This window comes from Pseudomonas yamanorum, assembly GCF_013386765.1.
Lineage (GTDB): Bacteria > Pseudomonadota > Gammaproteobacteria > Pseudomonadales > Pseudomonadaceae > Aquipseudomonas > Aquipseudomonas yamanorum_A.
The window spans coordinates 1-115343 of the sequence record NZ_JACARE010000022.1 but is presented as its reverse complement, the minus strand read 5'-3'; the positions used below and the strand labels follow the sequence as shown (position 1 = coordinate 115343).

96 protein-coding genes (1 of these 96 running past the window's edge) are annotated in these 115343 nt (G+C 61.0%); 45 read left to right on the top strand and 51 right to left on the bottom strand.

Annotation, left to right across the window (positions count from 1 at the left end; all coding sequences use genetic code 11):
* On the bottom strand, nt 1-824 hold the 5' portion of the coding sequence (locus tag HX875_RS18530) for a sensor histidine kinase (protein ID WP_177044326.1). 532 nt of this gene lie to the left of the window's left edge; the window shows 824 of its 1356 coding nt (coding positions 1-824); it begins with the start codon at nt 822-824; its stop codon lies off the left edge, out of view.
* Nucleotides 825-1189: 365 nt separating this feature from the next.
* On the opposite strand from HX875_RS18530, the gene HX875_RS18525 reads away from it, so the two are divergent.
* The 5 genes from HX875_RS18525 to xylB are packed head-to-tail and all read left to right on the top strand — an operon-like array spanning nt 1190 to nt 7182.
* Complete coding sequence (locus HX875_RS18525; RefSeq protein WP_177044324.1) at nt 1190-2722, top strand: sugar ABC transporter ATP-binding protein; 1533 nt, start codon at nt 1190-1192, stop codon at nt 2720-2722.
* 25 nt (nt 2723-2747) lie between these two features.
* Nucleotides 2748-3716, top strand: a complete 969-nt coding sequence (locus tag HX875_RS18520) for an ABC transporter permease subunit (protein WP_003209708.1) — start codon at nt 2748-2750, stop codon at nt 3714-3716.
* A gap of 33 nt (nt 3717-3749) precedes the next feature.
* Entirely contained in the window at nt 3750-4691 is a 942-nt protein-coding gene (locus tag HX875_RS18515) for an ABC transporter substrate-binding protein (protein ID WP_177044322.1), read from the top strand.
* Between the two features lie 21 nt (nt 4692-4712).
* Nucleotides 4713-5705 carry a LacI family DNA-binding transcriptional regulator gene (locus HX875_RS18510; RefSeq protein WP_177044320.1) on the top strand — a complete coding sequence of 331 codons (993 nt, stop codon included), beginning with the start codon at nt 4713-4715 and terminating at the stop codon, nt 5703-5705.
* A 1-nt stretch (nt 5706) separates the two neighbouring features.
* Nucleotides 5707-7182, top strand: coding sequence for a xylulokinase (xylB, locus tag HX875_RS18505; RefSeq protein WP_177044318.1), 1476 nt, complete (start codon nt 5707-5709; stop codon nt 7180-7182).
* 310 nt (nt 7183-7492) lie between these two features.
* Here the strand turns inward: xylB and HX875_RS18500 are convergent, their stop codons facing one another.
* Together HX875_RS18500 and HX875_RS18495 are read right to left on the bottom strand one after the other, a co-directional pair.
* Nucleotides 7493-8347, bottom strand: a complete 855-nt coding sequence (locus HX875_RS18500; RefSeq protein ID WP_177044317.1) for an NmrA family NAD(P)-binding protein — start codon at nt 8345-8347, stop codon at nt 7493-7495.
* A gap of 96 nt (nt 8348-8443) precedes the next feature.
* Complete coding sequence (locus HX875_RS18495; protein ID WP_008433323.1) at nt 8444-8887, bottom strand: Lrp/AsnC family transcriptional regulator; 444 nt, start codon at nt 8885-8887, stop codon at nt 8444-8446.
* 130 nt (nt 8888-9017) lie between these two features.
* Here HX875_RS18495 and HX875_RS18490 point away from each other — a divergent pair, with 130 nt between their 5' ends.
* The 3 genes from HX875_RS18490 (at nt 9018) to HX875_RS18480 (ending at nt 11682) form a co-directional block, all read left to right on the top strand.
* A complete protein-coding gene (locus tag HX875_RS18490) occupies nt 9018-9917 on the top strand; it encodes a DMT family transporter (RefSeq protein ID WP_177044316.1) in 900 nt (299 codons plus the stop codon).
* Between the two features lie 63 nt (nt 9918-9980).
* Complete coding sequence (locus tag HX875_RS18485; RefSeq protein WP_177044315.1) at nt 9981-10898, top strand: extracellular solute-binding protein; 918 nt, start codon at nt 9981-9983, stop codon at nt 10896-10898.
* 1 nt (nt 10899) lies between these two features.
* Entirely contained in the window at nt 10900-11682 is a 783-nt protein-coding gene (locus HX875_RS18480; protein WP_371321485.1) for a molybdate ABC transporter permease subunit, read from the top strand.
* Here HX875_RS18480 and HX875_RS18475 read toward each other — a convergent pair.
* The 3 genes from HX875_RS18475 to HX875_RS18465 form a co-directional block, all read right to left on the bottom strand.
* The gene (locus tag HX875_RS18475; protein ID WP_177044313.1) at nt 11654-13642 is read right to left on the bottom strand and encodes a peptidase U32 family protein; all 1989 of its coding nucleotides are present in this window, start codon (nt 13640-13642) and stop codon (nt 11654-11656) included. The genes HX875_RS18480 and HX875_RS18475 overlap by 29 nt on opposite strands.
* Nucleotides 13643-13860: 218 nt before the next feature.
* Nucleotides 13861-14241 (bottom strand): RidA family protein, encoded by a 381-nt coding sequence (locus HX875_RS18470; RefSeq protein ID WP_010170818.1) that lies wholly within the window; start codon nt 14239-14241, stop codon nt 13861-13863.
* Between the two features lie 120 nt (nt 14242-14361).
* Nucleotides 14362-15687, bottom strand: coding sequence for an OprD family porin (locus tag HX875_RS18465; RefSeq protein WP_177044312.1), 1326 nt, complete (start codon nt 15685-15687; stop codon nt 14362-14364).
* Nucleotides 15688-16271: 584 nt separating this feature from the next.
* Here HX875_RS18465 and HX875_RS18460 point away from each other — a divergent pair.
* A complete protein-coding gene (locus HX875_RS18460) occupies nt 16272-17213 on the top strand; it encodes a cupin (protein WP_177044311.1) in 942 nt (313 codons plus the stop codon).
* Here HX875_RS18460 and HX875_RS18455 read toward each other — a convergent pair.
* Nucleotides 17206-18111 carry a LysR family transcriptional regulator gene (locus tag HX875_RS18455; RefSeq protein ID WP_177044310.1) on the bottom strand — a complete coding sequence of 302 codons (906 nt, stop codon included), beginning with the start codon at nt 18109-18111 and terminating at the stop codon, nt 17206-17208. The two genes, HX875_RS18460 and HX875_RS18455, sit on opposite strands and share 8 nt — an antisense overlap.
* Before the next feature lie 133 nt (nt 18112-18244).
* On the opposite strand from HX875_RS18455, the gene treS reads away from it, so the two are divergent.
* Entirely contained in the window at nt 18245-20311 is a 2067-nt protein-coding gene (treS, locus tag HX875_RS18450) for a maltose alpha-D-glucosyltransferase (RefSeq protein WP_177044309.1), read from the top strand.
* Here treS and HX875_RS18445 read toward each other — a convergent pair.
* From HX875_RS18445 to HX875_RS18415, 7 genes are all read right to left on the bottom strand, one after another.
* A complete protein-coding gene (locus HX875_RS18445) occupies nt 20289-21293 on the bottom strand; it encodes a nucleoside hydrolase (protein WP_177044308.1) in 1005 nt (334 codons plus the stop codon). The genes treS and HX875_RS18445 overlap by 23 nt on opposite strands.
* Before the next feature lie 14 nt (nt 21294-21307).
* Nucleotides 21308-22336: a LacI family DNA-binding transcriptional regulator gene (locus tag HX875_RS18440; protein WP_177044307.1), complete on the bottom strand. Its 1029-nt coding sequence runs from the start codon at nt 22334-22336 to the stop codon at nt 21308-21310.
* 177 nt (nt 22337-22513) lie between these two features.
* A complete protein-coding gene (locus HX875_RS18435) occupies nt 22514-23848 on the bottom strand; it encodes an OprD family outer membrane porin (RefSeq protein WP_177044306.1) in 1335 nt (444 codons plus the stop codon).
* Nucleotides 23849-23965: 117 nt separating this feature from the next.
* Entirely contained in the window at nt 23966-25351 is a 1386-nt protein-coding gene (locus tag HX875_RS18430) for an MFS transporter (protein WP_177044305.1), read from the bottom strand.
* Between the two features lie 269 nt (nt 25352-25620).
* A complete protein-coding gene (locus HX875_RS18425; RefSeq protein WP_177044304.1) occupies nt 25621-28698 on the bottom strand; it encodes an efflux RND transporter permease subunit in 3078 nt (1025 codons plus the stop codon).
* Between the two features lie 9 nt (nt 28699-28707).
* Nucleotides 28708-29895: an efflux RND transporter periplasmic adaptor subunit gene (locus tag HX875_RS18420; RefSeq protein WP_256348132.1), complete on the bottom strand. Its 1188-nt coding sequence runs from the start codon at nt 29893-29895 to the stop codon at nt 28708-28710.
* A gap of 29 nt (nt 29896-29924) precedes the next feature.
* Nucleotides 29925-31460 carry an efflux transporter outer membrane subunit gene (locus HX875_RS18415; protein WP_256348131.1) on the bottom strand — a complete coding sequence of 512 codons (1536 nt, stop codon included), beginning with the start codon at nt 31458-31460 and terminating at the stop codon, nt 29925-29927.
* A 407-nt stretch (nt 31461-31867) separates the two neighbouring features.
* On the opposite strand from HX875_RS18415, the gene HX875_RS18410 reads away from it, so the two are divergent.
* From HX875_RS18410 to HX875_RS18395, 4 genes are all read left to right on the top strand, one after another.
* Nucleotides 31868-32821, top strand: a complete 954-nt coding sequence (locus HX875_RS18410; RefSeq protein WP_177044303.1) for an ABC transporter substrate-binding protein — start codon at nt 31868-31870, stop codon at nt 32819-32821.
* 23 nt (nt 32822-32844) lie between these two features.
* On the top strand, nt 32845-34176 hold the full coding sequence (locus HX875_RS18405) for an LLM class flavin-dependent oxidoreductase (protein WP_177044302.1): 1332 nt from the start codon (nt 32845-32847) through the stop codon (nt 34174-34176).
* Nucleotides 34177-34274: 98 nt separating this feature from the next.
* Nucleotides 34275-36221 (top strand): hybrid sensor histidine kinase/response regulator, encoded by a 1947-nt coding sequence (locus tag HX875_RS18400; RefSeq protein WP_177044301.1) that lies wholly within the window; start codon nt 34275-34277, stop codon nt 36219-36221.
* 32 nt (nt 36222-36253) lie between these two features.
* On the top strand, nt 36254-36841 hold the full coding sequence (locus HX875_RS18395) for a dTMP kinase (RefSeq protein ID WP_177044357.1): 588 nt from the start codon (nt 36254-36256) through the stop codon (nt 36839-36841).
* A gap of 126 nt (nt 36842-36967) precedes the next feature.
* Here HX875_RS18395 and HX875_RS18390 read toward each other — a convergent pair whose 3' ends face one another.
* Complete coding sequence (locus HX875_RS18390) at nt 36968-37717, bottom strand: SDR family oxidoreductase (protein ID WP_177044300.1); 750 nt, start codon at nt 37715-37717, stop codon at nt 36968-36970.
* Between the two features lie 99 nt (nt 37718-37816).
* On the opposite strand from HX875_RS18390, the gene HX875_RS18385 reads away from it, so the two are divergent.
* Nucleotides 37817-38176, top strand: a complete 360-nt coding sequence (locus HX875_RS18385) for a winged helix-turn-helix transcriptional regulator (RefSeq protein WP_177044299.1) — start codon at nt 37817-37819, stop codon at nt 38174-38176.
* An 83-nt stretch (nt 38177-38259) separates the two neighbouring features.
* Here the strand turns inward: HX875_RS18385 and HX875_RS18380 are convergent, their stop codons facing one another.
* The 3 genes from HX875_RS18380 to HX875_RS18370 are packed head-to-tail and all read right to left on the bottom strand — an operon-like array spanning nt 38260 to nt 41961.
* On the bottom strand, nt 38260-39843 hold the full coding sequence (locus tag HX875_RS18380; RefSeq protein WP_177044355.1) for an aldehyde dehydrogenase (NADP(+)): 1584 nt from the start codon (nt 39841-39843) through the stop codon (nt 38260-38262).
* Between the two features lie 24 nt (nt 39844-39867).
* Nucleotides 39868-41115, bottom strand: coding sequence for a DegT/DnrJ/EryC1/StrS family aminotransferase (locus tag HX875_RS18375; protein WP_177044298.1), 1248 nt, complete (start codon nt 41113-41115; stop codon nt 39868-39870).
* 33 nt (nt 41116-41148) lie between these two features.
* Nucleotides 41149-41961: a shikimate dehydrogenase family protein gene (locus HX875_RS18370; RefSeq protein ID WP_177044297.1), complete on the bottom strand. Its 813-nt coding sequence runs from the start codon at nt 41959-41961 to the stop codon at nt 41149-41151.
* Nucleotides 41962-42219: 258 nt separating this feature from the next.
* On the opposite strand from HX875_RS18370, the gene HX875_RS18365 reads away from it, so the two are divergent.
* Together HX875_RS18365 and HX875_RS18360 are read left to right on the top strand one after the other, a co-directional pair.
* Nucleotides 42220-43140, top strand: coding sequence for a LysR family transcriptional regulator (locus HX875_RS18365; protein ID WP_256348130.1), 921 nt, complete (start codon nt 42220-42222; stop codon nt 43138-43140).
* A 132-nt stretch (nt 43141-43272) separates the two neighbouring features.
* A complete protein-coding gene (locus HX875_RS18360; protein ID WP_177044296.1) occupies nt 43273-44829 on the top strand; it encodes a UxaA family hydrolase in 1557 nt (518 codons plus the stop codon).
* 56 nt (nt 44830-44885) lie between these two features.
* Here the strand turns inward: HX875_RS18360 and HX875_RS18355 are convergent, their stop codons facing one another.
* The 9 genes from HX875_RS18355 to HX875_RS18315 all read right to left on the bottom strand — a co-directional run bounded on the left by HX875_RS18355 (nt 44886) and on the right by HX875_RS18315 (nt 52832).
* Nucleotides 44886-45326 carry an RbsD/FucU family protein gene (locus HX875_RS18355; protein WP_177044295.1) on the bottom strand — a complete coding sequence of 147 codons (441 nt, stop codon included), beginning with the start codon at nt 45324-45326 and terminating at the stop codon, nt 44886-44888.
* 10 nt (nt 45327-45336) lie between these two features.
* Nucleotides 45337-45921 (bottom strand): DUF1349 domain-containing protein, encoded by a 585-nt coding sequence (locus tag HX875_RS18350; RefSeq protein WP_177044294.1) that lies wholly within the window; start codon nt 45919-45921, stop codon nt 45337-45339.
* Between the two features lie 25 nt (nt 45922-45946).
* Nucleotides 45947-46792: an amidohydrolase family protein gene (locus HX875_RS18345; RefSeq protein ID WP_177044293.1), complete on the bottom strand. Its 846-nt coding sequence runs from the start codon at nt 46790-46792 to the stop codon at nt 45947-45949.
* 8 nt (nt 46793-46800) lie between these two features.
* Nucleotides 46801-47784, bottom strand: coding sequence for an aldo/keto reductase (locus tag HX875_RS18340; RefSeq protein ID WP_177044292.1), 984 nt, complete (start codon nt 47782-47784; stop codon nt 46801-46803).
* Between the two features lie 44 nt (nt 47785-47828).
* Entirely contained in the window at nt 47829-48872 is a 1044-nt protein-coding gene (locus tag HX875_RS18335; protein WP_177044291.1) for an ABC transporter substrate-binding protein, read from the bottom strand.
* A gap of 139 nt (nt 48873-49011) precedes the next feature.
* Complete coding sequence (locus tag HX875_RS18330) at nt 49012-49809, bottom strand: ABC transporter permease (RefSeq protein WP_177044290.1); 798 nt, start codon at nt 49807-49809, stop codon at nt 49012-49014.
* Nucleotides 49806-50687, bottom strand: a complete 882-nt coding sequence (locus tag HX875_RS18325) for an ABC transporter permease (RefSeq protein WP_218171962.1) — start codon at nt 50685-50687, stop codon at nt 49806-49808. Before HX875_RS18325 ends, HX875_RS18330 begins: the two co-directional genes overlap by 4 nt.
* Nucleotides 50688-51791 (bottom strand): ABC transporter ATP-binding protein, encoded by a 1104-nt coding sequence (locus HX875_RS18320; protein ID WP_177044289.1) that lies wholly within the window; start codon nt 51789-51791, stop codon nt 50688-50690.
* Between the two features lie 99 nt (nt 51792-51890).
* Nucleotides 51891-52832 carry a dihydrodipicolinate synthase family protein gene (locus HX875_RS18315; RefSeq protein WP_218171961.1) on the bottom strand — a complete coding sequence of 314 codons (942 nt, stop codon included), beginning with the start codon at nt 52830-52832 and terminating at the stop codon, nt 51891-51893.
* 329 nt (nt 52833-53161) lie between these two features.
* Here HX875_RS18315 and HX875_RS18310 point away from each other — a divergent pair, with 329 nt between their 5' ends.
* Nucleotides 53162-54364 carry a multidrug effflux MFS transporter gene (locus HX875_RS18310; protein ID WP_177044288.1) on the top strand — a complete coding sequence of 401 codons (1203 nt, stop codon included), beginning with the start codon at nt 53162-53164 and terminating at the stop codon, nt 54362-54364.
* Between the two features lie 199 nt (nt 54365-54563).
* Here the strand turns inward: HX875_RS18310 and HX875_RS18305 are convergent, their stop codons facing one another.
* The 8 genes from HX875_RS18305 to HX875_RS18270 all read right to left on the bottom strand — a co-directional run bounded on the left by HX875_RS18305 (nt 54564) and on the right by HX875_RS18270 (nt 61741).
* Entirely contained in the window at nt 54564-54857 is a 294-nt protein-coding gene (locus HX875_RS18305; RefSeq protein ID WP_177044287.1) for a DUF971 domain-containing protein, read from the bottom strand.
* Nucleotides 54854-55807: a HEAT repeat domain-containing protein gene (locus HX875_RS18300; RefSeq protein ID WP_177044286.1), complete on the bottom strand. Its 954-nt coding sequence runs from the start codon at nt 55805-55807 to the stop codon at nt 54854-54856. The genes HX875_RS18305 and HX875_RS18300 overlap by 4 nt, the downstream gene beginning before the upstream one ends.
* Nucleotides 55804-56643: an ABC transporter ATP-binding protein gene (locus tag HX875_RS18295; protein ID WP_177044285.1), complete on the bottom strand. Its 840-nt coding sequence runs from the start codon at nt 56641-56643 to the stop codon at nt 55804-55806. Before HX875_RS18295 ends, HX875_RS18300 begins: the two co-directional genes overlap by 4 nt.
* Nucleotides 56643-57425 carry an ABC transporter permease gene (locus HX875_RS18290; protein WP_177044284.1) on the bottom strand — a complete coding sequence of 261 codons (783 nt, stop codon included), beginning with the start codon at nt 57423-57425 and terminating at the stop codon, nt 56643-56645. Before HX875_RS18290 ends, HX875_RS18295 begins: the two co-directional genes overlap by 1 nt.
* Nucleotides 57426-57437: 12 nt before the next feature.
* On the bottom strand, nt 57438-58844 hold the full coding sequence (locus HX875_RS18285) for an ABC transporter substrate-binding protein (RefSeq protein ID WP_177044283.1): 1407 nt from the start codon (nt 58842-58844) through the stop codon (nt 57438-57440).
* Nucleotides 58845-58966: 122 nt separating this feature from the next.
* Nucleotides 58967-59212: a 4Fe-4S dicluster domain-containing protein gene (locus HX875_RS18280; protein WP_003217650.1), complete on the bottom strand. Its 246-nt coding sequence runs from the start codon at nt 59210-59212 to the stop codon at nt 58967-58969.
* A gap of 40 nt (nt 59213-59252) precedes the next feature.
* Complete coding sequence (locus tag HX875_RS18275) at nt 59253-60983, bottom strand: fumarate reductase/succinate dehydrogenase flavoprotein subunit (protein ID WP_177044282.1); 1731 nt, start codon at nt 60981-60983, stop codon at nt 59253-59255.
* Nucleotides 60980-61741 (bottom strand): GntR family transcriptional regulator, encoded by a 762-nt coding sequence (locus HX875_RS18270; RefSeq protein ID WP_177044281.1) that lies wholly within the window; start codon nt 61739-61741, stop codon nt 60980-60982. Before HX875_RS18270 ends, HX875_RS18275 begins: the two co-directional genes overlap by 4 nt.
* 226 nt (nt 61742-61967) lie before the next feature.
* On the opposite strand from HX875_RS18270, the gene HX875_RS18265 reads away from it, so the two are divergent.
* Entirely contained in the window at nt 61968-62240 is a 273-nt protein-coding gene (locus tag HX875_RS18265) for a DUF2790 domain-containing protein (protein WP_177044280.1), read from the top strand.
* Nucleotides 62241-62339: 99 nt separating this feature from the next.
* A complete protein-coding gene (locus HX875_RS18260; protein ID WP_177044279.1) occupies nt 62340-63197 on the top strand; it encodes an SDR family oxidoreductase in 858 nt (285 codons plus the stop codon).
* Between the two features lie 110 nt (nt 63198-63307).
* Here the strand turns inward: HX875_RS18260 and HX875_RS18255 are convergent, their stop codons facing one another.
* From HX875_RS18255 to HX875_RS18245, 3 genes are all read right to left on the bottom strand, one after another.
* Entirely contained in the window at nt 63308-63532 is a 225-nt protein-coding gene (locus HX875_RS18255) for a DUF2188 domain-containing protein (protein ID WP_177044278.1), read from the bottom strand.
* A gap of 116 nt (nt 63533-63648) precedes the next feature.
* Nucleotides 63649-64563: a site-specific integrase gene (locus HX875_RS18250; protein WP_177044277.1), complete on the bottom strand. Its 915-nt coding sequence runs from the start codon at nt 64561-64563 to the stop codon at nt 63649-63651.
* A gap of 104 nt (nt 64564-64667) precedes the next feature.
* Nucleotides 64668-65456: a M949_RS01915 family surface polysaccharide biosynthesis protein gene (locus HX875_RS18245; protein ID WP_177044276.1), complete on the bottom strand. Its 789-nt coding sequence runs from the start codon at nt 65454-65456 to the stop codon at nt 64668-64670.
* Nucleotides 65457-65925: 469 nt separating this feature from the next.
* Here HX875_RS18245 and arnC point away from each other — a divergent pair, with 469 nt between their 5' ends.
* The 12 genes from arnC to HX875_RS18185 all read left to right on the top strand — a co-directional run bounded on the left by arnC (nt 65926) and on the right by HX875_RS18185 (nt 79193).
* Nucleotides 65926-66960 carry an undecaprenyl-phosphate 4-deoxy-4-formamido-L-arabinose transferase gene (gene arnC / locus HX875_RS18240; RefSeq protein ID WP_177044275.1) on the top strand — a complete coding sequence of 345 codons (1035 nt, stop codon included), beginning with the start codon at nt 65926-65928 and terminating at the stop codon, nt 66958-66960.
* On the top strand, nt 66957-68948 hold the full coding sequence (gene arnA / locus HX875_RS18235) for a bifunctional UDP-4-amino-4-deoxy-L-arabinose formyltransferase/UDP-glucuronic acid oxidase ArnA (RefSeq protein ID WP_177044274.1): 1992 nt from the start codon (nt 66957-66959) through the stop codon (nt 68946-68948). Before arnC ends, arnA begins: the two co-directional genes overlap by 4 nt.
* Entirely contained in the window at nt 68948-69832 is an 885-nt protein-coding gene (gene arnD / locus HX875_RS18230) for a 4-deoxy-4-formamido-L-arabinose-phosphoundecaprenol deformylase (protein WP_177044273.1), read from the top strand. The genes arnA and arnD overlap by 1 nt, the downstream gene beginning before the upstream one ends.
* Entirely contained in the window at nt 69829-71484 is a 1656-nt protein-coding gene (arnT, locus tag HX875_RS18225) for a lipid IV(A) 4-amino-4-deoxy-L-arabinosyltransferase (RefSeq protein ID WP_177044272.1), read from the top strand. Before arnD ends, arnT begins: the two co-directional genes overlap by 4 nt.
* Entirely contained in the window at nt 71481-71828 is a 348-nt protein-coding gene (gene arnE / locus HX875_RS18220) for a 4-amino-4-deoxy-L-arabinose-phosphoundecaprenol flippase subunit ArnE (RefSeq protein ID WP_177044271.1), read from the top strand. Before arnT ends, arnE begins: the two co-directional genes overlap by 4 nt.
* On the top strand, nt 71825-72238 hold the full coding sequence (arnF, locus tag HX875_RS18215) for a 4-amino-4-deoxy-L-arabinose-phosphoundecaprenol flippase subunit ArnF (protein WP_177044270.1): 414 nt from the start codon (nt 71825-71827) through the stop codon (nt 72236-72238). Before arnE ends, arnF begins: the two co-directional genes overlap by 4 nt.
* On the top strand, nt 72235-73614 hold the full coding sequence (locus tag HX875_RS18210) for a UDP-glucose dehydrogenase family protein (protein WP_177044269.1): 1380 nt from the start codon (nt 72235-72237) through the stop codon (nt 73612-73614). The genes arnF and HX875_RS18210 overlap by 4 nt, the downstream gene beginning before the upstream one ends.
* Before the next feature lie 3 nt (nt 73615-73617).
* Nucleotides 73618-75240: an ArnT family glycosyltransferase gene (locus HX875_RS18205; RefSeq protein WP_177044268.1), complete on the top strand. Its 1623-nt coding sequence runs from the start codon at nt 73618-73620 to the stop codon at nt 75238-75240.
* 498 nt (nt 75241-75738) lie between these two features.
* On the top strand, nt 75739-75918 hold the full coding sequence (locus HX875_RS18200; RefSeq protein WP_256348133.1) for a type VI secretion system contractile sheath small subunit: 180 nt from the start codon (nt 75739-75741) through the stop codon (nt 75916-75918).
* 175 nt (nt 75919-76093) lie between these two features.
* Entirely contained in the window at nt 76094-76798 is a 705-nt protein-coding gene (locus tag HX875_RS18195; protein ID WP_177044267.1) for an HPP family protein, read from the top strand.
* A gap of 136 nt (nt 76799-76934) precedes the next feature.
* Entirely contained in the window at nt 76935-78038 is a 1104-nt protein-coding gene (locus HX875_RS18190; RefSeq protein WP_177044266.1) for an enoyl-CoA hydratase/isomerase family protein, read from the top strand.
* A 3-nt stretch (nt 78039-78041) separates the two neighbouring features.
* The gene (locus HX875_RS18185; RefSeq protein ID WP_177044265.1) at nt 78042-79193 is read left to right on the top strand and encodes an acyl-CoA dehydrogenase family protein; all 1152 of its coding nucleotides are present in this window, start codon (nt 78042-78044) and stop codon (nt 79191-79193) included.
* A 61-nt stretch (nt 79194-79254) separates the two neighbouring features.
* Here HX875_RS18185 and HX875_RS18180 read toward each other — a convergent pair whose 3' ends face one another.
* Genes HX875_RS18180 through HX875_RS18160 form a run of 5 tightly spaced genes read right to left on the bottom strand, consistent with a single transcriptional unit; the run spans nt 79255 to nt 84810 of the window.
* The gene (locus tag HX875_RS18180; protein ID WP_177044264.1) at nt 79255-80028 is read right to left on the bottom strand and encodes an enoyl-CoA hydratase; all 774 of its coding nucleotides are present in this window, start codon (nt 80026-80028) and stop codon (nt 79255-79257) included.
* Nucleotides 80029-80037: 9 nt separating this feature from the next.
* On the bottom strand, nt 80038-81165 hold the full coding sequence (locus HX875_RS18175) for an acyl-CoA dehydrogenase (RefSeq protein WP_177044263.1): 1128 nt from the start codon (nt 81163-81165) through the stop codon (nt 80038-80040).
* Nucleotides 81166-81174: 9 nt separating this feature from the next.
* Nucleotides 81175-82359 (bottom strand): acetyl-CoA C-acyltransferase, encoded by a 1185-nt coding sequence (locus HX875_RS18170; RefSeq protein ID WP_177044262.1) that lies wholly within the window; start codon nt 82357-82359, stop codon nt 81175-81177.
* An 11-nt stretch (nt 82360-82370) separates the two neighbouring features.
* The gene (locus tag HX875_RS18165) at nt 82371-83138 is read right to left on the bottom strand and encodes an SDR family NAD(P)-dependent oxidoreductase (protein ID WP_177044261.1); all 768 of its coding nucleotides are present in this window, start codon (nt 83136-83138) and stop codon (nt 82371-82373) included.
* Between the two features lie 22 nt (nt 83139-83160).
* A complete protein-coding gene (locus tag HX875_RS18160) occupies nt 83161-84810 on the bottom strand; it encodes an AMP-binding protein (RefSeq protein ID WP_177044260.1) in 1650 nt (549 codons plus the stop codon).
* A gap of 665 nt (nt 84811-85475) precedes the next feature.
* Between HX875_RS18160 and HX875_RS18155 the strand changes: the two genes are divergently transcribed.
* The 5 genes from HX875_RS18155 (at nt 85476) to HX875_RS18135 (ending at nt 95646) form a co-directional block, all read left to right on the top strand.
* A complete protein-coding gene (locus HX875_RS18155; RefSeq protein ID WP_177044259.1) occupies nt 85476-86366 on the top strand; it encodes a bestrophin family protein in 891 nt (296 codons plus the stop codon).
* A 75-nt stretch (nt 86367-86441) separates the two neighbouring features.
* A complete protein-coding gene (locus HX875_RS18150) occupies nt 86442-87500 on the top strand; it encodes a tetratricopeptide repeat protein (RefSeq protein ID WP_177044258.1) in 1059 nt (352 codons plus the stop codon).
* Nucleotides 87501-87611: 111 nt separating this feature from the next.
* A complete protein-coding gene (locus HX875_RS18145) occupies nt 87612-89114 on the top strand; it encodes an ATPase domain-containing protein (protein WP_177044257.1) in 1503 nt (500 codons plus the stop codon).
* Complete coding sequence (locus tag HX875_RS18140; RefSeq protein WP_177044256.1) at nt 89111-90781, top strand: response regulator; 1671 nt, start codon at nt 89111-89113, stop codon at nt 90779-90781. Before HX875_RS18145 ends, HX875_RS18140 begins: the two co-directional genes overlap by 4 nt.
* Before the next feature lie 140 nt (nt 90782-90921).
* Complete coding sequence (locus HX875_RS18135) at nt 90922-95646, top strand: hypothetical protein (protein WP_177044255.1); 4725 nt, start codon at nt 90922-90924, stop codon at nt 95644-95646.
* A gap of 24 nt (nt 95647-95670) precedes the next feature.
* Here HX875_RS18135 and HX875_RS18130 read toward each other — a convergent pair whose 3' ends face one another.
* From HX875_RS18130 to HX875_RS18110, 5 genes are all read right to left on the bottom strand, one after another.
* Nucleotides 95671-96048, bottom strand: a complete 378-nt coding sequence (locus HX875_RS18130; RefSeq protein ID WP_010171103.1) for a response regulator — start codon at nt 96046-96048, stop codon at nt 95671-95673.
* Nucleotides 96049-96126: 78 nt separating this feature from the next.
* On the bottom strand, nt 96127-97320 hold the full coding sequence (locus tag HX875_RS18125) for a hybrid sensor histidine kinase/response regulator (protein ID WP_177044254.1): 1194 nt from the start codon (nt 97318-97320) through the stop codon (nt 96127-96129).
* Entirely contained in the window at nt 97314-97913 is a 600-nt protein-coding gene (locus tag HX875_RS18120) for a chemotaxis protein CheB (protein WP_177044253.1), read from the bottom strand. The genes HX875_RS18125 and HX875_RS18120 overlap by 7 nt, the downstream gene beginning before the upstream one ends.
* The gene (locus HX875_RS18115; RefSeq protein WP_177044252.1) at nt 97910-98725 is read right to left on the bottom strand and encodes a CheR family methyltransferase; all 816 of its coding nucleotides are present in this window, start codon (nt 98723-98725) and stop codon (nt 97910-97912) included. Before HX875_RS18115 ends, HX875_RS18120 begins: the two co-directional genes overlap by 4 nt.
* Complete coding sequence (locus HX875_RS18110; protein WP_177044251.1) at nt 98726-102223, bottom strand: response regulator; 3498 nt, start codon at nt 102221-102223, stop codon at nt 98726-98728.
* A 350-nt stretch (nt 102224-102573) separates the two neighbouring features.
* Between HX875_RS18110 and HX875_RS18105 the strand changes: the two genes are divergently transcribed.
* From HX875_RS18105 to HX875_RS18080, 6 genes are all read left to right on the top strand, one after another.
* Nucleotides 102574-102933, top strand: a complete 360-nt coding sequence (locus HX875_RS18105) for a response regulator (RefSeq protein WP_177044250.1) — start codon at nt 102574-102576, stop codon at nt 102931-102933.
* A 217-nt stretch (nt 102934-103150) separates the two neighbouring features.
* The gene (locus tag HX875_RS18100; protein ID WP_177044249.1) at nt 103151-104551 is read left to right on the top strand and encodes a DUF1254 domain-containing protein; all 1401 of its coding nucleotides are present in this window, start codon (nt 103151-103153) and stop codon (nt 104549-104551) included.
* Nucleotides 104552-104734: 183 nt separating this feature from the next.
* Entirely contained in the window at nt 104735-106303 is a 1569-nt protein-coding gene (locus tag HX875_RS18095) for a J domain-containing protein (RefSeq protein WP_177044248.1), read from the top strand.
* Nucleotides 106300-107313 carry a DUF3829 domain-containing protein gene (locus tag HX875_RS18090; protein WP_177044247.1) on the top strand — a complete coding sequence of 338 codons (1014 nt, stop codon included), beginning with the start codon at nt 106300-106302 and terminating at the stop codon, nt 107311-107313. Before HX875_RS18095 ends, HX875_RS18090 begins: the two co-directional genes overlap by 4 nt.
* Before the next feature lie 172 nt (nt 107314-107485).
* Nucleotides 107486-109309 carry a serine hydrolase domain-containing protein gene (locus tag HX875_RS18085; RefSeq protein ID WP_177044246.1) on the top strand — a complete coding sequence of 608 codons (1824 nt, stop codon included), beginning with the start codon at nt 107486-107488 and terminating at the stop codon, nt 109307-109309.
* A 6-nt stretch (nt 109310-109315) separates the two neighbouring features.
* Nucleotides 109316-110119, top strand: coding sequence for a MipA/OmpV family protein (locus tag HX875_RS18080; protein ID WP_177044245.1), 804 nt, complete (start codon nt 109316-109318; stop codon nt 110117-110119).
* Between the two features lie 132 nt (nt 110120-110251).
* On the opposite strand, the gene HX875_RS18075 is transcribed toward HX875_RS18080, so the two are convergent.
* Together HX875_RS18075 and HX875_RS18070 are read right to left on the bottom strand one after the other, a co-directional pair.
* On the bottom strand, nt 110252-111529 hold the full coding sequence (locus HX875_RS18075; protein ID WP_177044244.1) for an ATP-binding protein: 1278 nt from the start codon (nt 111527-111529) through the stop codon (nt 110252-110254).
* Nucleotides 111530-112237, bottom strand: a complete 708-nt coding sequence (locus HX875_RS18070) for a winged helix-turn-helix domain-containing protein (RefSeq protein WP_017480435.1) — start codon at nt 112235-112237, stop codon at nt 111530-111532.
* 154 nt (nt 112238-112391) lie between these two features.
* On the opposite strand from HX875_RS18070, the gene HX875_RS18065 reads away from it, so the two are divergent.
* Nucleotides 112392-113591, top strand: coding sequence for an MFS transporter (locus HX875_RS18065; protein WP_177044243.1), 1200 nt, complete (start codon nt 112392-112394; stop codon nt 113589-113591).
* On the opposite strand, the gene HX875_RS18060 is transcribed toward HX875_RS18065, so the two are convergent.
* Nucleotides 113547-114149, bottom strand: coding sequence for a tRNA-(ms[2]io[6]A)-hydroxylase (locus HX875_RS18060; protein WP_177044242.1), 603 nt, complete (start codon nt 114147-114149; stop codon nt 113547-113549). The genes HX875_RS18065 and HX875_RS18060 overlap by 45 nt on opposite strands.
* Before the next feature lie 151 nt (nt 114150-114300).
* Between HX875_RS18060 and HX875_RS18055 the strand changes: the two genes are divergently transcribed.
* Complete coding sequence (locus HX875_RS18055) at nt 114301-115161, top strand: universal stress protein (protein WP_177044241.1); 861 nt, start codon at nt 114301-114303, stop codon at nt 115159-115161.
* The last annotated feature ends 182 nt before the right edge of the window (nt 115162-115343 follow it).

The following is a 115343-nucleotide window of genomic DNA, read 5'->3' as shown; positions in this document are numbered from 1 at the left end:
TTGGCCAACAAACCCGCCAATTCCACGGCTTCCAGCTCCAGGTCCATCATTCCGGCCTCGACCTTGGACAGGTCGAGGATGTCGTTGATCAGCGACAGCAAGTGTTGGCCGCTGGTGAAGATGTCGCCGATGTATTCGCGCTGGATATCGCTCATGTCGCCCACCAGGCCGTCCTTGAGCGCCTCGGAAAAACCGATCACCGCATTCAGCGGCGTGCGCAGCTCGTGGGACATGGTGGCGAGGAACTCGGACTTCATGTGGCTGGCGTGTTCCAGTTCCAGGTTCTTTTCTTCCAGGGCGCGCTCGAAGCCTTTGCGTTCCGCCTCTTCCTGCTTGCGCGCAGTGTTGTCGGTGCCGATCAGCAGGTAGCCGATGATCGCGTCGTTCTTATTGCGAAGGGCCGTCACCGAGACCATGGCCGACAGGCGACTGTTGTCCTTGCGGATATAGGTCAGTTCGTAAATGTCTTCGATGCCCCGGGACGCCTTGAACACCAGGGCTTCAAAGCCGGGGGTGATCGGCGTGTCGAGTTCCAGGCTGAGGGCGGCGGCGCGGGTGATCAGTTCGGCGGGGTCGGAAATGTCGGCCGGGGTGACGCGGTTCAGCACGTCGGCAGCGGCATAGCCAAGCATGCGTTCGGCGCCAACGTTAAAAATCTGGATCACGCCTTTTTCGTCGGTGGCGATGCTGGAGAAATAGGCGCTGTTGAAGATCGCGTCTTGCAGGGCACCGGTCTTGAGCAGGGTTTTCTGGCGTTTGAATTCGACGATTTTTTCGGCCCGGGATTGGGGTTCGGGCGAGTTATCGGGAGCAGGTTTTTCCATCGCGGGGCGTTCCGTGGACTTCAGGCCCGACGCTGCCACTGGCAGCGCCGCAGAGCATGCTCACAGAAGATCGCACGGGTGCGACGAGGAGGAGATGAGGTCTTTGGACAATAGCAGAGAAAGTGGCGTTTTGATGGCTGGCCGCATGGTTTTTACATTCGCACGGATGGAGGAGGCGCAATGATCAGCCAATCACCAAATGAAGCTTTCTTCATCAGGTGAAACGTTTAATCAATCGACAAAAGGCCTACGCAAGCGCTTGCGTAAACAAATGTATCTGATTAGAGTCGGCTGCAATCAGGTCTGCCGATGGCTGTCATTGGCGAACGCTTGAACACAACAATAATAAAACCAGGAGCTCAGTCATGAGCCTTGAACCCTTGCTTGAAATGCAGGGCATCAGCAAGACCTTCAACGGCCTGCGGGTGCTCAAGAACGTTAGCCTGAAAGTCTATGCCGGTGAAATCCACGCCTTGATGGGTGAGAACGGCGCCGGCAAATCGACGTTGATGAAGATCCTCTCCGGGGCCTACCAGGCCGATGACGGTGGCACCATCCGCATCGATGGCCAGCCCGTCGCCAGCTACAACCCAGCCTCCGCCAAAGCCCTCGGCATTGCCGTGATCTACCAGGAACTCAGCCTGTGCCCGAACCTCACGGTGGCCGAGAACATCTACCTGGGCCGTGAACTGCGCCGTGGCTGGACCATCGACCGCAAGGGCATGGAAGCCGGGGTGGCCGAGGTGCTGGCGCGGCTCGGTGCGGAGTTCCTGCCCACCACCCGCGTCGCCAGCCTGTCCATCGCCGAGCGCCAACTGGTGGAAATCGCCCGGGCCCTGCATGCCCACGCGAAAATCCTGGTGATGGACGAGCCCACCACGCCGCTGTCCTCCCGGGAGACCGACCGCCTGTTCGCGCTGATCAAACAGCTGCGCAGCCAGGGCTTGGCGATCATCTACATCAGCCACCGCATGGCCGAAATCTACGAGTTGTCGGACCGGGTCTCCGTGCTGCGGGACGGCGAGTACGTCGGCGAACTGGCGCGGGAAGTGCTGTCGGCCGAGGTGCTGGTGAAGATGATGGTGGGCCGCGACCTGTCGGGGTTCTACAAGAAGGAACACGCCGCCTACGACCCAGGCAAAGTGGTGATGCGCGTGCGTGACATGGCCGATGGCAAGCGCGTGCGCAACTGCAGCTTCGACCTGCACGCCGGCGAAGTGCTGGGCATCGCCGGGCTGGTGGGCGCTGGTCGTACCGAGTTGGCGCGGCTGATCTTTGCCGCTGATCCGCGCACCTCCGGCAGCCTGGAGGTGGTCGGCAAAACCGTGACCCAACTGCGCAACCCGGCGGACGCGATCCGTGCCGGGGTGGTGTACCTCACTGAAGACCGCAAGGCCCAAGGCCTGTTCCTCGACATGAGCGTGGCCGACAACATCAACGTCTGCGCCTGCGTGCCGGATGCCCATGCCGGCGGCGTGCTCGACCGGGGCCACGCTGCACAACGGGCGCGGGACGCGATCAAGTCACTGTCGATCCGCGTGGCGTCGGGCAAGGTCAATGTCGGCGCGTTGTCCGGCGGCAACCAGCAGAAGGTGCTGCTGGCGCGGTTGCTGGAGGTCAAGCCCCACGTACTGATCCTCGACGAACCGACCCGTGGCGTGGACATCGGCTCCAAGTCCGAGATCTACCGCATCATCAACCAACTGGCCAAGGCTGGCGTGGGCATCGTGGTGATCTCCAGCGAGTTGCCGGAAATCATCGGCACCTGCGACCGCGTGCTGATCATGCGCGAAGGGCAACTGGTGGCCGAAGTGGGCGGGGCATCGGGGCAGGACATTTCCCAGGAGGCGATTATCGACCTCGCCACCGGCAGCGAACAGGTGGCCGCCCATGGCTAATTCAACAACAAGCGGGAGCAACACCATGACTGTGGCAACGATCGGCAAGGCTGAGCGTATTCGCGAACTGATGCGCACGGTGGGCATGTTGCCGGTGCTGGTGCTGCTGTTGGTGGGCTTTGCCCTGGCCAGCGAAAACTTCATGACGGTGCAGAACCTGTCGATCATCACCCAGCAGGCTTCGGTCAACGTGGTGCTGGCGGCGGGCATGACCTTTGTGATCCTCACGGCGGGCATCGACCTGTCGGTAGGCGCGATTCTCGCGGCCTCGGCGGTGGTGGCGCTGCAAGCGTCGATGTCGCCGCAATTCGGCATGTTCGGGATTGCCGCCGGGGTTGGCTTCGGCCTGTTGCTGGGCCTGGTCAACGGCGGGCTGATCGCCTTTATGCGCCTGCCGCCGTTTATCGTCACCCTGGGTGCGCTGACCGCCATGCGTGGTTTGGCCCGTTTGTTGGCCGACGACAAAACCGTGTTCAACCCTGACTTGCCGTTCGCTTTTATCGGCAATGATTCAGTGCTGGGCGTGCCATGGCTGGTGATCATCGCGGTAGCCGTTATCGCGCTGTCGTGGTTCATCCTGCGGCGCACGGTGATGGGGGTGCAGATCTACTCCGTGGGCGGTAACCCGGAAGCGGCGCGCTTGTCGGGGATCAAGGTGTGGAAAGTGCTGCTGTTCGTCTATGCCATGTCCGGTGCGCTGGCCGGCCTGGGTGCAGTGATGAGCGCGTCACGCCTGTTCGCCGCCAATGGCCTGCAACTCGGGCAATCCTATGAGCTGGATGCGATCGCGGCGGTGATTCTCGGCGGCACCAGTTTTACCGGCGGCGTCGGCACCATCGGCGGCACGCTGATCGGTGCGCTGATCATCGCGGTATTGACCAACGGCCTGGTGCTGCTGGGCGTCTCGGATATCTGGCAGTACATCATCAAGGGCATCGTGATCATCGGCGCAGTGGCGCTGGATCGTTATCGCCAGTCCGGCGCACGGACCTGATTTCACTCAAACAACAATCACAAGAGAGTCATCATGAACTTCAAACGCATGTTTCCTGTTGTCGCTTCCCTGGGCGTTGCCGTGTTGATGTCCCACGCCGTAGAGGCCCGTGAACTGAAAGCCATCGGCATCAGCATGGGTTCCCTCGGCAACCCGTATTTCGTGACCCTGGCCGACGGCGCCACGGCCCGCGCCAAGGAGCTGAACCCGGCGGTCAAGGTGACCTCGGTGTCGGCCGACTATGACCTGAGCAAGCAGTTCTCGCAGATCGACAACTTCATCTCGTCCAAGGTCGACCTGATCCTGATCAACGCCGTCGACCCGTCGGCCATGGCCTCGGCGATCAAGAAAGCCCGTGACGCCGGAATCGTGGTAGTGGCGGTGGATGTGGACGCCAAGGGCGTGAACGCCACGGTGCAGACCGACAACGTCGAAGCCGGCAAGCTCGCCTGCCAGTTCATCGTCGACAAGCTCTCGGGCAAGGGCAATGTGATTATCCAGAACGGCCCGCAAGTGACGGCCGTGACCGATCGCGTCAAAGGCTGTAAAGCCGCCCTGGCCAGCGCGCCGGAAATCAAGGTGCTGTCGGACGACCAGGATGGCAAAGGCTCCCGCGAAGGTGGCCTGAACGTGATGCAGGGCTACCTCACGCGCTTCCAGAAAATCGACGGCCTGTTTGCGATCAACGACCCGCAAGCCATCGGCAGTGACCTGGCGGCCAAGCAGTTGAAGCGCAGCGGCATCATCATCACCTCCGTGGACGGCGCGCCGGACATCGAGAACGCCCTGAAGACCGACACCCTGATCCAGGCCTCCGCCAGCCAGGACCCTTGGGCCATGGCCCAGACCGCCGTCAACGTCGGCAATGACATTCTCAATGACAAACAACCCGCAGAAGCGGTTACCCTGCTGGCGCCAAAATTGATCACCCGCGACAACGTCGGTTCCTACAGCGGTTGGTCAAGCAAACATTAAAAGAACGCAGGAGTGAGCACCGTGGCAACCATGGAGGATGTGGCAAGAATTGCAGGAGTGTCGACGTCGACGGTTTCCCACGTCTTGAACGGCACCCGCAAGGTCAGCCCGGACACGGTGCAAGCGGTGCAGAGCGCGATCCGGCGGTTGGGCTACATCCCCAACACGCTGGCGCGCTCCCTGGCCCGGTCCACCACCAACACGATTGGCGTGGCGATCTCGGCGCTGTCCAACCACTACTTCAGTGAAACGGTGCACGCGATGGAAACCGAGTGCGCCAAACACGGCTACATGATGTTGTTTGTCGACACCCACGACGATCCCGAGCAGGAATTGCGCGTGGTCACCGCGCTGCACCACCGGCGGGTGGACGGCATTCTGCTGGCGCCGTCCACCGGTTCGCTGGCCCTGGAATACCTGCTGGCCAATGAGGTGCCGGCGGTGTTGGTGGACCGGATGATGAGCGACCGCTTTGATCAGGTCGGGGTAGAAAATACCCAGTCGACCCAGGCGCTGGTGGCGCACCTGATCGAGCATGGCCACCGGCGCATCGGCTTTATATCCGGGCGGGCAGGGCTGGGCACTTCCGATGAGCGCGTGGCCGGTTATCAAGCCGCATTGCTTGCGGCGCAATTACCGTTTGACCCGCAATTGCTGGTCAATGGCGGCTCCAGCAGCGAGCCGGCACGACAGGCCACACAGCAACTATTAGCCTTGGACACACCGCCCACGGCGATCATGGCGGGCAACAACCTGATGACCCTCGGCGCAATGCATGCCTTGCGCGATGCACGCATCGAGGTGCCCGGGCAAATGGCGCTGGTAGGCTTCGATGATTTTGAATGGGCGGACTTCTTCGTGCCGCGCCTGACCTTGATCGCGCAGCCGGTCCAGGAGTTGGGAGCGCAGGCGGTCAACCTGCTGCTTGAGCGCATGGCGTCGCCCAAGCGTAAAAAACACAGCGTGCGGCTCGCGCCCACCCTGAAGATTCGTAACTCATGCGGCTGCCCCTGATATGAACAACCCGGTTTCCCTTGGCATTGATCTTGGCACCTCGGAACTCAAGGCGATCCTGATGGACGAGCAAGGCCGCGTCCTCGCCCATGCCGGTGCGCGGCTGACAGTCTCGCGCCCGCACACGGGCTGGTCCGAGCAAGCCCCTGAGGATTGGTGGCAAGCGTGCCTGAAGGCTCTGGACCAATTGCGCGCGGATCAGCCGGATGCCTATGGCCGGGTCAGTTGCATCGGTTTGTCCGGGCAGATGCACGGCGCGGTATTGCTGGGGCAGGACGACCGGGTGTTGTACCCGGCGATTCTCTGGGACGACTCCCGCGCCATGGCCCAGGCCGAGGCGTTGGGCAGCGAGTTTGCCGAGGTCACCGGCAGTTTGCCGATGGCCGGGCTCACGGCGCCCAAGCTGCTGTGGCTGCAAGCGCATGAACCGGCGGTATTCAGCGCCATTGATTGCGTACTGTCGCCCAAGGATTACCTGCGTCTGCGCTTGAGTGGCGAGCGCGTCAGCGAGGTGTCCGATGGCGCCGGGACGCTATGGCTGGATGTGGCCAACCGCGAGTGGTTTGAACCGATGCTGCAGGCGACGGGTTTGCGATTGGCACAGATGCCAAGGCTGGTGGAAGGCGGGGCCGCCAGTGCTTATTTAAATGCCGCTGCGGCGCTGCGACTTGGCTTGGCCGAGGGCCTGGTGATTGCCGGCGGTGGCGGGGACAACCCGGTGGCCGCGGTGGGCATCGGCGCGGTGAATGCCGGTGACGCGTTTATCACCCTCGGCACCAGTGCGGCCATTGTCGCGATTACCGATCATGCGGCGGGCAATCCGGCGAGTGCCGTGCATAGCTTTTGCCATGCGCTGCCCAATCGCTGGTACACCATGGGCGCCATGTTGGCCGGGGCCAGTTGCTTGCGTTGGGTGACCCGTTTGACGGGTACTGCTGATGAACAGGCGTTGCTGGATCAGGTGCAGGCCGAGTGGCCAATCGGCCAGGGCGTGCCGGTTTCCAATCCACTGTTCTTGCCGTACCTGGCGGGCGAGCGTACGCCACATAACGACCCGTTGTTGCGGGGTGGCTTCATGAACCTGGGGCATGACTGCACGCCGGCGATGCTGGGTTATGCGGTGATGGAGGGGGTCGGGTTCGGGCTGCTGGATGCGTTGCATGCGGTGCAGTCAGCCGGAGCCGCGGTGGGCGCTTGTGCACTGGTGGGCGGTGGCGCACGCAGTGAGTATTGGGCGCAGTTGCTGGCCAATATCCTTGGGCGGGAGATCTACACGTTGCACGGCAGTGAGCTGGGCGCGTGTATTGGAGCGGCGAAGTTAGGGTTTGTGGCGAGCGGGCAGGGCGCGGCGCTGTTGCAGGCGGGGATGCCGGTGAAGGCCCGGTTTTTCCCGGATGGCGCTCAAGCTGCTGTGCTGCAGGCGCGTTATCGCAAGTTCCAGGGACTGTTGGGCGCCGCCAAAGCGTTGCACGATTAGGGAGGTGACCCTGTGACCAGGGAGCTTGCTCCCGCTGGAGTGCGCAGCGCTCCCAAAGATTCCGGGGCCGCTGCGCAGCCCAGCGGGAGCAAGCTCCCTCGCCACAAAAGCCCGCCAGGCGGGATTTAGGCGGTGGCAGCAGTGCTGCAGGCGTGTTGGGCGCCGCCAAGGCGTTGCACGGTCAGGGAGGTGACCCTGTGGCGAGGGAGCTTGCTCCCGCTGGAGTGCGCAGCGCTCCCAAAGATTCCGGGGCCGCTGCGCAGCCCAGCGGGAGCAAGCTCCCTCGCCACGAAAGCCCGCCAGGCGGGATTTAGGCGGTGGCAGCAAGTTCGCGCAATACTTTCAGCAACGTGGTTTCTCCCTTGACCACCTGCGCCTGCTCAAAGCAGATCCAACCTTCATTGAACCCATCAATCATGCGCATCCGCGGCAGTGGATTCTGCGCACCTTGCTCACGAAACATCGGCTCCCACGTATCCCGAGGCACCACCCGCGCGGTCACGCCGCGATCAAGCACTTCGGTCAATGTCCGGGCGATGTCGTTCGGGCTGACCCACTGGCCTTCAAGTTCAACCACCCGGCGCCCGGTCCAGTGTTGCAACAACAGTTGTGCGGCGAGACGGCCGACATCGGCGGTGGCAATCATCGGCACGGCTTTGTCCAGCGGCTGCAGGAAGCTGCTGATCACCCCGTGCTCGCGGGCGGCGACCACGTCATAGGCGGCGTTTTCCATAAACCAGCCCGGGCGCAGAAAGGTCACCGGTACGTTCAACGCGGTCAGGGCCTGTTCCATGAGGGTGCGCTGGGTCAGCAAGTTAAGCTGCTCGGCCTGGGCGCCAATGGTCGACAGGCACACCACCTTTTGCGGCGCAGCCGCCTCGATGGCCTGGGCAACGGCGGCAATCACCTTGCGCGCCTCGGGAAAACCCGGTTCAGGGTCGAAATCCGACGGCGGCAGGATGAACACGCCGGTGGCGCCCTTGAACGCTTCGGTCAGTGCAGCGGCGTCATCCATGTTGGCGATGGCGACCTCGCAACCGAGCGCGGCCCATTCGGAACCCTTGGCGGCATCGCGGATCACCGCACGCACGGGTTGATGATCATCGAGGAGAAACCGCGCCAGGGCGCCGCCGACTTTGCCTGTGATTCCGGTAATGACATACATGGTGTTTACGCCTGTTGTTCCAATGGGTGGATCAAGCATAAACAGCGCGCCAGATGGACAGAATAGCGATCCCGTCACTGCATCAGTGACTCAAAGTCACGAGTCGCCCAGCGGCGGCAACCGGCGTTTTACCGGGGTTTTCTTGACGATGGCGGTGTTGGTTTCGGCGTACGCGTTGAGTCGGTCCAGCAGCGTGTCCAACTGATCCATGGTGCGCACGTGCAGGCGTGCGATGAAGCAATCATCGCCGGTCACCTTGTCGCATTCGGTGAACTCGGGGATCGCCTGGATCTGCCGTTCCACTTCCTGCAATTTCCCGGGCAACGGGCGAATACGCACGATGGCTTGCAGCAAGTAACCGAAATGTTTGGGGTCGATGTCCACGGTGTAATTCTTCAGGACGCCGCGCTCTTCCAGGCGCCGCAGCCGCTCGCCGACGCTGGGGGAGGAGAGGCCGGTGATGCCCGCCAAGGCCTTGAGGGACAGACGCGAATCGTCCATCAGCGCGGCGATCAGTTGCTGGTCAATGCTGTCAATCATGGTCGCTCCGAAAGCCATTGCTCGGGTTTGCCTAATAAGAATAGGCGAAAGCTACGGTTCGCCTAATTTAGAATCTGGAGTCGCTATTGGCGAGATTGCCATAATTGAGCCTCACTTGAGGAGCTTGATCATGGACAAGTCCATACGTCGCGGGTCATGGGAAATGGTCGCCGCCATGCTGATATCCGGCACCATCGGCTGGTTTGTGCTGGTGTCGGGCGTGCCGGTGGTGGAGGTGGTGTTCTGGCGCTGCGTGATCGGCGCGGTGACGTTGCTGGTGGTGTGCTGGCTGATGGGCTATCTGCGCCTGGAGTTGCTGAGCTACGCCAAATTGGGGCTGGCGATGCTCAGCGGCGTGGCGATTGTGGGCAATTGGTTACTGCTGTTCGAGTCCTATGCCAAGGCATCAATTTCCATCAGCACGGCGGTGTATAACGTGCAGCCCTTCATGCTGGTGATGCTGGCAGCGGTGTTCCTGGGCGAGAAAATTACCGTGCAGAAGCTCGCCTGGCTGAGCGTGGCGTTTGTGGGGATGCTGGCGATTGTCACCGCCCACGGCGATCAGCAAAACACCGGGGACGACTACCTGGCTGGGGTGGGGTTAGCGCTGGGCGCAGCGTTCCTGTATGCGATTGCAGCGCTGATCATCAAGCGTTTGAAAGAAGTGCCGCCGCACCTGATGGCGTTGATCCAGGTGACCACGGGCGCCTTGCTGCTGGCGCCGCTGATGCAGTGGCAGAGCCTGTCCGCCTCGATGGATTCGTGGGCGGCACTGCTGACCCTGGGCGTGGTGCATACCGGCTTGATGTACGTGTTGCTGTATGGGGCGATCCAGAAGTTGCCCACGGCAGTCACCGGAGCGCTGTCGTTTATCTACCCGATCGCGGCCATTTTTGTCGATTGGATCGCCTTTGGTCATCGCCTCGGCTGGCTGCAATGGCTCGGTGTGGCGGCGATTCTGCTCGCGGCGGCGGGGCTGCAGCGGGGTTGGTGGTGGCGCCCGAAGGCGTTGCCAGGGCATGTTTCATGAAGCACTGTTAGCACCTTGGTTACTATTCTCCGCTGTATATCTACCTTTACAGCGGAACCGCTCATGTTGAAGAAAAGTCGTGCATGGCTACTCAATGCCCTGGTGCTGTCGGTGGCGTTGTCGGCCCATGCCGAAAACGCAATCCATGTGACTTACGCCGGCTCCATGGGCGTGGTGATGGACAAGGCCCTGGGGCCGGCCTTCGCCGAACGCGAGCACCTGACGTATCAGGGGCAGGGCGAGGGCGCCTATGGGATGGCGCGGTTGCTGGCGTCCAAGAAGGTGGTGGCCGACGTGTTCGTCTCCATCACCCCGGGGCCGATTGAGGTGCTGCAGAAGGCCGGACTGGTCGGGCAGGCGGTGCCGGTGGCCAGCACCCGCATGGTGATTGCCTACAACCCCAAGAGCGCGTTCGCGCCGGCGCTGGAAGCGAGCAAGAACGCCAACTCGCCAGCCTGGTGGAAGGTGCTGCAAAGCCCCGGCCTGCGCTTCGGCCGCACCGACGCCGCCACCGACCCGCAAGGGCAGAACATCATTTTTACCGTCCAACTGGTCGAGAAGTATTACCGGCAGCCGGGCCTCGCCCGGCAGATTCTTGGTGACGTGCAAAACCCGCAGCAGGTGTTTGGCGAAGGCGGCCTGTTGACCCGCCTGCAAGCCGGCCAGATAGACGCCGCTTCCGGCTACGAGAGCGCGACGATCTCGGCCAAGCTGCCGTACATCGCGCTGCCCGACGAGATCAACCTGAGCAACCCGACCTTTACCCAAGACTGGTACGACACCGTCAGCCTGCAACTGCCGGACAAGAACGGCCAGATGCAAACCCTCAAGCCGCAGCCATTGGTGTTCTACGCAGCCGTGCTGAAGAACGCGCCCAACCCGCAACAGGCCCAGGCGTTCGTGAGCTACCTGCAATCGCCTGAAGGCCAGAAGTTGTTTGAAGCCAATGGCTACGGCCAGCCGAAAGGCGGAGCGCTTTGATGTGCTGAAGGGCTCGCCCACGCTATGGATGAGCGTGCCGGCGGCGGTGCTGCTGATCATTCCGTTTGTAGCCCTGGCCGGTGCAACGTCCTGGGGCCAGTTGCAACTGGCCTACGGCGACTGGTCGGCGGTGGCCGTGTCCCTGGGGCTGAGCAGCGTTTCGACCCTGTTGATTGTGCTGCTGGGCACGCCGCTGGCCTTGTGGTTGGCCCGCACTGCATCGTCCTGGCGCAGCGGCGTCGAGGCGTTATTGCTGATCTCACTGCTGACGCCGCCGTTGGCCATGGGCATTTTGCTGGTCACCGCCTACGGCCCATACGCCACTCTTGGCGAAGCGTTGGGCAAGTTGGGGATTTCCCTGAGCAACAACCTGCCGGCGTTTATCCTGGCGCAACTCTACGGCGGCCTGGCCTATTACATCCTGTGCGCACGCACGGCATTCGAGGCGGTGCCGCGTTCCCTGGAAGAGGCGGCACGGGGATTGGGTTGCACACCGGCCGAGGTGTTTTTGCAGGTGACCTTGCCCGTCACCCGGCGGGCCCTGGCCAACGCCTTGGCGATTGTCTGGGTGCGGGTGATTGGCGAGTTCGGGATTGTGATGGTGTTTGCGTATTTCCCGCAGGGGATTCCGGTCAAGCTGTTCGTCAACCTGCAGAACGAAGGCGTAGACAGTGTCTACGCCCTGTTGTGGTTGCTGCTGCTGGTGACCTTGCCGTTTCCGCTGTGGTGCCTGCGGGTACGCAGGCGCGAAGGGATCAGTGCGGTGCGCGAGGAATGGTCTTGAGCAGGTCGTCCGGGCTGATGTAGCCCACCACGCTGCCCGGTTGCGGCAGGCCGAGGATGTGGCCTTTGATCTTGCCGATCACATGCATCTCGCACGGCTTGCAGTCGAACTTCAGCGTCAGCACTTCATCGCCGTGGATCAACTGCATCGGCGCGACCTTGGTCTTCACGCCCGTCACACCCTTGGCCTGTTTCGGGCACAGGTTGAACGAGAAGCGCAGGCAGTGCTTGGTGATCATCACCGGCACTTCGCCGGTTTCTTCGTGGGCTTCATACGCCGCGTCGATCAGTTGCACGCCGTGACGGTGATAGAAGTCACGGGCCTTCTGGTTGTAGACGTTGGCCAGGAACGACAGGTGCGATTCCGGGTACACCGGCGGCGGCGTGGTTTCTGCCTTGCGGCCGCCCCGTGGGTGGGCCTGGATACGCGCCTCGGTCAGCGCCTCGATTACTTCACGGCGCAAGGCCTTGAGCTGCGAGTTCGGGATGAAGAACGCCTGCGGTGCGTCCAGCTCGATTGCGGTGGCGTGGTACTGGGTGGTGCCCAGTTGGCCCAGCAGGTCACGCAGGGTTTCCAGCGCCTGTTCCGGCTTGTTGGCCACGCCGAACGGACCGGGCAGGGCTACGCTGGCGCTGATGCCTTCCTCGCTGGTGACGGTCAGGTCCAGGCGATCTTCCAACAGGCGGGCCACCCACGACACGCCGATACGGCGCTCGGCAGAAGTCTTGAGCAACGCCTGCTGCCAGTTATGGTCCAGGTTTCGGTTCAGCGGATGGTTCGGGCGCAGCTGATGCAGGCCGGCCGGCATCTCGTTGGGCTCGACGCGGTAGCGGTAGCGCTTTTCGCCGTCCTCTTCGAACTCGCCTTTTGGCTCGGCGATGTTGGCGCGGAAACCCACCACTTCGCGCTTGATCAGCACGTTGAGGCCGTCGCCGTTGGACAGCGGCTCATGGGTGACCACTTGCAAGTCGCGCTTGCCGGCTTTCTCCACCACACCCACCGGCAGGCCGGTGAAGGTCGGGGTGTCGAAGGCGCCGATATCGACCTTGCGGTCGGTGACGAAGTAGTCGGTGCTGCCACGGTGGAAGGTCTTTTCCGGGTCCGGCAGGAAGAAATGCGCAGTACGGCCGCTGGACGCGCGGGCCAGGTCGGGGCGGTCTTCGAGAATCTCGTCGAGGCGCTGACGGTAATAGGCCGTGATGTTCTTCACATAGCCCATGTCCTTGTAGCGGCCTTCGATCTTGAACGAACGCACGCCGGCATCCACCAGGGCGCGCAGGTTGGCGCTCTGGTTGTTGTCTTTCATCGACAACAGGTGCTTTTCAAACGCAACCACACGGCCCTGGTCATCCTTCAGGGTGTAGGGCAGGCGGCAGGCCTGGGAGCAATCGCCACGGTTGGCGCTGCGGCCATTCTGGGCGTGGGAGATGTTGCACTGGCCGGAGAAGGCCACGCACAGGGCGCCGTGGATGAAGAATTCGATGGCCGCGTCGGTTTCATCGGCAATCGCACGGATTTCCTGCAGGTTCAGCTCACGGGCCAATACCAGTTGCGAGAAACCGGCCTGGTCCAGGAACTTGGCGCGGCCCAGGGTACGGATATCGGTCTGGGTGCTGGCGTGCAGCTCGATGGGCGGAATATCCAGCTCCATCACCCCCAGGTCCTGGACGATCAGCGCGTCGACGCCGGCGTCGTAGAGTTGGTGGATCAGCTTGCGGGCCGGTTCCAGCTCGTTGTCGTGCAGGATCGTGTTGATGGTGGTGAACACCCGCGCGTGATAGCGCCGGGCGAACTCCACCAGCTGCGCGATATCGCTCACGTCGTTGCAGGCGTTATGGCGCGCGCCGAAACTCGGGCCGCCGATGTACACGGCGTCGGCGCCATGCAGGATGGCCTCGCGAGCGATGGCAACATCGCGCGCAGGGCTGAGCAATTCCAGGTGATGCTTGGGCAAGGACATAGTTTTTTTAGTCAGGCTTGTCACGGAGGCGGGCATTGTAGCTGTGAAATGCCTTATCGACATCTACCAGGCCCTGCGCGGGCTCCCACATGGGAATGCAGTCAACTGTGGGAGCCGGGCTTGCCCGCGATGCAGGCACCGCGGTGTATCAGTGAAACCGAGGCGATCCCATCGCAGCCTCGCTGGGGCTCGACAGCTCCCACAGTTGATCATTGTGGTCAGGCCTTGGCGGCCATCGCGGTGACTTCAACCCGCATGCCTTCCACCGCCAGGGCGGCCACGCCAACCGCTGCACGCACGGGCCAGGGCTTGGCGAAATAGCGTTTGTAGACTTCGTTGAAGGCGGCGCGATCGGCCATGTCGGTCAGATAAATGGTCAGGTGCATGACCCGGTCAATCGAGCTGCCTGCACGTTCCAGGGCCACCTTGAGGGCTTGCAGGGTGCATTCGCTTTGCAGGGTGATGTCGCCCAGTTCCAGGCTGCCATCGGCGCGGGTGGGGATTTGGGTGGAGACGAGGATGCCGTTGAAGCCGATGACGTCGGAGGAGATGGAGTCCGGGTCGAGGTCGGGGGTGAAGGCGAGGTCGTGGTTGGCCATGGAGGTCTCGTTTTTCTGCAGAGAGAGGCCGCGCAGTTTAACGCCTCCAGCAGAACTGCCAACCCAAATAGCCGATCACCGCGCCAGCGACCTGCGTCGCTGGCGCGTCCCATGAAGGGCTTACAGGATGCTGAACGGGTAATTGACGATCAGGCGCGTATCGTTGACGTCGCCGCCACTGCCCGACTCGGAACTGCCGGTGTGGTAGGCCTGGCGCAGGCGGAACGCGAGGTTCTTCGCCGGCCCGCTCTGGACCACGTACTTAACTTCTACGTCCGTTTCGTGCTCCTTGGCGCCGTCGCCGTAGGCGCCGAGATAGGCACTGTTGGCGGGGGTGTGGCTGCCGTCAATGTCGGAGCCGTTGATGTAGCGGCTCATGAAGCTAAGCCCCGGCACACCATAGGGCGCCATGTTCAAGTCGTACCGCAGGGCCCAGGAAGCTTCGCCTGGGCCGTTGAAGTCAGACCATTGCACCGAGTTGGCCAGCAGGATCGAGTCGCCGGCCGCGGCGGCACCGTTGTCACCCGCGCCGATATAGTCGAACGGCTCGTTGCCATCGATCTTCTGGAACGACAGTGTCAGCGTGTGGGCCTGCAGGAACGAATAGGCCGCCGCCAGCGAGTACGCCGTGGTGTTGATCGTGCCCGCATTGGCACTCCCCGTATCGAGGGTGCGGTACAGGTTGCCGTCCAGGGTCACCGACTGGCCATTACTCAGAGGCATCACGTAATTGAGGTTGGTGTAGTACTGGCGCCACACGTCCTGCAACTCGCCGGCATACACCGTGGCGCTCAAGTCCGGGGTGAAGGTGTATTTGCCACCGACAAAACTGGCACTCTTGGTCGCTACGTTGGCGTAGGTGGCAAAGATATCGTGCTCATGGTTGGTGGTATCGCCACCGTTGGTAGCGGTGAAGTGACCGGCTTCCAGGTTCAGGCCGGCGATTTCGTTGCTGGTCAGGTCAAAGCCCGTGGCGGTCTGGTCGAGCAACCCGACACCACCGACGGCAAACACCGGCGCGGTGGGCTGCATTTCACCGTATTTGAGCTGCGTTTTGGAGATCCGCAGCTTCAACGCACCACCCAGCGAGCCGTAGGCGTCCTGAGGGTCGCCGTTGCGATCAAGCGGCAGGTTGCCGGTGTTCGCGTATTTGCGCTGGGAGTCGAGTTTCAGCCCGCCGTAGGCATAGGCGTCGACGCCGAACCCGATAGTGCCCTGGGTGAAGCCGGAGATGTAGTTGGCCATGACCCCTTGGGTCCAGTCACGCTGGTCGGCGCGGCCTTCTTCGCGGTTACGGTTCAAGTAGTAGTTGCGCGCGACGCCGGTGAGAGTGCTGCCATCGACAAAACCCTTGGCGTCTGCCTGATCCGTTACTGAATCTGCCAAAGCCACCTGGCTCAGGCTGCTGGAAATGACCAGCGCTAATAGGCTCCACTGTTTAACCATGGTTATAGTTTCCCCGGATAGATTAATCGCTAATAGTTGCGTGCGCAGGTGCACAGCCTTATTTTTTATGGCGTATATAACTTTTGGGCAGGCGATATTAAGACTGGCATTCAAGCCGGGTTTCGCGTGTTGTAGTTTTAGCCGGTCACCACCCTGGCGGGCGGCGCTGGCCTTTGCGCGATGGGGGATTTTTAACCGGTTTTCGGTAAAGGACCAGTGAAGGGATGGTTAAACTCGATTAATTAAAATTCACTGTACCGCTGCGCGTGCTGCTGTAGTTTTGATCGTGTCTTAGCCGCTCTGCTTCGACAAAATCCTTTGGTTTGCCGCCGCAGTCTCTGCGGCGGATTTTTTATGCGCGTTAGATGTAGAAATATTTAATCTGTTTATAAAATGGCACTTTGATAGTTGGCTAATTCGAACTAAGCACCTGCGTAGAAGAACGGTTCACTTCTGCCCCATTTCGCACAACTGCTGTGCGAGACGAGGGATTAATCCTGCGCGATTGAGTGCCTATAGTTCCATCACCGCCGCAACGTCCCTCGGGATGTCGCGAAATCCAGCCGTAGATTGAGGTGATGATAATGAACCGTGAATTCAAGCCTGACCTGACCGACACCCAGCCGCCGCACCTGCTCGACGCCGAGTACTTCGAGTACAGCAAGGCCGCCAACCCCATCAGTGCCAACCTGATCACCCGCATTCCTTATCACAGCTTCCCGGCCTCGCTGTACGACGGTGGCCCGTCCCGGGTTGTGCCGCTGGACCTCAGCGAGGCACTGGGCTGCGAAGGCCCGGCCACCGGCCCGGGGCTGTGTGCGAACTTCATTCGCTTGAACGCCGGCGACACACTGGAACTGCAACCCAACGCCACCTCACAAGTGTTTTATGTGATCGCGGGGCAGGGCAGTGTGGTTCAGGGTGAGCATCGGATCGAATGGTCCAAGGGCTGCTTCCTTGCGCTGCCGGGCCTGCAGCCGGCGCACTTCAGCGCAACAGAGGATGCGCGCCTGTACTACGTGCATGACGAACCGCTGTTGCGCTATCTGGGCGTGGCCCGCACTACCGATCGCTTCGCGCCCACGCTGTACCCTGCAGAACTGGCCAACGCCAAGCTGCGTGAGGCCGCCGATGATCCCCGCGCCCAGGACCGCAGCCGCATCAGCATCCTGCTGGGCAATCGGCATTTCCCGCAAACCCGCACCGTGACGCATGTGCTATGGGCGATGTACGGGATCCTGCCTGCAGGGTCCATTCAAAAGCCCCATCGGCACCAGTCGATTGCGCTGGATTTCATCATCGATTGCCCAAAGGGCTGCTACTCGCTGGTGGGCACCGAGCTGGACGCCGACGGGCAAATCCGCAACCCGGTGCGGGTCGACTGGTCGCCGGGGCTCGCGTTTGTAACACCGCCGGGTTACTGGCATGCCCATTTCAACGAGTCCGACACCGAGGCGTTCCTGATTCCGATCCAGGACGCCGGGCTGCAAACCTACCTGCGCTCGCTGGATATTCGCTTCAGCTGACACGCTTCCAGTGCGGTGTTTCGCCGAGTTGCTCAACGATAAAGTCGATGAAGCACCGCACCTTGGAAGACACGATGCGCTTGGGTGGATAGACGAACCACACCGCCGATTCGCGGCCGGCGATGCGGATACTCCACTCAGGCAACCACACCACCAGCTCGCCGGCGTCAATGCGCTTGGCTACCAGCCAGTCGGGCAGCAAGGCAAACCCCAGGCCTTGCTGTACGGCGATCATCTGCGCGTCCAGGTCGTTGATCCGGAGGCAGTCTTTATGCACCAGCGGCGACACTTCATGCCCATTGGCGAAAGCAATCTCAGCCGCCCCCAGAATCCCGGGCAGTGCCGCCAGGTCGGCAGGTCTGGACGGTGCCGGGTGCTCCCGGCAAAACCCCGGGCTGGCCACCAGCCGGTAGTGTTCATCGCAAATCTTGCGCGCCTTCAACGTGGAATCCGCGAGGGTGCCTATCCGGATCGCCAGGTCCGCGCCGGCGTGGATCAGGTTGACGTGGCGGTCATCCAGCACCAGTTCCAGCTTGATCTGCGGGTAGCGGGCCAGGAATGCGTTCAAGGTGGGCAGCACATGGTGGCGGGCAAAGGCGGGCGGGAGGTTGAGCTTGAGCACGCCGCGGGGATGTTCATTAAGCGCGGAGGTGGCGGCCTTGGCCTGCTCCAGCTCGTCCAGCACACGGCGTGCGTGGGTCAGGAAGGTCTGGCCGCCCTCGGTCAGGTGCAGGGTGCGGGTCGAGCGGTTGAACAGGGCGATGCCCAGGTCCTGCTCCAGGTCTTTCACGTAGCGTGAAACGGTAGAAGCCTTGATGCCCAGCCGGTCGGCGGCACGGGAGAAGTTATTGCCCTCGGCGGCTTCGACAAAGGCGGTCAACGCTGCGAAATAGTCCAAGTGCAGCCCTCGGTCTGGATCATGGGGGGAGGGCCAATGCAACGAATGGCCGCTCAGGGCCTCATACAATAACCAACGGTGCGCCGATGCAAGCACCGCAACCGAATACTTCACGACCGCAGGTGATCGATTTATGACAGATGCCGAGAAGAATCATGTGGCCTGGCTGGTGGAACAATCGATGCTGCATGCCGCAAAACAGCGGGCCAAACTCTATTCGGGGCAAGGCCGGTTGTGGCAGCAGCCGTATGCGCATACCCGGCCCCGTGATGCTTCAGCCCTGGCCTCGGTGTGGTTCACCGCGTACCCGGCGTCCATCGTTACACGCGAAAACGGCAGTGTGCTGGAGGCCCTGGGGGATGAAACCTTGTGGCACGCCCTGTCGAAAATCGGCATCCAGGGCATTCATAACGGCCCGCTTAAACGCTCGGGCGGCCTTTCGGGCACCGAACACACCCCGACGATTGACGGCAATTTTGACCGCATCAGCTTCGACATCGACCCGCAACTGGGCACCGAAGCCCAACTTCAATCCCTGGCCCGCATGGCCGCCGCGCACAACGCGGTGATCATCGACGACGTGATCCCGTCCCACACCGGCAAAGGCGCGGACTTCCGCCTGGCGGAGATGGCCTACGAGGACTACCCCGGGCTCTACCACATGGTGGAAATCCGCGAGGAAGACTGGCCACTGCTGCCCGAGATCAGCGAGGGCCGCGACGCGCAAAACCTCAGCCCGCAGCAGGTCGACGCCCTGAGAGACAAGCACTACATCGTCGGCCAGCTGCAACGGGTGATTTTCTTCGAGCCTGGGGTCAAGGAAACCGACTGGAGCGCCACCGATGTGGTCATCGGCGTGGATGGCAAGCCCCGGCGCTGGGTGTACCTGCATTACTTCAAGGAAGGGCAACCGTCGCTGAACTGGCTGGACCCGACCTTCGCCGCGCAGCAAATGATCATCGGTGACGCCCTGCACGCCATCGACGTAATGGGCGCAAAAATCCTGCGCCTGGACGCCAACGGCTTCCTCGGCGTGGAACGCAAGCTTGAGGGTAACGCCTGGTCTGAAAGCCACCCGCTCTCCATTACTGGCAACCAGCTGCTGGGCGGCGCGATTCGCAAGGCCGGCGGCTTCAGCTTCCAGGAACTGAACCTGACGGTGGACGACATTGCCGCCATGTCCCACGGCGGCGCCGACCTGTCCTATGACTTCATCACGCGCCCGGCCTACCAGCATGCGTTGCTGATGGGCGATACCGAATTCCTGCGCCTGATGCTGCGGGAGATGCACACCCTCGGCATCGACCCGGGCTCACTGATCCACGCGCTGCAGAACCATGACGAGCTGACCCTCGAACTGGTGCATTTCTGGACCCTGCACGCCCACGACACTTACCTGTACCAGGGGCAGACGTTCCCCGGCGGCATCCTGCGCGAACATATACGCGAGCAGATGTACGAACGCCTGGCGGGCGAGCACGCACCCTATAACCTGAAGTTCGTGACCAATGGCGTGTCTTGCACCACCGCCAGCATCATCACGGCGGCGCTGGGGATTCGCGACCTGGAGGCGATCACCCCGGCGGATATCCAGCAGATACGCCAGATTCACCTGCTGCTGGTGATGTACAACGCCATGCAGCCTGGGGTATTCGCACTTTCCGGTTGGGACCTGGTAGGCGCACTGCCGTTGGCCGCGGAGGAGGTCGCCCATTTGATGCTCGATGGCGACACCCGCTGGATCCATCGCGGCGCCTACGACCTGGTGGACCTGAACCCGGATGCGCCGCAGTCCGCCGGGCAGATGCCACGCCCGAAAACCTTGTATGGCAGCTTGATCAGCCAACTGGCCGACCCGGATTCGTTTGCTTCACAGTTGCAAAGAATCCTCGCCGTGCGCCGCGCCTACGATATCGCCGCCAGCCGCCAGATCCTGGTGCCGGACGTGCAGCACCCGGGGCTGCTGATCATGGTGCACGAGTTGCCGGCGGGCAAAGGCACCCAGATCACCGCGCTGAACTTCGGCTCCACGCCCATCACCGAAACCCTGCACCTGCCCGACATTGCGCCCGGGCCGGTGGTGGACATCATCAACGAGCGGGTAGAAGGTGATTTGACCGCCGAGGGGGATTTCACCATTACGCTGGATGCGTATGAAGGGTTGGCACTGCGGGTGGTCAGCAGCTCGCCGATGATTTGAGGGGGACCATCGACAAGTACTTTTCGATGATCTCCAGCAACAACGGGTTATCCACGCTCTGCAATACGTTAACCAGGCCGCTGGTGGCTGGCGGGATGGCAACGTCCAGCCGCAGGGGCTGCTTGTAGCGCCAGGTTTTGCCTCGCGTTCGGCCGGCGCGCAGTTCCACCTCCGTGTAGTACTGCGTGGCGGTGGCGACGCGCGGGTCCAGCAACCGGGCAATCACCAGGGCGTCATGGATCCAGCAACCGGCCAGGCTGCGAGTGGCCATTGAATAGTCGATCCAGGGCCTGAACGTCTCACAGATAAAATCGGCGAGGGGCGTATCGAGTTGCTGGATACGGTCCAGGTCCTGGTGCGTCATCAAGGTTTGCGTGGTGACATCCAGGGGCACCAGGGTGATGTTCGCACCGCTGCTGAGCACCCGGTCCGCCGCTTCCGGGTCGAAGCCGAAGTTGGTGTCCTTGATGAAGTCATCCAGGGCAAAAACGCCTCCCATGATTATGATTTCCTTCACCGCCTTGATCATGTCGGGGTAGCGTTCAAGCGCCAGCGCCACGTTGGTCAGCGGCCCGATTGCCACCAGGGTGATTTCCCCGGGATTCGCGCAAATCAACTGGCCTATGGCGTCGGCCGCTTCTTGCGGAGGGGCCTCGAAATCCAGGGGAGGGCGCACAGCGTTCCATAAATGCGCGAGTTGGCGCTTGTGTACGGTGTTGTCCAGCGCATCGCGCCAGGGGCCGCCGGGTTCCTCCAGTGCCTGGGTGCTGCCCCTGACCACCGGCAGCGTACGGCCGGCTCGGGCCATCAGGTCTTTGGCGACGTTGTAACCCACTGCGCTGGGCGTGTTGCCCGCGACGGTGGTGACCAGTTCAAGCGAGAGTTCGGGCGCAGAGAGTGCCAGCGCCAATGCCAGACCGTCGTCAACATTTGCCCCTGCAATCCCGTTTCCGGGATCGCAATCAATAATTAAGCGTTTCATTTCACCTTCTTTTTTTAGACTCGCGGTGTTTGCACAGCGCCGCATCCGCAGGACTCACCAATCACGAGGCGGTGAGAAAACTCTTGCAACTGCACTTCGCCATTCCAGGCCAGCAGCATCGCGATGGCTGCCTTGGCCATTTCCCGCACAGGCTGGCAGACCGTGGTCAGGGAGGGCGCATAGAACGCCGACTCTTCAGTGCCGTTGAAGCACACCAGGGCCACCTGTTCCGGGACCTTTATCCCGCGTTCCGACAGCGCACGCATGCAGCCGATGGCTTGGGCTTCGTTGGAGCAGAACAGGGCGCGGGGCGCGCGACCATCGGCCAGCAGCTGTTGTGTCGCCTCGTATCCGCCTTTGCGTGTGTAACTGGCGCCAACAACCCACTCAGGATGTTCTTCGAGGCCACGGTCAGCCAGCGCGTCACGCCAGCCGTTCAAGCGGTCCTGGGCGTTGAGCATTTCCGGCGGGCCACAAATGATGCCAACCTCACGGTAACCATGGCTCAGCAGATGCGCGGTGACTTGATGTGCCGCGCCGCGCTCATCCACCCGAAGCATATTGACGGGGATACTGGGCGTGACTCGGTCGAGCATCACAAAGGGTGTGCCGCTGGCCTGGATCAGCTCGATGTGCGGGTGGCGGTCGACGCTGGTATAGAACAGACCGTCTACCCGTTGGCTCAACAGGGTGTTGATCAGATTCAGCTCGCGTTTGCGGCAGTCGCCGGAATCCCCCAGCAGGATCACCAGGCCGTTATCCAGCGCCTCCTGTTGCAGGGCATGGGCAAAAGACGCGATGAAGGTATTGGAAATGTTCGGCACCACCAGCCCGTAGGTTTTGGTCTTGCCCGAGGCCAGTGCCTGGGCGACACCGTTGGGTCGGTAGCCGGTGTGTTTGATGGCGTCCAGTACGCGCTGGCGAGTGGCCTTGGCGACGGGCCGGGGGCCGTCATTGATGACGTAACTGACCACCGCGACTGACGTACCGGCTTCGCGGGCCACATCGTCGCGGGTGGCGCGGGTGGGATACTGTTTTGTCAAAACGACCTGCCATTTTTCTGGAAAGGTAGACGCCCTGGGCGGGGTCTACTCGCGTAGATGTTCGGGCTAAAAAAAAAGGCTACGGGGTAACACCTTGTGACATCCGACATTATCACGGCTGTTTTATTGCAGTTTGATGACCCTGGCGCCACCGGTAGCCCCTTCACTCAATCGAAATCAGAAGATCGCGTAGGTGTAGCTGAAGATCACACGCGCCTGGTCGACCGCGCCAACATTGGGGATGCCGCTGCGGAAGCTGCCTTCACGCAGGGAGGTGCCAAACCCTTTCAACGGGCCGCTCTGCACGACGTAGTCGATGCGCATGTCACGTTCCCATTCGGAGTAGCGGGAACCACCGTCAGCCCCACGGATATTGTCGCCGTGCAGGTAAAGGGCCGATGCCGACAGACCCGGCACGCCCAGGGCTGCGAAGTCATAGGAGTACTGGGCAAAGTTGGTGTTTTCGCCAGCGCGGATGAACGAGTTGTCCATCACGTCGGTGATCAGGTAGACACTGGCGCCGCCGTTGCCTTCGCTGTTGCCGGCGCCGCCCAGTATGTTGCCCTGGTTGAGGTACACGGTACCGCCCGAATCGGACACCTGCTGGCGGCCGAGCATGAAGGCGTGGCCGCCCAGGTAGTAGGTGAACGCCGCACTCCAGGTGGTGTTATCCACTTTGCCCGGCTCGCTGGCATAACCCCCGTTATTGTTGAAGAGGTAACCGGCGGTGCCGTTTTTACCCTGGGATTTGCTGTTGAAGTAGCGCAGGTCGGTTTTAAAACGTGAGTTTTCACCCAGGGGCGTCGTGTTCAACAGGCCAAAAAAGTCCTGGGTGTAATAGTCCTTCAGGTCGGCACGGTAGTACTGCAGGGTTGTCGTGGGGGTGATTTTCCAGTCGGCGCCGGCATAGGTGAATGAATTGCTGGCCTCGCTGCCACCCGCGATGGCCAAGCCGGTGGAGTTGGACGACGCCCGCCCGGTAGAGCGGCTGAGTTGGCCGGCATTGATCGTCAGGTTGTCGATGTCTTTTGAGGTCACCGTCACGCCGTCGAAGGTTTGCGGCAGCAGGCGGCCATCGTTGGCCACCAGGATTGGCAGGTTAGGCGACAGCACGCTGCCGGCGTGGAACTCGGTCTTGGACACGCGCAGCTTGGCGTTGGCCCCAAGACGGCTCCAGTTGTCCACCGGCGTGCCGTCGGAATTGACCGGTGCGAGTGAGTTCGAGGTGCTGGCATTGGGGTGCTGGGTGCCACCGGAAAGGTTGAACGCTTGCAGCGCTTGAACGTCGAGACCGAAACCGACGGTACCTTGGGTAAACCCGGACAGATAGTCGAGCTTGAAGCCCTGGGTCAGTTCGTTCTGGTCAACCCCCGGTGTGTTGGGGTTATCACTGCGAAGGTAGAACGTGCGTGCGTTGACCGACGCAGTACTGTCGTCGATAAAGCCGGCAGCAAGCGCGTGTTGCGCCAGGATCGTGGTGGTGACTGCCAGTGCGAGGGTGGACCGTTTCATGTCAATGCTCCTATGGATTGCCGATTTACAGGCATGGCTTCGCCCGACTTGTGGTTGAACAGTCGTGCGGGTTTGCGCCTTTCTGCGAGGCGTCAGTGGTTTTTCAGGGGGGTGAAACTAGATGGCATCTTCCAGCGCGTTAAGGTCGCGCCCTCGGGTTTCCGGAGCGACAAAGGTGGTCACAAAACCGATCCCGGCCATAGCGACAAAGTACCCGGCAATCGCCCACCAGTGACCGGTCCAGGTCAGCAGCGCGGCAGCCACCAGCGGCGCGGTACCACCCGAGAGGATCGAACCCAGCTCCTTGGCCAGGGCCAGTTTGGTGTAGCGGTTTTTTACGCCGAATATTTCAACGCTCCAGGCCGCCTGTACGCCAAAGATGCCGAGGGAGGCGAGGCCCATGCCGACCACGATGGTGGCCATGACAATGGCTGGGTCGCGAGAGTCGAGTAGCATGAATGCCGGGAACGCATACAGCATCAGCAGCCCGCAGAACCAACGGTAGGTAATGCGCCGGCCAAATCGGTCAGACAACCAGCCCGCCAGGGGGATAATCAAAAAGCCGAGTATCGACGCGATCAACACCGATTGGGTCGCGACGGACTTGTCCACCGCAAGCACCTTCACCACATAGCCGACGATAAACCCCTGGGCCAGGTAGGAAGGGCCGTTCTCGCCAATGCGCAAACCGACCATGGTGAGAAATGCCCGGCTGCCTTTCCAGAACCCAACAGGTTGTGCAGCGGTGGTGAGGGCGTTACTGCGCTGGGCTTGCAGTTCGGCCTTTCGAAGTTCGAACACCGGTGTTTCCCGCAGGTTGCGACGTAGCCACAGGGCAGCCAGGGCAATCAGCGAGCTGCACAGAAACGGAATGCGCCACCCCCATTCCTGCAATTGCTGTTGGTCCATTTGCACCACGGCAAGCCAGACCAATGAAGCCAGCAACGTCCCGCTGTTGGAGCCCAAGGCAATCACTGAAGACACCAGGCCCCGTTGCTTGGCAGGTGCAAACTCGCCCAGCATCACTGTGCCTGCAGCCAGTTCGGCGCCCGCACCAAAACCCTGGGTAAAACGCAGCAGGACCAGACATGCCGGCGCCCAGATACCGATCGATGCGTAGCTGGGGATCAAGCCGATCAAGGTGGTGGATGCGCCCATCAACACGACGGTAGAGACCATCACCACCTTGCGGCCCTTGCGATCACCCAGCCACCCGAAGAACAGCGCACCGATCGGCCGCGCCACAAACCCAACCGACCAGGTGGCGAAGGTGGAAAGCAACGCCATGGCCGGCGACACGTTAGGGAAAAACACATCGCCGAAGATCAGGCCCGCCGCCAGGCCATACAGGGCAAAATCCGCGTACTCCATTGCCGTGCCCAGCCAACAGGCGAGGGTGGCGCGATACAACTCCCGGCGTCCTTGCGGGGTTACCAAGCTTTCATCCGCTGCGCCACTGGCCGTTAGGGCAGCGGGGTGGGCGGCACTTGCAACTGTCGACATCAAAAAACTCCTGATCCAAGGAAGGCCCGGACATGACCATTGAGGTGGTTGCTCTGCGTTCTACAGCTATCTACGCGCGTAGATAACTGACCTTGAAAATCGGCCCGGGGATAAACCCCAAAGGCCGATCATGAAAATCCATGGCCGGATCTTAGGCAGGGTTGTATTGCAGTCGAATGACAGATTTGTCGGCGGGGCCGAACAGGGCGTGGGACGGGGTCTTGAAAATCAGACCCCGGGTTTCGCTTAGCGTTACGTTGCAGAACGGCCTAGCCGCCGCCGACTGGTATTTCCTCACGTTCACTATCGAGCGGCCGCTCCACCTCCTGATGGTGCGTCGAACCAATAAACATATACATCGCCGGCACCATAAACAGCGTCAACACGGTACCGATCGACAACCCGGCGAAGATCACCAGGCCCATGTCATGCCGTCCCGCAGCCCCGGCGCCAGACGCCCACACCAAAGGCACCACCCCCAGCACCATCGCCGCCGTGGTCATCAGGATCGGCCGCAAACGCACGCCGGCCGCTTCTTCTATCGCCTCACGCTTGCTGTGGCCCGCGCGCTGCAATTCATTGGCGAACTGCACGATCAGAATCCCGTGCTTGGTGATCAACCCCAGCAACGTCACCAGGCCTACCTGGGTGTACACGTTGATGGACGCAAACCCCATGGTGATAAAGGCCAGTGCGCCAAAGAGCGCAGGGGGCACGGAGAACAGGATCACCACCGGGTCGCGGAAGCTCTCGAACTGGAAGGCCAGGGCCAGGTACACGATCAGGATCGAGAACATCAGCAACCCGAAGAACCCGCCGGATTCCTGCATGAACTGGCGCGACTCGCCAGAGAAGTCCGAGGTGTAGCCGGTGGGTGCGATGTTGGTCAGGATCGTGTTGAGTTTCGCCAGCAGTTCGCCCTGGGCCACGCCGCTCACGCCGGACAGGGTCGCCGAGTTGAGTTGCTGGAAGTGGTTGATGGACTCGGGCTGGGTCGAGGTCTCGATATGCGCCACGGTGCGCGCCTGGATCATGCTGCCGGACGGCGTGCGAATGTAGTAATCGAGGATCTGGTCGGGGTTGAGCCGGTCAACCTGCAGCACCTGGGGAATCACTTTGTACGAACGCCCGGCGGTGGAGAAGTAGTTCACATAGTTGCCACCCAGTGCAGCGGACAGCGCCGCGCCGACGTCAGCCTGGGTCATGCCCAGTGCGGCGATTTTTTCCCGGTCGACCACCAGCCTGGCTTGGGGCTTGTCGAGTTTCAGGTCCATGTCGGAGAAATAGAACAGCTGTTGTTTCTGTGCCTCGGCCACCACCGCCTGGGCGACTTCGTTGAGGTTTTCCACCGAGTCGGTGGTGGTGATCACAAACTGCACCGGCAAGCCCTGGGCGCCCGGGAGCGACGGCAGCGGGAACGCCGCGATGGTAGCGCCCGGCACCTGGTTCCATTTTTGCTGGAGGTCCAATATCAGTTGAGCCTGTGAGCGCGAGCGGTCGCCCCAGTTTTTGAGCAGCACACCACCCAGTCCCTGGTTGAGGATCGGCAGCCCGGTGAGCTGGAACATCTGCGCGTATTCAGGCTCTTTGTTGGCGATCTGGAAGGCCTGGTCGGCAATGCGCTCCATCTGCTGCGGCGAGGCGGTCGGCGGGCCCTTGATCTGCATGAACACCAGGCCCTGGTCCTCGGTGGGCGACAGTTCGCTCTTGGCGGTCATGCCACTGGCGGCCACCAGCAAAAACAGCAAGAAGCCAAACGTCACCAGCACCGGCCACACGTTCAGCCCGCCTGAAAGTACGCGGTGGTAACGCCCCCGCAACCAGTCAAAGTACTGGTCGAGCTTGCGGGCGAAGCGACCTTCTTCCTGCCCGGACTTGAACAGTCGCGAAGTCATCATCGGCGACAGCGTCAACGCCACCACGGCCGACACGGTCACCGCACCGGCCAGGGAGAAACAGAACTCCTTGAACAGCGCCCCGGTCAGCCCGCTGCGCAGGCCAATGGGCACGTAGGCGGCAATCAGCACCACGGTCATCGCGACGATCGGGCCACCCAGTTCCCGCGCCGCCACCAGCGCGGCCTCCAGCACACCTTTGCCTTCTTCCTTGATATGCCGGTCGACGTTTTCCACCACGATAATCGCGTCGTCCACCACCAGGCCGATCGCCAATACCAGGGCGAGCAGGGTCAGGAGGTTAATCGAGTACCCCAGCAGGTACATGATGAAGAACGTCCCCACCAGCGACAGCGGGATCGCCACCAGCGGCACGATCACCGCACGGAATGAGCCGAGGAACAGGTAGATCACCACCGACACGATGATCATCGCCTCCACCAGGGTTTTCACCACCTCATAAATCGAGGTGTTGATGAACTCCGTGGAGTCGTACACGATCTCGCCGCGCACCCCGGTGGGCAATTGGGATTGCAGCTCGGGGAAGGCCTCGCGCACGCTGTCGGCGACGGTCAGGATGTTGGCGTTGGGCGCGGTCTTGATGCCGATGAACACCGAACGTTTGCCGGAAAACGCCACGCTGCTGTCGTAGCTCTCGGCGCCGAGGGTGACGGTGGCCACATCCTCCAGGTACACCAGGGCATCGCCTTTTTGCTTGACCACCAACCGCTTGAATTCATCCACGGTGTGCAAGTCGGTCCCGGCGGTCAGGTCGACCGTGACCGTTTGCCCGCGGGTGGAGCCGACGGCAGACAGGTAGTTGTTGTTGGCCAGGGCAGTGGACACGTCCTGGGCCGTCACGTTGTGCGCCGCCAGCTTGTTCGGGTCCATCCAGGCCCGCAGGGCGAACTGGCGCCCGCCGAGGATTTCAGCGGTTTGCACACCCTGGATCGAATCCAGCTTGGGCTTGACCACCCGCACCAGGTAATCGGTGATGTTGTTGGTGGGCAGGGTGTCGCTGTAGAAGCCCAGGTACATGGCGTCTGTGGTCTGCCCGACCGCCACCGTCAGCACCGGCTCCTGGGACTGGGCCGGCAATTGGTTCTTGACCGAGTTGACCTGGGTATTGATCTCGGTGAGTGCCTTGCTGGCCTCGTAGTTCAGCCGCAGCGTGGCGGTAATCGTCGACACGCCGGTGATGCTCGTCGACGACAGGTAGTCGATGCCCTGGGCCTGGGCAATAGCTGACTCAAGGGGCTGGGTGATAAAGCCGGCCACCGTCGACGCGTCAGCGCCGTAGTAAGCGGTGGTAATCGTGACCACCGTATTTTCGGTGCGCGGCCATTGGTTCACCGGCAGTTCGAAGATCGAGCGCAGCCCCAGGATCAGGATGAACAGCGAGACGACAATGGCCCAGACCGGTCGCTGAATAAAGGTATCGGTAAATTTCATGGGACACCTTTAGTGTTCTTGGGGAGTCGGCGCCGGGTCGTTCAGCGGCGCGGCGCTGTTATCGACTTTCACCGACGAGCCATTCTTGAGCTTCATCTGGCCGCTGGTGATCAGCAGGTCGCCTTCCTTCACGCCCGACAGAATGGCGACTTGGTCGCCCCGGGTTGGCCCGGTCTTGATGAAGGTCTGTTGCGCCGTGAGCACTTCCTCGCCTTTGTCGTTCTTGCTGGAGGTGGCGATGAACACCGTGGTGCCGTAAGGGTTGTAGGTGACCGACGTCTGCGGAACGGTGAGGTAGCGTTGGGTCGCGCCGGAGGTGACCACGGCGCGGGCAAACATCCCGGGCACCAGGCTTTGTTTGGGGTTGTCGACGGTGGCTTCTACAGTGACGTTGCGCGTGGTCGAGTCGAACTGGGTGTCGATGGTGCTGACCTTGCCCGTGAAGGTTTGATTGGAGAGGCCGTCGGCCGTCACCGACACCCCTTGGCCGATGGCGATGGCTTCCAGTTGGGTCTGGGGCACGGTGAAGTCGATGTAGATCGGATCAAAGGTCTGCAACGTAGCGATCTTGTCGCCGGGGTTGAGGTATTGCCCGGGGTTGACGCTGGTGATCCCGATGCGCCCGGCAAACGGTGCGCGAATGGTTTTTTTCGCCACCAGCGCCCGCTGTTGTTCGGCGGCGGCGAGCTTGGCTTTCAGGTCGGCGGTGTCGGTGTCGACTTGGGCCTGGGAGATGGCGTTGACCGCCAGCTGGGCCTTGTCACGCTTGAGGACGATCACCGCCAGGTCGGCCGTGGCTTCAAGGGAATGCAGTTGCGCGATGTCCGAGTCGGCGTTCAGTTGCACCAGCAGCGCCTGGGCCGCCACTTGCTGCCCGGGCGTGAAGCCGAGGGTGCGCACGATGCCGCCCACCTCGGTGGTCACATCCACCCCGCGGACAGCCTTCATCGAACCCACGGCGGTGACATTGGGTTGCCAATCGCTGAAGGGCACTTTCATGGCCGTGACCACGGCAGCGGGCAGGGGCTGCTTGGACTGGGCAATCAACGCCGAAATCTGCACGAACTTCACCCCGGCGATGATCGCGACAATCACCAGCACCACCACGATCATGATGATCATCGGCCGCCACAGTCGACGCTTGCGCGGTGCGCCGGGCTCGGGGGGCAGGGGAGAGGCAGTAATGACGTCAGCCATGGGTGTTCTCACTGTTTCAATGATTCAGTTCAGTCGAACCGTGCCGAATCGGCAGGCGCTGCCTTGTTCTTGGCCGGCATGATCTCGTTCCACGACGGCAAGCCGAAGCGATCCGGTTTGCCCTTGGTGGCGGGGTCCACATCTGTTCGGTTCCACCAACCGCCACCCAGTGCCTGGAAGAGCGCAGTGGTATCGCTGTAGCGCGAGGCCTGCGCCTTGACGCGGGACAATACGGTGTTCTGGTAGGTTTGCTGGGCCGTCAGCAGGTTGATGTACGCCACGGCGCCGAGCTTGAACTGCGCCTGCACCAGGTCCAGGTTGGCTTGCGCGGAACGCTCGGCTACCACTTGCTGGTTCAGCGCGTCAGCATCGGCCTCCAGCGCCCGCAGGGCGTTGGCCACGTCCTGGAACGCACCAATCACGGTGCCACGGTAGCGGGCCGCCGACTCGTCGTAGGCTGCCACGGCGGCACGCTTGCGATGTTCGAGGGCACCGGCATCAAAGATCGGTTGGGTGATCGACCCGGCCAGGCTCCACACGCCACTGCCCGCCGAAAACAGCTTGGTCCCGCTGGCCACCGTGGAGCCCACGGACCCGGTGATGCTGAACTGCGGCAACTGATTGGCCACGGCCACGCCGATGTTGGCGCTGGCCTGGTGCAGTTGCGCCTGGGCGGAGCGCACATCGGGCCGCTGGCCGACGATGGCCGAGGGCAGGCTGACCGGCAGTTCTTCCGGCAAGTGCAGGGAGGCCAGGTTGAAGCGCTCGTCGCGGTCCTGGTTGGGAAACCGACCGAGGTAGGCCATCAACTGGTTGCGGGTCTGCGCCAATTGCTTCTGCAGGGGCGGCAAGCTGGCACGGGTTTGCGCCAATGCGGTCTGTTGCGTGAGGACATCGCTGTCACCGATGGCACCCAGCCGCCGCTGCGCCTGCAGCACGTCGAGCTGGTCGCCCTGGAGCCGGACGATTGCCTCGGTTGAGGCGATTTGATCACGTATCGACGCCAGGCTGACCGCAGTATTGACCACATTGGAGGTCAGGGTGAGGTACGTCGCCTCCAGCTGGAAGCGTTCGTACTCGGCCTGGGCCGACGTGGATTCGATTTGCCGGCGCGTGCCGCCGAACACGTCCGGGGCATAGGAAACGCTCAACGATGCCGAACTCACCGTGAGAATCGGCGACTCCGGCAGGCCCGAGGTGACGCCCGATACTTTCTCCCGGGCTTTTTGCACATTGCCGCTTACGGAAGGAAACAACGACGCCTGGTCGGCATAGACCAGCTCGTTGGCCTGGCGCAACGCGGCTTGAGCGGCCGTCACATCCGGGTTGGCGCGCAAGGCTTCTTCCACCAGCGCGTTAAGGTCCGGCGAGCGGAACAGCGTCCACCATTGCCCGGGAATATCCATCCCGGCGATCAGCCGCTGCGCTGCGCCGCCGGCGTCGATATCGGCCTTGGCGGTAGCCGTGAGTTTTTCCCGTGAATAATCGGCATTCGCCGGCACTTCGGGCCGCGCGAAATCCGGCCCGACGGTGCAGCCGGCGAGGGCGATGCACAACAGGCTCAAGGGAGCCAGGAGGTGTGGTTGTCGAAAAAGGGCGCGAGTCAGCGCCACTTGTTGCGGTCCCGATGCAAGCTGCCGAGGCTGCTCTTTCATATTTACTCTGATTAATCAGTTGGTTAACTGTTTTCTATAGTGAGCAATAAATGCGGGTGCATCGGGCCGGGGCGCTGGACAATGGCTCGAGATTAGCCGAATTCAGATCAGTGTAGGTGGTGCGGCCGGGTACGCAATGTCAGCGCACGCGGATCTTCAATGAAAATGCATTTAGCGCATTAATATCGAATTACGTTATGCGTTATAGGTATTTTACAGGCGACCTTTTGCCCCTCATGGTAGGCCTCCCTACGAATACTGCCGAGACCGCGCGCGCGGATCGACTTGAAATGCCTGAGCAGGCATCTGGAGCGAACGTGCGTTATCTGACAAAACTGGCGGCCGGGTTGGCCGCCTTGCTGTGCCTCACTGCGAACGCGCAAACGCTGGTGGTGGGTGACCAAAGTTACAACGCCCAGGCCGTGATGGAAGCGGCGGGGGTGCTGGATGATTTGCCCTATACCCTTGAATGGAAGCAATTCACTGCGGGATCACCCGTCGCCGAGGCGCTCAACACCAACAGCCTGGACATCGGCCTGCTCGGCGATGCGCCCGTGCTGTTCCTCGGTGCACTGGGCGCGCCGATCAAGGTAATCGCCATCAGCCGGCAAAATCTCGACGGCGTGGCCATCCTGGTGAAAAAGGATTCGTCGATCCACAGCCTTGCCGACCTGAAAGGCAAGCGCGCCGCCATCTGGAAAGGCTCCTGGAGCCAGCAGTTGCTGCTGACTGCACTGGATAAAGCCGGCGTGCCAAAGGACTCACTGGAACTGCGCTACCTCAGCGCGCTGGATGCTTCCCATGCGTTGGAGGGCGGTTCAGTTGACGTCATCGCCACCTGGGAACCCTACGTCACCCAACAGGAACGCCAGGGCGCGCGGGTTCTGGCGACGGCTGACGGATTGATCCCGGCCCAGAGCTTTGTTGCCGCCAGCACCAAGGCCGTCGACACCAAGCGTGCGCAAATCAGCGATTTTCTTCAACGCCTGAAAAAAGCCCGTGACTGGACACGCCAAAGCCCGGCCAACGCCGACGCCTACGCGGATGCCTGGGCCAAACGCACCCGGGCAGACGCCGATATAGCCCGCGCCTGGTTCGCCCGGGCACGCACCACGGTGGAGCCGGTGACCGCCCAATCGCCTGTGGAAGCGCAAAAGACCGTGGACTTTTTCGCAAGCCAGGGACTGGTCAAGTCTTACCCGGCAGCCAAGCTGTTCGACGACTCCTTCGCCGCAGCCTTGCAGCCCGCCGTCGCCAAAACCCAGCCCTGAACGCCTCAAGGAATACGTTAGACATGACCAAACGACAGCTCAAACTTGGCGCCTTGACCATGGGCTGTGGCGGGCCCGGTCGCCACAATCTATGGCTTGATCACGAACTGCCAGCCGATGCCAGCGTCAACGTCGACTGGTACATCGACATCGCACGCCAGGCCGAGGCGGCACTGTTCGACTTGATGTTTATCGTCGACAGCCAGTTCATCACACCGGGTTCGCCATCCCATTACCTCAATCGCCTTGAACCGCTCACGCTGCTCTCGGCACTGGCCGTAAGCACCCGGCATCTGGGCCTGGTTGGCACGCTGACGACCTCCTACAACTCGCCATATAACGTCGCACGGCGCCTGGCTTCGCTCGACCTGATCAGCAAAGGCCGCGCAGGCTGGAACGTGGTGACCAGCGGAGACGCCGGCACCGCCGGCAACTACAGCCGCGACGAACACTACGACTACGACACCCGCTATGGCCGGGCCGCCGAACACGTCCAAGTGGTGCAGGGCCTGTGGAACTCCTATGAGGAAGACGCATTTGTGCGCGACAGGACTACGGGCCAGTTCCTCGACCCGAGCAAATTGCATAGCCTGAACCACAAGGGCGAGCATTTTTCCGTGGTCGGCCCGCTGAACATCCAACGCTCACCCCAAGGCCAACCGGTGATCTTCCAGGCCGGTGATTCAGAGCAAGGCCGCGACCTGGGCGCCGCCACCGCCGATGTCATCTTCACCCACGCCGCCAGCATCGAGCAGGGCCAGGCGTTTTACCGGGACATAAAGGGCAGGGCGGAGCGACATGGCCGCGATCCCGGGCAATTGCTGGTAATGCCTGGCGCCGAAATTTATGTGGGGGATACTGACGAACAGGCCCGTGAAATCGAGCAGCACTACCATCAGGCCGACCATAGTTTTGAGCTTGCGTTGAAGGAGTTCGGGCGTAATTTCGGCTGGCATGATTTTGGCCAGTACGACCTGGATGCGCCGTTCCCACAGGAAAGTCTGGAGGCCGCGCGCAGCAGCTTTTTTACCAATGCCAAGCGCATTGCCGATCAGGCACGGGAGAAAGGTTTTACGTTGCGCCAGGCGGTGGAGTTTGGTCGGCAACTGCGGCCGGGGGCGTTTGTGGGATCGGCGGCGACGGTCGCCCGAAAGATGGCGGACTGGTTTGAAGCGCGGGCGGTGGATGGCTTCAACATCTATATCGGGCATCCTCAGCAGTTCAAGCGGTTTACCCAGGAAGTCATCCCATTGTTGCAGGAACACGGCGTGTATCGCACGGCGTATGAAGGGACGACGCTTCGGGAAAGCCTGGGGTTGGAGATTCCACGATTTGCTCGCGGCAGGAGTGTCTGATTCAAAAAGAAGCTGTTCAGGTTAATAAACCGGTTGGCAGGGGATTTTTTTAGACATACTGAGGGTTCTAACCACTCATTTGTCCCGAGGCTGTCCTGATGCCATCCGAACCTGCCAGCGGGCCTTTCAATCAGGACGACCGTTATCGGCTGCTCGTCGACGCAGTGGTCGACTACGCCATCTATATGCTTGATACGAACGGGTTGATTTGCAGCTGGAACTCGGGCGCGAAGAAGATCAAGCAGTACGAACAAAGCGAAGTGCTGGGCAAGCATTTTTCGCTGTTCTACACCCCGCAAGACCTGGCCTCGGATCTGCCGGGGCGCGCCCTCAAGAGCGCCGAACAGTCAGGCCGCTTCGAGGGCGAAGGCTGGCGCCTCAGGAAAGATGGCACGCGCCTATGGGCGTTGGTCATTATCGACCCGATACGCGCCGACGATGGCACGCTGATCGGCTTCGCAAAAGTCACACGGGACCTGACCGAGCGCAAGGCAGCGGAGCAGGCCCTGCGCCAGAGTGAGCAGCAATTCAGCCTGCTGGTACAAGGCGTGACCGACTACGCGCTCTATATGCTGGATCCCCACGGCGTGATCACCACCTGGAACGCCGGTGCCCAGCGCATCAAGGGTTATGAGCCGGCAGAAGTCATCGGCAAACATTACTCCATGTTTTTCCAGCGTGAAGACGTCGACAACAACGTCCCGCAGCGCGCCCTCGAAACGGTTGTGCGCGAAGGTCGCTATGAAGGGCAAGGCCGGCGTCTGCGCAAGGACGGCACGGGATTTGTGGCTCATGTGGTGATCGACCCGATCAAGAATGAGCTAGGCGAGCTGGTGGGTTTCGCGAAGATCACACGGGACGTGACCGAGAGTGTTCAGGCCCAACAGGAGATCAAGGAAACCCGGGAGGCTTTGTTCCAGTCCCAGAAAATGGAATCCCTGGGCCAGCTTACCGGCGGTATCGCCCATGACTTCAACAACCTGCTCATGGTGATCCTTGGCAGCCTTGAACTGGCCAAGAAGCGCGCTCCACAAGACTCGAAAATCTATTCCCTGTTGAATAACGCGATCGCTGGTGCCGAACGGGGCGCGACGCTTACCCAGCGAATGCTGGCCTTTGCCCGTCGCCAGGAACTGGATCCGCAGCCTGTGGATGTGGGTGGCCTGATCAGAAACATGTCTGATCTGCTGTCCCGGATTTTAGGGGCTGGCATCAGCGTAGACACACAGTTCCCGCTGATCTTGCGGCCGGTATTGGTCGACATGAGCCAACTGGAAATGGCCTTGATGAACCTGGTCATCAACGCCCGGGACGCAATGGAAGGTCGGGGACGGATTCTGATTTCGGCGAGGGAAGATTCGTTTCCCGGCAGGCCGAATGAATCCGAAAGGTTGATTTGCATCTCTGTCGTCGACACCGGCCCCGGGATGAATGACGCGACCCTGCAAAGGGCCATGGAGCCGTTTTTCACCACCAAAGGCGCGGGAAAAGGCACCGGGCTTGGCCTTTCGATGGTGCACGGCCTGGCGGCACAATCACAGGGCCACTTTGTGTTGAAAAGCACGGAGGGAGAGGGCACAACCGCAGAGCTTTGGTTACCGGTGGCGGTGATGGAGACCACGCAGTCGCCAGCGCAGGCATCAACAGCAAACACGCCAGACGTCGCCCATCAGCGAAGCCTCGACATTCTGCTGGTAGACGATGACCCACTGGTGCTCATCAGCACCGGGGCGATGCTTGAAGACCTCGGCCATCATGTCGTGTTGGCGGCAGACGGCCAGGCGGCGCTGTCTTTCCTGGCCCAAGGCAAGCGTTTTGACCTGGTGGTCACCGACATGGCAATGCCGGACATGACCGGGATTGAACTCGCCGGCAATATCGAATCGCTGTTTCCCACACTTCCTATCATCCTTTCGTCAGGATTTTCCGAGATTACCCTGGATATCAAAACCACATTGACGCGACTTCCCAAACCATTTGACCAAGCTGCATTGGCGAAGGTAATCGCCGAAACCCTGCGCACCCGGATTGAAAAGCCGTGTTGAGCCAGGCGGTTGATCGTCCGCTGTTTGTATCTATGGATGGGCCCAAGGGCACCGGTAAAACCACACTGTTGGAAGCCGTTACGAAAGTACTGAGGGCGGGCAATAAAAAGGTGATCCGGCTTTGCGAGAGAAAAAGCGATCCCTACAGAAGTGAAACAATGGCCCTCGTTAACCAGCTTGCCAGAAGTCCGAGTCGGGATTTGGAGTGGGAAGTGTGTGAGCGCTTTGCGGATAGCCGTGCGTGGATTTCCCGGCATGTGCTGGCTGAACAGCCGCCGGGCAGTATCGTCTTGATTGATCGCTGGTATCCGTCTGATGCCGCGTTTCGCCGCACCGTCCCGATGGAAGAGATCCTGCGGCTGAACATTGACCGAAACGTGCAAGTGCCGGACCTGCATGTCGGGGTTGTCACCGCGCCTGAAGTTTCATGGGCAAGGGCTGCTGCGCGCCGGCGTGGGCTGAGTAGCACGGTGATGCATAAGCTGGACGAACATGTCGCCAGTACCCAGGCGTTCGAACGAGCGGTTGCAGATCACGGTTGGGTCTTATGCCGGAATGAAGGAACGATTGAGGGGGCGACGTTGCAGGTGGTTTCCGAGATTTATAAAGTCCTGGGATGACAGATGGGTCACTGGGCTGCCATAGCCTGGTACGTGATTTAACATAATATACATTATGCGTAATCATATGATTCGCTATCAGGGGCAGTGCCAGTCAGATTTCAACTGGCAAAACCCCTTTGGTGATCAAACCTGAGCAAACCCACCATCGACGAACATTTCGCTACCCGTCATAAAGCTGCTCTCGTCCGATGCCAGGAACAACGCGGCTGCAGCAACTTCTTCGGCCTTGCCGATACGGCCCAGAGGAAGCTGCCCAGTCATGTCATCGATGATTGCATCCTTCTGACCTGTCGCCGAAAGCGCCAGGTCCAGCCCTGGTGTCGAGATCGGCCCGGGCGACAGCACGTTGATGCGTATCCCCGTGCCTTTGAGATCCAGCGCCCAGCTCCTGGCGAAATTACGCAGCGCCGCCTTTGTGGCGCTGTACACGCTGAATGCCGGTGTGCCCATGGTGCCCGTCGTCGAGCCCGTCAGGATAACCGAGCCGCCTGCGTGCATCAGTGGCAACGCTTTTTGTACGGTGAATAACGTGCCTTTGACGTTGATGCCAAAGGTGCGGTCAAACGACGCTTCGGTGATCGATCCGATCGGCTCGAAATCTCCCAGCCCTGCGTTGGCGAACAAGATGTCGATACGACCTTTATCCGCTTTGACTTGCGCGTAGATTCGGTCAAGGTCATCCAGGTTTGAAATGTCACCCTGAATGGCTACGGTTCCAGCGCCAATGATCTGCAGCGCTTTATCCAGTTCCTCTTGCCGACGCCCCACGATAACGACTTGCGCGCCTTCTGCAGCAAAACGTATGGCAGTGGCCAAGCCGATACCGCTGTTGCCGCCAGTGATCAGTGCAATTTTTCCGTTGAGCCTGCTCATGTTGGTTTCCCAAAAAAGTTGAGGCCCAACTGTAGATCTGCGCATTCTATTTGAATAGTATGCACCTTTTGGTAAGTACCCAATTCAGTGAGTGACGTCATGGCGAACAACACCTTCAATTGCGGACTCGATGCTGCCCTGGCAGTGATTGGCGGGAAATGGAAACCACTGGTCCTTTACCATCTGGCGCAGGACGTTCATCGATACGGCGAGCTGCGGCGCGCGATTGGTGGCGTGACCGACAAGGTGCTGACCCAGCAATTGAAGGAGCTGGAACGCGATGAAATCATCGCGCGTGTCGACTTCAAGGAAATCCCGCCAAAGGTCGAATACTCCCTGACCCCGTTCGGGCACTCGCTGGCCAAGGCGTTGGGGGCGTTGTGCCAATGGGGCACCGAGCACATGCAGACGGTTGAACGCATCAGTGAGGCCCGTACAAGCGCCCTCACCCAGCCTTAAGCTCACCCAAATACCCAACTCAACTAAATGGATATTTAGTTGAGTTATTGTTCAATGGCGCACTTGCAACCCCAGTCGCCTGCTTAATCAATCGGATCGCGGGTCCACTCACCGTTCACCAACCGCTTGATGCCCAACGGGTTGGCGTTCTGCAAGGCAGCGGGCAACAGGCTGTCCGGGTAATTCTGATAGCAGACCGGACGCAGGAACCGATCGATTGCCAAACTGCCGACCGAGGTACCTCGGGCATCACTGGTGGCCGGGTACGGGCCGCCATGCACCATGGCGTCGCACACTTCTACGCCAGTCGGATAGCCATTGACCAAGATGCGGCCCACCTTCTCCTCCAAGAGCGGCACCAGCCATTGGTACCGATGCAGGTCGGCCGGCTCGCCGATGAGGGTCACCGTCAGTTGGCCGCGCAGCGCTCGCAACGCTTGTTCAAGTTGCGCATCGTCCTCCACCTCAATCAGTACGCTGGTTGGGCCGAAGACTTCTTCTTGTAGCAAGGGATGCCCCTCAAGCAGCAACGCGAGGTCGGCCTTGAACAGCTGCGCTCGCGCTTGATTGCCTTCCTGGGATTGCCCCGCCAGGTGTGCGACACCCGGGCACGCTTTCAAGGCGTCGACACCTTTCTGATAACTGCGCAGGCCACCGGCATTCAGCAAGGTTTGCGGCGCCTGTGCCGAAAAATGCGCCTTGAACTGTTCGGTAAACGCAGTGAATGCCGGGCCGCGGATACCGATTACCAAACCCGGGTTGGTACAGAACTGCCCTGCCCCCAGCACCACCGAGCCAGCCAGCTCGCCTGCGATGGTCGCGCCACGGGCCGCCAGCGCATCCGGCAACAGGATAACGGGGTTGATGCTCGACATCTCGGCGAACACCGGGATCGGCTGCGTACGTTCCGCTGCGATCTTGCACAGGGCATCGCCGCCGCGCAGCGATCCGGTAAAACCTACCGCCTGAATCGCCGGATGCCTGACAAGATCTGCGCCGACACCTTCGCCGAAGATCATGTTAAACACCCCCGGCGGCATGCCGGTGCGTTTGGCGGCGCGTTCGATAGCGCCGCCCACCAGATCAGCCGTAGCCATATGGCCACTGTGGGCCTTGACTACCACCGGACAACCGGCCGCCAACGCCGAGGCGGTGTCGCCACCCGCCGTGGAAAAGGCCAGGGGGAAATTGCTAGCACCAAAGACCGCCACCGGACCGACGCCAATCCGGTATTGACGCAGGTCGACCCGTGGCAGCGGTTGGCGATCCGGTAGTGCCAGATCAATTCGCGCCCCGAGGCTGTCACCCCGGCGCAGCACCTGGGCGAACAAGCGCATCTGGTTGCTCGTACGCAGGCGCTCGCCCAGGATGCGCGCGGAAGGCAGCGCGGTTTCACTGCAGACGACCGCGATGAAGTCCTGATCCAGTGCCTCCAGTTCCTCGGCGATCGCCTCAAGGAACCCCGCGCGCCGCACGGGGCTCAGTTGGCGATACGGACCAAAGGCACTTTTTGCGGCAAGAGCGGCCTGCCCGACTTCTTCAACCGTAGCCTGGTGGAACACGTAAGGCAGCGCTTCCCCGGTGGTGGCATCAATGCTCTGGTGACGGGCCTCGCCGAGACCACTACGGGCGCCCGCGATGAACTGCTGTCCGAGTACAGCCGGCATTTTCATAACCTCTTCCATTGAGTGTCAGCCTCGGCCATAGGCGGTCAATACTTTGCGAATCGCCTGAGCGATGCCTTGCAGGTGTTTCTCCTCGAAACGGTCGGTCCACCACATGCACACCGTTTCTTTGCACGCCTTTTCCGCCACCGGGCAAACGCTGCCGGAAAAGTCCTGCGGGTCGACACCCGGCAAGGTAAACGGCAATCCCGAGGTGCCGAACGTCTTGCGCTCGCGGATCACCGGGTAGCTGTACAGCGGCACTTCGCCCGGATAACCGATAAAGCCATCGATCCCTTCGGCCACCAGCGCTTTCATGACGTCCGCCATTGAAACTGTCAGTTGCGTCGTGTCCACACGGAACGAATAAAAGAAGTACACCCCAAGGGTGTCGGGCAAAGGCAGTACCGGCTGGATAGCCAGCCCGTCCAGCAATTCGGTCAGGCGGTCGGCCGACGCCACACGTGCATCGACAAACTGCTGCAGTTTCTCGACCTGCGCCAAACCGACGGCCGCCTGCAACTCGGTCATGTGGTAGTTGGGTGCCAGGAAAAGATGATCACGTCCACCGCGCTCCCGTGGCCAGCCCTTGTCGCTGCACGCACGCAGGCCACGACCGTTGTATTCGCTGCGATTGCTGATGACCATGCCGCCGTCGCCGGTGGTCATGTGCTTGGATTGCTGGAAGCTGAAACAGCCGACATCGCCAAAGGTGCCGCACAACTGGCCCTTGTAGTAGGCCAGGTGTGCCTGGGCACAATCTTCGATGACAAACAGGTTGTGCTTGCGGGCGATCGCCATGATCGCGTCCATGTCCGCCGGATGACCAAATACATGGGTCACGATGATCGCGCGTGTGCGTGCAGTGATGTTCTTCTCGATGGAGGCCGGGTCGAGGTTCTGCGTCAGTGGATCGACATCCGCGAAGACCGGCACCGCCAACTGCGCGAGCACCGGAATCACGGTGCCAATGTCCGTGACCGGCGACAGGATGATCTCGTCACCCGGCTCCGGGTTCAGGAAGATCACCGCGGTATGCAAGGCTGCCGTGCCGTTTGCGACGGCGACGGCCGTTGATACGTCATACAGCTCGGCAAAGCGCTGCTCGAACTGTCGGGTCTTGGGGCCCACCAGAAAGGACAGGCTGCCGGAGCGAATCACTTCCAGCAGCGCCTTTTCTTCCTCTATCCCGAAGGTGCGCCCGGATGCATCCCGGAAACTGGGCAGGGTCCCTTCTATAGCGCGGGGCCCCCCATGGATGGCTAATTCGTTCATGATCAATCCTTTTTGCGAAGTGAGTGCGGCCGGTTACAGGCCAAGGAAATCCGCCATCAACTGCACCTGGTGCTCCAGCATATGGCGCCCCAGATGGACCCGGCAGCCGACGTTTTCAGCGGCCACCAGCAATGCCGTGCGTTCAGGTTCCTGGACCACTTCCGCCACCGTCATCTGTGGCGTCAGCCGGGTCACATCCAGCGGCAGCGGGTCCGTGGCCTGCATACCCAGCGAGGTCCCATTGATGATCAGTTGGTGGCCGCTGGGGTCTTGGGTGCCGAGCGAAACCGCCAGGGTCGGGTAGTGGCGCAGCAGGCGTTCCCTGAGTTCATCGCTCTTGTGTTGGCTGCGGTTGGCCAGCGTCAGACGACCGATGCCGGCCTGGGCCAGCGCGAAAGCCACCGCGTTCGCCGCACCGCCGGCCCCCACGAGGTACACCGACCGGCCTGCCACTTGGATGCCGGCATGCTCAAGTCCACGCAGGAAACCGACGCCATCCAGTTGATCACCCACCAGGCGGCCATCGGCCAAGCGCCGGATGACATTGGCAGCCCCCACGGCGGCGGCCTGCTCACTGAGTTCATCGCACAGCGGCAAGATGGCTTGCTTGAACGGCACCGTGACGATGGCACCGTCGAAGCTCAGAACGGTTCGCAGACTGTTGACGAAGCCTTCAAAGTTTTCCGGCGCAACATTCATCGGCACCATGATCGCGTCACTGCCCCGTTCACGGGCAATCCGGTTGATCTTGGGTGGTGCCTTTACATGATCGGTGGGGTGAGCAAGGATGCCCAGTACCCGGGTTCTACCCGTCACTTCTGGCGTGTTTTCTGGCCTGTCAGGCATCTACGTGACTCCTGTTCTATAAAACAACCCGAATCGTTTTGCGGTCCCTACGACGCAATGACATACACCGCAAAACCCGCTGCATGAAAAGTACTGCACTTCACGCTGCGCGAGTAATGACAAGTGCACCCCCTGCCGATAACCACTGGCTATCACCACCAGTAAAAGCACTCTGGCCTGCGCTGGCAGGTCACTGGAGTTTTCACGGCTGCTGATGCCTAATGCCGCGCACCTCCTCTAAAAAAAAGAGCCTCCCTGATGACGATGCCAACCCTGGAAACCCTCTCCTCGCGCCTTCGTCTCAAGCAGTTACGCCTGCTGGTCGCACTTGACGATCACGGCTCGATTCACCGGGCCGCCGAGATCATCGGTATCACCCAGCCTGGCGCCACCAAGGCCCTGCACGACGTCGAAGAAACCCTCGGTGCGACGCTCTTCGAGCGCACCAGCAAGGGCCTGAACGCCAATGCCATGGGCCGTTGCGCGATTCGCTACGCACGGCTGATCCTGACGGACCTGTCTCACTTGCGCCAGGAGATGCACGGCATCTTCCAGGGCCACGGCGGACGCCTCACCGTCGGTACGATCATGGGCGGCGTACCGCTGCTCACAGAGGGGGTGTTGCGCCTGCGCAAGCGGCAACCGCAGGCAACCATCGAAATCGTCGAAGACACCAGCGTCAAACTGCTGAGCCTGCTGGACCAGGGGCGCCTGGACATGGCGCTGTGTTATCCCAGCGTGAGCCCTCGCCCCACAGCGTATGACAGCATCAGTATGAAACCGGAGGCGCTGGTGGTCATGGCCAACCCCGATCACCCGCTGGTAGGGCGCGACACGTTGACCCTCGAAGAATTGGCGGATTCAGGCTGGGTGATCTTCTCGGCGAACATGCCGTTGCGCCAGACGCTGGAGCGCGAGTTCCATGAATCAGGCGTGAACTTTCCCGCCCACCCCATCGAAACCTCGTCCACCTTCGCCACCCTGCTGTTGCTGATCAGCGACCCCAACCTGGTCGCGGTGTTGCCCACTGATGTGGCAGAGCTGCCGTTAATGCGAGCCATGTTGACATGCCTGCCCTGCACCATCACACCCAAGAGCGAGCCGTTTGCCATCGTCACGCGCACGCAGGTAGAACTCTCGCAACTGACGCACTTGCTGATCGAAGAGCTGACGCAGTAGCCCGTGCACTGTTGCAATACAGATAACGCGTGGTTATCCCAAGGCGCTGGATTTTCATTACCCGCCCGATCAGGCCGGCGTTAGCATCGCGCCATACCGCTGCATCCGCGTTTCCCACAGTAAGGTGCCGTAATGGAACTGATTGCCAAAACAAGTGCGCAAAGCCAGATTGCCGCCGCCACAATCCGCCTGGACCCCCATGACGATGTGTTGATCGCACGCCAGCCGCTGCCGGCGGGGCTCGTGCTGGAAGAAAACGCGGTGGTTGTGCAGCAGGCCATTCCGGCCGGGCACAAGGTCGCTGTGCGGAGGATCGAGGCCGGAGAGAATGTACGCCGTTACGGACAGATCATCGGCGTTGCCTCAGTGGCGATCGACGCCGGTGCTCACGTGCACAGTCATAACCTCGGCATGGCACACTTTTCACGCAGTCACGCATTCGGCATCGATGCCAAACCCACCCCGCATCGCGAGGCAACGTTCATGGGCATCGTGCGCCCGGACGGGCGCGTCGCCACGCGCAACTACATTGGAGTGCTGACCTCGGTGAACTGCTCGGCCACGGTGGCGCGGGCGATCGCCGACTACTTCCGGCGCGACATCCACCCCGAAGCCCTCGCGCCTTATCCGGCTGTGGATGGCGTGGTCGCGCTGACACACGGTATAGGCTGCGCGGTGGACCCTGGCGGCGAAGCCTTGGCGATGTTGCAGCGAACCCTGGGTGGTTATGCGGTGCACGCCAACTTCCATTCGGTGCTGATGATTGGCCTGGGTTGCGAAACCAACCAGATCGACGACTTGCTCACTGCCCGGCACTTGCAAGCCGGCCCGCACCTTCGCGTGTTCACCATCCAGGGTGTCGGTGGCACCTCGAAATCCATCGCCAACGGTATTGAGCAAATCAAGGCCCTGTTGCCGGCCGCCAACCAGGTACAGCGCCAGGCGGTCAGCGCCAAGCACCTGGTGGTCGGACTGCAATGTGGCGGCTCGGACGGGTACTCCGGGATCACCGCCAACCCAGCCCTGGGCAACGCAGTCGATCGGCTCGTCGCCGCGGGCGGTACCGCAATCCTGTCCGAGACTCCGGAGATCTATGGCGCCGAACACCTGTTGACCCGCCGCGCCGTCAGCGACGAAGTCGGTGAAAAGCTCATCGCCCGTATCCGTTGGTGGGAAAGCTACTGCCAGCGCATGAATGCCGAGCTCAACAACAACCCATCGGCCGGCAACAAGGCCGGTGGCTTGACCACGATCCTGGAGAAGTCCCTGGGCGCCGTGGCCAAGGGCGGTTCCACCAACCTGGTGGATGTCTACGAATATGCCGAAGCGGTCACCGCCCACGGCCTGGTGTTCATGGACACCCCGGGCTACGACCCGATTTCGGCCACCGGCCAGGTGGCGGGCGGTGCCAACCTGCTGGCGTTCACTACCGGCCGGGGCTCGGCGTTCGGCTGTGCGCCCTCCCCCTCGATCAAGATCGCCACCAACTCGCACATGTTCAATCATCAGGAAGAAGACATGGACGTGAACTGTGGCGGCATCGCCGACGGCACCGATACGATCGAGGAGCGCGGCATCCATATCTTCGACATGATGCTGCGCGTGGCATCCGGAGAGCCCAGCAAGAGCGAAACCCACGGCTACGGGCAGAATGAATTTGTGCCTTGGCAGATTGGCGCCATTACCTGATCACAGACAGCAAAAAAGGGGACCCGAAGGTCCCCTTTTTTGTGGGCCTGCCTGTGTCAATTACCGCCCAGGTTCACGGTACCTTTGCGGATGATCACATTGCCGTAAAACAGGGTTTCACCAGTTGCGATAACCGCAAACGCTTCCTTGGCTCGGTCGTAGAAAGCAAAACGCTCGATGCGACTGAGGGTCGGCGATGCGCCTGGCAGTGCGTCCAGCACATCCTGAATCACCGTATGCGCCGTAACGAGGGTGTCAGGCTCATCGATCACTTCCATGCCTACCACCGGATCGGGTTCAGACTCATCAATCGGCATCACTGACAGCACGGCTTTGAGCATGCGTGACAGGTCGGCTGCCTCCATGCGAATCAGCCGCTTGGCCACGGTGTGTGCAGGGAAACTGCCGTCTGCGATGACGATCTCGTCACCATGCCCCATTGCGCGCAATGCAAACAGAATGTCGGCGTTCAGGATCGGGTCAATACCAATCAGCATGGGAAGTCCTTTAGCTCAAGTCGTGGAGGTTTTTGGTGGTGGCCGGGCCGATGGAGAACTCGGTAAACCGGATGGTCAGGCCGCTTCGCTCCGGCGTACAGGCCGTCGGCCCCACCTGATAGCTGGCGGCCTCCGGGAACGGCGCCAGGCGCAACAATGGCCAGAAAATACCGTCACGCGATGCCTGGACACGCATCGCGCCGTTGCCCACGGTGACCCGCAGATAGAAGTCCTCCAGTGCCTTGAATGGCTGGGACACCGACCAATCGGACTGCCCGTCAGTGATGACGGTGCTGAGGAATAACTCACCGTCGGTGAACTCCACGCCGGTTTTCATCCAGCGGGTTTCATCAATCCGCACCATCAGGCCTGCCTGGTCATAAAGCGTACGAAACTCACCCTGAATACGAATCTGCGCCGTGAATCCGTTGGCAGCCGGGAAGCCCAGAAAGTGCCCGGTGTCGCGAATGAAACCGTAATGGGTTTTACGCCAGAAATCAGTTTTATCGTCGGTGGTCAGGGTCAGGCCGGCGCCGTCCGCCAACCAATCGGCAGGCGGGTTCAGCCAGGTTCCGGTACTAAAGTCGATGCTCATGTGATTGTCCTTGTCTTGCAGGGCGTTAACCCAGGTTATAGGCGTCGATAGCATTGAGATGGAAAAATCGCCCCGCCAGCTCCGGCTGTGCGGCGACCAGTCGTTCAGCGACGGTCTTGACCTTGAGGTAAGTCGCCGCCAGTGTGCACACGGGCCAGTCTGAACCGAACAACACACGCGACTGGCCGAAAACCGCCAGGGCAATCTGCGTGTAGTGGTCAAAGGTTTCGACGCTGGCGCCAGGGGCTGCTTCCGTGACCAGCCCCGAGACCTTGCACCAGACGTTGTCGCTTTCGGCAAGCACCTCCAGCGCTTCGTGCCAGGCGTGGCTGAACCCTTGGGCGATTGGCGGTTTGGCGAGATGGTCAAGCACGAAACGGCCCTGTGGATAACGCCGGACCAGCAGCGTCGCCGCCGGCAACTCCCTGCTGCGCACCAACAGGTCGAAGGTCAGCCCTGCACTGATGACCGCGCCGACGGCGTCCTGTACCGCGGGCCGACACAGCCACTCGGCGTCGGGCTCGTCATGAACGTTATGGCGTATGCCCACGAGCTTGTCGCCACCGGGTAACGCGCGCAAGGCGTCGATTTGCCCGGGTACGTTGCCTGATTCGAGATCGACCCAACCCACAACGCCGATGACAAAGTCATGGCTGGCGGCGATCGCCAGCAAGTCGCGAGTTTCCGCCATGTCGTGCCGGCATTGCACAATGATCGTCGCACTGATGCCGTTTTCGACCAGCAGAGGCTGCAGGTCCTGCGGGCCAAAGTGGCGTCGCAGGGGTCGCATCGCATCGCCGGCCATCCATGGATAGGTTCCGGTGGACAGGTTCCAGAAGTGCTGGTGTGTATCGATGATCCGGTTCGACATGATGGCCTTCACGCTGTAGGCGCGTCGGCAGCAATCAGGCCCTGGGCCTTGAGATCCCGCCACAAGGCACTCGGGATCGGCGTGCGGAACAGTTCGGCGTTTTCGAGCATTTCTGCCGGAGTCCTGGGGCCCGTGAGCACGCTGGCCACTGCAGGATGGGCCAGTGGAAACTGGACGGCTGCGGCTTTCAACGATACGCCATGACTCAGGCACACGTTCTCAAGCATCAAGGCGCGCGCTATCTGGGCCCGGTCGGCATCTTCGTAATTGAATTTTGCGCCGGCGCTGGGGTTGGCCAGGATGCCGCTGTTGTAGACCCCACCGATAATGATCGAGATGTTCTTTTGTACGCACAGCGGCAGCAACTCTGTCAGGGCGCCCTGCTCCAGCAAGGTATAACGGCCCGCCAGCAGGAAGCAGTCGAAATCTCCATTGCGGGCAAACTCGGCGAGCATATGGCTCTGGTTCATGCCCGCGCCGACCGCGCCAATCGTGCCATCTGCGCGCAACCGGTCGAGTGCTTTATAGGCACCGTCGATGGCCTGCGGATAATGGTTGTCAGGGTCATGGATGTGCAACACGTCAATGCGGTCGAGGCCAAGGCGAACGAGGCTTTCTTCCACGGACTTCATCACGCCGTCATAGCTGAAATCAAATACCGGCCGCTCCGGTGGAGTGCCTTTGTAGTAGCCGTCGGCCACTGGAATGTCGGGCACCCGCAGCAGGCGACCGACCTTGGTGCACACCACATACTCATCCCGAGGCTTGCCCTGTAAAAAGGCGCCCAGCCGTTGTTCAGCCATGCCGTTGCCATATTGGGGAGCGGAATCAAAGAAGCGAACCCCGGTGTCCCAGGCCGCCTGCAGCGTCTCTTCGGCGCTGCTCGCGCTGGTAGGCGAATAGAGGCCGCCGATTGCCGTAGTACCGACGCCCAACCGGCTCACCCGAAGGGGGGTAAGACCCAACGGTACAGCCTCGAATAATGCTTTCATGTACTGATCCTTTCACTTCTTGTTTTATCGGTATTGCAACATCATCAAACTGAAGTTGCCTTAATCTCGTTCCACAATTCTATGCGGCGACCAAAATCTTCGGGCGCCTGCAAAAACACCAACTTGTCGGAATACGTCAGGCCAATCTTGATGTTCGCGTCTTCATTGGTGGAGTTACCGTAACCGGTTTTTTCACTGATATAAGTGCCCACATCTTTTTCCAACATGGCATCGACCCAGGCATGTGCCAAGCCCACATCCCGGGCTTTGGCACTGATACACCAACAATCAATCCAGCCGATCGCCCCTTCTTTGGGAATAGTGAGTTGCGCATTAACATTGCGTTTCTTCAGCATGGCAGCCTGAGGCTCGCCCATGGACATCATGAAGTCGATACCGCCTTGAGCAAAAATGCTCACCCCGTCGTCGAAGCCCGAGTAATAACTGGCAATGTTGGATTTTTGCGCCAGCAGTTTGGTCTTGATCAGGCCGAATTGATCGTCGGTCAAGTTGAACGGGTCTTTAATGCCGAGTGTCAGCGCCGCCGTCACAATTGCATTGTTGGCGTCGTCCACGATAATCATCCGGCCTTTGTATTTTTCATCCCAAAACACTTCCCAGCTGTCCGGGGCCACTTTAAATACGTCAGCGTTGTATATCAGCGGGATGGAGCCCCAGGCGAAGGGGGCCGCGTATGTTTTGCCATCAAAGGTGATCGCCGACACGTTCTGGAAACTGGGCATCAGGTTTTTTGCGTTTTGCAGCTTGGCCACCTCAAGTGGCTGGATCAGCTTTTCCTGGGTCAGGCGTTTATAAGACGATGTCTCGATGGCGATCACATCGTAATCAGCACCTTGGGACGCCGTCATTTTTGCGAAGATCTCATCCACACTGGCCGCGTAGGTCACCGAGACCGAAGCACCGGTTTTTTTCTCAAACGCTTTAACCCACTGATCGTCAGCGTAACCTTCCCAAGTCAATACCCTGAGTTCTTTGCCCGCCGCCCCGGCGATGCGCATCAAACCCGGCGTTATTAGCGTGCTGGCCGCAACGACGGTACTTAAAGCCAAAAAATCACGTCTTTTCATGTCGTTCTCTCTCGATAATTTTAAATTATTATGTGCTAACTACTTGGACGTTCTTGTCCGCCCGTAGAGTTATCACTCGTCGTACACGACACCTGCTCAGCAGTAAAAAGGGTTCAACTTGGGTAAAGCCGTATTATTGTTATGCCTTGCGTTCAATACTTTGACGTAGCGACAGCGCGCCCAGCGCCGCACAAACCAGCGTTACACACAGCACCACCGAAACCAGTGCATTGATTTCCGGAGTGAAGCCGGTTCGCATCATTGCCCACAATCGCATCGGAAGTGTGCTGTCGCCCCCGACCAGGAAGAAGGTCACCAATGTTTCATCAAACGAAAGCGCAAACGCCAGCAGGGAACTTGTCACTAACGCGGAACGCAACTGCGGGAAAACAATATAAATAAATGTCTCGAAGCCATTGGCGCCCAGGTCAAGTGAGCCTTCGATCTGTGAATCTTCAAGCGTGTCCAGCCGGATCATGATCATGCGATAGATAACCGCCAGTATCAGGACCACATGGCCGATGGTGACGGTGACCAGACTCCGTTCCAGGCCTGCCTCTCGAAATGCCACCAGCAATGAAATACCGGTAATGATTGCAGGCAGTACAAAGGGCAAAAATATAACGAACTCAATATATTTCTGACCTTTTCTCGCACCGGTCTTCATGTAGTAGGCAAGCGCCAGCGAAATAACGGTTGCGCCCACGACAGCGCAGGCGCCTACCAATAACGAGTTACCGAGTGATTCCAGCAATTGACTGTTTTCAGCAAACTTGCCGTACCACTGCAAGCTGAAATCAGACCAGTCAATCTGGTGATTTTTAATACTGAAGAACGACAGCGTGACTACGATGGCGGCCGGCGCATACAACACAGCGAACGCCAAGACACCGATCACCCACAGCACCGTGAGCGTGATACGTTCCATGAGGGTCATTTCACTCTCCCGATCCGGGAAACAAGGGACGCCAGCCCGATGATTGCGATCACCGCGACCAGCAGCACAACAGCCAATGCAGCACCGAGGGGCCAGTTGAACGCCATCCCGAACTGGCTCCAGATGGCGCGCCCAAACGTGAAGCCCTCGCTGCCACCGACCATTTGCGGCGTCAGATAGTCACCAATGGCGATCACCATCACGAACAACGCACCGGCAATCGAACCGGGCAGACTCAACGGAAGGACGATGGTGAAAAACGTCCGGCCGGGCTTGGCTCCCAAATCGGCAGCGGCGGCGATCAAAGACGGTGGAATGCGGTCGAGTGCGAGGAATATCGGCAAGATGCCAAAGGGCAAATAGATCACTGCCATCGCAATCATTACGGCCGTCTGGTTGAAAATAAACAGCCGGCTGGGCACGTCGATGATCCCGAGCGATAACAACAGCGAATTCAGAAATCCGCTGTACCCAAGAATGCTGCGCATCGCGTAAATCTTGACGACGTAATTCATCACCAGGGGCAAGGCGCTGAGCAACAACAGCAAGTAGCGCGCAGAACCCTCCAGGCGCCAAATCAGGTAGGAAATGATGTAGCCAAACACCAACGCTACCAAGGCAACAAAGAAGGCCAGTTTCAACGTGCCGAGAAAAACCTTGAGGTAACTGCCGGCAAAAAATCCGGCATAGTTTGCCAACGTCAAACTCCCCGTCAGGGCGCCGTTTTTCTGTTCTAAAAAGCTATAAGCCAGGAAAGACACCAATGGAACCAGGATCATGACGGTGGGGACGCCATAGATCAGGAGTTTCACGATGATCCTCGTAAGTTGCAGCCGCGACCGGCTGACAGGTTCCATTTCCAGAGTCAGGGAGGTCATTCAGGCTTCTCTCGGCACGAAGCTGACATCGGATGCCGACCAGCGCAACGAAACCTGTGCGCCAACACTCAGATGATTGGCACACAGCGCCGTTGGCAAGCGGACTTTGATTCGATGCGCCGCCGCACTCCCCAGAGAAAGTGATAACTGGGTGGTAGGCCCAAGGAAGGTCAGGCTTTCCAGTTTGGCGGTGGTAACCTGCTGATCCGGTCCGCACTCGGTTCCATCGTGCAGGCTGAAACTCTCAGGCCGGATGGCTATTTGCAGTGCTTTATCCATAGCCCCGGGAGAGGCGTGTTGACCGAGCGGGCTCTCAATTAAGGCGCCGCCCTTTGGGGTGGTCGGCAGTAAGTTGTTTTCTCCAAAAAATTTCGCGACAAACTCACTTTTGGGTTTGTAGTAAATCTCTTTGGGCGTTCCGACTTGAATAAGGTTGCCGTGGTCCATCACTGCGATGCGATCCGACATGGCAATCGCCTCTTCCTGGTCATGGGTGATGAACACAAACGTGGTACGGATTCTTCGCTGCAGATCCTTGAGAAAATCCTGCATCGATCGACGCAGTTCGGCATCCAGTGCCGCCAGGGGCTCGTCGAGCAGGATCACTTGCGGCTCACAGACAATGGCCCTTGCCAGGGCGACTCGCTGACGCTGGCCGCCGGAAAGCGCCGAAGGATAACGGTCAGCCTTATCGGCCAGGTTGACGGTTTCGAGCACGGCCCTGACCTTGGCCTTGATCTGGTCGGCAGGCAGGCGGCGAATGCGCAGCCCATACCCCACATTGCCCGCCACCGTCATGTGGGGGAAGAGTGCGTAATCCTGAAACACCGTGTTGAACGGTCTTTTGAAGATCGGCAGGCTTACGATATCGGTTCCGCGCAATAACACCTGGCCTGAAGTCGGCGCCGTAAACCCGCCAATCATGCGCAAGATGGTTGTTTTACCGGATCCGGACGGACCAAGAATCGTCAGAAACTCGCCGTCTTTAATATCCAGATTGACCGGCTTTAACACATTGATACTGCCATATGACTTCGTCACATCAACCAGACGAATCAATTCCGATGTCACCGTGGACAAACCAGCGTTCGCTAAAACAGTCATTTTTGTTGTTCTCACCCGAGCCCTAGACAAATACTCAACGATCTTCAGATAGCGTAGCCCGGCCACCTTCACGCCGTTGCCAGGCGTCAGGTGCCCCTCTTACCGACCCCATTGCAACGCAATCGGATTGGCCGCACTGGCCAGTTCAAGCAAGCCCGCACGCGTCTGCGGGTGCAACGTTTCCAGTGGGTGACGCACGCAGTCTGACTTGATCACCCCGCCCTCCTTCATCACCGTTTTTGCGGCGCGCAGACCGCATTGACGGTTCTCGTAGTTGATCAGCGGCAAAATCCGCTCATAGGCCTGGATGGCGTCTTGACGACGACCTTCAGCGTGAGCCGCCATCACGGGCCGAATCAGATCGGGAATCATCGCGCTGGCCATGACGCCGCGTGCACCGGCATCCAGATCGGCCATGAGGGTTATAGCCTCTTCACCATTAAACGGACCAACAATGTTGTCACCGCCCAACTCGATAAGATGACGCAGCTTGGCCGCGGTGCCCGGCACCTCGATTTTAAAGTACCGAACCAGCGGCAAGGTGCGTGCCACTTCTGCCAGGAATGCGGTCGAGAGCGTGACGCCACTGAGGGGCGCGTCCTGGATCATGATCGACAGTTGGCACGCCTCGGCGACCCGTGCGAAATGTTCGATGATCAGCCGCGGCTCCAGCTTGATGCCCGCGCCATGGTAGGGAGGCATCATCATGATCAGCGCCGCCCCGTGGTCCGCCGCGTGACGAGCGCGCTGACCGGCGACCTGAGTGCTGAAATGACTGCAGGTAACCATCACCGGGACACGCCCCTGGACATGGGCCAGGCAAAACTCAGTCAACTGTCGACGCTCTTCATCCAAGAGCAGAAACTGTTCCGAGTAGTTGGCCAGAATGCAAATGCCGTCGACGCCCTGGTCGATCATGCAGTCAAGTACACGCCCCTGCCCCTCGAAATCGAGCTCACCATTGTCGGTAAAAGGCGTCGGGGCAACAGGAAATAGCCCCGAGTACGGCCCAGTTGTCTGCATTGCAAGAACCTCTTCCATTTGGGAAATCCGCCACGACGACAAACCGTCATGGCTGAGTGAATCGCTGCCAAATGAAAGTACTGCACTTGCTGCCGGGCGAGTAATGAGAAGTGCGCCGCGGACGATAACCGTTGGCTATCCCCGGCTGGAGAAGCTCGGCGGGACCGGATCGCAGTTGATGCGGCCGCACCGATCCCCGGGAAATAATCGGCCCGGCGACACTGGCCGGGTTGATCACTGGGATGACCTTGCAGGTCGAGGATTTTGCCCTCAACAAACACCGGCTTGTATCCCCAACAAGCGGTCACTAAGCTGGCCGCTCTTTTTTACCGTCGCCCGGAACCTCCATGCCCCGAAGTATCGCCCACCTCGCCCTGCTGCTGGGGTTGATCACCGCCGTCGGCCCCTTCGCCATCGACAGCTACCTGCCGGCCCTGCCGACCTTGGGCGCCAGCCTGCACGCCTCGCCTGCTGCCGTGCAGATGAGCCTCACGGTGTTCTTCATGATCATCGGCGTGTGCCAGTTGTTCTACGGGCCGATCAGCGATGTGTTCGGTCGCAAGCCGCCGATCTATGCCGGCCTGGTGATTTTCATCGTGGGCAGTATTGGCTGCGCCCTGGCGCCAAACATCGAAGTGCTGATTGGCTTCCGGGCCCTGCAGGCCTTTGGCGCCTGCGCCGGGATGGTGATTCCCCGGGCGATTGTCCGTGACCTGTACACCGGCCATGAAGCCGCACGCTTGATGGCACTGTTGATGCTGGTGGTGAGTATTTCACCGATCCTGGCGCCATTGGCCGGCAGCCTGGTCATTGCGGTGTGGAGCTGGCGCGAAGTGTTCTGGGTACTCGCGGTGGCCGCCGTGCTGTGCCTGATCATGACCGCCGTGCAACTGCCGGAAACCCATCCCGCCGAACGCCGCCTGGGCAAGACCCTGGGCAATGCGTTCGGCAGCTACGGCGCGTTGCTGCGCGACCCGGTGTTTACCGGCTTGTCGGTGGTGGGCGGTTTTGGCCTGGCGACCTTCTTTGTATTTATCGGCAGCGCGCCGTTCGTGTACATCGAGTACTACGGGCTGACGCCGACCCAATTCAGCCTGTGCTTCGCCCTCAACGCCGCCTCGTTTTTTGCCCTAAGCCAACTCACGGCGCGCTTGAGTGCCCGCTTCGGTCTGGCGCCGCTGATTCGCTGGTCGGTGGCCGGCGTCGCAACGGTCATGACCCTGCTGGCACTCACCACCCTGTGGGCCAACAGCCTGCCGTTGATGATGACGCTGCTGTTTATCGGCTTTGGTTTCCTCGGGCTCCTGTTGCCCGCCGCCGGGGTGTTGTCCCTGGAAGACCACGGCGCGGTGGCCGGTTCTGCATCCGCGCTGCTGGGCGCGATCCAGATGATCACCGCCGCTGCGTGCATGGCGGTGGTGGGTGTGTTTGCCGATCATACACCGGCGCCGATGCTGATCGGCATCGCCCTGAGTGCGGTGGCGGCGATGTTGACTGCATGGTGGACCCTCAACCGATTGCCGGCGCACCTGGCCGGCACTGGGTCATAACGGCGCGGGGTAGTTGGTTGCCACACCCGGCAATCGGGCCCCTGCTCTACCCCGCAATCCGGGGCTTTCGCGCTATTGCACACGATCAACCGCCACTTTGCGATGTCCTGAAATGCAGTCCACAGTTTGATCCAATACTTTCAGATAGACCGAAGCGCCTGCATCGCAGGCAAGCCAGCTCCTACAGAAGAAGAGGCCGTCACCGCAGCAATGGATAGGGACTCATCTGTGCCAAATAAGCCCACGGGTAAATCCCCCGCTGATGCCCGTCGCTGAAGACCAACTGCACGCCATATCCCTGGGAATGGATTTCCAGCACCCGCACGCCGTCCGACACCAGCGGCGGCGTGCCTCTCAACCGAAACGCCCGGCACTGTGAGCATGGGCATTCACGGCGCAGGCGGGCGTGGTCGATCCACTGCACGCCCTCGCGCCACTCCAGCCTCAAGCGCCCCTCGTCATCCCGGCCAATGCGTTCTGGCGCGCTGTTCATTGCAGCTGTGCCAGGGCAATGCGTACCGCCTTGCGCACTTCAGGGTCGCCATCGTCGGCGGCATCCCGCAGCGGGCCAAGGGCTTGGCGGTCGCCCAACTCGCCCAGCGCCAGGGCGGCTTCCTTGCGCAGGTTACTGATGCTGTGGCCCAGCGCCAGGATCAGCGCTTGTAACGCCGGTGCGTATCGCAAACGCCCCAGGCTGCGGGTGGCGCGCAGGCGGACTTGCCAGTAGTCATCGCCCAGCGCCTTGATCAAGGCGTCGCCGGCACTGGCGCTGCCGACTTTGCCCAGGGTGGTCGCGGCCTCTTCGCGCACTTGCCAGGTGGCGTCCTGCAACGCCTGATACAGCGCCGGCAGTACCCGATCATCACTGGCCAGGCCCAGGGCGCCGGTGGCGGCTCGGCGGACTTCGGTATCCGGGTCGGTGCTGGCCAAGGTCGCCAAGGCGTCCAGGGCCGGCAGGTGCTTGAGCCAGCCGAGCACGCCCACGGCTTCGCGACGTACGCCGGCATCGGCATCGTTCAGCGCCAGCAGGGCTGACGGCGCCGCGGCTTCCAGGCGCAACTCGCGCAGTGCCCGGAATATCGCGGTGCGTACGCTGACATCGGCGTGGGTGGTCCACGGCAGTAATAACCGGCCCGCCTGAGTAGTCTTGAGCACGCTCAAACTCTGGGCGGCAGCGTCACGTACCGACGCCTCGGTGTCGGTGAGTGCCTGGCACAGTGCCTCGACCACCTCGTCTTCTTCCCACGCCTCCAGCAGGCTGGCGGCCTGGGCGCGCACATCGGTGGCCGGGTCGTTGCCCAGGCTGTCCACCAGCCACACCAGGCCGTCGGGGTCTTCGAGGTCGGCCAGCTCAATCAGGGCGATCCGGCGCATGCCGGCATCCGCCGCCTGCAGCCGTGGACGCAGGGCCTCGATGTCGGGGTTTTCGGTTTCATAGGTCATATGGCAAATCGCGGTCTTGGGTGATCGTTGGGCAGCCCGAGCGGGTTCAGCCGTGGCAACTGGCGTCCATCTTCGTGGTGCAGCAGTTCCAGGCAATGACGCTTGAGGTGGGTAAATTCCGGGGAGGTCATCAGCTCCGTGCTGCGTGGCCTCGGGAAGGTCAGCGGGAAGTCTTCAATGATGCGCCCGGGGCGCGGGCTCATCACCAGGATGCGGTCGGCGAGGAACAACGCTTCGTCGATGTCATGGGTGACAAACACCACGGTGGTGCGGATGCGGGTCCAGATGTCCAGCAGCAAGGCCTGCATTTTCATGCGGGTCAGGGCATCCAGTGCACCGAAGGGTTCGTCCATCAACAAGAGGCTGGGACGGTTGATCAGCACCCGGGCAATTTCCACCCGCTGCTGCATGCCGCCGGACAACTGGTTGGGCCAGCGCTCGGCAAAGCCTTCCAGACCTACCAGTTGAAGAATCTCGTCGGCCGCGGCGAGGCGCTCGGCCTTGCCCACGCCGCGCATCTTCAGGCCGAAGGCGACGTTTTCGCGCACCGAGCGCCAGGGAAACAGCGTGTGTTGCTGAAACACCATGCCCCGCTGCTGAGACGGCCCGACAACCGGCTGGCCGTCCATTTCCAGGGTGCCCAGGCTCGGGGTGAGGTGCCCGGCCAGCGCACCGAGCAAGGTCGACTTGCCACACCCGGACGGCCCGAGAATGCACACGAACTGCCCCGGTTCGATCCTGCAATCCAGGGCCTTTACCGCCTCGAACGCCTGCTGCTTTTCGCCCAATACAATGGACAAGCCGCGTATGTCGACACGGCCCTCAAGATGACTCATCAGGCTTTACCTCGTGGTCGATGCCAGGGAGTGAACAGTGCGCCAAGGCGCTTGACCAGCAGGCTGCTGCCCATGCCCAGCACCCCGATCAACAGCATGCCGACGACAATGTCGGCATAGTTCTGGATGGTGTAGGACTCCCAGGTGTAATAGCCGATACCGTACTGGCCGGAGATCATTTCCGCCGTCACCAGGCAAAACCACGAGGTGCCCATGCCGATCGCCAGGCCGGTAATGATGCTCGGCGCAGCGCCCGGCAGAATCACTTCCAGCAGGATCGCCCGGCGCCCTGCCCCCAGGCTGCGCGCCGAGGCGATCAGCCGTGGGTCGACGCCTTCCACGCCATGCACCGTGTTGAGCAATACCGGAAACAGCGCGCCGGTGAAGGTGATGAAGATCATCGACAGCTCAGATGAAGGAAACATCAGGATCGCCAGCGGGATCCAGGCCACCGCCGGGATCGGCCGGATCACCTCCAGGGGCGGCAGCAGCAGGTCTTCCGCCCACTTCCAGCGGCCAATCGCGATGCCCAGGCCAATCCCAACCAGCGCTGCCGCCAGGTAGCCCTCGAATACCCGGGTCAAGCTCGCACTCAGGTGCCGGGCGAGCTTGCCCGAGTCCACCAGGCCCAGGGCAGCCTGCACCACGGAACCCGGTGTGGGCACGTTGGCAAAGGTCACCAGGCCCAGGTTCCAGTGCAGGCTGGCCGCCAACTGCCAGAACAGCAGGCATAACAGCAATGAAGCGGCCTTGGGCAACCAGCGCCATGGGGTGCTTGTCATGAATGCGCTCCCTCAGCGACCGGCAACGGCCTGCGCGCCGGCGTCGGTAAAGTTGAACACCTTGCCGCCCTGGGCCTGGGCGAACTGCTGCGCCTGGCCCTTGAGCAGGAATGCACTGAGCTGGCCTTGCTGGTTGGTGGCAAACCAGGCCTGGCTCGCCAGCAACTTGATGCCGCTGTCCTCGGCCTGGGCATACACCGCGCGCACGGCCTTGCCTTGTTTGTTCAGGCTGTCCAACGCGGTGAATGCGGCTTCGGCCGATGCGTAATTGCGCACCTTGGGCTCACCCTTGACCCAGATTTGCGCGACGTGCTTCCAGTCGGTGATCGGCGCGCCGCTCAGGGCGTCGTTGGCCTTCAGCGGTGCCTGGGCGTAGTTGCCCAATTGCGCCTCGTAGTCCAGGCCCGACGCCTTGAACGCGGCGCGGATGTACTGGTCGTTGATAAAGGTATTGAGGTCCAGCCCGCGGTCGGCTTTTTTCAGCAGCTTGAGGGTGTCGATGGCGGTGCCCACGGCCTGGCGGTATTCGGGTTTCCAGCTCAGGTCGCGGGTCTGTACCCCCAGTGGGCCATGGAACAGGTAGTTGACCTCGGCTTCAACGCCGGTGACTTTTTCGATCAGTTCGCTGTACTTCTCCGGCTCAGCCGCCAGCAACTGATTGGCTTCGATGCTCGCACGCAGGTAGGCGACGACGACTTCCGGGTACTGTTTGGCATAGCCCTCATCCACCAGCGCGCCGTGGAATGTCGGGGTGTTGGATTGCGAGCCATCGTAGATCTTGCGGGCAAACCCACGGTTGGGGAACAACTCGCCAAACGGCACAAAGTCCGCATGGGCGTCGATCTTGTTGGCCTGCAACGCCGAACCCGCCACTTCGGGCGCCTGGGCAATGATATTGACGTCCTTGAGCGGGTCCCAACCCTGGGCCGCTACGGCGCGCAACAACATGCCATGGGCCGTCGAGGCGAAGGGCACGGAAATGGTCTTGCCCTTGAGGTCCGCCAGGGACTGGGCGCTGGAAGCGGTCGGCACCACGATGCCGTTGCCGCTGCCCTTGATATTGCCCGACAGCACGCTGATAAACAGGCTGTGCTTGCCCGCCGCCTCGAACGCCACGCCATTGAAGGCACCGGGGAAGTCGGCCATCGCGCCGAAGTCCAGTTTGCCGGCGACCATTTCATTGGTCAGCGGCGCGCCACTGGTGAAGTTTTTCCACTGGATGTCGTAGGTGGCGTCCTTGTACTTGCCGTCGTGTGGCAGGTACTTGTCCAACAGCCCCAGCTCGCGGATCAGCAAGCCGCCCGCAGCGCAGTTGATGGTGGTGTCCTGGGTGCCGATGGCCACCCGGATCGTTTGGGCCTGAGCCGACAGGCCCAGGGAAGCCAGCACCAGGCCGGCCAGCGTTGCGCGCAATAACATTGGGTGTTTCCCCTCGAATCATGGTTTAAGGAATCGTCTCCGCCACGCTCTGGCGCGGTGGGAAACGAGGGGGTGTTGCTCGGGCGGCGTCCGGGGTTGGCGGATGGCTTTTGCGGCGGGTCTCAGCGCAGCAGGTACGGGATCTCGACCTTGACTGCGCCGGTGGGGCAATCTTTTTCGCAGGGCATGCAGTACCAGCATTCATCGAAGGCCATGTACGCTTTCTGCGTTGCCGGATTGATCGCCAACAGGTCCATCGGGCACACGTCGACGCAGACCGTGCAGCCTTTTTCGGCGATGCACTTGTCTTCGTCCACCGTCACCGGGGCGTTGGAACGGAAGAATATTTCCTGGGGCTGATAGGCCATTTCACGGTGTCCTGTGGTGAGCGAGCTTGGGGGGGCACATTCAGGCGGCGTCAGCCCCTACGCGCAGGCGGTCGTAGGCCTGCATCTCTTCGGCGTCCAGCGGGATCACATAGGGCTCGACGGGTTTCTTGAAGCTGACCATCTGCCCGTCGTCGCCCTTTTTCAGGTGGCAATGGCAGAACCAGTCGGCGTCGTTGCGCTGCGGGTGATCGACCCGGTGGTGGTAAAGGCCCCAGCGGCTTTCGGCGCGGTACAGCGAGGCGCGGGCGGCCATTTCGGCGCAGTCGCGGATCACGCTGGTTTCCATGGCGCGCATCAATTCATGGGGGTTGTGCGCCTTCATCTGGTCCAGGTCGCGTTCGATGTCGGCAAAGCGTTGCAAGCCGATTTCCATCTTGCGGGTGACCTTGGGCGGTTGCAGGTAATCGTTGACGAAGCGGCGCAGCTTGTACTCGACCTGGGCCGGCGGCAGGCCGGTTTCGCGGTCCAGTGGCGCATAGACCCGAGCCTGTTCGGCGGCCACTTGCGCGGCATCCACGGCGCTGAACTCGCGCCCGGCCACAAAGCCTGCAGCGTTGGTGCCGGCGAACCAGCCATAGGTGAACGCACCCAGCATGTAGTTATGCGGCACCGCGGCCATGTCGCCAGCCGAATACAGGCCCTTGACCGACGTCTCGGCGCGCTCGTTGACCCACACGCCCGACGCCGAATGCCCGCTGCAAAAGCCGATCTCGGAGATGTGCATCTCGACCATCTGGCTGCGGTAGTCGGTGCCCCGGTTGGCGTGGAACTGGCCACGGCTGGGGCGCTCGTTGCTGTGCAGGATCTGTTCGATGTTCTGGATGGTTTCCTCGGCCAGGTGATCGAGCTTGAGAAACACCGGGCCGTTGCCGCTTTCCAGCTCCTGGTGGAACTCCCACATCATCTGCCCGCTCCAGTAGTCGCACTCGATGAAGCGTTCGCCCTTGTTGTTGGCGGTGTAGCCGCCCAGGGGCCCGGTGACATAGGCGCAGGCCGGACCGTTGTAATCCTTGATCAGCGGATTGATCTGGAAGCATTCCAGGTTCGCCAGCTCGGCGCCCGCGTGGTAGGCCATGGCGTAGCCGTCGCCGGCGTTGGTCGGGTTTTCATAGGTGCCCATCAGGTAACCCGACGACGGCAAGCCCAGGCGGCCGGCCGCGCCGCAGCACAGAATCACGGCCTTGGCCTTGATCACCTGGAAATCCGCAGTGCGGCAGTCAAACCCCATCACACCATTCACCGCGCCTTCGCTGTCGGTGAGCAAGCGGGTGCACACCAGGCGGTTGGTGATGCTGACCCGGGCCCGCTTGAGCTGGCGATACAGCACCTTCTTGATGTCGTGCCCTTCCGGCATCGGCAATACGTAGGCGCCCATGTGGTGGACTTTCTTCACCGCGTAATCGCCGGTTTCGTCCTTCTCGAACTTCACGCCCCAGCGGTCCAGTTGCTCGATGGTTTCAAAACTGTGGGTCGCGTAGGCATACACCGCCGCCTGGTTGACGATGCCGTCGTTGGCAATCGTGATCTCCTTGGTGTACTGCTCCGGCGTTGAGTGGCCCGGGATAATCGCGTTGTTCAGCCCGTCCATGCCCATGCTGATGGCGCCGCTGCGCTTGACGTTGGCCTTGTCGATCAGCAACACCCGCAGGTCGCGGTTGGCCTCCTTGGCCTTGATCGCCGCCATGGGGCCGGCGGTGCCGCCGCCGATCACCACGATGTCGTATTCCAGTTCCAGGGTTTTGCGGCTCACGGGCGGCTACCTCGCTGACGGTCGATGCGCAGGCGATACTGAAAGGCATCACCGCGGTAATACAGGTGTTCAAAGTCCACGGGCTGGCCGTCGGCGGTATGAGTCAGGCGTTCGATGCGCATGATCGGCGAACCGGCCTCGACGTTCAGCGCCTGGGTCAGCTCGCTGTCAGCCAGCACCGCGTCAATCGCCACGTCGGCGTGGCCCAGTTGCAAGCCGCAGTCGTTCTCCAGGATCAGGAAGATGTCGCGGGTCACCAGATCGGCGTTTTCCAGGCGTTCGCCCAGGGCGTGGCTGAGGTAGGTGATTTCCAGCGACACCGGTTCGCGGTTGATCAGCCGTACGCGCTTGATCTGCGTGACCGTGGTGCCCTCCTCCACACCCAGGCGCTCGGCCACCAGTTTGTCCGCCGGCACAAAGCGGTAACTGCGCAGGCGGTTGATCACTTCATAGCCGCGCTCCGTCATGGACTCGCCCAACCCCTGCAAGGTGCTGACGTTCTGATAGGCCTTGGGCTTGGAGACAAAGGTACCTTTGCCGTGAATCTTGTAGATCAGGCCTTCCTTTTGCAGGTCACCCAGAGCCTGGCGCACGGTGATGCGGCTGACCTTGAAGCGCGCGCCCAGTTCGCTTTCGGACGGCATCTGGATGTTCGGCGCGTATTCACCATCGAGGATGCGGCTGCGCAGCAGATCCCGCAGTTGCGCATGCAACGGAATGCTGGACAGAGGAGATAAGGCGACGGTTGATTCGTTCATCAGGACCACTTGTCATAACGAGTTATGACGTGATCATAAGGAGTCTTATGAAAGGCGTGGAAATACCGATTTGGAATAAGGATATGGAAGCGCCGGGCGCAGGAAAATCACGCCATCGATTTGACTGATGTCTGCTATTGCCTCGCAGTCGTTCATCCCCACGGCAAGCGCTTTGTAGAATGAACCCCACAGTCAACTCACCACCTGCGTGGTGTCGGAGGTTCCCATGCGTTATCTGCTTATCGCCGTGCTGGGCTTGTTCAGCACACTTGCCGTCGCCCAGGGCGAAAACCCGGCCCCAGCCGTGAGTGCCACTGCACCCGCGAGTGAGACATACGACTACTCCCAGGACCTGGATATCGCCAAGGTGGTACGCGTCAGTAGCGAATCCTCCACCGAGTGCGGTCCGGTCAAGGGCCACATGGTCTATATCGATAGCCATGGTGTACGTCACGAACTGGACTACATGCGCATGGGCGATGCCTGCCAGCACGGCTGATGGTGAACCACTCGTCGGGCCTGGCGGGAATCGATTACAACTATTGCCGCTGGCAAAATCACTAATCCATAGAACCCGTTGTGATCTATGGAGATTGAGATGACTGACTACCCACGCCCACCGTTCGCCAGCCAGGCCCAGTCCGTTCCCGGTTCCCAGAAGAAGATGGACCCCTACCCTGACTGCGGCGAGAAGAGCTACACCGGCTCTGGCCGCCTGGCCAACAAGATCGCCCTGATCACCGGTGCCGACAGCGGCATTGGCCGTGCCGTGGCGATTGCGTTTGCCCGTGAAGGGGCCGATGTGGCCATTGCTTATCTGGATGAGCATGAGGACGCCAAGGAGACCGCACGCTGGGTTGAAGAAGCCGGCCGCCAGTGCTTGCTGCTGCCCGGGGATATCGCGCAAAAGGCCACCTGCCAGGCGCTTGTCGACAAGACTGTCGAACAGTTCGGGCGCATCGACGTGCTGGTCAATAACGCGGCGTTCCAGATGACCCATGAGACCCTGGAAGAGATTCCCGATGAAGAATGGGTCAAGACCTTCGATATCAACATTACCGCGATGTTTCGCCTCTGCAAGGCAGCGCTGCCGCATATGAAGGCCGGCGGGTCGATCATCAATACCAGCTCGGTGAATTCCGATATGCCCAAGCCGACGTTGCTGGCGTATGCCGCCACCAAGGGTGCGATTGCCAACTTTACCGGCGGCCTGGCGCAACTGCTGGGCAGCAAGGGCATCCGGGTCAACAGCGTGGCGCCGGGGCCGATCTGGACACCGTTGATTGTCTCGACCATGCCCGAGGAAGACGTGAACAGCTTTGGCAGCGAGACGCCGCTGGGCCGCCCCGGGCAGCCGGTGGAAGTGGCGCCGATCTATGTGTTGCTGGCGTCGGATGAAGCGAGCTACATCTCGGGCTCGCGGTATGCGGTGACAGGTGGCAAGCCGATTCTCTAAATCGCAATGCAGGTACCCAGTGGCGAGGGAGCTTGCTCCCGTTGGGGTGCGAAGCGCCCCCAAAACCAGCGGGAGCAAGCTCCCTCGCCACCTGTTGGTATTTCAACCGTCTAACCGGGAGACTTTACCGGATCAGCCTTGCGCGGATACGTGCGTTCCTCCTGAATCCGCCCATCCATACTGTGAATCCTCAGCGACGCCGTCTTGTCGCTGAGAAACTCCTTAGCCAACTCAACGATCGCCTCCTTGGTCTCCGCGGTTTTCGACGGTCGTGCCGAGCCCTGCCTGGTCAACGCCCAACCGGTGCCGGTCTTGTTGATGTTGTAGGTATCCATGGTCTGCTCCCTTGACTGAATGAACACGGCACGCGGCAAAACCCGCGCCCTCTGTATTGCGAGCGCAGGTGCCGGGCAGAGTTCAAGGCAGTTGGCGGCCCAGGTTACAGGCGGCGCTACAGGTCAAACCGATCCACCGCCCGGCGCCGCTCATTGTCGTCGCGCACGTCGTAGTTGGCGGTAGTCTGGATATTGGTGTGGTGCGCCAGTTTCTGGGCGATGGACAGGTCGTACTCTTCAATCACCCGGGTGATAAACGAACGCCGGAAATCATGGGGCATGATCTTCACGCCAACTTGTTCCCCACGCTGGCGGGCGATGTAGTAAATCGCGTGCTTGGTGATGCGTTCCCGGGTGATATGGCTGCCCCGGCGAATACGGTTGAACAGGAAACCGTCGTCCTGTTCACCCGGTTTCAGCTGGCTGCGACGAAATTCCAGCCATGCGTCCAGCTTGGCAAAGGCCCAGGCCGGCGCGTACTTGATCAGTTGTTTGTTGCCCTTGCCGGTGACCTGCAGGCTGCGCTCTTCAAAGTTGACCTGGTTCAGCTCGATGTTCACCGACTCCGACTTGCGCATGCCCGAGCCATACAGGATCCCGATCACCGCCGCGTCCCGCAATCCCTGGGGCCGCGGGTCGGCGGCGCAGACGTCCATCAACTCACGAATCAACGTACGCCGCAGGTTGCGCCCCTGGCTCAGGCGGGTGCCGGCCATGGCCTTGACCGAGCGCATCTTCAGCAGGTGATCCTGGCTGATCAGGCTCATGCGCCAGGCTTCGTTCATCACCCCGCGCACAGCATTGACGTACAGCGACGAGGTGTTCGGCGCGTAGCCGTCTTCGCGCAGCACGGCCACCAGGGCCATGACCTGCTCGGGCTGCAGCAGGTGCCAGTCGATGTCTTCGAGGTTGATGTCTTCAAAGCCCAGGCGGTCGGCGGCGTCTTGCAGCACGTAGCGCATGGTCAGCTGGCTGGAGGGCGCCAGGCGGGTGAGGTAGAGGGTCAGCGGGTTGCGGGTAGACTCAGTCAAGGTAGATCAGCCTTTGGATTAAATAAGCCGACTAACCATCTGATTAATCGACCTATTTAGTGAATTGGCGAGCGCCGAGTCTAGCGCAGGTCAATCCCGAAGGGCTATTCCTGATCGTCTTCAGCCGGGGCCGGCGTCTGCTGCTGGCTCCAGTCGGTGTCCTGCTTCTGCATCAAGGCAAACCAGTGCTGGCGCATGAACTCCAGGTACGGTTTGGGCGCCTTGGCAAAGTCCTGCTCGTCGCCATAACAGCCCGGCAACGGCAGCTCGGTGCCCTGTTCCTTGAACTGGCTGACCAGCGCTTGCTGGGCTGCAACGCTGCAATCCTTGGGCAATGGCATGCCCTGCAGGGCGCCGGCGTCCTCATCCCACCAACTGGCGCCATAACGGTCGATGCCCCGCAGGCGGTACTTCTGGGATTTGCCGATGTGCATGATCAGCTTGAAGTCGTTGGGGCTGACATCACTGGTGCAGGTGCGGCTATAGCCCACGGTGACCTGGCTGACGCCATCGCCCAGCAGGTCGGTGACCTGGGTGGCGTCGGTGTTGAAGTGCGCGCCGGCATCGAATTCACAGTGCTGCACGTCGTCGTAGAGCATCCACAGCCGCTTGGGCCGGTCGCCGTCGAGCAGGTATTGGGCGGCATAGACAAAGGCCGACTGCGCGCCGTCGTCGTCGCGCTCGCTGACCTGCTCCGCCAGCACCAACAGGTTTTTGCCCTGTTTATCGCTCCAGGTGTAGACCCCGACCTGTTTACCCCGCACTTCCACGCCATCGGGCACCTGGTCGACGGCCGTCAGTGCCACACCGTCATCGGCCCGCACCACCGTGGCCCACGCCACGGACATCAACAACACCATCAACATTGGCCGTAAACGCTGCACGCTATTCATCCGACTGCCCTGGCAAGAGATGGCTTACTTTACCGGCACTTGCGCGGCATTGCAGAGAAGATTCTTCAGGAACGAACTAACACGCAGAAAAAGTCTAATCCTTGTCTACGCGTGGCCAGGACGGCATTGTCCGTGTTCCTGCTGTTTAGCTGAACACTAGCTGTCTACCTGCCAAAAAAACGACTTTTTCATCTGCGTTTCATATTCGTTGAACATTTTTGCGCTTAATCTTGGCGGCACGACTTGAGAGCGAACCATACTTTGCAGGTTAACTCGTTGATTCCGCTTTACCTTTGAGCGTTTTGGTCTTTACTCACGTAAGCCATGGAAGACCCACTGTGACCTGTCAGGACTGTCGAATGAATGCCACAAACCAACGCTATCTTTGATCGGATGCCCGTCATCCGAGGCTGATGATAACTGCTGTGTTTACGCTCCAAGTTGCTCTAACCCCCGAGGTAATGAATCTTTGAAACCCTATCCAATTCATTGCGTGTCGATCGTTATCCCGGTCTACAACGAACAAGAAAGTCTGCCTGAATTGCTGCGTCGCACCATGGCCGCCTGCAAACAACTGGCTTACGAATACGAAATCATCCTGGTGGATGACGGCAGCCGCGACAACTCCGCGCAATTGCTCGAAGACGCCGCCGCTCTTGAAGGCAGCAACGTGGTCGCGGTGATCCTCAACCGCAACTACGGCCAGCACGCCGCGATCATGGCCGGCTTCGAACATTGCCGGGGCGACGTCGTGATCACCCTGGACGCCGACCTGCAAAACCCGCCGGAAGAAATCCCGCGTCTGGTCGAACAGGCCGCCCTGGGCTACGACGTGGTTGCCACCGTGCGCAACAACCGCCAGGACTCGGCCTTCCGCCGCTGGCCGTCGCGCCTGATCAACCTTGCCGTGCAACGCTCCACCGGCGTGGCCATGAGCGACTACGGCTGCATGCTGCGCGCTTATCGCCGCACCATCGTCGACGCAATGCTGGCCTGCCGCGAGCGCAGCACCTTTATCCCGATCCTGGCCAACAGCTTTGCACGCCACACCACGGAAATCCTGGTGCATCACGCCGAGCGTGAACACGGCGAGTCCAAATACAGCCCGATGCGCCTGATCAGCCTGATGTTCGACCTGCTGACCTGCATGACCACCACGCCACTGCGCCTGTTGAGCATCGTCGGTTTCAGCCTGGCGGCCCTGGGCATGCTCTTCGCCTTTGCGCTGATTGTGCTGCGCATTGCCTTCGGCTCCGGCTGGGCCGGCGACGGCATGTTCGTGCTGTTCGCCATATTGTTCGTGTTCACCGGTGGCCAGTTCATCGGCATGGGCCTTTTGGGTGAATACCTGGGCCGCATGTACAGCGATGTGCGGGCCCGCCCACGGTTCTTTATCGAAAAAGTGTTGCGCAACCAGCCGGCAGCACCGGCCGAGACCTTTACGGTCGATGGCCTGACCTCCTCCCACACCTCTACTTCTCCTTCCGATCAGGTTTCGTCATGAATTCAAAAGCTGTTGTCTTCGCTTACCACGATATTGGCTGTGCAGGCATCGAAGCCCTGCTCAATGCGGGTTACGAAATTGCTGCCGTGTTCACCCATGCCGATGATCCCAAGGAAAACAATTTCTACGGTTCCGTCGCCCAACTGTGCGCCCGCAACGGCATCCCGGTGCACGCCCCGGAAGACGCCAACCACCCGCTGTGGATCGAGCGCATCGCCAAGCTGAACCCGGACTACATCTTCTCGTTCTACTACCGCAACCTGCTGAGCGAAGCCCTGCTGGCCACCGCCAAGAAAGGCGCGTTCAACCTGCACGGTTCCCTGCTGCCTAAATACCGTGGCCGCGCACCGGCCAACTGGGTGCTGGTCAACGGCGAAACCGAAACCGGCGTAACCCTGCACCGCATGGTCAAGCGTGCCGATGCCGGCGCGATCCTGGCCCAGCAGAAAGTCGTGATCGACCGCACCGACACCGGCCTGACCCTGCACGCCAAACTGCGTGACGCCGCCACCAGCCTGCTGCGCGACGCCCTGCCACAACTGGCTCAGGGCAAGCTGGCTGAAACCGCACAAGACGAAAGCCAAGCCACCTACTTCGGTCGTCGTACCGCAGCAGACGGCAAGCTGGACTGGAAAAAACCGGCTGAAGAACTGTTCAACCTGGTGCGTGCCGTTACCCAGCCATACCCGGGCGCCTTCTGCGCCGTGGGCGAGCACAAGCTGATCGTCTGGAGTGCTGAGGTCGTTAAAGGCAACGAAGGCCTGGCCCCTGGCCGCGTGATCAGCGTCAACCCGCTGCGCATCGCCTGCGGTGAAGACTCCCTGGTGGTCAAGTTTGGCCAGCGCAACGAAAACGGCCTGTACCTGGCGGGCCCTTCCCTGGCCGATGAACTGGGCCTGGTGGACGGTTCCGTATTGCGCGGCGCCGAGTCCGGCCGCAAGCCACGCCGTACCCGCGTGCTGATCCTGGGTGTGAACGGCTTCATCGGTAACCACCTGTCCGAGCGCCTGCTGCGTGACGACCGCTACGAGATCTACGGCCTGGACATCGGTTCCGACGCCATCGAGCGCCTGCGCAGCCACCCGAACTTCCATTACGTGGAAGGCGACATCAGCATTCACTCCGAGTGGATCGAGTACCACATCAAGAAGTGCGACGTGGTTCTGCCGCTGGTGGCCATCGCCACCCCGATCGAATACACCCGCAACCCGCTGCGCGTATTTGAACTGGACTTCGAAGAGAACCTGAAACTGGTTCGCTACTGCGTGAAGTACAACAAGCGCGTGATCTTCCCGTCGACCTCCGAAGTGTATGGCATGTGCCAGGACCAGTACTTCGACGAAGACACCTCCAACCTGGTGGTGGGCCCGGTCAACAAGCAGCGCTGGATCTACTCGGTCTCCAAGCAACTGCTGGACCGCGTGATCTGGGCCTACGGCGACAAAGGCCTGAAGTTCACCCTGTTCCGTCCATTCAACTGGATGGGCCCGCGCCTCGACCGTCTGGACTCGGCCCGTATCGGCAGCTCCCGCGCCATCACCCAACTGATCCTCAACCTGGTGGAAGGCACGCCAATCCGTCTGTTCGACGGCGGCGAGCAGAAGCGTTGCTTCACTGATATCGCCGACGGCATCGAGGCCCTGGCGCGCATCATTGATAACGACAACGATAACTGCAACGGCCAGATCATCAACATCGGCAACCCGGAAAACGAAGCCAGCATCCGTCAGTTGGGCGAAGAGCTGCTGCGTCAGTTCGAAGCTCACCCGCTGCGCGCCAACTTCCCTCCGTTCGCCGGTTTCCGCGACGTAGAGAGCAAGGCGTTCTACGGCACCGGTTACCAGGACGTGGCGCACCGCAAGCCAAGCATCGACAACGCCAAGCGCCTGCTGAACTGGGAGCCCACCGTTGAGATGAGCGAAACCATCGGCAACACCCTGGATTTCTTCCTGCGTGAAGCCATGCTCGAAATCGCGGACAAGCGTTAATGCAGGCCGGTCTACGCATCGACGTCGACACCTACCGAGGCACCCGTGAAGGGGTGCCAAGGTTGTTGGAGTCACTGGATGAAGCCGGGGTCAAGGCGACCTTTTTCTTCAGCGTCGGGCCGGACAACATGGGGCGCCACTTGTGGCGCCTGATCCGCCCGCAGTTCCTGTGGAAAATGCTGCGCTCCAACGCTGCCGGCCTGTACGGCTGGGATATTTTGCTGGCCGGCACCGCCTGGCCGGGCAAACCCATCGGTCGCGACCTGGGGCACCTGATGCGCCAGGCCAAGGCTGCCGGACATGAAGTCGGCCTGCACGCCTGGGATCACCATGGCTGGCAGGCCAACACCGGAAGCTGGAGCGACAAACAGCTGGTCGAACAGATCCGCCGTGGCGTCGACACCTTGAGCGACATCCTCGGTGAGCGCATCGACTGTTCAGCCGCCGCCGGCTGGCGTGCCGATGAGCGTGTGGTGCAAGCCAAGCAACAGTTCAACTTCCGTTACAACAGCGATTGCCGTGGTACCAGCCTGTTCCGGCCCACACTGGCGGATGGCAGTGCCGGCACGCCTCAAATTCCGGTGGACATGCCGACCTTCGACGAAGTCGTGGGCCCGGTGGTGGCCGCCAAGGATTTCAATGCGTTCATCCTCGACCGCTTCAAGCCGTCGAAGCTCAACGTCTATACGATCCACGCAGAAGTAGAAGGGATTCTGATGGCCAATGATTTTCGCCAGTTGCTCGCCCAGGCAGGGCAGCGCGGCATCGACTTCAAACCGTTGGGCGACTTGTTGCCCGCCGACGTGACCACCCTGCCCCAGCAACAACTGGTGCGCGGTGTGCTGAGCGGCCGTGAAGGCTGGCTCGGAGTGCAAAAGGCATGATCCGGCGCTGGGCCCTGCCCCTGCTCCTGCTGGCTTTCGGGGTGTTCTACCTGATCCCGTTGGCCACCCACGGCTTGTGGATTCCCGACGAAACCCGCTATGCGCAGATCAGCCAGGAAATGCTGCTGACCGGCAAATGGGCCTCGCCGCACTTCATGGGGATTCGCTACTTCGAAAAACCCGCTGCCGGGTACTGGATGATCGCGCTGGGCCAGGCGATATTCGGCCAGAACCTGTTCGGCGTGCGTTTCGCCTCGGCCCTGAGCACCGGCTTGAGCATCCTGCTGGTGTACGGCGTGGCCCGGCGCTTGTGGAACGACCCGCGCAAGAGCCTGGTCAGCACCGTGCTGTACATGAGTTTCGTCAGCGTCGCGTTCCTGGCGGGCTACGCCAACCTCGACCCGCAGTTCACCTTCTGGGTCAACCTGACCGGGGCCGCACTGTGGTTCTGCGCCGACAGCACTACCACCCGTGGCCGCCTGTGGTCGTGGGCCTTGCTCGGGTTCGCCTGCGGCATGGGCTTCATGACCAAGGGTTTCCTGGCTTGGTTGCTGCCGGTGCTGATCGCCCTGCCCTACATGGTCTGGCAAAAACGCTTTCGTGAACTGCTCACCTATGGCCTGGTGGCCGTGGTGGTGGCGATTGTCGTCAGCCTGCCGTGGGCGCTGATGGTGCATGCCCAGGAGCCGGATTACTGGAACTTCTTCTTCTGGCACGAGCATATCCAGCGTTTTGCCGGTGAAGACGCCCAGCACTCCGAACCTTTCTGGTACTACCTGCCGCTGATGGTGGCGTTCGTTCTGCCGTGGATGGCCCTGCTGCCGTCCACCGTCAAACAGGCGTGGCTGGAAAAGCGCAGTGCCAAGATCGCCTTCCTGCTGTTCTGGCTGCTGATGCCTTTGGCGTTCTTCAGCCTGGCCAAGGGCAAGCTGCCGTCGTACATCATGCCGTGCCTGCTGCCACTGGCGTTGCTGATGGGCCATACCCTGGCCGACAAGCTGGCCCAGGCCCGTGGCCGCGTGCTGCGGATCAACGGCTGGCTGAACCTGATCATCGGCGTGCTGGGGCTGCTGGCCCTGACCTGGTTCCAATTGAAGAAGCCGGTGTATGAGCACGGCCAGGAAACCTTGAGCCTGGTGCTAGTGTTCGTGTTCCTGTTCGGCTGGATCATCGCCAACCTGTTGCAAGCCGCCCGCCCGCTGCACATGTGGGCCGCACCGGTGATCGGCAGCTGGCTGCTGGTGGCCCTGGTGCCGGCCGCGCTGCCGCACTCGGTGGTTTATAACAAGACCCCCGACCAGTTCATCATCGACCACCTCCAGGAGCTGCAGCCAACCACCGCGTTGCTGAGCAACGACCTGGGTGCGGCCTCGGCGTTGTCCTGGCGCCTGCAGCGTCCCGAAGTGATGCTCTACAACACCGTTGGCGAAGTGAAATACGGCATCGCCTTCCCGGACACCGCTTACCGCAAGATCGATGCCGCCCATGTCGAGCAATGGATGACTGATGCGCGCAAACAGGGTTCGGTGGGCGTGGTGATGCGGGTCAAGGGTGATGACGAGCGTCAGGAAGTGGAGCTGCTGCCCAAAGATGGCAAGCGTTACGAGCAGGGCAATATCGTGATTCTGATCTTCCCGCAGAGTGCGCCATGACCACGTTGCTGCTGTTGTTGGCCGCCTGCCTGCTGACCTGCATGGGCCAGGTGTCGCAGAAATTCGCGGTTGAAGGCTGGCGCGACCAGCCCGACGGTTGGGCCTTGAAGCTGCGCTCGCCGTGGTTGTGGTCGGCGCTGGCATGCCTGGGCCTCGGCCTGTTGGTGTGGCTGCTGGTGCTGCAACGCCTGGAAGTCGGCATCGCCTACCCGATGCTCAGCCTTAACTTTGTGCTGGTGACCCTGGTGGCGCGTTTTGTATTCCACGAACACATCGATGGCCGCCACTGGTTCGGCGTGCTGCTGGTGATTGCCGGTGTGGTGTTGCTGGGGCGCCAGGTATGAGTCGCGCGCGCGGTTTTGCCCTGGCCCTGGGCAGCGTTGCACTGGTGAGCGGTGCGCAGTTGGGCATGCGCTGGAGCATGACGCGCCTGCCGCTGCCCACCGAATGGCTGACAGCCTTCAACGCCGGCGCCATCGACTTCGGCGCACTGGGCGTGGTGACCCTGGCGATCATCGCCTATGCGCTGTCGATGCTCTGCTGGCTCGGCGCGCTGAAAGATTTGCCACTGGGCCGCGCGTATTCGCTGCTCAGCATCAGCTACGCGCTGGTGTACCTGCTGGCGGCCAGCCTGCCGGTGTTCAACGAACATTTTTCGGTTTCAAAAACTGCGGGAGTGGCCTTGGTCATTCTCGGAGTCCTGACTATCAACTCTCGTCGTGCTAGCACCACAAGTCCCAGGAATGCCCCATGAAAATCAGTGTATTTGGTAGCGGTTACGTCGGTCTGGTGCAGGCCACCGTGTTGGCCGAAGTCGGCCACGATGTCATCTGCATGGACGTAGACGAGAACAAGGTCAAGTTGCTGCAACAAGGCCACGTGAGCATTTTCGAGCCGGGCCTGGCGGCCATGGTCAAGGAAAACCTCGAAGGCGGTCGCCTGACGTTTACCTATGACGAGAAACTCGCCGTTGAACACGGCGAAGTGCTGTTCATTGCCGTGGGCACGCCTTCGGATGAAGACGGTTCGGCCGACCTCAAGTACGTGCTGTCGGTAGGTGACGCGGTGGCCCGTCACCGGATCGAACCGGTGATCCTGGTGGAAAAATCCACCGTGCCCGTCGGCACCGGCGACACCTTGCGCGCACACATGGAAAAGGCCCTGCACCTTGCCGGCCGCCACCTGGAGTTCGATATCGTCTCCAACCCGGAATTCCTCAAGGAAGGCTCGGCCGTGGCCGACTGCCGCCGCCCGGACCGCATCGTCATCGGCTGTGAACGTGAAGAGGTGCGCGAGGTGATGCGCGAACTGTACGCACCGTTCAACCGCAACCACGACCGCATCATCTTCATGGACCTGCGCAGCGCCGAACTGACCAAGTACGCCGCCAACTGCATGCTGGCCACCAAGATCAGCTTTATCAACCAGATCGCCGAGCTGGCCGAACACCTGGGCGCCGATATCGAAGCCGTGCGCCTGGGCATTGGTGCTGACTCACGTATTGGTTACCACTTTATCTACCCTGGCTGCGGTTATGGCGGCTCGTGCTTCCCCAAGGACATGCGTGCCCTGATCCACAGCGCCAAGGCCGCCAACTGCTCCAGCGACCTGCTGGAAGCCGTGGAAGCCATCAACCAGCGCCAGAAGAGCAAGCTGTTCGAACGCGCCAACGCGTTCTTCAAGGGCGACCTCAAGGGCAAGACCTTCGCCTTGTGGGGCCTGGCCTTCAAGCCCAACACCGACGACATGCGCGATGCGCCAAGCCGGGTGCTGATGGAAGCCCTGTGGGCCGCCGGCGCCAATGTGCGCGCGTTTGACCCCGAAGCCATGCAGGAAACCCAGCGCATCTACGGCGATGACCCGCGCCTGATGCTGATGGGCACCCCGGAATCGACCCTCAGCGGCTCCGACGCCTTGATCATTTGCACCGAATGGCAGCAGTTCAAGGCCCCGGATTTCGACCTGATCCAGCAACGCCTGAAAACCCCGGTGATCTTCGACGGCCGCAACCTGTACGACGGCGAGCGCCTGGCGCGCAAAGGCATCCAGTACTTCCCGATGGGCCGCGGCGATTCCTGCAATTTGCCGATCCCCCAGCAAAACTGGGTGCCTCAGGCCGAGGAAGCCTAAGACGTGGACAAAGCTCATCCGCCCCTGCTCAGCCCGACGATCCGCCGCCACTCATGGGTAATGGGGCTCCTGGCTCTGGTCCTGTTTGTCGCGGGCAACTGGAACCAGGCAATCATCGGCTTTGATTCGCGCTTCGTACTGTTCGCCCAGGAGATGCTGCGCCATGGGCCTGGGTTCTTCCCGACGACATACGGGCAACCGTATGCCGATTACCTGGCCACCTCGACGCTGATGACCTGGCTGCTGTCCCTGCCTCTCGGGCAGGTCACCAGCCTGACGGCCTGGCTGCCCACGGCCATCGCTTCGGCGCTGATCGTGGTGCTGGTGTACCGGCTGACGGCGCCCTACTCCCGGCGCTGGGCGCTGCTGAGCGTCGCGGTGATGCTGCTCAGCAGTACCTTCATCAGCGAAACCCGCGCCGTGTCCCTCGACCAGATGCTGGCCGCCGTGGCCCTGGCGGTGTTTTACCTGGGGTATGCCCATGACCACTTCGGCGCCGGCAAACGCCTGCACTGGCTGTTTCTGCTGCTGATCCTGGGCTTCGCAATCCGCGGGCCGATCGGCCTGGTGATTCCCACCGGCATGCTCTGCAGTTATTACCTGATCAATCGCCAATGGCGGCAGCTGTTCAGTTTTGGCCTGTTGGCGCTGGCGTTGCTGGCCGCGTGTGTCGGCCTGCTGTTGCTGCTGGCCAAGCTCAGCGGTGGCGAAGTGTTCATGCAGGACGTGATCCGAATGCAGTTCCTCGGCCGTATGGACGGTACTGAAGGTTCCGGCAGCGTGCTGTATTACTTCACCAGTTCGCTGGGCAACTACGCCCCGGCATACCCGCTGGCCATACTGGCGCTGATTGCGATTGCCGCAGGCGGCCGCGAAGACAAGGGGCCGGCGCTGAAACTGGTGCTGTACTGCCTCGCAGCGGGCCTGATCGTGATGATCGGCCTGTCGGTACCCCAGGCGAAAAAGGCTCGCTATGTGCTGCCGATGCTGCCGATGGCGGCGATCATCGCCGCGTATCCGTTCCAGGTCTCACGCGGGCGGCTGTTCGCCGGGCTGCGCTGGCTGATGCTGGCGCTTTGGACCGTGGTTCCAGGGTTGCTGATCGCAGGCTTGTTCGTGGCGCGTCATCGCTTCCCGGAGCAGATCGGCAGCCTCAATCCGGTGTTCGGCATCCTGATCGCGTTCCAGACCCTGGCACTGGTGTTTCTTTTCAAACCGCGCCTTCGCTACCTGGGCCCCGCTTTGGGTGCGGTGCTGGCTGTGTGGCTGACGTATATCGTGATGGTCGAGCCCCTGACGCGTCGTTTGTATGACACCCGCACCTTTACCCTTCAGGCCCAGGCGCTGATCCAGCAGGAACGCGCGCCGTTGGTGCTGCACGCGCTGGGCAAGGACGCGAAAGCCATCAAGTTCGTGGTCAACCTCGATTGCGACCGGGTGCCGCTGTTTACCCAACTGCCCGCCGAGTTGACACCGATTCAGGCGCCGGCCTGGCTGATCATGAGCCAGGCGGACTTTGAAGGGTTGACTGATCCCCGGTTTCGCTCACTGGTGCCGGTACTGACCGGGCAGTTCGACAAGAACCCGTATGTGCTGCTGCACTTGGTTAAACTCCCTCAGCCTTGATAACTGGCGGTAGGATAAGCGGGCAATCCGCTTGTCCTGCCGCCAGACGCATAAGTAGCTTCGGACCACTGTGCATGTAAGAAACTTCTTTGCCCAACAACTTCTGCAACTTTCTAGATAGTAACTATCGAGAAAAATCCTACGTATCTATACGTAACCAGCGATGCAACTCCCCTTCCCGCTCAAAGTCCCCAACTGTAGACTCGCCAGCCAAGTGAGTTAATTAGTTACTACCTTCCAGGTATTTCCAGTATCGCCAAACGCTCGCCCCAGGGCCTTCATGACAATATTGAAAGAAACAAAAAAACGCCCGTTATAGACAGAGCTGCAATAACAATAAATAAGTTTAAACAGCATTTAACCTGCCGTTTATTTCATCTAGAGGAATGCTCCGTGTCCGATCAACCATTGCCCGACCCCTCTGTTGCGACAGGTTTGCCACCCACAGACCAGACAGCGCCTGCACAGGTCAATGTCGGCTACGTCGCCATTCCCAAACTGGATCGGCTGATGGAACTGCGCGATGCGCTGGTGGTGCTCAAGGGGCCGCTGGCCAACAATCCATCATTGAGGGAGAACGTACAGAACCTGCTGATCAACGAGGAAACCAATGACCGGGTGCTGGGCAAGATCAGTAGCCCCCTGCAACGCCCAACCGGGTTGATACCCTTTGGCTGAGACCGGTTAACTGCAAAAATACTGCATTTGACCTGCATTAATATGCATTGGCGGCAACCTTGCTCGATGGGCACACTGCGCAGGTTCCTCCCCCAAATGCAGGAACTTTTTTGAAGGGCTTTTCCGGGAAACCAGACAAGCCTTTTTTTTCGCCCGTTTTATGGATCTCCCGTTAATGCTTGCTCGCTGGTTACCCGCTGCCGTCAATACCCGCCCCGCCGAATGGAGCCGCGCCGCCGTCGGCATGGCCCTGGGCACGCTGTTCAGTGTCTGGGTGTGTGCCCAAGTATTCGGCATGGAGGTGGCGTTGCACCTCATCGGCCCGCTCGGAGCATCGGCCGTGTTGCTGTTTGCCGTGTCATCGGGCGCGTTGGCGCAACCCTGGTCGATCATCGGCAGCTACTTGTGTGCCGCCATTGTTGCCTTGCTGGTGGCCCGGGTGCTGGGACGTACCCTGGGCAGCGCGTGCCTGGCCGCCGGGATGACCGTGATCCTGATCTGCTGGCTGCGTTGCCTGCACCCGCCTGCGGGTGGGCTGGCCATGAGCCTGGTGCTGGCGGACCCCGCCTCCATCGCCCTGGGCTGGCAGGAAGTGGCCGCGGTCATGCTGGGCGCCGCCGCCCTGCTCGCGTGCGCCCTGGCGTACAACAACGCGACACGCACGCGTTACCCCAAAGGCGCCAGCGAAGCCGCCGCGCCGAACTTTATGGCAACTGTCACCGACACCCCCGGCATCAGCGCCGAAGACCTCAAGCAGGCACTGGCCGAGCGCGAGCAGTTCGTGGATGTAACCCCACAGGAGCTGGAAGAGCTGATCCAGGCCAGCGAGCGGTATGCCCGGCGGCGTGCAATCGGGGCGGTTTTCCAACGCCAGGGGTGATGCCGTCCCTCATGCAAAAATGCAAAAACGACCTGCAGGATTCCGACTTGTACTTGGCAAATTTGCACTGGTACGATCGCGAGATGGTTCGCCCGCGAACATCTTGATAAAGAACAATAAAAGCAGGGAGTTAGAGATGACTGCTCAGGTTTCATCCGAGGCAAGCAGCGCCGGGATCGTGCATGACGAGGTCCTGGCTGAAGTCCGCAACCACATAGGTCACCTGACCCTCAATCGCCCCGCCGGCCTGAATGCCATTACCCTGGACATGGTCCGCAGCCTCAGCCGGCATTTGCAGGCTTGGGCAAACGACCCCCAGGTGCACGCCGTGGTGTTGCGCGGTGCCGGGGAAAAAGCCTTCTGCGCTGGCGGCGACATTCGTTCGTTGTACGACAGCTTCAAGAGCGGCGACACCCTCCATGAAGACTTCTTCGTCGAGGAATACGCCCTCGACCTCGCCATTCACCACTACCGCAAGCCAGTCCTGGCGTTGATGGACGGCTTTGTCCTCGGTGGCGGCATGGGCCTGGTGCAAGGCGCCGACCTGCGAGTGGTCACCGAACGCAGCCGCCTGGCGATGCCGGAAGTGGCCATCGGCTATTTCCCTGACGTGGGCGGCAGCTACTTCCTGCCGCGTATTCCCGGCGAACTGGGGATCTACCTCGGTGTGACCGGCGTGCAGATCCGGGCGGCCGACGCCCTGTATTGCGGGCTTGCCGACTGGTACCTCGACAGCGCCAAGCTGAGCGAGCTCGATCAGCGCCTGGACCGCCTGAAATGGCACGATTCACCCCTCAAGGACCTGCAAGGCCTGCTGGCCGGCCTGGCGGTGCAGCAATTGCCCGATGCGCCACTGGCCGCACTTCGCCCGGCCATCGATCACTTCTTTGCCTTGCCGGACGTACCGAGCATCGTCGAGCAGTTGCAGCAAGTCACCGTCGCCGACAGCCATGACTGGGCATTGACCACCGCCAGCCTGATGCAAACCCGCTCGCCCCTGGCCATGGCCGTCACCCTGCAGATGCTGCGCCGTGGCCGTCATCTGCACCTGGAGCAGTGCTTCGCCCTGGAATTGCACCTGGACCGCCAATGGTTCGCCCGGGGCGACCTGATCGAAGGCGTGCGCGCCCTGCTGATCGACAAGGACAAAACCCCTCGCTGGAACCCTCCGACCCTCCAGGCGTTGGAGGCTGATCATGTCGAGAGCTTCTTCCGCGACTTCGATAAGAACGAGAACTAAGTCATGCAAGATATTGAATTTACTGAAGAACAGGTAATGATCCGCGACATGGCTCGGGACTTTGCCCGTGGCGAAATTGCGCCTCACGCCCAGGCGTGGGAAAAGGCCGGCTGGATTGACGATGCCCTGGTGGCCAAGATGGGCGAGCTGGGGTTGCTGGGCATGGTGGTCCCCGAGGAATGGGGCGGCACTTACGTCGACTACGTGGCCTACGCACTGGCGGTAGAAGAGATTTCTGCCGGTGACGGCGCCACCGGCGCCCTGATGAGTATCCATAATTCAGTGGGTTGCGGGCCAATTCTCAACTACGGCTCACAGGAGCAGAAGGAAACCTGGCTGGCCGAACTGGCCAGCGGCCAGGCCATCGGCTGCTTCTGCCTCACCGAGCCCCAGGCCGGTTCAGAAGCCCACAACCTGCGTACCCGCGCCGAACTGCGGGACGGCCAGTGGGTCATCAACGGCGCCAAGCAATTTGTCAGCAACGGCAAGCGCGCCAAACTGGCGATCGTGTTTGCAGTGACCGACCCGGACCTGGGCAAGAAAGGCATCTCGGCATTCCTCGTGCCCACCAGCACCCCGGGCTTCGTGGTCGACCGTACCGAACACAAGATGGGCATTCGTGCCTCCGACACCTGCGCCGTCACGCTCAACCAATGCACCGTGCCTGAAGCCAACCTGCTGGGCGAACGCGGCAAAGGCCTGGCTATCGCCCTGTCCAACCTTGAAGGCGGGCGCATCGGGATTGCCGCCCAGGCGCTGGGGATCGCCCGGGCCGCCTTTGAAGCGGCACTGGCCTATGCCCGTGACCGGGTGCAGTTCGACAAGGCGATCATTGAGCACCAGAGCGTGGCCAACCTGCTGGCCGACATGCAAACCCGCCTGAACGCCGCGCGCTTGTTGATCCTGCATGCCGCCCGCTTGCGCAGTGCCGGCAAGCCGTGCCTGTCGGAAGCGTCCCAGGCCAAGCTGTTTGCCTCGGAAATGGCCGAGAAGGTGTGCTCGTCCGCGATGCAGATTCATGGGGGTTATGGCTATCTGGAGGATTACCCGGTGGAGCGTTACTACCGGGATGCACGGATTACCCAGATCTACGAAGGCACCAGCGAGATTCAGCGGATGGTGATTGCTAGAGAATTGAAGAACTATCAGCTGTAACTGACTGACTTTAATAAAAAATATGGGAGCTTATTAGCTCCCATATTTTTGATCAGCCTTTTTACTTGTCTTTGAACTCCGGCGTGCGCTTGGCGACAAACGCCGCCATCCCTTCCTTCTGGTCCAGCGTGGCGAATGCCGCGTGGAACACCCGGCGCTCAAAGCGCACACCTTCAGACAGGCTCACTTCAAACGCGCGGTTGACGCTTTCCTTGACCATCATGCTGATGGGCACCGACTTGCTGGCGATCAGGTTCGCGACTTTCAGCGCTTCATCCAGCAGCTCATCCGCCGGCACGATCCGCGCCACAATCCCGCTACGCTCGGCTTCCACCGCATCGATAAACCGCCCGGTCAGGCACATTTCCATGGCCTTGGCCTTGCCCACGGCGCGGGTCAGGCGCTGGGTGCCGCCCATGCCCGGCAGCACGCCGAGGTTGATTTCCGGCTGGCCGAACTTGGCGTTGTCACCGGCCAGGATAAAGTCGCACATCAATGCCAGCTCACACCCGCCCCCCAGGGCAAAACCGTTAACGGCAGCGATGATCGGCTTGCGGCGGTTGGCCACGCGGTCGCTGTCGCTGAACAGGTCATCGAGATAGATCTGCGGATAGGTCAGTTCGGCCATTTCCTTGATGTCGGCGCCGGCGGCAAAGGCTTTTTTCGAGCCGGTGAGTACGATGCAGCCGATTTCCGGGTTGGCTTCCAGGCTGTCCAGCGCCTGGTTCAGCTCGCTGACCAGCTGTGCGTTGAGGGCGTTCAGCGCCTGTGGGCGATTGAGGGTGATCAGCCCGACACGGCCCTGGACGTCCAGCAAAATGGTTTCGTAACTCATAGATGCTCCTCAGAGATTGCGTGAAATGACCATGCGTTGAATATCGCTGGTGCCTTCGTAAATCTGGCAGACCCGCACATCGCGGTAGATCCGCTCCAGGGGAAAGTCGCTCAGGTAACCGTAACCGCCGAGGGTTTGCAATGCTTGCGAGCAGACCTTTTCGGCCATTTCCGAAGCAAACAGCTTGGCCATGGATGCTTCCACCAGCGCCGGCTGGCCGCTGTCACGCAGGGCGGCGGCGTAATGCACCATCTGCCGGGCGACCGCGATTTGCGTCGCCATGTCCGCCAGGCGGAACGCCACGGCCTGGTGCTCGATGATCGGCTTGCCAAAGCTTTCCCGCTCGCGGGCGTAATCCCGCGCAGCCTCGAACGCCGCCCGCGCCATGCCCACTGCCTGGGAGGCAATACCGACGCGTCCGCCTTCAAGGTTGGCCAGGGCGATCCGGTAGCCTTCGCCCTCTTCGCCCAAGCGATTGGCCACCGGCACCTTCACGTCCTCAAACAGGATCTGGCAGGTGTCGGAAGCGTGCTGGCCGAGTTTGTCCTCGACCCGTGCCACGCTGTAGCCCGGCGAATCGGTAGGCACGATAAACGCACTGATGCCGCGTTTGCCGGCGGCCGGATCGGTGACGGCGAACACAATCACGACCCCGGCGTTTTGCCCGGAGGTGATGAACTGTTTGCAGCCATTCAATACATAGTGATCGCCTTCCAGCCGGGCGCGGGTTTTCAGGCTGCTGGCGTCGGAACCGGCCTGGGGCTCGGTCAAGGCAAACGCGCCGAGCATCGCGCCGCTGGCCAGGGGCTTGAGGAATTGCTCTTTCTGCTGGTCAGTGCCGAACTTGAGGATCGGCACGCAGCCCACGGAGTTGTGCACGCTCATGATGGTCGAGCAGGCGCCATCGCCGGCGGCGATTTCTTCCAGGGTCATGGCGTAGGCCAGGTAGCCGGTGTCGCAGCCACCCCATTGTTCCGGGACCAGCATGCCGAAAAAACCCAGCTCGGCCATTTCACCGATGGCTTCCTTGGGAAACCGGTGTTCGCGGTCCCACTCGGCGGCGAAGGGCTTGAGCCGCTCCTGGGCAAATTGCCGGGCGGCTTCGCGGATCTGCAGTTGTTCGTCATTCGGGAGCATAGGTGTTCCTTAATACAGGCATTCAACGGCCATGGCCGTGGCTTCGCCGCCGCCGATGCAGATCGCCGCAACACCGCGCTTGAGGCCTTTCTGGCGCAGGGCCGAGAGCAGGGTCACCAGGATCCGCGCACCGGACGCACCGATCGGATGGCCCAGGGCGCAGGCACCACCGTGGATATTGACCTTGCTGTGGGGAATCTCCAGCTTGCTCATGGTCACCAGGCTGACCACGGCGAAGGCTTCGTTGATTTCAAACAGGTCGACCTCATCGAGGTTCCAGCCGGTCTTGGTCATCAGTTTGCGGATCGCACCCACCGGTGCCACCGGGAACAGGCCTGGCTCGTCGGCAAAGGCTGCGTGGCCGTGGATCACCGCAAGCGGCTTGAGCCCGCGTTTGTGGGCTTCGGATTCACGCATCAGCAGCAACGCCGCCGCACCGTCGGAAATCGAGCTGGAGTTGGCCGCCGTCACGGTGCCGCCTTCGCGGAAAGCCGGCTTCAAGGTAGCGATCTTGTCCAGCTTGGCCTTGGGCGGCTGTTCGTCGTGGGTGATGGTTTTCTGTTCCTTGCCCACGGTGACCTGCACCGGGACGATTTCGGCAATGAAGTTGCCGTCGGTGATCGCCTGTTGCGCGCGGGTCAGGGACGCAATGGCGAACGCATCCTGGGCCTCGCGGGAAAAACCGTTGTGCTCGGCGCAGTCCTCGGCAAAGGTGCCCATCAGGCGGCCCTTGTCGTAGGCGTCTTCGAGGCCGTCGAGGAACATGTGGTCGAGTACCCGGCCGTGGCCCATGCGGTAGCCGCTGCGGGCGCGGTCCAGCAGGTACGGGGCGTTGGACATGCTCTCCATGCCACCGGCGATCACTACCTCCACACTGCCCGCCAGCAGCGAGTCATGGGCCAGGATGGTGGCCTCCATGCCGGAGCCGCACATCTTGTTGAGGGTGGTGCAGCGGGTGGATTTATCCAGGCCAGCGCCCAGTGCCGCCTGGCGTGCAGGCGCCTGGCCGAGACCGGCCGGCAGTACGCAACCGAACAGCACTTCGTCCACCGCATCGGTGGCGATACCGGCACGTTCGACCGCAGCACGTATCGCCGCCGCACCCAGTTGCGGGGCAGTCAGGCCCTTGAGGTCGCCCTGGAACCCGCCCATGGGCGTACGTACTGCGCTGACAATAACGATTGGATCAGTCATGAAAAATCTCCTTATTTGGCCGCCATGCGCAAGGCACCGTCGAGACGGATCACCTCGCCGTTGAGCATGCTGTTTTCAATGATATGCCGCACCAGCGCCGCGTACTCGCTCGGCTTGCCCAGGCGCGGCGGGAATGGCACGCCGGCGGCCAGGGACTCGCGCACTTCTGGCGTCATGCCGGCCATCATCGGTGTTTCGAAAATGCCGGGGGCGATGGTCATCACCCGAATCCCGTAGCGCGCCAGTTCACGGGCGGCAGGCAACGTCAGGCTGGCGATCGCGCCCTTGGAGGCGGCATAGGCTGCCTGGCCGATCTGGCCGTCAAAGGCCGCCACCGAAGCGGTGTTGATGATCACGCCACGCTCGCCGTCGGCATTCGCCTCGGTTTCAGCGATGGCCGCTGCGGCCAGGCGCAGCAGGTTGAAGCTGCCAATCAGGTTGACGTTGATCACCTGGGCGAAGTTGGCCAATACGTGCGGGCCATGTTTGCCGAGGATCTTCTCGCCACGGACCACGCCGGCGCAGTTGACCAGCCCGTGCAAACCGCCAAAGGCCGCCACGGTAGCCTGCACGGCCGCTTCGGCGGCGGCTTCCTGGCTGATGTCCGCGACGACGCTGCGGGCCTGCCCGCCGAGCTTCTGCGCCTGGGCGGCGACCGCGTCGGCGTTCAAATCCACCAGCATCACCTTGGCACCGGCCGCCACCAGCATCTCGGCCGTCGCCGCGCCGAGGCCGGAAGCGCCACCGCTGACCAGAAAAACCTTGTTCTCAATCTGCATCACTGTTTCCTTGAAAAAGGGATCACGCCGTGGCCGCCTGGGCCTTGGCAATTTCCTGATTACGCAAAATGAAGCGTTGCAGCTTGCCGCTCGGGGTCTTGGGCAGCTCGCTGACAAATTCGATTTCCCGTGGGTACGCGTGGGCGGCCAGGCGCTTGCGCACGTGCTGGCGCAGCTCTTCGGCCAGGGCCGGCTCGGCGTGGTATTGCTCGCTGAGCACCACAAAGGCTTTGACGATCTCGGTGCGCTCCGGGCATGGCTTGCCCACCACCGCGGCTTCCACGACTGCGGGGTGCTCGATCAACGCGCTTTCCACGTCGAACGGGCCTACACGGTAGCCGGAGGTGGTGATCACATCGTCGCTGCGCCCGACAAAGCTGATACTGCCGTCGGGGTTCAGCTCCACCGTATCGCCGCTGAGGTAGTACTTGCCGACAAAGGCCTTGGTCTTGACCCCGTCGTAGCCGGCGAACCAGCACATCGGCGATTGCTCGCGGTCGATGGCGAGGATGCCCGGCTGGCCGGCCGGCAGTTCCTGATGGTTGTCGTCCAGCACCACGATGCGGTGGCCCGGCGAGGCAAAGCCGGCGGAACCGACGTGCACCGGGTGCTCCAGGCCGTGATGGTTGCACAGCACCATGCCCAGCTCGGTCTGGCCATAGTGGTCGTGTATGGTCACGCCGAGGTTGTCGGCGAACCAGCGGATCACTTCCGGGTTCAATGGCTCGCCGGCGCTGCTGACAATGCGCAGCTTGCCCTTGATCGACTTGGCGAACTGCTCGCCGCCGGCAATCAGCAGGCGGTAGGCCGTCGGGGAACCGGTGAGGTTGGTGATCCCGTATTTATTGATGACGCGGCAGGTGCTTTCGAGGGTGAACGGGCCATCGTAGAAGGTGATCGGGTGGCCCATGGACAACGGCCCGGTGACGCCGAAATAGATGCCGTAGGCCCAGCCTGGGTCGGCGACGTTCCAGAATGCGTCTTCGGGGCGCAGGTCCACGGCGTCGCGGGTGTAGCTCTGGAACGCGACGATGGCCTTGAGCGGTACGGCCAGGGCTTTGGAGGGGCCGGTGGTGCCGGAGGTGAACATCAGCAGGAATGGATCTTCGGCGCCCAGCAGCACCGGCTCGCAGGCGTTGGAATAGTTGGGCAGTTCGGCCCAGAAGCTGAAATCGCCGCGCACGATGCCTTCGCCCTGAGGGCCGGCGACGGTGACGATGGTTGGGCAGTCGGCTACTTCCATGAGCTTGGGGCGGTTTACTGCGTCGGTCACCACCAGTGCGGCGCCTGAGCTGGTCAGGCGGTGTTCGATGGCCTTGGGGCCGAAGGCGGTGAACAGCGGCTGATAGACCGCGCCGATGCGCCAGGTGGCGAAGACGACAACCAGTAACTCGGCGGTACGTGGCAGCAGGCCGGCGACCTTGTCACCGGGCTTTACGCCCTGGGCCAGGAGGAAGTTGGCGAAGCGGGCGGCCTGGTCTTGCAATTGGGTGAAGGTGGAGGTGGCGCTGCGGCCGTCCTTGCCCTCCCAGAACAGCGCGATGCGGCCGGGTAATGCGTGGCGGTCGCAACATTCGACACAGGCGTTGAGTGCCTGCAGGTTGCCCGACAGGGCGGCGTCGACGGTGTGTTGGTAGTTGAATTGGGTGGTGGCAGCCGAGTAATCACGCATCGCTTCAAATCCCTGTGTGTTTTTTTGTTTTCAGGATGGGTACGTAGACCGGTGAAATAGTCGCTCTAGAGGGCTGGGCGGGCAATGGTCAAAGCTTTCAACTTGGGTGACTGGTTTGGCCAAGGTTTTTTTTGTGGGCGTGGGTGGGTGTACATATCCGTTGTTTTTGCAACGGCCGCTTATGGTTCCGCTCTTACCGCGGCGGGGCGCCTAAGATCAAGAACACAGCGGCCTACAGGCCGGCTTGAGTGTGGTAGAGCAAAATCAAAATCTAAAGCGAGCACGGTCCACTGTAGGAGCTGGCTTGCCGGCGATGGTCGTTAACGATGACGTTGGCATCCTGAATGAATGCGGCGCTCTCAGGTTCTTCGCCGGCAAGCCAGCTCCTACAGAAAAGCTGCCAAGCCGGCCGGTAGGCCGCTGTGCTCCTGCTTTTGATTTTGATCTGACTGCCCCATTCAGCCCGAGGCCGAACCCGGCATTCCGGCTTTTCCAAAGTGAGTCGCTGTAAGAGCGAAACCATAAGCGGCCGTTACCTGAATAACGGATATGTACACCAAAGGCCCAACGATAGACCCCACCAATCATCCAGTCAGCCCAAGCGATTGGACGCTCCACCCCCAAGCTTCTAAGCTTCAGGCCTGCGCCACCCAAGAAGCCCACCCATGATCGTCCGTCCCAAACCCAACCTGCTCGGCATCCTGTTCTCCCTCAAGGGTTCAATCGCCAAGCGCATCGCCCTGCGTAGCCTGATGGTCACCCTGCTCGCCTCAGTCATCGTACTGGTGGAAACCCTGCACCCCGCCTATTTCTCCAAGGTCAACGCCACCCCCTTCACCCTGCTGGGCCTGTCGCTGTCAATCTTCATGAGCTTTCGCAACAACGCCTGCTACGACCGCTGGTGGGAAGGCCGCAAACAACTCGGCCAGATGATCATCGAAGTACGCTCGCTGATCCGCGAAACCCAAGTCTTCAACCCTGCCGAGCGCGAAGGCATACTCCGCGGCCTCTGCGGCTTCGCCCACGGCCTGGTCGCACGCCTGCGCCTGGAAGATGAGGCGCACGCCATCAAGCCCTGGATCAACGTAAAGCCCAATCACCCCAACCCCCCCGACAGCATCCTGCAAGACCTCGGCGCCCGCTGTTCAAGCCTCGCCGAACAAGGCCAAATCAGCGACTGGCGCTACACCCAACTGGAAACCCGGCTGTACGGCCTGAGCCAGGTCCAGGCCTCGTGCGAACGGATCAAACACACCCCGCTGCCCTTCCCCTACACCTTGCTGCTGCACCGCACCATCTACCTGTTCTGCATCCTGCTGCCCTTCGCCATGGCCGAGCCGCTGGGCTGGCTGACACCGGTCTTTACCGCCATCGTCAGCTACACCTTCTTCGGCCTCGATGAAATCGGCGACGACCTCGAAGACCCCTTCGGCTTCGACGAAAACGACCTGCCCTGCAACGCCATCGTCCGCACCCTGGAACGCGAAGTGCTCGCCGCCCTCGGTGAAACCGTGCTACCACCGGCCCTGGAGCCGATTGAGTTCGTGCTGACGTGATGCGGGTTTGACACTCGCGGTGACCTGACCGAAGCTGATGGCTTTGCACTAGCTCCCCAGCTTTCGGACGCCTGCATGTCAAAGTCACGCCGTTACTCCATCGTCGGCCTGTGCGCCCTGTTGTTTATCGCAGTCATCACCTGGTATTTCACCCGTACGCCACCGGTAGTGGTCCCACCGGCCATCGCCCATGGTTATGCCAAGGCCCTGAAACAGGCACGTAACGGCGAACCCGGCGCCGCCCGCGTGCTGTATCAACAGTTGGGCCGTCCGGACTTGTCCGACGTGCGCCGCGCCGCCCTGCATGCCGAACTGCCCAATTACCCCAGCCCCCAGGCCCTCAAGCTGGCTGACAAGGACCTGGCCAACGACGCGCCAATGGTGCGCGAGGCGGCGATCCACGGCATCGTCGGCCTGGTGCCCAGCGGCCAGCGCGTGCTGTTGCTGGGGCCACTGCTGGATGACACCGAACAAAGCGTACGGTTTGCCGCGGCCAATGCCCTGCTGGGGCTGTCCCCCGACACCCTGGGCCTGTACTTCGGCCCGTTGCAGCAAGTGCTCGATGAATACGTGAAATTGCTCAAGGCTCAGCCCGAGAGCCCCGAAGGCTGGATCCAGCTGGCACGCCTGTACATTCACAGCGCGCTGCTGCCCGATGCACAAAACGCCCTGGAACAGGCGATGCGCCTGCAACCCGACAACCTGCAAGCCGTGGTCGCACAAATCGAATTGCTGGATAAACAGGGCAAGGTCGACGAGTCCCGCCAGCTCCTGGCCAAGCAGCTACAGGCCCACCCCGATTCGGCCTACCTGCAACATGCCCTCGGCATGTGGCTGCTGCACCACGGGGAGCGCGCGTTTGCCCTGCTCAGCCTGTCCCGGGCGGTGGAGCTGGAACCGAACAATCAGGACTATCGCTACGACCTGGCCACCACCCTGCACGCCCAGCAGGAACTGGAAGCCGCCCAGCGCCAGCTGGAAGAAATCGTCCAGCGCAACCCGGCCAACCGCAAGGCGCGGGTGTTGCTGGTCAATTACTGGAAAGAGACCGGCCAGTTGCAGAATGTCCAGGTGTTGCTGGCGCAGCTTGAACAGCAGAACCCGGACGATCCGGCACTCCAACAAGGGCTGTAACAGCGCTAATTGATACAAAACGTTGAACCGCTACACGGCGTCACGGTCAAGTAAATATGGCGCGCTCTCGCGGGCGCGCACCTCTACTTATACGTGACCCGAGGGCACTTCTTGTCTACATCCAAAGAGCTGTTCACAGCAAAGGCAGCCACCGGCATTGAAGGTCTGGATGACATTCTTGCCGGGGGACTTTCCCGTAGCCACCTGTTCCTGCTGGAAGGTGAGCCGGGCACCGGTAAAACCACCGTGGCCCTGCAGTTCCTCCAGGCCGGCGCAAAAAAAGGTGAACGATCGCTGTACATCACCCTGTCGGAAACCGAGCGCGAGTTGCGCCAGGGTGCCAAGTCCCACGGTTGGGACCTGGACGAACACATTCATATCTTTGAACTCACGCCACCCGAAAGCCTGCTCAACGCCGAGCACCAGCAAAGCCTGCTGTATTCCTCGGACCTTGAGCTGGGTGAAGCCACCCGGCAGATTTTTGAAGTGGTGGAGCGGGTCAAACCCACCCGCGTGGTGATCGACAGCCTCTCGGAAATCCGTTTGCTGGCCCAGAGCTCCCTGCGCTATCGCCGGCAGATCCTGGCGATCAAGCACTACTTTGTGCGCTACGACGCCACGGTGCTGTTGCTGGATGACCTGACTACCGAATCCCTCGACAAAACCGTGCACAGCGTGGCCCACGGCGTGATCCGCCTGGAAGAACTGACCCCCAACTACGGTGCCGAACGCCGTCGTGTGCGGATCGTGAAGTACCGCGGCCAGAAGTACCGCGGCGGCTTTCATGACTTCACCATCATGGAAGACGGCGTGCACGTATTCCCGCGCCTGGTAGCGGCCGAGCACCGTGGCGGCTACAACCGCCAGACCCTGACCAGTGGAATTCGCGAGATGGATGCGTTGCTGGGCGGCGGTATCGAAACCGGTTCCAGCACCCTGATACTCGGCCCGGCCGGTACCGGCAAATCGCTGATCTCGATGATTTTCGCCGCCGCCGCCGTGGCCCGGGGCGAAAAAGCCGCGCTGTTCATTTTTGACGAAGAACTGGGCCTGCTGTTCGAACGCATGAAAAACATGGGGATCGACCTGCAAGCCCTGCAAGACACCGGCAACCTGCTGATCGAGCAAGTGGATGCCGCCGAGTTGTCCCCCGGCGAGTTCTCCCACCGGGTGCGCCGCTGTGTGGATGAGCGCGGGATCAAGACCGTGGTGATCGACAGCGTCAACGGCTACCAGGCGGCAATGCCCGAAGAAAACGCACTGATCCTGCACATGCACGAACTGCTGCTGTACCTCAACCGCCGTGGCGCCGCGACCTTCATGACCGTGGCCCAACACGGCCTGGTGGGCGACATGCAGGCCCCGGTGGATATCACCTATCTGGCCGACACGGTGATCCTGCTGCGTTACTTCGAAGCCCTGGGCAAAGTCCGCCGGGCCATCTCGATCATCAAGAAACGTACCGGCAGCCACGAATCGACGATTCGCGAATACCGCATCGGTGGCCGCGGCATGACCATCGGCGAACCCCTCGATGCCTTCCAGGGTGTGTTGCGCGGCGTTCCCACCTACATGGGCACCGATAACCCGCTGCTCCAGGATGAAAGTTCATGAGTGGCCTGCCGGCCATTTCCGAACGGGCGATCATTCTGGCCCCCCTGGGCCGCGACAGCTCCCTGGCGCTGATGATGCTCAACGAGGCGGGGTTCAACGGGATAATCGCGGGGCATTTGCAAATGCTCTGCGACGAGCTCGAACACGGCGCCGGCCTGTTGATCATCGCCGCCGAAGCCATGCATGGCATCGACCTGGAACCGCTGTTGACCTATCTGCACCAGCAGCCGGCGTGGTCCGACCTGCCCATCGTACTGATGACCCATCACGGCGGCAGCGAGCAGAACGGCTCGTCGCACCTGAGCAAGCTGCTGGGCAACGTGACCTTCCTGGAGCGGCCGTTCCATCCCGTGACCCTGATCAGCCTGGTCAGCACGGCACTGCGGGGCCGTCGCCGACAGTACGAAGCCCGGGATCGCCTGATCGACCTGAGCCAGAGCGAACAACGCCTGCAAAGCACCCTTGAGACCCTCGAACAACAGGTGGAAGAACGCACCGCCCAGCTGCGCAACAACGAAGAAGCCCTGCGCCAGTCGCAGAAGATGGAAGCCGTAGGCCAATTGACCGGCGGCATCGCCCATGACTTCAACAACATGCTCACCGGCATTATTGGCAGCCTTGAATTGTTGCGACGCCGGGTAGCGCGGGGGCGTATAGACGACCTCGACAGCCTGATTGATCTGGGCGTGACCTCCGCCAACCGCGCGGCCGCCCTGACCCACCGTCTGCTGGCGTTTTCCAGGCGCCAGTCACTGGATTCAAAACCGGTCCAGATCAACCAGTTGGTGGCGTCCATGGGTGAGCTGCTGGAACGCAGCCTCAATGAAAGCATCACCCTGGACATCCGCCTGACCGAGCAGCTATGGACCGCCGAAGTCGACCCCAACCAACTGGAAAGTGCCCTGCTCAACCTGGCGCTCAACGCCCGCGATGCGATGCCTGACGGCGGCCAGTTGGTGGTGGAAACCACAAATCGCCATCTCGACAGCGTGTTCACGGCGGCCTACGGCACCCTCACCCCCGGCGACTACGTGGAGCTGAGCGTCAGCGACACCGGCTGCGGCATGCCCGAAAGCGTGATCAGCCGGGCCTTTGACCCGTTCTTCACGACCAAGCCCATCGGCCAGGGCACGGGCCTGGGACTGTCGATGATTTATGGATTTGCCCGGCAATCCCATGGGCATGTGACGATTCACAGCGTGGTCGGCGAAGGCACCACCGTCAGCCTGTTTTTGCCACGGTTTGTGGGTGAAATGATTGTGGATGAACCGCTCAACCCGGCCTTGCTGCCCTTCGCCAACGAAGGCGAAACCGTACTGATCGTCGAAGACGACCCGGCCGTGCGGGTGCTGGTGAGTGCCGTGCTGAGTGAACTGGGCTATGCGTTTGTCGAAGCCGGCGACGCCGACAGCGCGATGCCGATCATCGAGTCCGGCCAACGCATCGACCTGTTGATCAGCGACGTTGGGCTGCCGGGCATGAATGGGCGGCAACTGGCGGAAATCGGGCGGCAGGTACGGCCGGATTTGAAGGTGTTGTTCATTACCGGGTATGCGGAACACGCAGCGGTTCGCGGGGGTTTTCTGGACCCTGGGATGCAGATGATCACCAAACCGTTCACCTTTGATTTGCTGACGGCGAAGGTGCGGGAGATGATCCGGGCGTAACGCACGCCCGGCAAAGTGCGGTAATTATTAATTGTCGGCAGGTTGGAATCGTCACGACGGTATTGGGTACGAAGGTTCATATCTCAGCGCGCGCGATGCTGCTGGGGTGAACCCGACGATTCCCTGAAGGCCGCCCAATTATGATTTCGTCCAGTCGTGTAATCCCCCTGCACCAGTTGCCTGTCAATTCCGGCCCGGTGCCCCTTTCGGCAAACCAACCAACGGTCTCGGAACCAGGGTCATCCTCGGCAAGCGATGCGAAGCCTGTCGACTCGCGGGCCGAGGGCGATAGTGAACTGGCCAGGCTGTATGGCAATACGCTGCTTCGAACAAACGGGATGTCCAGTCATGACCGGGGGCTGATGATCGACAACATCCCGCCAAGCTCCACGTTTGGCCAGTGGTGGGCGCAATTGGGGCGCGCCCTCCAGTCACCACAGGTGGCCGAGTGGATGAAGTCTGCGCGTCTTGATAAATCCACGCTGACAATCACCCCGGGATCAAACCAGGTATCGTTCAAGACCACGCGCAGCCTCACATCGAGCCCGTCCTTACAGACCCGTGGTCCGCAAGACAAGGATTGGGCGAATGTCAGTGGGCCTGTGATGGCCGCAGGCCTGATCGTGGCCAACGGATACAGCTTTGCAAGCTTCAAGCCTCCGCTTTCCGAGAACAGCAACAGCGCCCCGTTATGGCTGGTCAAGCGCTTCTACAAGGAACTGGAGCAATCGCCCGCTGAAACCCACCAGCGAGCGAAACAGATACTGGCAGACGAAGCGTTCCATACACTGGACGAGCCTTACTTCGAAGGGTTGCATGAGTCTCGCAGCGAAGATGAACTCGCAACCCAGAAGACCGCACTGGCGTCTCTTTACGACAATCAAAACCTGGGCAATGAATTCAAGTACCTGGCGGATCAACAGGTAGAAAACGGGTATTGGGAGGGACGAATCCCGCAGTATCTGGAGCAGACTCTTTTAATAGCGCGTTCCGACAGCCCATACGCAAACGAATCAAGCCCCTGCCTGAAGCAAATCATCGACGACAACGGTTGGGATATTCCCACCCACCGCGAACAATTGGAAAACCTCTCAAAGTATCTGCTCAGGCCCGAGCCGAGTGCCCCCGAGCATGGCAATAACGGCGGCGCATTAGCCTGGCCCACACCACTGGATCACCAAAGTCGGCTGCAGTTGGAGGCCGATCTTCATTACGGCAAGTTCGGCGACATTGATGTGAGTGCCTTCAAGAACGTGCTGGAATACCTGATGCAGGGCAATACATTTTCCCAGTCCGAGCTGCGCAATCCGCAACAGTTGCTCAAGACGCTCATCGACTCGCCCAAGGGGCAGGCGTTGGGTCTTGCGATCCAGGCCAAGTTCGAAGCCCGGTCGGTCAAGGGCAGTGTCGAGGACTGGCTGTTGGCAGCCATGAATATGGACGGCTATGTCGGCTCCGGCCCCCAGCGCAGGCCAGTCACGGTCATCTCCGGTTTCGACCTGATGGACAAAGAGACGTGGGGCAAACCTGCACCGGTGATCTTCAAGCACATCGTCGACTTTATGGTCAGGACTGGCGAGGCGTCATCCCCCGAAAAGGCATCGATTCTGGCCCACGTGTTGCTTTCGAACCGGGCACCCGAATATCTGGTCAAGGACATCCCGGACACTGTCGTTCCCGGCTCCCATAGCTGGGTCAGTTTTGTCACCGCCGTGGGGAGAATCGAGGCTAAAACGCCAGGCGCGACGGCAGGCATGAGTTACGGGCAAATCATGCTGTATGCCAGCGTGGCACCGATCTCCCTCAAGGGGCGCCAAGTTGAATATGCCGCGCAGGAAAACGCGCTTAAACATTGGGGGATCATCAACGGCATGGCCTCTGACACCCCGGAGCGAATGACCAGAGTCCGCGAAGCGTTCAGTGCCCAAATCAGTGAGTTACAGAAAGCCTCCGAAGCTTACCGCACGCCGATGCCGGACCTGCAGCTCATGGCATTGACAGAGTTGAAAGAATGCCTGCCCCACATGACCGAGAGCCAGTTGCAGGAAAAGTGCATCACGCTCGTCCTGGGCGACACGGGTCGCCCAGGCAATTACGATTTCCCGGGCCCCTATTCAGTCCTGGATCTGTATATGAAAGACCGCTTATTTGATCTTCCCTCGATGGAATTGACCGAGATAGATGAGAGTAAAAGGTCCCCCAATCTAAATAAATGGGTTTCTTCATCGGCGGCAGTGGACATCGACGATGTACTGAAAAAAGCCAGCGGTCGCCCACACATACTGCCTGCTTTTAAAGAAGCACTCAGCGCCTATATAGAAGGCATCGAGAATGCTACTCGCGCCCAGGTTAAACTTTTGATATCGCAGCTGCCCTATGAGGACCGGGAAAATCTTGAATATGGAAAAATTACGGTTGCCAAAGAGTTTGATGTTTTAAAAGACAACGTTGGCCGCGAAACGCGGACCCGGATGAAGCCAAACACTCTGGTAGTAAAAACCCAACTGAAAAACAGGCCAGTGACGACGTACGAAATTAATTTGCAAACGTCTAAAATCACCAAGCGTGAAGACTTCAAGGATTTTAAGGTGGGACGCCAGCCCACCGACTCTACCTATATTTTCAGGGAGTTTGACGAAGTAAAAACACGAAAATACTCGGAGGGAGAGACTGATGAAAAAACAATCACCGGCGCGTACCTGAATAGTTCCAACAGCACACGCACCACCTACATCGCTCAGGCGCTGTTGGATGACCTTGATATTAAAGGCTTGTACGATCAGGCCTGGGGTTCGACCACGCTTGATACCGAAGTCCCCGCGTATAAAAAGGTCCAGGAATTTTTACTTGATTTGATTCCTGGAAGATCAGCGATCAAGAATTTCATGGCCGGTAATTATGGTGACGGCATTGTGGACCTGACCCTTGATGTCTTTGGTTTCGTCATGGGACTGGGCGCCGCAGCAAAGGCTACCAAGGCCCTGGCGGCCGGTGCCTCGGCACTGGCCAAGGCTGGCCGAGTGCTGAAGATCGTTGGACGGGCGGCCATCGGCGCCCTTAATCCGTTGGATGGCGCTGCCGATATCGGGCGCGGTATTGCAACGCTGGGGAGAACCGGATTCAACAAGGGCGAAAATTTTTTCAGAACCCTGGCGCGCTCCGCCGACAACTATGATCTCGTGAAAGCCAGCAAACGTTTCGACTCCTCCTCATTCGGCACATTCAAGCTGGACAACCAGTTTCTGGAAGGTCCTGCCATTCTTCAAAATGGCAAATGGCATCACTACAACCCGGTGAGCAAGCAAGCCTACGGCCCTGCGCTGAAGGACTTTCTACCCTCCGCACGTATAGATACCGAAGACTTCGGAAAATGGGCTACCGCAGACGGCGTCACCAGGAAAGTGGATGAAGCCATTGTCAGCAACTGGAAAAACACCATTAACGCTCATCGTCGAGGGCCTGACAAAGATGCGTTTGAACAGGGCTACTTGTCTGGAAACCCTCAGACCATCGCAGGCTTTTCCAATAAGATGAAAGCAGCAGATATCATGAAGTTGGCGGGCAATAAGAATCTCACCGCAGAGCAGGCAGGCATGCTCCTCAAAAAGTACGACGATATCGCCTATGAGTTTGGCCGCAGTGGATCAGCCAGGTTTATCGACAATATCGAACCTCGCTTCGGAAACGTCATACCCATGCCCCAAGTCGTGTACTTCAGCCAAACGGGGCAACTGTCTGACGGGCAATGTGCTGCACTTTCACGCGCCATGGCGACCGCCGTGTCGGAAGGAAAAGATCAGACGCTTCTCACGAACATGTTTACCGCCGCAGCCTTCCCAAAGGCCCCTGCCTCCAGAGAGTTCATCGCCAGGCTCAGCAGGCTTCAAACTCAGGTGGGGGCTCGAAGTGCGTTCCATGCCGGGCAGCCTACCCGGCAGCTTTCAATACAAAACATGGTTCAGGAACTGGCGGACGCCACGGTTTCAAAGTCAGTCATGATCGACTCTCCAGGTCACGCCATGGCGGCGGGTGTAAAGGTGGATGGCACTCACCGGAGCTATTACTTTTATGATCCGAATCATGGCATTGCCAACTTCCAAAGCGCGGAGGATATGAAAAAGGGTCTGGAACGAATTTCTCGCGATAAAAAACTGAAGCCCCAATATAAAACCCATAGCACCGATCCCAACAAGTTGGAGTTCAAGGTGTTTGATCATGATGACGCCTGGCAACAAAAAAATAGCGTGTTCAGTCCAGACGTTAAAAAACTGTATGACACGCCCATCACGCCGCCTGGGGTTGCGCCCCTTTCCCACGTGGAGTTGAAAACCAAGTGGGAGTTACTGCATAAGGCTCCGGGCAATCAAGGCCTGGTGTGTTATGAGGCGTCTGTGCGTATCGGCCAAGCGGAAAAAAACCTCTCGGATGACGTGTTCGCGGCAGTCAAAGCCAGCACAAACCGCCAAGGCGGCTCCAACTATTCGCCGCGTTATCTGGAACTGATGGGAATCAAACCGGACGCACTTAAAACCACTTTCAATCCCGCCGATATCACTGAGTCCGGGCTGCTGAACTTCAAGCACGCCAATGAAGGCGGAGAGTTTGGTCACACCGTCTACATTCAAAAAACCGCCGACAATGAGCTGTACCTTTTCAACACCAACAGCCCGGACCTAGACGTGGCGATGGTCAGGGCAGGCAATCCGCCTGTCGTCAGCGGCGGAATGACCGTGTACCACCTTGGTAATGGAAAAGACAAAGGCCTGCAGAGATTTCTGGATGGAATTGACGGAAAGCCGGGTTGGCAGTTCGCTTACACGCCCGCCAGCACACTGAATACCAATGTGAAGAGCCTGAACGCCTGATCGTTTAACTTGGCACCGCTGCCTTCATGCCAACAAGCGCTGAATGTGCTCCTGCAACGTATCCAGATCAAACGGCTTGGCCAGGATCGGTGCGTTGCGGGTGATCGGGCTGTTGCAGTCAAGGATTTCCTGCGGGTAGCCGCTGATAAAGATCACCTTCAATTCCGGTCGCAGCTTGATCGCCGGCTCGGCGATCTGCACCCCGGAAATCCCGCCGGGCAGGCGATAGTCCGTCACCATCAGGTCCAGGTGCGGCTTGGTGGCGAGGATTTCAAACGCCTGCTCACCGTCAATCGCCTTCAATACCCGGTAGCCGAGGCCCGACAGGTACTCGCCCAACACAAACATAATCGACTCGTCATCTTCGACGATCAGTACCACATCTTGTGCATCTTCACTCATGGGAAGCCTTTGTCCGGTCAATTGCTGCTGATACGACCATAGGGTCACGCAGAGGTTGCGTCGGATTCGCGATTGATTTCATGCCTCTGCCCCCAACGGCAGGCAGACGCGGAACAAGGCGCCCTCGCCTATCCGGCTCTCGACCTCGATAGTACCCCCGTGGGCCGCGACAATCTGCTCGGAGATAAACAAACCCAAGCCCAGGCCCGCCACGGCATGGCTGGCGGACACCCGCTCGAACTGCTGGAAAATGCGCTTCTGGTTGTCTTCGCTGATGCCGATCCCGTGGTCACGCACCTCGACCCGCGCCTCGCCATGCTCGGCATACACCCGCACTTCTACCGGGCTCTTGGCCCCGTAGCGCAAGGCGTTGGTCAGCAGGTTGGATACCACCTGCTCGATTCGAAACTCATCCCAGTTGCCCTCGACCGGCCCTTCTTCGACCCATTTCACCGAGGACTGGGCCGCCGCCACTTGCGGGGCAAAGTTCTCCAGCAGGTTGTGCACCAGTTGCGTCAGGTCAAAGCGCCCGGGGCGGATCGACAGCTTGCCGGTGCGGATGCGCGACACGTCGAGCATGTCTTCGATCAGGCGGATCAGGCTCTGGATCTGCCGCTCATCGCGGTCAACCATGGCGTGCATCTTGTCCAGGGTGAACGCCGCTGCGTTGTCCCGCGCCAGGTGCATCTTGCGCAACTGGGTTTCCAGGATCAGCCCGTTGAGGGGCGTGCGCACTTCATGGGCAACGATCGACATGAAGTCATCGCGCATGCGCACCGCCTGCTCAAGCTCGGCCTGGGTCGCCTGCAGGCGCGTCAACAAGGCTTCCTGTTCGCGACGGCTTTGCTCCAGGGCTTCCACCTGCTGCTTCATGGCCTTGCTCTGGCGGTACAGGTCGACGAACACATTGACCTTGCTCTTGACCGCGTGGATATCCAGCGGCTTGTGCAGAAAGTCCACGGCGCCACTTTCATAACCCTTGAACGCATAGTTGAGCTCACGCCCCGCTGCGCTGACAAACACAATGGGGATGTTCTTGGTCTTTTCGGTGCCGCGCATCAGCTCGGCCAGCTCGAAGCCGTTCATGCCGGGCATCTGCACGTCGAGAATGGCCATGGCGAACTCATGCTCGAGCAGCAGCGACAAGGCCTCGTCGGCGCTCAATGCCTTGTAGACCTGGCGGTCTTCGCGCTTGATCAGCGCTTCAAGGGCCAGCAGGTTTTCCGGCAGATCGTCGACGATCAGCAGTTTGGCCTGGACAGTACTTAACATGGGGAAGATTCCAGGGAAGCCAGCAAGGTGCCGATGCGGCTCAAGGGAAGAATATGGTCAGGTGTATGCAACGCCAGGGCGGCCCGTGGCATCACGGCAATCCGGGCCTCTGAAGGGTCCTGGACGATCGTGATACCGCCGCACTGCTTGACGTGGGCCATGCCCCGGGCGCCGTCCTGGTTGGCGCCCGTCAGCAGGATCGCCATCAAGCCCTTGCCATAGACATCGGCAGCCGACTCGAACAGGTAGTCGATAGCGGGCCGGGAATGGTGCACGCGGTCTTCCTGGCTCAGTGACAGGCTGCGGTCGTGCTCCACCGACAGGTGATAACCGGGGCCGGCGAAATACAGGGTGCCAGGCTGGATCACTTCCTTGTCCCGCGCCTCCACGACCTTCATCGAGACACGCCGGTCGAACACTTCCGCCAGCTGGCTGCGGCGCTCGTCCGGGAGGTGCAACACGGTAACGATTGGCAGGCCAAAGTTCGCCGGCAACTCACCAAAAATGCTCAGCAACGCCTCGACCCCGCCTGCAGACGCGCCAATCACAATGGCCTCGATCCCGGATACCGGGCTGGCAGTCGCTTGATTCATAATTTTCGGTAGATCCGTTCTTGCTTGACCAGCGGTTCGAACTGTTTGCTGTATCCCGAGAAATCCAGGGTTTCCTTGCTGCCCAGCACCAGGAAGCCGCGATGACACAGCGACTCATGAAACAATCCAAACGCTCTATCCTGCAACTTTTTATTGAAGTAAATCAGTACATTACGGCACGAAATTAATTGAGTTTCCGAGAATACGCTGTCGGTCGCCAGGCTGTGATCGGCAAAGGTCACGTTCTCCCGCAGGGTCTTGTCGAAAATCGCGTGATCGTAAGCCGCCGTGTAGTAATCGGCAAATGAACGTTGCCCGCCGGCCTGCTGGTAGTTGTGGGTATAGGCGCGGATATTCTCAAGGGAAAAAATCCCCTGCTTGGCTTTTTCCAGGGACCGCGGATTGATATCCGTCGCGTAGATGATGGTGCGCTCCAGCAAGCCCTCCTCGCGCAGCAGGATGGCCATGGAATACACCTCTTCCCCGGTGCTGCAGCCGGCGATCCAGATCTTGATCGACGGGTAGGTCTTGAGCAGCGGCACGACTTCCTGGCGAATCGCCAAAAAGTGCGAGGGGTCGCGAAACATCTCGCTGACGGGAATGGTCAGGAACTGCAACAGCTGCATGAACGCCGCCGGGTCGTGCAGCACCCGCTCCTGCAAGGCCGAGATGGTATTGCAGTCGAACTGGCGCAAGGCGTGGGCCACGCGGCGCTTGACCGAAGCCCCGGAGTAGTCGCGAAAGTCATAGCTGTACTTGAGGTAAATCGCCTCAATCAACAAGCGCAGTTCAATATCGGCACTTCTTTCCAATTAAATCCGTTCCATCTTGGGTAGCCATACACGAATCAACGAAAACAACCGGTCCAGGTCGATGGGCTTGGCCAGGTAATCGTTGGAACCCGCGGCGAGGCAGCGTTCCTGATCGTCCTTCATGGCCTTGGCCGTCACCGCGATGATCGGCAGCTTGCGCCAGCGCGGGTCCTGGCGGATCAAGGCCGTGGCCTCGTAACCGTCCATCTCCGGCATCATCACGTCCATCAGCACCAGGTCGATATCGTCGACTTCATTGAGTTTCTCGATGGCCTCGCGGCCGTTACGGCCGATCACCACGATCGCGCCCTTGTGTTCCAGGGCGCTGGTCAGGGCAAAGATATTGCGCACATCGTCGTCCACCAACAGGATCTTGCGCCCCTCGAAGACCTTGTCGCGGCTGCGGGCGGTCCTGAGCATTGTCTGGCGTTCATGGGACAACTGGGATTCGACTTTGTGCAGAAAGAGTGTCACCTCGTCCAGCAAACGTTCAGGTGAGCGCGCGCCCTTGATGATGATCGAACGCGAATACTTGCGCAGTTCGGCCTCTTCGTCGCGGGTCAGGTTGCGTCCGGTGTAGACAATCACCGGCGGGAACGAGCAGATGTCCTCAGTGGACATGCGCTTGAGCAACTCGTTGCCGAGCATGTCCGGCAGCTTGAGGTCGATGATCATGCAGTCGTAGATGTTGGTGCGCAGCAGGTCCAGTGCCTCCTGGGCGAAGCCAACGGCGGTGATCTCAATGTCATCGTCGCCGATCAGGCGGGCAATGCTGTCGCGCTGCAGGTCGTCATCTTCCACCAGCAGCACACGCTTGACCTTCTGCGTCAGCTTGGCTTCCAGGCGCGCAAACACGTCCTTGAGCTCTTCGCGGGTGGTGGGCTTGACCGCATACCCGATGGCGCCCATGTGCATTGCGGCTTCGACGCGGTCTTCGACGGAAATCACATGCACCGGGATGTGCCGGGTCCCGGCATGTTCCTTCAGGCGCTGCAGCACGGTCAGGCCGGAATGGTCGGGCAGGCGCATGTCCAGCAGGATCGCGTCGGGAATGTACTGCTCGGCCAGGGCGTAACCTTCGTCGGCACCATGGGCCACCAGGCAGTGGTAACCCAGCTCATGGGCCAGGTCGAAGAGGATCCGCGCAAAGTTCGGTTCATCTTCCACCACCAGGATGCAGCGGGTGGCAAACGGCGCCTTGTCGCGGTCATCAATGAAGCGCGGGATCAGCGCGGCCTCGGCCACCGGCATCGGCGACACCTTGATGGGTGCCGGTGCGGGGGCCGGAGTCACCGCACGCGGCTGTTCCGGCAGCGGCGCGTCTTCATCACGCTCCACATAGTGCTCCGGTATCACCAGGGTAAAGATGCTGCCCTGGCCCGGCTCGCTGGTGACGCTGATGTAACCGCCCAGCAAGCTGGCCAGGTCACGGGAGATCGACAGGCCCAGGCCGGTGCCGCCATACCGGCGGTTGGTGGTGCCGTCGGCCTGGCGAAAGGCCTCGAAGATGCTTTCCTGCTGGTCCGGTGCAATCCCGATGCCCGAGTCGCGCACGGTGAAGGCAATGCCTTCCCCTGGCTGGCGGGAGACCGTCAGGCTGACCTGGCCCTTCTCGGTGAACTTGACCGCGTTGGACAGCAGGTTCTTGAGGATCTGCTCCAGACGCTGGCGGTCGGTGTACAGCATGTGCGGCGAACCTTCCTGGACCTCCACCTGGAACCCCAGCTTGCGGTCGGCCGCCAGCGGTTCGAACATGCCGCGCAAACCATCCACCAGACGCGCAACACTGGTGTTCTCCGGACGCATCTCCAGCTTGCCGGCCTCGACTTTGGAGATGTCGAGGATGTCGTTGATCAGGTTAAGCAGATCGTTGCCGGCCGAGTAAATCGACTCGGCAAACTTGACCTGCTCGGCGCTGAGGTTTTCCTGGGGGTTCTCCGCCAGCAACTTGGCCAGGATCAACGAGCTGTTGAGCGGTGTGCGCAGCTCATGGGACATGTTGGCAAGGAACTCGGACTTGTACTTGCTGGAGCGCTGCAACTCGTCGGCGCGCTCTTCCAGCTCGATCTGTACCCGATTGAGCTGGACGTTCTTCTCGTCCATGGCGTCGCGCTGTTCGGCCAGGGTCTGGGTCTGTTCGGCCAGTTGCTCGTTGGTCTGCTCCAGCTCTGCCTGCTGGGTTTCCAGGTGGGCCTGGGATTCCTTGAGGATGCGCGACTGTTCTTCCAGCTCTTCGTTGGCGGTCTTGAGCTCTTCCTGCTGCACTTGCAGTTCTTCATTGAGCTGCTGGGTTTCAGCGAGTACTTCCTGCAAACGCTGGCGATAACGGGCGGCTTCGATGGAGGTGCCAATGTTGTCGGCAATCAGCTCCAGCAATTCCACGTCACGCTCGTCCAGCTCGCGCAAGAAGCCCAGCTCGATCACACCGTTGACCCGGCCATCATCGCTGGTGGGCACCACCAGCACACTGCGGGTCGGGCCCTCGCCCAGGCCGGAACTGACCTTGAAGTAGTCCACCGGCACATCGTCCAGGCGAATCAGGCGGTCCTGGCGGGCCGACTGGCCGACGATGCCTTCATCGTTGTAAATCGACTGTTCCTGCTGCTCTTGCTCACGGGAGAAACCATAGGTGGCCACCCGTGTGAGGCCGCCGTGCTCTTCACGCACGTACAGCGCCGCGACCGCCGAGCCCATGTATTGGGCAAAGAACTGCAACACGTTGCGACCCAGCATGTTCAGGCTCAGTTGGCCCAGCACCTGTTCGGCCAGTTCGGTCTGGCCGTTGCGCAGCCAGGCTTGCTGTTCAAGGCGCTTGGCAATCCTCTGTTGCGACTCGAGGTTTTCGCTGTAACTCGTTGATAGTTCTAGTAAGTTCTTTCTGCCGATATACGCCAGGATGCCGCTGAGCCCGAGCACAAACACCAAGTACAGGCTGACACTGATGATGGTGGTGCGAGTGACGTCTTCATTACGGGTGATGCGGAACTGTTGCTCCATCGCCACCGCCCGGTCGTATTCCTTGCGGATCTCATCCGTCAGGCTCTTGCCACGCCCGGCTTTCACGGCCGAACGGTAATCGCCGTTCTGGCGCTGCATGTCAATCATCGACTGGGCGTAGGTGTTCCACGCCATTTGCAGCGACTCCAGGCGCTTGAGTCGGTCTACCTGCTCCGGGTTGTCCGCCACCAGTTCCTGCAGGTTGCGCAAGTCGGAAATGATCCGCGGCTTGGCCACTTCATACGGGTCGAGGAAGTGCTCGTCGCCGGTGATCAAAAAGCCGCGCATGCCGGTTTCCAGGTCAACCGTCAGCTTGGAGGTTTCGTTGAGGTTGTTGATCACCCGGTCGGTGTGCTCCACCCACTGGATCACCGACAGCAGGTAAGTGATCAGGCACACGAAAAACACCGCGCTGAGCACGCCGACGCCCAGCGGCAACGCCACGTTGCGGCCCAGCAGTTTACGGAAGCTTTTCTCATCGACTGACGACGCGGGAGTCATGGGCATGCCTTGGCCAAGTGCGGAAAAACGAGGAGTTTGCCCCAAAGTCGCGCCGCAACGCTATTTTTCTGCCGGAATTGGTCTAATTGACTGCGTAAGTCATTGAAAAATCGACGAGTGCCCGTGGTTTTCTACAGGTTGCAATTGACCGTGTTCCTCGCACACAACGGCGCCTGTAGCTGCGCCCTGTAGACACAGCACAATTTAGTAACACTGGAGGACATTCCTACACATACGCGGCACAATGTCTCCCCTGTTTCGGGAACTTGCCGAGATTGACGCAACTCATTAGAGGATGGTCTTTCAACCGATCAAGACCTGCACCCCTCAACTTCTCGGGAACCCTGACTATGTCCGCCGCAGCCTCCACCATCCTTGTCGTCGAAGACGATGCCATCGTGCGTATGCTGATCGTCGATGTCCTCGAAGAGCTGGAATTCCAGGTGCTTGAAGCGGCCGATGCCGAAGCGGCGCTGGGCATCATCGGCAATACCGCGCAGGTCATCGACCTGATGATGACCGATGTCGGCCTGCCCGACATGGACGGCAAGCAACTGGCCATCAAGGCCCGCGAATTGCGTCCAGCCCTGCCCATTCTGTTTGCCAGTGGCTATGCCGAAAACATCGACGTGCCAGCTGATATGCAGGTGATTGGCAAGCCGTTCTCGATCGATCAGTTGCGTGACAAGGTCAAATCGATGCTGGCCTGAATCCATCCCCTTCAATGCCGCCCTCTCGTGGCGGCATTTTCGCGCCCGTTGCAGGCCTGCAAACATTCCATGACGCCCCTCGCCAACCCACCCTGGGCTTTCGCCTGAGCCGCAATCAACGGCTGAGGGATTAACGTGACGTTCGGCCAATAAAACGCGAAACTCCACGCCATCATCTCCCCAACCCCGGTACAGAGTTTAGGAAGGACGCAACAACATGATGACAAAACCGACGCGCCTGCTGTTGGCGAGCCTCTCGATTCTCATGAGCACCGGCGCCTGGGCCGATTTCACCGCCACGCCGAGTGAAGCCCGGGCCATCGCCAAGGAAGCCTACCTGTATGGCTTCCCCGTGGTGGAGATGTACAAGACCCTCTACAGCCAGGCCGTCGACAAGACCGGGCCGAATTTCAAGGCGCCGTTCAACCATATCGGTAACACCGCGCAGGCGATAACCCCCAAGGACACTGCGATCCCCACGCCCAACCCGGACACCCCCAACTCGTTTGTCTGGCTGGACCTGCGGGCCGAACCGGTGGTGCTGACCCTGCCGAAGATCGAAGACAACCGCTACTACGCCGTGCAGTTGATCGACCTCTATACGCAGAACTTCGGCTACCTGGGCACCCGCAGCACCGGCAACAACGGTGGCCACTACATGGTTGCCGGCCCGGGCTGGAAAGGCCAGCAACCGACCAATATCGACCGGGTGGTGTACAGCGAAAGCAACATCGCCTACGCCCTGTACCGCACGCAATTGTTCGATGAGAAGGACCTGGGCAAGGTCAAGCAGATCCAGGGCGGCTACAAGGTCCAGACCCTGAGCAACTATGTAAACCAGCCCAAACCCGTCAAGCCGCCGAAAATTGCCTGGCCCAAGCCCACGCCGACCATGAGCGACAGCGTGCACCTGTTCCGCTACCTGAACTTCATGTTGGCCTACGCCGCGCCACAGGACAGTGAAAAGGACCTGCTGGCACGGTTTGCGAAAATTGGCGTCGAGGCCGGTAAGCCGTTCGACCTCAAGGCACTGACCGTTGAGCAACGCAAAGCTTTGGATGACGGCATCGCCGACGGCAAGGCCGAGTACGCAGCCTTCAAGAAGGACAAGATCGACACCCACCAGGTAACCAGTGGTGACCTGTTCGGCAACCGCGACCATCTGCAAAACAATTACCTGTACCGCTACGCCGGCGCCAACGTGCACCTGTTCGGCAACTCCGGCGATGAAACCGCCTACCTGCGTTACTCCGTGGACAGCGAAGGCAAACCCGCCAACGGCGCCCGTCACAGCTACACCCTGCACTTCGCCAAGGACCAGTTGCCACCGGCCGGCGCCTTCTGGTCACTGACCATGTACAACGCCAAGACCAAGCTGCTGACGCCCAACCTGAAGAAGCGCTACCTGCTCACCTCGGGGATGATGCCCAGCTTCAAGCTTGATGCCGACGGCGGCCTGACGCTGCTGGTGGCGCACCACGAGCCGCCGAAAGCCGAACAGAGCAACTGGCTGCCGGCACCTCCCGGCCCGTTCTACGCCCTGTTGCGCATTTACCTGCCCAAGCCTGAAGTGGGTAACGGTCAATGGAAACAGCCCCCGCTGACACCGATCAAGTAGGTTCTTATCAACTGATGCCGGCGCGGGTGGATTTGCACGCGCCGGCCCCTCCTCGCTTCCGCCGGCAAATTGGCCAATAGCTATCACTGCACCGAGGACAGATTCACCGCAAACAGGTAATGTGCGCGCCATCGCATCACCCGCCAGGAGGGTGATGCCGTTGTTCATGGAGTTGCACCGCACATGAGTTGCTGGAACATCCTCGGCCTGCCTTCCGACGCCGATACCCGCACGATCAAACGCCAATACGCCGCCCTGCTGAAGAAAACCCGCCCGGATGACGATCCCGAGGGTTTCCAACGCCTGCGAGAGGCCTATGAAGAGGCGTTGAACTGGAGCGAATGGCAGCAGGAACCGGATCAGACAGCGGTGCTGGAGCACGTGCCCACGACCGTCGCTGCCGAGACCCTGCAACAGCAGTATCAGCAAGCCCTGGCAACCGGCAGCGGGCTGGCGTTTGAGGTCACCCTGCTGCAACGCATCGTCGACACCCAGGATGTCAGCCTTGACGACCGCCAATGGGCCTTTGAAACCTTCCACTGGCTGAGCGCCTGGCAACGCCTGGAACTGCCCGGCGTGCTGATCGAAGCCCTGGAAATGCACAGCAAGGCGGCCCTGCAGAAATCCTTGCGCCTGCCTCTGGAACAGCAGGATGAAGCCGGGTTCCTGGCCGCCTATGCGGCGCGCCTGCGTGAACCCTGGATTGACAAGACCCCCCATGCGCAGTGGTTCAACACGTGGCTGGCCAAGCTGCTGCTGGACACCCGCTACTGGTCCCCGACCGTGTTTGAAACCGTATGCGCCGGCCAGGGCTGGCACGGCGGCAGCGATCATGCATGCCCGCCCGGCGATTGGCCGCAATTGTTGCGGCGCCAGCAAAGTCCGCAGTTTATTGCCCGCCAACGGGAGCTGGCCGCCGAACCTCCCGGCACCCCGCAACAACGCGCCGCGCGCCTGCTGCTGGCGCCCATGACCCTGGGCCAGCGCCGCGCCTTCGCCCAACGCCTGAACGCAGACGACTGGGCCGCCTGCCAACGTCTCAGCGCCGATATCTATGCCGACCACCCCACAGTGGCCGCCTCGATGCCCGGCGGTACACCCTACTTCTGGCAAGGCTGGGAGCGGACATTCGACAGTTGGCCACTGGTGCTGGCGACTGTCGTGGGTTGCATGGTGGGCGCCATGATCCATGCCGATTCCCAGGCCGGCAACCTGCTGCGAACCCTTGGCGTCGGCCTGTTGTGGTCGATCCCCATTGTGATGGGCGGGTTCGTGGGGTGGCATGTATGGCGCCCACTGGCTCACCAGTATCGCGTGCTGGATGAGCGCCTGGGCGCCCGCCTTCCGATGTGGTTGAGCCCAACTCGCTTGCCGCTGCTGCCCCTGCGCGATCTGTTGCCGGGCGCGGTGATGATGGCGGCGGTCGGTTACAAAATCGGCCCGGCAGCCAGCGTGGTGCTGCTGCTCGTACTGGCGGCCATCGGCCTGCTCAAGCGGCACACCCGGAAGACCTACACCCCATGGACGGCCGGCAACAGCCAATGGCCGACCAGCATGATCGCCTTGTGCATCGCCGGGTGCGTGGTGCTGTATGGCGGATTGAAAATGCTCGACGCCCGGCATCAGGTCAATCGCAACCAGGGCTTGCAGCAATGGACCGAACGCCTGTGCAGCCGCCTGCCGGCCACAGCCCAGGAATGCCAGGCACCCGCCACCGAAGCGCAATGGTATGGCCAGGAGGCAAAACGATGAGTCCGAAATGGTTGGTGCCCATCGGCCTGACATTGGGCCTGGGTTTGATCGGCCTGGCCGGCGCCAGTAAGCAGGTGGCACAAGTGCAACTGTGGCTGGACAAACGCGATGGCCCCGAAACCGCCAAGGCCAGCGCCCTGGCGCCGATCATCGACTGCATGAACCGCGTCGACCGGGACTGGCGTCTTTTCTACTACGGCTACACCCATCAGCAATGGTACAGGCCGTCCATCTTCGACGAGCAGACTTACGATTCCCTCGTGCAGATGGACCGGATCCTCAAAGAGTACGGCGATCACGACGAAGCCCAGGGCCGCGACTTGCAAAACGATATCTGCGCCCAGCGCGTCACCGGCAAGCTTGAGCGCCTGGAACCCGACAGCCCGTTGATCAACGCTGCCGGGCGCTACGTGATGGCGTTGCAGAACGTCACGCCGCTGACCAACTCGTTCGACTTCTACCAGCGGTACGGCCAGTCGCGCTTTCAACCACCAGAAGGCCAGGTGGCACAGGCCATGGTCATCAAGGGCGACGCGTATATGGCCGCCTCCACCGAGCTGCGCAAGCGCCTGGAGCGCGAGGATGTGCGCCTGCGTCCCGGGCAACTGGCGCTGCTGCAGGCGCGCTTTGGCCAGGACATCAATTGGCAGCTGCTCAACTACATGATTGCCGCACGCACGGCCGTGGACGAGTTGGAGCAAGGGGCGTACCTGGCCACCCTGACGCCGCAGACACTCGCGCCGTTGATCGACGCGGTGCAACAGGCAAGCGCCCAGGGCAAGGACTATGTACGCCTGCACCCCGGCAAGCCGCGGGACGAGTTTGCCAACTATCTCTGGCACACCATCACGCCGGCGGCGGACGCCTACCTGCAAGCCTTGCAAACCCTGCAACAGCACTGGCGCGAGCATGGGACGCCGCAGCAACTGAGTGACGATTTTGCCCTCGTCACCCACCGCTACGACGTGTTGCTCAGCTTCTACAACAAACCGGCCCGCAGCACCTTTTGAGGCCTGGCCCTTTTTAAGCTTGAGGTACGACTGAGGCAGGTTCGAAGCCAAACTGAAGGCAACCACTGCCCCGATTAACAGTCTTTGACACTTTTCCGACAAAGCTCACAAAGACCCGTGGACGGCCCGCCCCTAGCATTCGAGCATCCAAACCACCCCTCGGGTGCTCATCATGTTCCGCACATTGCGCAGTATCCCGCTACTGGGTTGCCTGCTGGGCAGCCTCGGCTGCCACGGCCAACCGCCCGCCCCGCCGCCCATCCCCAAAGGCGACTACAGCGCAATCATCCGCTACCTGCAAAAACGCATTCCCGTGGAGATGGCCCGGCAAAACATCGCCGGCGTGTCCATCGCCCTGGTCAACGGACAGGAGCTGATCTGGGCCCACGGGTTCGGTGTTGCCGACAAGGCCCTGGGCAAGCCGGTCACGCCTAACACCGCGTTCCGCGCCGGCGCCCTCTCCAAGCTGCTCACCGCCACCGCTGCCCTGCAACTGGTGGAGCAACAGCGCCTGGCCCTCGACGCGCCAATCCAGGACACTCTGCGGGAATTCTACGTACGCTCGCGCTTTCATTCCGACCAGGCCGCCGCCGACCGCGACATCACCCTGCGCCGCCTGCTCAGCCACCAGTCCGGCTTGCCCAGCGAACACCTGCGGGACGTGAACAACACCTTCGCCATGGGCCAGATGCCGATGCGCGTTTCCGGCGTATGGCTGAGCACCCCACCGGGCACCCAGGTGGCCTATTCCAACCTTGGCTACGCCCTGGCCGGCGCCGCCATCGAGCGCAGCAGCGGGCAGGATTTCGAGACCCGCCTGCAAAGCAGCCTGCTCAAGCCCCTGGAGATGAACCAGTCCAGCTTCATCGGCACCGGCGCGCAACCGGGCTTCCGCGCCCGGGGTTATGAAGACGGCACCGCCAGCCCCGACGCCCAGGTACGCGACCTCGCCGCCGCCGGCTTGTGGGCCAGCCCCAAAGACCTCAGCCACTACGTGCAAATGCTCTTCGCCCGGGGCCTCTATAAAGGCAAACAGGTACTGGGCAGCCCGTCGATCGATGAAATGTTCACCCAGCAAAACACCGGCAACGCCCTGGACTTCGACTGCCAGATGGGCCTGGGGTGGTTTCTCGCGCCCTGTGGTGACGAGCCGGTCGGCCCCGGCATTCGCACCTTCCAGCACAGCGGTGGCGGGGATGATTTCGCAGCGCAATTGACGATGCTCCCGGACCAGCAACTGGCCGTGATCGTGATGGCCAACGACAGCAACGCCGAAGAGATGGTGGTGTCCCTGACCACCGACACCCTGCGCCTGATGCTTCAGGCCCAGACCGGCGACCCGGTGTGTGCCGACAACTGCCAGGAGCCCGCCCACGGCCTGAAGATCCGCCAGGTGCCCGCCGCCATCGACCGCAAGCGCCTGGCCGGTTTCTACGCCACGGCCTGGGGCGTGTTCCGCATCAAGGACGACAACGGCAAGCTGTATGGCGAGCTGGCCGACACCCGCTTCGAACTGTTGCGCGACGGCCATGGCTGGCTACGGGCGCAGCAGAAATTCCTCGGCTTCTGGCTCAAGGACCTGGGCGAACTGGGCCGCGTGCAACTGGATGTAGTGACGGTGCAAGGCCGCCAGATGCTCACCGCCCGCAGCCACGGCCAGCGCGTGCCCGTGGGCGAGCGCATCGAACAGACGCCATTGACCACCGCCTGGGCCGACACCATCGGCACCTATCAGGTGCTCAACACCCATGAACCCGACGCACCGCTGAGCGGCATCAGCGTACGCCTGGAAAACGGCTTCCTGGTGATCCGCGGCCAACTGCACGACCAGCCCCTCACCGACTACATCCTGCTGCCCGTGGACAACGCCCACGCGGTGCTTGCCGGCAACGGCTATGGCCTGGGCGACACCGTGAGCCGCCAGGTCAACGGCCTGAGCGCCTCCGGCTACCACTTCAAACGTACCGATTCTCCCCACAACCCATTGAGTCTGTGACCTCACATGAAGACCCTCCTGCGTTCAAAACACCTGTGCCTGTCCCTGACGTCGCTGTGCCTGCTGGCCAGCGCCGACACCCTGCTGGCCGACGATTGGGAATACACCCTCAAGGCCGGCGTGGCCAACCTGCGCCGCTACAGCGGCAGCGACGAGCGGGTGACCGCGCCGGTGCTGGGGGCGGCCATCGTCAGCCCATGGGGGATTTTCCTCGACACCGACAAGGGCCTGGGCTGGGGGTATGACGGCGGTGGCGCGAGCTTCAGCGCCTACGTCGGCGCCAGCGGCTCACGCAAGGACGAAAGCAAAAGCGGGCGCCCGGGCTCGAAGAAGCTCAAGGGCATGGGCGAGATCAAGAGCCGCGCCCAGGTGGGCGTGAGTGGCAGCTATAACCTGGGCGGGGTGATAATCGGCGCGACCCTGGAACATGCGCTGGAAGAGGATGACCACAAGGATTCGGGCAAGGCCTTCACCCACCTGGAACTGAGCCTGGGCACCAACCTGTATGACGGCGACTACGGTTCGCTGGACGCCAGCCTCAGCAGCCATTTTGGCGACAGTAACTACATGCAGACCTGGTACGGCGTCACCACCGGCCAGGCCGCGCAGAGCCGCTTCAAGGCCTACAAGGCCAGCGGCGGCAATATCAGCAACGGGATGAATTTGGTGTGGAGCCTGCCGATCAGCGAGCACACCAAGTTCTCGACCTTGCTGGATGTGCAGTACCTGGCCGACAAGGCCGGGCAGAGCCCGATTGTGGAGCGACGCTTGCAGACCTCGGTGATGGGGATGGTCGAGTACACCTTCTAATTGGGTAACCCAATCAAAAATGTGGGAGCTGGCTTGCCTGCGATGCAGGCACCTCGGTCTTTCAGTGAGACACAGGTGATGCTATCGCAGGCAAGCCAGCTCCCACATCTGATCTCCATCGTTCCTCGCTCGTTACTCGATATACGCCCACGTCATCCGGAACGACGCCCCGCCCCATTCCGAATCCAGCACTTCAACCTGCCCGCCGTGCCACTGGCACACCCGCTGTACCAGCGCCAGGCCCAGGCCGAAGCCACCGGTGCGGCGGTCGCGGCTGGAATCCAGGCGCAGGAACGGCTCGAAAATCTTCGACCGCCCCTCCACCGGCACCCCGGGGCCGTCGTCATTCACCCGAACTTCATAGCCGGCACCAAACTTCACCAGCGACACCTCCACGCGCCGGTCGGCGTAGCGAATCGCGTTGCGCAACAGGTTGATCACCGCCCGTGCCATAAAACGCGGCTCGATGCGGATGTAGTCGACTTCACAGGTACGCAGCAGCAACTGCACTCCTTCCGCCTCGGCCTCCAGGGCCACGCTGCCGATCACGCTGTCGAGCCAGCTGTGGGCCTCGATGCTTTCCCGGGTGATCTGCGTGGCTCCGCGTTCCAGGCTGGCGTAGGTCAACAGTTCGGAGACCATTTCTTCCAGCTCGCCAAGGTCGGCGTACATGTCGGCGATCAGTGGGCCGCTTTGGCGCAGGTCGGCCTGTTGCTTGAGCTGGTCCAGCTCAAACGACAGTCGCGCAATCGGCGTGCGCAGTTCGTGGGAGACCGCGTTGGTCAACTCGCGCTGGTTGGCGATCAGGCTTTCGATGCGCTCGGCCATCTGGTTGAAGTGCCCCGCCAGCTCGCGCACCGTGGAACGGCGCGGCAGCAGGATGCGCGAGCCGAGGTCGTTGTCGCCGAAACGCTGGGCCGCCAGGCGGATGTGCTCCAGGTCACGCCAATGGGGGCGTACCCAGAAATACAAGACGATTGCCAGGCACAGGCCCAGGAAGCCATACGCCCACATGTACAGCCACTTGGGCTCTTCAGGCAGCTTGATTTCGAGCATCTGCGGGCCGCCATCAATGTCCACCAGGAACTCCATGAAGTCCCCGCGCACCAACAATTGCCCGGAGGCCAGCAGCTGTTTTTCACGCTCGGTCATCGCCAACTGGTCACGCTGTACCAGCTTCAGCCGCAGCCCATAGTGCGGCTGCAACTCGGCAAGGCGCGCGGCCCGCGCTTCGCCCGTCACCGGCCGCAACTGTTCCACCAGCCCATAGGCCGGGCCGCGCAAGGCTTCGCGGTTGTAAGTTTCGTTGGCCTCCGGCAGCAGCTCATCGAAGGTGTAGTTCACCAGCCAGATCGCACCCGCCAAGCCAATGGCCAGGATGATATACAGACGCAGAAACAGCCGTAACATCTAGACCTCCCACGCAAACGGATTGAACAGGTAGCCCTTGCCCCAGATGGTCTTGATGCACACCGGCTCGCGAGGGTTGTCATTGAGCTTGCCGCGCAGCTTGCTGATGTACACGTCGACGCTGCGGTTGAGACCGTCGAAGGCGATCCCGCGCATGCGGTTGAGGATGTCATCACGGGAGAGGATCTTCCCGGCGGCGCTGGCCAGCAACCACAGCAGTTCGAATTCCATGGTGGTGAGGTCGATCTTCTCGCCGCCCAGGCTGACCACCCGGCAACTGCGGTCGATGGCCAGCCGGCCGAACTCAAGGGAGCCGCGCACCGTGGGTTCCGGGGTCTGGCGGCGTTGCAGGGCGCGCAGGCGGGCCAGCAGCACCGGCGGCTTGATCGGTTTGATCACGTAGTCGTCGGCGCCGGACTCCAGGCCCAGAATGTGGTCCAGGTCGTCTTCCTTGGCGGTCAGGATCACGATCGGCGTGTCGGACACGTTGCGGATTTCGCGGCACACATGCAGGCCGCTCTGGCCCGGCAGCATCAGGTCGAGCACGACGATCTTGGGCTTGAACTCCAGGAAGGCCGCCAGCGCCAGGTCACCCCGGTGCACGGCCAGCACCTCGAAGCCATGCTGGGACAGGAAATGGGCGATCAGCCCTGCCAGCTTCTGATCGTCCTCCACGAGCAAGACCTTGCCGAGACCCAAGTTATCCATAAATTTCCAGTGCACGCGCGGATTGAAGTGTGCGCATTATAGGTGGCAAGCAGGCAGACTAAAGCAGCTGGCCATCATTGGCCGACGAAGCTTCATGCTTTTAAGAGTTTTTAACAAATAGCCTGCAATCTTTAACGCCATCACAGGGAGTTGTATGCGCAAGGATTACCTGGCGTTCTTCATTTCGTTGTTCCTGTCACGCCTAGCCGACCAGATTCTGTTGTTCATCGTGCCGTTGATCGTGTTCCAGACCACCAACAGTGTGTCCTGGGCCGGCCTGGCATTTTTTGTCGAATCTCTGCCGCGTTACCTGGCGTTCCCGGTGTGCGGGGCATTGTGCGACAAGTATCCTGCCGTGCGCATCCTGCATATCAGCCAGGTTTACCGGGCGCTGGCCTGTGTGGCGGCGGTGCTGTTGTACGGGATGTTCGATGGAATCTACTGGATCGTGATGCTTTCAGCGCTATGCGGGGTGTTGACCACCCAGGGCATCATGGCTCGGGAAGTGTTGCTGCCGCATATCTTCAAGCACTACAGCTATGCCAAGACCTTGTCCTATTCGCAGATCGCCGACCAGACCGGCTTGGTACTGGGGCCGCTGGTGGCAGCATTGATGCTGGGCGTATGGGCCTGGCACTGGGTGGTATTGGGGGTTGCCGGGCTGTTTTTGCTGGCGGACCTGGCAATGCGCATCTGGCAACGCAACACCACGGTCAACTTGGAGACTTTCGAGCAACACAACGACATCTGGCTGCAGCCGCTGCGTATCGCCTTCGGGCATATCCGCGCGTTGCCGGAGCTGAAAAAAATCATCGCCCTGGCGGTGGGCGTAAACCTGATTATCGGCGTCACCCTCGCCACCTCGGCGGCGCTGGTGATTGGCCAATATGCAGCCGGCAAGGACACTTACGCCGGGCTGCAGGCGGCGGGTGCGGTGGTGACCATCGCCATCCTGTTCTACCTGGCGCGCGCATCCCTGCCGCTGAAGGTGCTGGGCGGCTTGTCGTATTCGATGATTGCCGTGGGCGCGCTGATCACCGCCATCAGCCCGAACATATGGGCTTATACGGTGGGTTTCCTGCTGGTGACCGGTTTCGACAAGATGTTCAACGTGTACATCCGCAGCACCCGCCAGCGGGTGATTCCGGTCCAGGATTTTGGCAAGACGGTGGGTGTGCTGACCTTGCTCAACAACCTCTCGCAGCCATTGGCCGGGTTGCTGATTGCACTGCTGGCGGCGCCGCTGGGGACGCAGACGGTGATCCTGCTGCTGGCCGGGATCACCGCGCTGATCGGTGTAGCGGTCGCGTCAGGCTGGCACGCCACTGTGAAAGCGGAACTCGATGTCGGGTGACTCGATCAACTCCTGCTCGGCGGTGCGCACCCGGTCGATGACCTGGGCAATGTCCTTGGCGTCGCCGTACTGGTAAGCCAGTTTCAGGTAACCCTGGAAGTGCCGGGCCTCGCTTTTCAACAGGCCAAAGTAGAACTTGCCGAGTTCTTCGTCCAAATGCGGCACCAGCGCTTCGAAACGCTCGCAACTGCGGGCTTCGATAAACGCGCCGACCACCAGCGTATCCACCAGTTTTACCGGCTCATGGCTGCGCACCACTTTGCGCAAACCCGAGGCATAACGGCCGGCGGATAACTGACGCAGCTCAATCTTGCGCTTCTTCATCAGGCGCATGACTTGCTCATGGTGCACCAGCTCTTCCCGGGCCAGGCGCGACATCAGGTTGATCAGGTCGACGTGGGAATGGTACTTGGCGATCAGGCTCAAGGCGGTGCTGGCGGCCTTGAATTCACAGTTCTTGTGGTCGATCAGCAGGGTTTCCTGGTCGGCCAACGCGGCCCGTACCCAGCCGTCGGGGGTGCGGCAACCGAGGAATTCGTGGATTTCTGGCAGGTTCATCGGGCTCACGGGCAAAGATTCACAAAAGGGCCGCGATTATACCGACCGCGCCGCAGACCACCAGCCACCGGGCTTGATGTGCATCAACATGACGTGTGCCGGGCAGCAACTATAGTTGTTCAACGCCCGCCCTTTTTTGGAGAACCCGACCATGCAAGCTATCCGCAGCATCCTGGTGGTGATCGAGCCCGAGCATTCGGAAAGCCTGGCGCTCAAGCGCGCCAAGCTGATTGCCGGGGTGACAGGGGCGCACCTGCATCTGTTGGTGTGCGACAAGAAGCACGAGCATTCGGCGATGTTGAGCCTGCTCAAGGCCGGGTTGCAGGAGGATGGCTACAGCGTCACCACCGAACAGGCGTGGAATGACAGCCTGCATGAAACCATCATCGACGTGCAGCAGGCAGAGGGTTGTGGGTTGGTGGTCAAGCAGCATTTCGCCGACAGCCCGTTGAAAAAGGCGCTGTTGACGCCTGCCGACTGGAAGCTGATGCGTTACTGCCCTACTCCCGTTCTGTTGGTGAAAACCTCCAAGCCGTGGGCTGGCGGGGTGATTTTGGCGGCTATCGATGTGGGGAATTCCGATGCCGAGCACCAGGCGCTGCATAATTCGATCATTGATCACGGGTTTGATATCGCCAGCCTGGCCAAGGCGCAGTTGCATGTGATCAGTGCGCATCCTTCGCCGATGCTGTCGGCGGCGGATCCGGTGTTTCAGCTCAAGGAGACGATCGAGGCGCGCTACCGTGAGCAGTGCAAGGCGTTTCAGGCGGAGTTTGATATTGATGACACCCACCTGCATATCGAGGAAGGGCCGGCGGATGTGTTGATTCCTCATGCGGCGCATAAGTGGCAGGCGGCGGTGACCATTATCGGCACGGTGGCGCGTACGGGGGTTTCCGGGGCGTTGATCGGGAATACGGCGGAGGTGGTGCTGGATGCGGTGGACAGTGATGTGTTGGTGCTTAAGCCGCAGGAGTTGATGGATCACTTGGAAGAGCTGGCTAATGGGTGATGCCTGGTATGGGGGCATATCCGTTATTTAGGTAACGGCTAGTATTGGTTCCGCTCTTACAGCGGCTCACTTTTGAACAGCGCAAAAGTAAGCAAAACGCTCTTGCCCCACCACTCGGCACCTCGCTAATGCTCGGTGTGCCCTCACTCCGGTAGCACGAAGCGGGCCGCCGCGACGGGGCG

Excerpts from the sequence above, each read along its gene's own strand:
- HX875_RS18525 (WP_177044324.1), top strand. The coding sequence starts at position 1,190 with ATGAGCCTTGAACCCTTGCTTGAAATGCAGGGCATCAGCAAGACCTTC.
- HX875_RS18520 (WP_003209708.1), top strand. The coding sequence starts at position 2,748 with ATGACTGTGGCAACGATCGGCAAGGCTGAGCGTATTCGCGAACTGATG.
- HX875_RS18515 (WP_177044322.1), top strand. The coding sequence starts at position 3,750 with ATGAACTTCAAACGCATGTTTCCTGTTGTCGCTTCCCTGGGCGTTGCC.
- xylB (WP_177044318.1), top strand. The coding sequence starts at position 5,707 with ATGAACAACCCGGTTTCCCTTGGCATTGATCTTGGCACCTCGGAACTC.
- HX875_RS18500 (WP_177044317.1), bottom strand. The coding sequence starts at position 8,347 with ATGTATGTCATTACCGGAATCACAGGCAAAGTCGGCGGCGCCCTGGCG.
- HX875_RS18495 (WP_008433323.1), bottom strand. The coding sequence starts at position 8,887 with ATGATTGACAGCATTGACCAGCAACTGATCGCCGCGCTGATGGACGAT.
- HX875_RS18490 (WP_177044316.1), top strand. The coding sequence starts at position 9,018 with ATGGACAAGTCCATACGTCGCGGGTCATGGGAAATGGTCGCCGCCATG.
- HX875_RS18485 (WP_177044315.1), top strand. The coding sequence starts at position 9,981 with ATGTTGAAGAAAAGTCGTGCATGGCTACTCAATGCCCTGGTGCTGTCG.
- HX875_RS18475 (WP_177044313.1), bottom strand. The coding sequence starts at position 13,642 with ATGTCCTTGCCCAAGCATCACCTGGAATTGCTCAGCCCTGCGCGCGAT.
- HX875_RS18470 (WP_010170818.1), bottom strand. The coding sequence starts at position 14,241 with ATGGCCAACCACGACCTCGCCTTCACCCCCGACCTCGACCCGGACTCC.
- HX875_RS18465 (WP_177044312.1), bottom strand. The coding sequence starts at position 15,687 with ATGGTTAAACAGTGGAGCCTATTAGCGCTGGTCATTTCCAGCAGCCTG.
- HX875_RS18460 (WP_177044311.1), top strand. The coding sequence starts at position 16,272 with ATGAACCGTGAATTCAAGCCTGACCTGACCGACACCCAGCCGCCGCAC.
- treS (WP_177044309.1), top strand. The coding sequence starts at position 18,245 with ATGACAGATGCCGAGAAGAATCATGTGGCCTGGCTGGTGGAACAATCG.
- HX875_RS18445 (WP_177044308.1), bottom strand. The coding sequence starts at position 21,293 with ATGAAACGCTTAATTATTGATTGCGATCCCGGAAACGGGATTGCAGGG.
- HX875_RS18435 (WP_177044306.1), bottom strand. The coding sequence starts at position 23,848 with ATGAAACGGTCCACCCTCGCACTGGCAGTCACCACCACGATCCTGGCG.
- HX875_RS18430 (WP_177044305.1), bottom strand. The coding sequence starts at position 25,351 with ATGTCGACAGTTGCAAGTGCCGCCCACCCCGCTGCCCTAACGGCCAGT.
- HX875_RS18425 (WP_177044304.1), bottom strand. The coding sequence starts at position 28,698 with ATGAAATTTACCGATACCTTTATTCAGCGACCGGTCTGGGCCATTGTC.
- HX875_RS18420 (WP_256348132.1), bottom strand. The coding sequence starts at position 29,895 with ATGGCTGACGTCATTACTGCCTCTCCCCTGCCCCCCGAGCCCGGCGCA.
- HX875_RS18405 (WP_177044302.1), top strand. The coding sequence starts at position 32,845 with ATGACCAAACGACAGCTCAAACTTGGCGCCTTGACCATGGGCTGTGGC.
- HX875_RS18400 (WP_177044301.1), top strand. The coding sequence starts at position 34,275 with ATGCCATCCGAACCTGCCAGCGGGCCTTTCAATCAGGACGACCGTTAT.
- HX875_RS18395 (WP_177044357.1), top strand. The coding sequence starts at position 36,254 with ATGGATGGGCCCAAGGGCACCGGTAAAACCACACTGTTGGAAGCCGTT.
- HX875_RS18390 (WP_177044300.1), bottom strand. The coding sequence starts at position 37,717 with ATGAGCAGGCTCAACGGAAAAATTGCACTGATCACTGGCGGCAACAGC.
- HX875_RS18385 (WP_177044299.1), top strand. The coding sequence starts at position 37,817 with ATGGCGAACAACACCTTCAATTGCGGACTCGATGCTGCCCTGGCAGTG.
- HX875_RS18380 (WP_177044355.1), bottom strand. The coding sequence starts at position 39,843 with ATGCCGGCTGTACTCGGACAGCAGTTCATCGCGGGCGCCCGTAGTGGT.
- HX875_RS18375 (WP_177044298.1), bottom strand. The coding sequence starts at position 41,115 with ATGAACGAATTAGCCATCCATGGGGGGCCCCGCGCTATAGAAGGGACC.
- HX875_RS18370 (WP_177044297.1), bottom strand. The coding sequence starts at position 41,961 with ATGCCTGACAGGCCAGAAAACACGCCAGAAGTGACGGGTAGAACCCGG.
- HX875_RS18365 (WP_256348130.1), top strand. The coding sequence starts at position 42,220 with ATGACGATGCCAACCCTGGAAACCCTCTCCTCGCGCCTTCGTCTCAAG.
- HX875_RS18360 (WP_177044296.1), top strand. The coding sequence starts at position 43,273 with ATGGAACTGATTGCCAAAACAAGTGCGCAAAGCCAGATTGCCGCCGCC.
- HX875_RS18355 (WP_177044295.1), bottom strand. The coding sequence starts at position 45,326 with ATGCTGATTGGTATTGACCCGATCCTGAACGCCGACATTCTGTTTGCA.
- HX875_RS18350 (WP_177044294.1), bottom strand. The coding sequence starts at position 45,921 with ATGAGCATCGACTTTAGTACCGGAACCTGGCTGAACCCGCCTGCCGAT.
- HX875_RS18345 (WP_177044293.1), bottom strand. The coding sequence starts at position 46,792 with ATGTCGAACCGGATCATCGATACACACCAGCACTTCTGGAACCTGTCC.
- HX875_RS18340 (WP_177044292.1), bottom strand. The coding sequence starts at position 47,784 with ATGAAAGCATTATTCGAGGCTGTACCGTTGGGTCTTACCCCCCTTCGG.
- HX875_RS18335 (WP_177044291.1), bottom strand. The coding sequence starts at position 48,872 with ATGAAAAGACGTGATTTTTTGGCTTTAAGTACCGTCGTTGCGGCCAGC.
- HX875_RS18330 (WP_177044290.1), bottom strand. The coding sequence starts at position 49,809 with ATGACCCTCATGGAACGTATCACGCTCACGGTGCTGTGGGTGATCGGT.
- HX875_RS18325 (WP_218171962.1), bottom strand. The coding sequence starts at position 50,687 with ATGACCTCCCTGACTCTGGAAATGGAACCTGTCAGCCGGTCGCGGCTG.
- HX875_RS18320 (WP_177044289.1), bottom strand. The coding sequence starts at position 51,791 with ATGACTGTTTTAGCGAACGCTGGTTTGTCCACGGTGACATCGGAATTG.
- HX875_RS18315 (WP_218171961.1), bottom strand. The coding sequence starts at position 52,832 with ATGGAAGAGGTTCTTGCAATGCAGACAACTGGGCCGTACTCGGGGCTA.
- HX875_RS18310 (WP_177044288.1), top strand. The coding sequence starts at position 53,162 with ATGCCCCGAAGTATCGCCCACCTCGCCCTGCTGCTGGGGTTGATCACC.
- HX875_RS18305 (WP_177044287.1), bottom strand. The coding sequence starts at position 54,857 with ATGAACAGCGCGCCAGAACGCATTGGCCGGGATGACGAGGGGCGCTTG.
- HX875_RS18300 (WP_177044286.1), bottom strand. The coding sequence starts at position 55,807 with ATGACCTATGAAACCGAAAACCCCGACATCGAGGCCCTGCGTCCACGG.
- HX875_RS18295 (WP_177044285.1), bottom strand. The coding sequence starts at position 56,643 with ATGAGTCATCTTGAGGGCCGTGTCGACATACGCGGCTTGTCCATTGTA.
- HX875_RS18290 (WP_177044284.1), bottom strand. The coding sequence starts at position 57,425 with ATGACAAGCACCCCATGGCGCTGGTTGCCCAAGGCCGCTTCATTGCTG.
- HX875_RS18285 (WP_177044283.1), bottom strand. The coding sequence starts at position 58,844 with ATGTTATTGCGCGCAACGCTGGCCGGCCTGGTGCTGGCTTCCCTGGGC.
- HX875_RS18280 (WP_003217650.1), bottom strand. The coding sequence starts at position 59,212 with ATGGCCTATCAGCCCCAGGAAATATTCTTCCGTTCCAACGCCCCGGTG.
- HX875_RS18270 (WP_177044281.1), bottom strand. The coding sequence starts at position 61,741 with ATGAACGAATCAACCGTCGCCTTATCTCCTCTGTCCAGCATTCCGTTG.
- HX875_RS18265 (WP_177044280.1), top strand. The coding sequence starts at position 61,968 with ATGCGTTATCTGCTTATCGCCGTGCTGGGCTTGTTCAGCACACTTGCC.
- HX875_RS18260 (WP_177044279.1), top strand. The coding sequence starts at position 62,340 with ATGACTGACTACCCACGCCCACCGTTCGCCAGCCAGGCCCAGTCCGTT.
- HX875_RS18255 (WP_177044278.1), bottom strand. The coding sequence starts at position 63,532 with ATGGATACCTACAACATCAACAAGACCGGCACCGGTTGGGCGTTGACC.
- HX875_RS18245 (WP_177044276.1), bottom strand. The coding sequence starts at position 65,456 with ATGAATAGCGTGCAGCGTTTACGGCCAATGTTGATGGTGTTGTTGATG.
- arnA (WP_177044274.1), top strand. The coding sequence starts at position 66,957 with ATGAATTCAAAAGCTGTTGTCTTCGCTTACCACGATATTGGCTGTGCA.
- arnD (WP_177044273.1), top strand. The coding sequence starts at position 68,948 with ATGCAGGCCGGTCTACGCATCGACGTCGACACCTACCGAGGCACCCGT.
- arnT (WP_177044272.1), top strand. The coding sequence starts at position 69,829 with ATGATCCGGCGCTGGGCCCTGCCCCTGCTCCTGCTGGCTTTCGGGGTG.
- arnE (WP_177044271.1), top strand. The coding sequence starts at position 71,481 with ATGACCACGTTGCTGCTGTTGTTGGCCGCCTGCCTGCTGACCTGCATG.
- arnF (WP_177044270.1), top strand. The coding sequence starts at position 71,825 with ATGAGTCGCGCGCGCGGTTTTGCCCTGGCCCTGGGCAGCGTTGCACTG.
- HX875_RS18210 (WP_177044269.1), top strand. The coding sequence starts at position 72,235 with ATGAAAATCAGTGTATTTGGTAGCGGTTACGTCGGTCTGGTGCAGGCC.
- HX875_RS18195 (WP_177044267.1), top strand. The coding sequence starts at position 76,094 with ATGCTTGCTCGCTGGTTACCCGCTGCCGTCAATACCCGCCCCGCCGAA.
- HX875_RS18190 (WP_177044266.1), top strand. The coding sequence starts at position 76,935 with ATGACTGCTCAGGTTTCATCCGAGGCAAGCAGCGCCGGGATCGTGCAT.
- HX875_RS18185 (WP_177044265.1), top strand. The coding sequence starts at position 78,042 with ATGCAAGATATTGAATTTACTGAAGAACAGGTAATGATCCGCGACATG.
- HX875_RS18180 (WP_177044264.1), bottom strand. The coding sequence starts at position 80,028 with ATGAGTTACGAAACCATTTTGCTGGACGTCCAGGGCCGTGTCGGGCTG.
- HX875_RS18175 (WP_177044263.1), bottom strand. The coding sequence starts at position 81,165 with ATGCTCCCGAATGACGAACAACTGCAGATCCGCGAAGCCGCCCGGCAA.
- HX875_RS18170 (WP_177044262.1), bottom strand. The coding sequence starts at position 82,359 with ATGACTGATCCAATCGTTATTGTCAGCGCAGTACGTACGCCCATGGGC.
- HX875_RS18165 (WP_177044261.1), bottom strand. The coding sequence starts at position 83,138 with ATGCAGATTGAGAACAAGGTTTTTCTGGTCAGCGGTGGCGCTTCCGGC.
- HX875_RS18160 (WP_177044260.1), bottom strand. The coding sequence starts at position 84,810 with ATGCGTGATTACTCGGCTGCCACCACCCAATTCAACTACCAACACACC.
- HX875_RS18155 (WP_177044259.1), top strand. The coding sequence starts at position 85,476 with ATGATCGTCCGTCCCAAACCCAACCTGCTCGGCATCCTGTTCTCCCTC.
- HX875_RS18150 (WP_177044258.1), top strand. The coding sequence starts at position 86,442 with ATGTCAAAGTCACGCCGTTACTCCATCGTCGGCCTGTGCGCCCTGTTG.
- HX875_RS18140 (WP_177044256.1), top strand. The coding sequence starts at position 89,111 with ATGAGTGGCCTGCCGGCCATTTCCGAACGGGCGATCATTCTGGCCCCC.
- HX875_RS18135 (WP_177044255.1), top strand. The coding sequence starts at position 90,922 with ATGATTTCGTCCAGTCGTGTAATCCCCCTGCACCAGTTGCCTGTCAAT.
- HX875_RS18130 (WP_010171103.1), bottom strand. The coding sequence starts at position 96,048 with ATGAGTGAAGATGCACAAGATGTGGTACTGATCGTCGAAGATGACGAG.
- HX875_RS18125 (WP_177044254.1), bottom strand. The coding sequence starts at position 97,320 with ATGTTAAGTACTGTCCAGGCCAAACTGCTGATCGTCGACGATCTGCCG.
- HX875_RS18120 (WP_177044253.1), bottom strand. The coding sequence starts at position 97,913 with ATGAATCAAGCGACTGCCAGCCCGGTATCCGGGATCGAGGCCATTGTG.
- HX875_RS18110 (WP_177044251.1), bottom strand. The coding sequence starts at position 102,223 with ATGACTCCCGCGTCGTCAGTCGATGAGAAAAGCTTCCGTAAACTGCTG.
- HX875_RS18105 (WP_177044250.1), top strand. The coding sequence starts at position 102,574 with ATGTCCGCCGCAGCCTCCACCATCCTTGTCGTCGAAGACGATGCCATC.
- HX875_RS18100 (WP_177044249.1), top strand. The coding sequence starts at position 103,151 with ATGATGACAAAACCGACGCGCCTGCTGTTGGCGAGCCTCTCGATTCTC.
- HX875_RS18095 (WP_177044248.1), top strand. The coding sequence starts at position 104,735 with ATGAGTTGCTGGAACATCCTCGGCCTGCCTTCCGACGCCGATACCCGC.
- HX875_RS18090 (WP_177044247.1), top strand. The coding sequence starts at position 106,300 with ATGAGTCCGAAATGGTTGGTGCCCATCGGCCTGACATTGGGCCTGGGT.
- HX875_RS18085 (WP_177044246.1), top strand. The coding sequence starts at position 107,486 with ATGTTCCGCACATTGCGCAGTATCCCGCTACTGGGTTGCCTGCTGGGC.
- HX875_RS18080 (WP_177044245.1), top strand. The coding sequence starts at position 109,316 with ATGAAGACCCTCCTGCGTTCAAAACACCTGTGCCTGTCCCTGACGTCG.
- HX875_RS18075 (WP_177044244.1), bottom strand. The coding sequence starts at position 111,529 with ATGTTACGGCTGTTTCTGCGTCTGTATATCATCCTGGCCATTGGCTTG.
- HX875_RS18070 (WP_017480435.1), bottom strand. The coding sequence starts at position 112,237 with ATGGATAACTTGGGTCTCGGCAAGGTCTTGCTCGTGGAGGACGATCAG.
- HX875_RS18065 (WP_177044243.1), top strand. The coding sequence starts at position 112,392 with ATGCGCAAGGATTACCTGGCGTTCTTCATTTCGTTGTTCCTGTCACGC.
- HX875_RS18060 (WP_177044242.1), bottom strand. The coding sequence starts at position 114,149 with ATGAACCTGCCAGAAATCCACGAATTCCTCGGTTGCCGCACCCCCGAC.
- HX875_RS18055 (WP_177044241.1), top strand. The coding sequence starts at position 114,301 with ATGCAAGCTATCCGCAGCATCCTGGTGGTGATCGAGCCCGAGCATTCG.